Genomic DNA, 115343 nt, shown 5'->3' with positions numbered 1-115343 from the left:
ATTCGGAAACCCCGGAAAGCGTAGCAAAACGCGAGCAAAATCAATTGGCCAGAAAGATGCAGACCTTCCATAGCCCGAAACCGGATCATCGACCCGATAAAAAGCAGCGTCGCGAATTAATTAAGTTTAAGCATCAATAGGGTGCAAACCACCCAGACAGGAATTGAGATGAATCAGTTTGATCAACTACACCGATATTTATTTGATAAAGCCAGTGTGCGGGGCGAATTGGTAAGGTTACAGGATACCTTAAAGCCAATTGTTCACAGCACTGATTACCCCAAATCTATTCAACAACTGTTGGCCGAAATGGCGGCAGCAACCAGTTTGCTAACGGCAACACTGAAGTTTGAAGGCGAAGTGGGTTTGCAAATTCAAAGCCAGGGCAAGGTGCGTTATGCCGTAATTAACGCTACCCACGAGCAAACCTTGCGCGGCGTGGCGCGCTGGGATGAAAACGCGGATTTGTCGGAGGCCACATTCAGTGAGTTGGTGGAAAACGCCGTGTTAGTGATCACCATTACTCCTACTGAGGGCGAGCGTTATCAGGGCGTAGTGGCACTGGATAAAGGCTCATTGGCAGGGTGTCTGGAGGATTACTTTGAGCGTTCGGAGCAGTTGGCTACCCGCGTGTTCATTCACACTGACTTTTCGGTAGATAACCAACCGAAGGCCGCCGGCATGTTGTTACAAGTAGTGCCGCAATCGGCAGAATCTACCCAGGTGACCAGCGAAAGCGATTTTGAACACCTTTGTACATTAACCGAAACCATGACAGCGGAAGAGTTGTTCTCGTTGCCTGCTGAAGATGTGTTGTACCGCTTGTATCACGAGCAGCACGTTCAGTTATACGCTCCTAAAGCGGTTGCATTTGCCTGTACCTGTTCGCGCCAGCGCAGTAGCGAAGCATTGCGCAATCTCGATAAGCAGGAACTGCTGGACATCATTAAAGCCGAAGGCGCTATTGCGATGAACTGTCAGTATTGCCATACCGAATATCGCTTTGATGAAATTGATGTTGAAGCATTACATTCTGGTTACAGCCAAAGTCCTTCTACTCCACAATAGCTATAACCTACCAGCATGGTACATTCCTGTGCCATGCACTTCCCTTCTGTTGACCTGCGTCAATGTTCCTATTTTCCCGCTATGTATAGTAAAAATGTAGCCTGTAGAGGTTGCTTTACACGATGTTATGGCCGCTTTACACCAGATTCAGGCGTTGAATTTCCTGCCTGAACTGCGGATGGCACGACAAAATTGAGGGTGGATTTTGTAGTGACTTTCAGAAAATTAATGGAAATTGCACAAAATTAATACCCATTATTGTTCAGTTTGATGTTGTTCAATGCCTTTATTGCTATACAATGGTTGGGCTTTTGGTGAATTCTGAAAGTCTGGGTGAAAGTTTACAGTTTTGAGGGTGAAGTGATATGACCGCGGCAGCAGCGATTCAATCAGCAGCAAAGGAATGGGCAAATTTATCAGCAGCGGTGCTTGTAGAGCATGCGCTGAATAAGGGCGAGGGGCAGCTAGCCGCAAATGGTGCGTTGGTTGTGGAAACAGGCAAGCGAACAGGCCGTTCGCCGCTGGATAGGTTCATTGTTAAAGAGCCGACAACAGAACAGGATATCGATTGGGGCAAGGTTAACCGTCCGTTTGACGCAGCTAAGTTTGATGCGCTGTGGAAACGGGTAGAAGCCCACCTGATGGGGCTGGAAGAATATTACAGTTCGCAGTTACAGGTTGGTGCCGATCCGGCACATGCGTTACCGATTGTAGTGAGAACGCAAACAGCATGGCAGCATATCTTTGCCAAAAACATGTTTATTACCCCTGATCACTGGAACAGCGAGAACAAGCCGGTTTGGCAAGTGCTGAACGTGCCTGGTTTCGTGTGCGAGCCAGAGCGGGACGGCACCAACAGCGACGGCACCGTGATCATTAATTTTGCTGAACGCAAAGTACTGATTGCCGGTATGCGTTACGCGGGCGAAATGAAAAAGGCTATGTTCTCTGTGCAAAACTTCCTGTTACCTGCACAAGAAGTATTGCCAATGCACTGTTCAGCAAACGTTGGTGCAGAAGGTGATGTTACCTTGTTCTTCGGTTTGTCAGGTACCGGTAAAACCACGTTGTCGGCCGATCCTAAGCGTTTCCTGATTGGCGACGACGAGCACGGCTGGGCACCAGGCTCCGTATTTAATTTAGAAGGCGGCTGCTACGCAAAATGTATCGACCTGTCGCAAAAGAACGAGCCGGTAATTTGGGATGCCATCAAATTTGGCACCATTCTGGAAAACGTTGTATTGGACGACACCCGCACACCTGACTATGCCGATGTGTCGCTAACGCAAAACTCTCGTGCCGCTTACCCATTAGACCACGTAGAAAAACGCGTAGTAGAAAACATGGCTGGCGAGCCGCGTTCAGTGGTGTTTCTAACCTGTGACGTATCAGGCGTATTGCCGCCTGTTTCGGTATTAACTGAAGAAGCCGCAGCATACCACTTCCTGAGCGGGTACACCGCCAAAGTGGGTTCAACTGAAATTGGTTCAACGTCTGACATCGAGTCTACGTTCTCCACCTGTTTCGGCGCTCCGTTCTTCCCACGTCCGGCAGGCGTGTACGCCGAGCTGCTGATTAAACGTGTGAAGGAATTCAACGCGAAAGTGTACCTGGTTAACACTGGCTGGACTGGCGGTCCATACGGCACCGGTAAGCGTTTCGATATCCCTACTACCCGTGCGGTAATCGATGCGATTGTAAATGGCGATCTGGCCAATGTGGAAACCACGCACATCGACGGATTAAACCTGGATGTACCGGTAGCGGTACCTGGTGTAGACAGCAAGCTGTTGGTGCCAAAAGAAACCTGGCAAGACAAAGCGGCTTACGACAAATACGTTGCCAAGCTGGTAGAAGACTTCCAGGATAACTTTGAACGTTACGATGTGTCTGACGCGATTAAGCACGCAGGCCCGGGTAACTAAGCCATAGGCTTTCCGATTTTTATCACGTCCTCAAAGTGATAAATTAGCCCGTTTGCGCGAGTAAGCGGGCTTTTTTATGCGAATAAAATTCAGCTGCTACTGCTGGAAGGCAAAACAAGGCAATGGTTTATTCAGCGATTGTTGTGCTTTATTGCTATTGTCTTTGCGGTCGTCTGGAGTTTGACAATCTTAGACCGCAAGACTGGTTGGCATTAGGGTTGCTAATGAAGCACCGCTGGCTGAAAGTTTTCCATCTTCTTTATATAGCGGAGGATGTTGGCTTCTATTTCACCATTAGGGTCAAGGTCCTGCCAGCTAACCGCGTCGGGGCAGGTGTCTACAGGGTTTAGCTGCATGTCTGCCCGTAATTGACGTATGCGCCTCATGCGGTAGTCATCGTGGGTAAACTTGCGGCATAATCGCTCGTTGGCTGCATCCAGTTTGGCAACCGCTTGCGCTGTGTTACCCTGCTTAAATAACAGTGTTGCTTTGAGATACACAAAATCGCCATAACTCCAGTAGGGTAATGTGCTCTCGTCTATGGCATTTAAAAAACCTTCGGCTTTATCCAACTCGTTTTTCCATAAGTAGAGGTGAGCGCCAACGCGGTAATAGCGGTCACTTTTGTTGACATTTTCTTTGTCAAAGAAAGCTGTAAGCTGTTCAAAAACACCCTCAGCTCTTTCGTCTCGCAGCACAATTAAGCCCTCGGCATACATTATTTTGATTCGATTAATCCAAAAATTAGTTTCGTTGTTGGTTGCCATATATAAGGCTTCCGCTCGTTTGCACGTAGCTTCCCAGCCGCTTTTACTTGTTGGCGGATGGTATTCATTGATATAGGCACAATAAAAATAGCTATAAAATTTTTCACCCCAATAAAGCCCTAACTTCTTAGCGAAATGGATTTGCGCTTGCATAGCATGAAATGCTAGTTCTTCCTTATCGAATTCAGTTAATAGATAAGTTATAAATTGCAATGAGAAACCTGTATCAAATTCTGTAAGCGATTCGAGGTAGTTGTTTAGAGTAGCGTTCTCTCGCACAAGTAGGGCCAAATTTTCGTTTAAGAGATAATCTAACTTGTATAATTGTAACTTTTTTTCAAGATTAACTTCATTGTTTGCATCCGCGGTTTCTAACAGTTCAAGTAGTGCGGTATATCGCTTCTTTGCGTCAAATATTAACCCACTTAGATGCCGAAATTTTAACTCTAAAATAGCAGGGTGGCCTGCGCCTAAGGCCAGTTCCAGTTGGTTTAAATGTGTTGCCAAACTGGTTTTTGCAGCTTCGTTGTCATCGTTGTTTGCCAACGAAGTGAGCGTTTTTAACGCCATTATTTGCAGTTGAAGCGGCCATTTAGGCGAATAAGAATAAAGTATGTCTTGTATGTCGTCTTTAGTAATGCTTGTTTGTTTGCTTAGTGCATATTCACTTTCGATAATTTTTTTCAGGTACGTGAAATCCTGATTGTTATCAGTTACAACGTACACTTCTTCTAAACACTGTAGGATGCGGTATTTCGCTTGAAGAAGTACTGACCATCCTACCGATCTTATCCAAATAAGCAGCTTTTCATACACAGGGGAGGTAAGTGCTTTTTGTGCTTTGAGTAGATCAATGATGACGTTGACTTTATCGATGGCGGCATAATAGTCATTGTTCACCATGTCTTCTTCGGCTAAAAAGCGCAGGGCAACGGTGTAATAGGGTATCAAGCTCGTCTTGCCTTCGGTTATCTGGCGCAAACGTTCAGCGCGTTCAACTGCCGATTTGTAATCCCCGAGGATCTGATAGGCCTCGGCCTGAGCGAGTATGACAGGTGCAGCCTGTTCGGGTGATAGCGCATCAATATTGATTTTTTCCGAGGTGCTTAAAATATCGCGCTGGCGCTCGACCTCGCTGTTGTTAACTCTATCCACGTTGCCAAGCAGGTGTTGTACCACAGCCAGCGCGTTTTCGGACTGTTTGGCGGTATTGCTGGCGTTGTATTGGCTGATTGCGGTAAGGCCCAATAACACTGCCGTAATGGTGGCGGAGGCCACTTTGTATCGCTGCCGGTAGAGCCACAATTTGCTGCGGTAGGACAAATCGGGTAATACCGACACGGGCTGATGGGCAAGAAAGCGTTCAACATCGGTTTGCAGGGCATGCACAGTCAGATAGCGTTTGCCCGGTTCTGGGTGGGTAGCAGTATCAATAATACATTGTAAGGCTCTGGGGATTGCGTTGGTTGGTGTGTTGTGTGTAACCACTGCGCTGATTAGCTTTCCCGCGCTGAAGATGTCTGTTGCTGTGGTCAACCGTTCGCCGGCAAGCTGTTCCGGGCTGGCAAACTTATCGGAATAGGCAGCTGCATACTGGCCAACAACAGGGCCATGATCCTGCCCCAATAAATGAGCTATACCAAAGTCCACCAGATAAGGCACACTCTCTTCATCGACTAAAATATTCTGCGGCTTAATATCCGCATGCAGTATCTGGTGACTGTGAGCATGTTGCAGGGCATCTAATACTGGTAACAATAACTTGAGTTTTTGCTCAACGGTGAGTGCTTGCTGCTGTAACCATTCGTTTAACGGCAGGCCTTCAACCAGTCGCATCACAATATACATCAGGTTGTCGTCGGTGCGTCCGGCATCCAGCACAGGCACAATATTGGGGTGGCTTAAGCTGGCCAGCGCCTGAGCTTCGCTATTGAGAGACCTGCCATTTTGTTGATGGGCAAATAAAGCTGGAAAAATTTTAATCGCCACCTGTTGGTGATATTCGTTATCGGCGCGCTCGGCAAGATACACTGAGCCCATGCCGCCATGGCCAATAGATTTAACAACTTTAAAAGGGCCGAAAAGCTGTCCCGGTGCTATCTCGGGGCGGGCAAGCTGATTAAAGCCCGCTTCAAACAGGGCGGTAAAATTGTCTGGCATAGCGAATAACTACCTTAACTACAATTCGCGATTGAAAACGGACTAACCTTGTTAACAAATTAGCGAAATATTCATGCAACGGTTCGCATAGCCGGTGCCGTATCGCCAAGCGACTGCGAGAGCTTACGTTTTACAAAGCTAAGATCTTTTTCTACCGACGATTTTGACACGGCAAAAATATCTGAAATTTCAGCCACATCGAGCCCGCAGGCGTATTTAAGCTGAAAGATGGATATTTGACGTTCATAGCTGGTCTGAAGTTTGTCCATGTGATTATGCACATCTATTATCCTTTCAAGCTGTGCGGTATCAGGCAGCGTCATATTCGGTTGTAGCGTTTGTGGTGTGCGCTTTTGCGACAAGGTTTTGCGGGTGTGATCTATTAAAATGCTGTACACCACATTGGCAAAGTTTTTGAAGAATGCAGCCTTAGTTGACGTATCTACATGGCCGCTTTGCACCAATCTGATATACGCATCGTGAACCAATGATGTGGTGTTATGCAGGGCTTCATTTATTGTGCGGAATTCATCCTGATTTTCAGATTCCCGGGTTTTGAGAAAGTGCTTCTGGCGCACTTTATGCGCAACCTGCTTAAAATGCGCATAGCAGAAACTATAGAGTTGCTGATTTGCTTGCTGGTCGTTACGTTTCCACTGGGATAGTAATTCAGTTACATCCATTTCCAATGCCCCATTCCTTTTTATCAAAAATACTCTGCTTTACAAGGTGTTGCAACGTTTTTGAATGGTAGTTTGTTCATACTTTAGTGGAGGGAAGTTGCTGCCTGCGCACATTGTTAAACAAAATTTTACGGTAAATTTCTTACATTGCGTATCTGTGACAGTTATTGCGCTGTGCGTAATTTCTTCGTCTGTGGGTAAAAAGACGCTCTGCTTTTGCTTTATCAGAATGAAAAGTGTTGTGGGGAAGTGATCAATTCGTTTAGTGAAGGAAGTTAGATGTTTAAACGTTACTTATTAGCGTTACCAATAGCCGCTCTTACTACTTTGTCTGCTTATGCTGAGCAAGACGCCAGTGTACTGGCAATTAAGTCAGCTCCCTCAGCACTGATTTCCGTAGAGCAATCAAAGTCGACGGTTTTTAATGTCACCATGCCGATCAAAGGGGCAATGGTTGTATCACTCTATGGGGGAGACTTAATCAATCTGGTCGAAGAAGACAGCCCACATGTTAGCAGTAAGGTGGATAAAAACAGTGCAATCATTCTTGCATCGTCTGCCGGTACCTATGCTGTGGGGGTCACAACCAAGTGCGGACTCAGCATGTCTATCGTGATCAACGCAGTTGACGTAGATAGCAGTAAACCTACTAATTTTGAACTCTTCAAACCCAAAGTCGCGATCGACGGCAGTACCTGTGCTGCTGTGACTAAAGGTTAATAACGGATTAGATGGAGAAAATTACATGGAACAAGAAAAAGTCATTACACCTGACAGTGAAAATCCACAAGTAGCATTCAAACTGCTGAATAAATTCACGGTTGCAGCATTTATTTGTTTTGCACTGGGGCATTTCCTTCCCATTTTTGAACTCAGCAGTTTGGGCGTTACAGAAACGGTAAGTGTTGCCGATTCAATGTCGGGCGGACAAACGGTAATGCTGCTGTTTTGTTTAGTCATAGGGATTGGCGCTGCTGCTACAGGCGTCTTGCCGCTGGCAGCCAAAGCTATTGCGGCTTTTTTCCTAATTAGCTATGGCCTGCACATGGCTGATGCATTTGACGAAACATCCGAAATTGCTAGCTCGTTAGAGATGATGGGTATTGACCTTTCCAAAACGAGAGGATGGCACAAACTCATAAAGTTTGTTGGCATTGGGGCTTACTTGTTGGTGGCTGGATACCTGATGTTGCTGGTCAGTTTGTTGTTGAAATCGAAAAATCGTGAAGACGCAACCACTGCGCCACCAGTTGATTCGCAAGTGGCAAAACAACGTGCAGAAGCAATGCTGAGTCACAGTGCCAATGGCGTTGTTAAATACCTCAATACCCTGAATTTGCATATTGCAGAAATCAAAATTGCCCTTACGCAGCATGATGCCAACAACTCGGTGACATCAATGAAGTCCGGTGTTGCGAAGGTAAAGTCAGCCGCAGATACCAAACAGGCCAGTTCCGGCTTTGATGGTGTATATGAGGTAATAAAGAACCTGTTTGTTTATCTGTTTGGGTATACCGCAACGGTGTTTAAAGCCAATCTCACCGGCAAAGTGATTGTCGTGTTTGGCGCACTTTTACTTTATCAGCTGATTTTTTGATGGAACGAAGTCGACACAGACTTCATTGAACTGTGGTTCAAATCGCAAAACGGTAGACCGTAGTTATTGGAATTACACTTGTAGTAGGCATTCTATGAAATATTCGATTATTTGTGTTCTCACTCTTTTACTTTTATCGGGCTGCGGAGGGGGAAGTAAAAGCAACCCCGAAGAATCAGTGGTGAATAATGCCCCAGTCATCGATGCGTTAGATAGCCTGACGATAAACGAACTCAGCACACAAAATTTGCAAACCACGATTTCTGATCCAGATGGCGATAGCCTGACTTTGGCCTGGTCACAGGTTTCTGGCGTCAGTCTTGCACTTGAGAATGTATCGGGCGCTAATCTATCCATTACTGCACCAGAGGTTCAGGCAGATGAAGAAACGGTTATTCGGTTGGTTGCAACCGATGAGCATGGCAGAAGTGCTTCAAAAGATATTGCTGTAACCATCATCAATGTTAATGAACTCCCGGTAGCGATTGGGAGTAACGATGTCACTGCCGTTATCGGAGCCGAGGTAGAGATAAATGGTAGCGCCTCCTATGATGAAGATGGTGAAATTGTGACCTATCAATGGTCGGTAGCATCGCCCGATGGTGATACCCATGTTTATGCCGTTAATAGCTCTACGTTTTCATTTACACCCGATATGACAGGACAGTATGAGGTCACGCTTGTCGTCACCGATAATAACGGTGGAACAAGCTCTGACTTAATTGTCATTATCGTTGAAGATGACAATCGCCCTCCTGTTGCAGAAGCTGGTGATGACCAAAACATCATTTTGGGCTCTGGCGTGAATGTGAATGGTTCTGACTCATACGATCCAGATGGTGATGTCATCAGTTATCAATGGACACTGGAAACGCCAATCAATAGCAAGGCTGAAATTAATGCGCCTAACTCAGCAGCAGTGACATTTGTACCAGACGTTAGTGGAACTTATATCGCATGGCTAACTGTAAAAGATACGGGAGGACTCACGCACACCGATTCAGTGACGATTTTGGTGGATACTGCCAATCTGCCCCCGGTCGCGATAATTTCAGTTGTGCACGACGTCGAAGTAGGTACATTCGTTGAGCTGAATGGAAGCTCAAGTTACGACCCTGAAAATTCCTCAATTTTGTTCAGTTGGGTGCTGTATGCACCAGACGGCAGTTCAGCGGTATTGTCTGACTCCACCTCGGTATCTCCTGGCTTATCTGTCGATATTGAAGGTACATATCGTGTGACACTTGCTGTTTCTGACGGAGTCTTATCTAGCGAGATCGTGGAAGTTCAATTTACAGCGTATGTGGATAATATTGCCCCCGTTGCGCAAGCCGGAAATGATCAAACTGTTCAGCCAGGCGATACTGTTCTTTTAGATGCTGGTGCCAGTTACGATGAGAATGGCGACTCGTTAACGTTTAAATGGGAATTTGTTAGCTTTCCTGAAAATGTTTATCCTGTCCTGATAAATGCTAATACATCTTCCCCAACGTTTATTGCTGATGTCGAGGGTGACTACGTTGTATCTGTTACGGTAAGTGATGGTATTTTATCCGCAACGGACAATATTTTGGTGTCGGCGGTAACGCAATCAATTACAATTTGGTGGATGGAACAGGCGGATAATGGTGAACAAAGAGCTCAATATGCCTGGCCATTTTCGGGCTATAGTTATGGGCTTTCAGGTTATGTCGAGGAAGGTGATGAATTCATTTTAGAAGCACCTTATAACTTAACCGCAACAGGTAGAGATTATGTAATCAGGATCTCCGCGGTAGATAAAAACGGTGTTACTACGGCATTTTTTCATGGCCTTTATGACGGACAAATCATTCATGCCGGTGAAACGGTCGAGTTTACCTATGGATTTAATCGAACATACGGCGAGCGTGCAGATATCGAATTCTCTATAGAAGTTGAAGAATTAGACAATCATACCTGGCATTACCGCTATGAAAACGCGTGGACGAATTAACTTTCAACCTGACTGAATGAATATCAAATTTTTCGATCACTTTTGTGTCCGCTTTTCTCCACCTTCTATGAAGGTGGATTATTGCTTTGAGGGCAGATAACCATATCCCTTGCAGCTTTATCAATCCTATTCAATAACGCTAATGCTTATCCCAATGCAAGCTCCGGCCAATAATTTGCCTAACATAAAATGAACTGGCGTTTATTTGCGTCAAACTGATCCGGCACGCCTGACTTGTGATGTTTGTTCAGTATGAAAGGGATTACTTATGAAAAGCAGAGTGAGCGCAGCGCCCCAGAAAACACTGGCTTACTGTTTTGAATGATTTTGTTTACTTTGGCAAACAAAATAGTTCTGATTCATGTGAAATTGTTTGCCTTAACAAACATTGTTCGTTTGCACAACGTTAGCCACCAAACGCATTTGAAGCCCGGGAGGCAAATTACATTGGAAAGATTGCAGGCTTTAGCAATGGTTAGTAGGGAAACTGAATCCTGCCTACAAACCTTCACTGGGCAGCCAGAATTCGGCTATTAACCCTACGTGTGGATGGTTTCTTAAGCTAACCTGGCCACCGTGCATTTCAATAATGCGCTTGGTGATTGCCAAGCCAAGCCCAGAGCCACCTGAGCCTCGGGCGGTATCGCCCTGAGAAAAGGGTCTGAACATGGCTTCCAGGTTGTCTTCCGGAATACCCTGTCCGAAGTCGCGAACGGCGCAAACCACACGATGATGTTTTTCATCGAAGTAGCTGGTTACTTCAATTTTATTGCTGCCGTAGCGAAAGGCGTTCTCGATAAGGTTTTCGATAACCCGCTTTACGGCCACTTTTCGCAGTGGTATTGGCGGCAAGGGATTGAGTTCGGTATGTATGTGTCTGGCTTCCTGTCCGTCGGCCTGGCTCGATGCATTGGCCTGGCGATTGTGCACCAGTTCGTTAATAAGCGCATTCAGGTTCAGGTTCTCTTGTTTTTCCTGCTGTTCCTGACGGGCATATTCTATAAACTGATCAATAATGGCGTTCATGTCTTCAATGTCGCTGACAATGCCTTCTTTTATCCACTCCTGATCGTCTGGCAGCATTTCTGTTGCCAGCCGAATACGCGTGAGTGGGGTGCGCAAATCATGGGAAATACCGGCCGTCATTACCATGCGATCGTGTTCTAACTGCTTGATACCCTGATTCATACGGTTGAATGCGCGGGTAACCTGAATCATTTCACTACTGCCTTCTTCCGCCAATGGCGGAGGAAACTGCCCACGGCCTACTTTAATTGCAGCGCGCTGCAGGGCGCTAAGCGGGCGGTTCAAGCGCAGCACAAATAGCCAGCCGCCGCCTACGCTCAATATACCAATCAGCAGTAAATACAGGGTAAGCGGAAAGATATTGGCATCGCTAAGCCCGTACACTGGCATGCGGATCCACATGTCAGGCAAGGTTTCAATGTTAAGCCATACGTAATAAGGGGTGTCTTGCTCGGTAAGTAATGGCGCGCTTATGCGAACCTCGGCCTTTTCGCCGAGTTGCTGACTTACCTGATCCGACATGAATTTATAAAAGGTGGCCTGGTTTAACTCGTTTTTCTGGGCGGCTTCCTGGCTGAAAAACGCAATACCGGTGCTGGTGGTTAACGCGTCTGAAAAATTCGGATCGTCTATCCAGTCACGCTGGACTTTGAGTGTAGCAGCCTGAGTGGCGATCAGGCTGTTAATTTGCTCATAACTGGGGCGAATAAAATAAAGCGTTACCGACAGGTATGAGACTACCTGGTTGATAAGCAGTAGCACGCCTATCAACATAACCGTTTGCCCAAAGGCACTTTTAGGGAGTAGTCTCACAGATTGCTGCTTATACCGCTTCGCCGTCGGGCACAAACACGTAGCCCAGACCCCACACAGTTTGAATGTAGCGAGGGCTGGCGGGATCTTTTTCCAGCATGCGGCGCAGGCGTGACACCTGTACATCTATGCTGCGTTCGAGCGCGCTGTAATCGCGGCCACGTGCCAGGTTCATAAGCTTATCGCGCGACAAAGGCTCCCGAGGGTGCGTTACCAGCGATTTCAAAACAGCAAATTCACCGCTGGTTAACGATAATGGTTTGCCGCTGGCGGTCATTTCCCGGGTAGCCAGGTTTAACCGGTAATCGCCAAATACCACAATTTGTTCTTCCATCGACGGTGCGCCGGGCGCTTCTACAGTTTGACGGCGTAACACTGCGCGCGCTCTTGCCAGTAACTCGCGTGGATTAAACGGTTTTGGCAGGTAGTCATCGGCACCCATTTCAAGACCAATTATGCGGTCTACTTCGTCGCCTTTGGCGGTCAGCATGATAATAGGCATTTTGCTTTCGGCCTGACGTAAGCGTCGGCAAATCGACAAGCCATCTTCGCCTGGCAGCATGAGATCCAGTACCATCAGGTGGAAGTTTTCACGCTCTAACAGACGATCCATCTGCTCTGAATTGGCCGCCGTGCGAACCTGAAATCCCTGTTCTACTAAATAGCGTTCCAACAGACTGCGTAAACGCATGTCGTCGTCGACAACCAATATTTTTGACGTTTCCTGACCCATTGCCGGCCCCTGTTGCATAAGTACTCTTTGCAACTATAACCCTAAGCGGGCAAAGACAAAAGTGCTCAGATGTTTCAGCCTTCGGCGGATTGTTACAAAGCGTGTCAGGCTATGGGCATGACATAAGTTGAAACGCCGTAAACCAAGGCATATCCCACGGTATAGGCAATCAACAGTAGCAAAAAGTATTTGCCATAGCGCGCAAAGCTCAGGCCCTGTACTTTACTCATCGCCACAATCCCCGCTGCCGAACCAATGATTAGCAGTGAACCACCAACACCTACGGCATAGGTAAGTAGCATCCATTCGCTTACGGTCATGGTGATATCTGCTTTCAGCAACGCAGCGGTTAGCGGAACGTTGTCGATTAGCGCGGATACGGCGCCCATTATGAAATTGGCAACGGATGGCGGAAACATCTCGTAAAGATAAACCAGCGAGTGCAATGCACCGATATGCTCAAGCATGCCCACCAGTAGCAATACGCCCAGGAAGAACAGCAGAGTGTCGAATTCGATGTAGCGGATATAGTCGAGAATAGGATCCTGATCGTCCTTATCGCCCATGGAATTGGCAACCAAAAACATAATAGCCATGCCCGCAAGGAAACTCAGCATGGGTGGAATAGCAAAGAGTACGTTAAGAATTAAGGTAAACAGGATAGTGGCTAAAAATATCCCACCGATAACATAGTCAATTGGATTGGAATTGTGGTGGGTTTTACGAATTTTCACCACGCCTGACATGCCTGTACTTAACATGGTTGCCAGCAACATAACCGCAGTGAACGACGGTAATAAAAGCCAGAACAACTGAGTAATGGTTACCTTGTGCTGCATAAAAATCATCAGCGTAGTTACGTCACCAGTGATCAACGACACCCCGCCGGAGTTTACGGCAAATACCACTAACACAGCGAAGCGCATCGTTTGATTGAATGGCAATCCCAGCGATAGCACCATGGCTATCGATACCAGTGTTGCCGTAATGTTGTCGGCAAGCGATGAAAAGCAAAAACTGAAAAGGGCGGTAATAAACATCAGCTTTTTCAGCGATATTTTGCTGGGCATCACCAGGTTTAACAGGTTGGCTATCAGGCCTTTACGGTTGAGGTAGGCCACAAAGGTCATGGCAGCAACCAAAAACAGCCACAGGGTAGAGATTTCTGTGATGTTATGCAGCAATCCTTCGTTAATACGCTCGGTTTGTTCAGCGCTGCCGGAGGTCATAAACAACAGCATCCACGCCAGTGTGCCGAAAAACAGCGTAATCTTGGCTTTATTGATGTGTAAAACTTCTTCGAACATCACACCCAAAAGGGCCAGGGCAGCAAGGAGGAGGAGGACAGTGTCGAGCATAACGAATTCACCTCTAGAACAGTGGCTGTATTGTAAGAATTCGCGCGCATGAGTAAAGCGAAAACACGCTCATTTGAGCGTGTTTTTGGGTATAACTGGTATTCTTTGCGCGAATGCCCGACTTTGGTCTTAGTACTTAAGAACTTATTTGTTATTAGTATGTTAAATGTGGAGGGTGGGTTACTGAACCCAGTCCATTTGATAGCCCCGTTTGGTTTTACGCTTCATTAAATCCTCAATCAGCGGGGTTAAAATCAGCTCCATTGCCAGACCCATTTTTCCACCCGGCACTACCAGCGTATTAATACGCGACATAAACGCACCGTCGATCATTTGCAGTAAATACGGGAAGTTTACGTTTTTCATTTCGCGTCGAAAACGCACCACTACAAAGCTCTCATCTTGAGTGGGGATTTCCCGCGCACTGAATGGGTTTGAGGTATCTACAGTAGGCACGCGCTGGAAATTCACGTGAGTACGCGAAAATTGTGGCGTGATATAGTGGAAGTAGTCGTCCAGACCGCGCACGATACTACTCATCACCGCTTCACGGGAATGCCCGCGATCGGTGGTGTCGCGCACAATCTTCTGAATCCACTCCAGGTTTACAATCGGCACCATGCCAACCAGTAAGTCCACATGCTTGGCCACGTTGATATCTTCGGTTTTGACGCCGCCGTGTAACCCTTCATAGAACAACAAATCAGTGCTGGATGGCAATTCCTGCCAGGGCGTAAAGGTACCGGGCATTTGATTGAAAGGCACCGCATCGTCAAAAGTATGCAAGTACTGACGGAATTTACCCGTGCCGTCTTCGCCGTATTGCTGGAATAACGTTTCTAACAAGGCAAAGTCGTTGGCTTTGGGGCCAAAATAGCTAATGTGACGACCTTGCTCTTGGGCTTTGCGAATTTCGACTTCCATTTCCGGGCGGGTAAAGCGATGGAAGCTATCGCCACCCACATAGGCTGCATCAATGCTTAGATTGCGAAAAATGTGTCGAATGGCATTCGTGGTGGTGGTAGTACCCGCACCAGAAGAACCTGTAATCGCTATAATGGGATGTTTAACCGACATGACAATTCTTTATTTAGTGGACGCACGGTAACCGAGAGGAAAACGTCGGGGTGCTGTCTCAGCGCGAGAAAACCAGACCCTAGTTATATGCTGAGCGGACAGAATAATCAAGCGTCATCCACTTTTGATACCGGGTGTGAAACAAGCGAATTGCCACAATGAGGGCAGAAGTTCATACCCTGTGAGCCTGCTAGCTGTCTGGTGTTTTCTACTGCTAGATCGATCAGCAAATTGGCTTGTTCATCGTCTAAATCCAATGCTTCGCGTAATTGGTTTAATCGCCCAAGTTCGTGCGGCGTAAGGCTGCCATCTTCCATCACTTCCAGTACGTGCTTGCGAAAAGTATCGCGACGAACCCGGCTAAGTTCCGACAATCTGGCGGCAAGAATACCCGCAGGAAGAGCGAAAATGCCCACGCCTAAAATAGTGATCACGCCTGAAAATAGTTTACCCAGTGGTGTAACAGGCGTTACATCGCCATAGCCGACAGTGGTGAGCGTGTTAATGGCCCACCACAATGCTGCCGGTATGCTGCCAAAGGCGTCGGGCTGAGCATGTTGTTCAATGTAATACATACCCGTAGCAGACAGCACCATCACAATAATTAAAACTGATACGGCAGCAAACAACACTCTGGCTTCTTTGCGGATAACGGTGAGTAACAAGTTTACTGAGCGGGAGTAGCGTCCCAGCTTGATTAAACGGGTTAAGCGCAGCAAACGCAGAATGCGAAGATCAATCACAAACAACATACTGAGGTAAAACGGCAGGATGGCCAGCAAATCGATTAGTGCCATGGGCGTGAACAGGTAGCGAATACGTTGTTGCCAGGGCTTCACATAGGGCGCTTGCCGGAAAGCACGTGTTTGCGGCGCATGCACGCAACTGATTACTCTGCAAAGGTATTCTACAGTGAATACCACCACTGAAAACACTTCAAACCAATAAAGCGGTACAGCCCATCGTTGATGAAATGGCTCAACCGTAGACATCATGGCCGCAAACGCATTTAGCAAGATAAGGGCAATCAGCAGCAGGTCGAACACGCGACTGGATTTATCACCTTTTTGAGCGGGTTCTAAAATGTGGTACAGGCGTGCCTGAAATGATTGCTGTGACATAGTGCTTCCTCAATGTGCTATTACCTTAGCGCTGGAAGCAACAACATGGCAAGTCATCAGGATGTAAACCTTGATGTGTATTAATTTTTTAGCTGTCTTTGTAATCTTTTCGGATAAGCCGGGACTGTATATCTGAACGCATTTTTTAAAGGACAGATACATGGACGCTTTTGCACAACTATTTACAACGGCCGATCCCTTAACGCTAACCGTGGTGGGAGCATTGGTTGTTTTCACCTGGTTTTTGCCTGCACTGGTGGCACTGCTGTTCAACCGCAAGCAATTTAAATTAATACTCATGGCTTGTGTGCCTGCGGGCTTTTCTCTTATTGCCTGGTCAGGCGTAATGGTTTGGGCGTTAACCGGGAATATGGTGAATCGCTTTCGCAGGAAGCCCGTTGAGGCAGCGTAAACGTTGGCTGATGGGCATTAGATAATATTCTCAGGCCATTGCGAGAAATGGTGCACTTGCTGGAATCATCGATTAAAAACGATGAGTGATTATTAGTGTTAAGGTCGCCAACCCTGAAATGCTTCAAGGTTGGCGTTGCAGAAACACTAGCTGTTTTCGCGAGCAATCGCGCGGTAAGCAATGTCGTTGCGGTAGTATACGTCTTCCCAGTCAATGGCCTTGGTTAACACATAGGCTTGTTGCTGAGCTTCGGTAACTGTGTTCCCTAACGCAGTGGCACACAATACACGTCCGCCGCTGGTAACCACGTCGTCGCCGTTCAGTGCAGTACCCGCGTGGAATACTTTGCCGTCCAGCTTAGCGGCGTCTTCCAGACCACGGATCACTTTGCCTTTGGCATAATCACCCGGGTAACCGCCTGCTGCCAACACCACGCCAACAGATGCACGTGGGTCGAAGTCGATGTGCGTACCGGCCAATTCGCCTTTACAAGCTTTCAGGCACAGCGCAACCAAATCAGATTGCAAACGCAGCATGATGGGCTGAGTTTCTGGATCGCCAAAGCGGCAGTTGTACTCAATCACTTTGGGCGTGCCGTCTTCCATGATCATCAGGCCGGCGTACAAAAAGCCCACGTACGGATAGCCTTCTGCGGCCATGCCAGCAACGGTAGGGTTAATTACTTCGTCCATTACGCGCTGGTGGATTTCAGGCGTCACTACCGGTGCCGGTGAATACGCACCCATGCCGCCGGTATTGGGGCCTGAATCACCATCACCGGCGCGCTTGTGATCCTGACTGGTAGCAAATGCCGCTACGTCTTTACCGTCTACCATCACAATAAACGAGGCTTCTTCGCCGTCCAGGAATTCTTCGATAACGACACGGCTGCCCGCCTCACCAAAGGCGTTGCCAGCCAGCATGTCGCGAATAGCGTCTTCGGCTTCTTGCAGTGTCATTGCTACAATAACGCCTTTGCCAGCAGCCAGGCCGTCGGCTTTTACCACAATCGGTGCGCCTTTTTCACGAACATAAGCTAAAGCCGGCTCGATTTCGGTGAAGTTCTGGTACTCAGCCGTAGGAATATTGTGACGGGCAAGGAAGTCTTTGGTAAACGCTTTTGAGCCTTCCAGCTGAGCGGCGCCTTTGCTTGGACCAAAGATAGTCAGGCCTTCGGCCTGGAACGCATCAACCACACCAATAACCAATGGCGCTTCTGGGCCTACAATGGTTAAATCGATTTGGTTTTCTTTGGCAAACGCGACCAAAGCACTTACGTCAGTGGCAGAGATATCCACGTTAGTGAGGTTGTCTTCAATGGCTGTGCCCGCGTTGCCCGGTGCCACATAGACATCGGTTACACCAGCAGATTGAGACGCTTTCCAGGCTAACGCATGTTCGCGGCCACCGCCGCCAATCACAAGTACCTTCATTGAGTAGATTCCGTTAGTTAATCAGGTTTAACAAATTTCAGGGTCATGCGGTCACTTTCACCAATGGCCATATAATGGGCCTGGTTTTCTTCACCCAAGCGCAACGACGGGGGTAACGTCCATACGCCTTTGGGGTGGTCCGCTGTATCAAGTGGGTTAGCATTTACTTCGCTGCTGGCTACCAGTTTAAAACCGGCTTTTTCGGCCATTTTGATCACGTACGACTGCTTCATGTAGCCCGAAGACTCCATGGTGTCATCGCTGGCAGTCTCTGGTAAGCGGTGATCCACCACGCCTAACATGCCACCAGGTTTCAGTGCATTGTAAAATGCAGTCATGGCATTGAGTACGCCGCTGTCTTTGTCGGCCATATACCAGTTGTGTACGTTTCTGAATGTCAGCACGCGATCGGCTGAGGCGGCTTTCGCTACCGTTAATGCTTTAACCGGGTGAAATGCGGTCAGTTCAATGTTGCTGTAAGGCGGATGATTCGCCATTTTTTCTTTGAACGCCGCCAGTGAGCGCTGGTAGTAATCCGGGCTGCCTTCCTCTACAAAGAAGTGAGCGGCCACCAACTTGCCTTCGTCTTTTAACAGCGGGGCAAGGATATCGGTGTACCAGCCGCCACCCGGGCTGATTTCAACAACCGTCATGGAGGGCTGAATGTCAAAGAAACGCAGAGTTTGCTGAGGGTGACGGTATTCGTCACGCAATTTAGCCTGGGCTGAGCGGTGCTCGCTGGCAGCCGCATCGGCAATGGCATCTGCCTGTGCATTAAATACAGGCACTGACAACAAACTTGCAAGTAACAACAACGCTGATTTACGCATGGGATTTCCTTTCTGTCGTGATTGTGCCGTTAGCCTAACACAGAATATTAACATTCGTGATGTCAGGCTAACGCAAATCATCGCCTAGTGGCGGAAATGACGCATTCCGGTAAATACCATTGCAATGCCGTGCTCGTCGGCTGCGGCAATGACTTCTTCGTCACGCATTGAGCCGCCTGGCTGAATAACGGCCTTAATGCCCGCTGCTGCTGCGGCATCAATACCGTCGCGGAACGGGAAGAAAGCGTCAGACGCCATAACAGAACCGGCTACTTCCAGGCCTTCATCGGCCGCTTTAATACCGGCAATTTTAGCAGAGTAAACACGGCTCATCTGGCCCGCGCCCACGCCAATGGTCATGCTGTCTTTGCAGTAAACGATGGCGTTAGATTTAACGTATTTTGCTACTTTCCAGCAGAACATCAGGTCGCGCAGTTGTGCTTCGGTAGGCTGTACTTTAGTCACAACCTGCAGGTCTTCCATGTCGACCATGCCGAAGTCGCGTTCCTGAATCAGTAAGCCGCCGTTAACGCGTTTAAAGTCGTAGCCGTCGGTAAGCTGACCCTGCCAGTCGCCGCACACAAGCAGACGCACGTTCTTTTTGGTTGCAACAATGTCAACCGCTTGTTCAGTTACGCTTGGCGCAATGATCACTTCAACAAACTGACGGTCGATAATGGCTTGTGCAGTAGTGGCATCCAGTTCGCGGTTAAAGGCGATAATGCCGCCAAACGCAGAAGTTGGGTCGGTTTTGAATGCGCGATCGTAAGCTTCCAGGATGTTTTCACCCAGCGCCACACCACAAGGGTTGGCGTGCTTCACAATAACACAGGCCGGTTCAACGAACTCTTTCACGCACTCAAGTGCAGCGTCAGTGTCGGCGATATTGTTGAACGACAGTTCCTTACCGTTTAATTGAATAGCAGTAGCAACGGAGGCTTCCTGAATGTTGTTTTCAACGTAAAACGCCGCAGACTGGTGGCTGTTTTCGCCATAACGCAGGTCTTGCTTTTTGGTCATTTGTACGTTGTAAGTACGCGGGAATTCGCTGTGATCGTGACCGCAGTCATCCGCGCAATCGGTTGATTCCAGACGTGCGCCAAAGTAGTTGGCGATCATGCCGTCGTACTCAGCGGTGTGTTCAAAGGCTTTAATCGCCAGGTCGAAACGGGTGTTGTAAGTGAGTGAGCCAGCATTGCCTGCCATTTCGGCTAATACGCGGGCGTAGTCGCCAGCGTTAACCACAATGGTGACGTCTTTGTGGTTTTTCGCGGCTGCGCGCACCATAGTTGGACCGCCGATATCGATGTTTTCAATGGCGTCTTCCAGTGTGCAGTCTTCTTTAGCAACGGTGGCAGCAAACGGATACAGGTTAACCGCAACCAAGTCGATAGGACCGATGTTGTTTTCGGCCATTACTGCTTCGTCGGTGCCGCGACGCGCCAGAATACCACCGTGGATTTTCGGGTGAAGGGTTTTCACGCGTCCGTCCATAATTTCCGGGTGACCGGTGTAATTTGATACTTCAATAACAGGCAGGCCCTGCTCGGCCAGCAGTTTGGCAGTGCCGCCAGTAGACAACAGTTCTACGCCTGCATCGTGAAGGGCTTTGGCGAACTCAACAATGCCGGTCTTGTCTGACACACTTAACAGTGCGCGTTTAATCGGTTTTGGTGTATCCATAGTGGTATCTTGCTTCGACGGAGGTTAATCAAAAGGGTTGTTCTGTTGCCTGACATCTATCCTTGTATGTAACGCAGTAAGTGTTGCAAACCGCCAGGACTTTGGCCTACTGCGTGAAAACAAAAAGAGCACCGGAAGGTGCTCTTAAGTGGGCTAAGCCCAGTGCAGTCTTAGTTCATACCGTACTGCTTTAATTTTTTGCGCAGTGTACCACGGTTGATACCCATCATGATGGCAGCGCGAGTTTGGTTGCCGCGGGTGAAAGTCATAACTTCTTCCAGTAATGGAGCTTCGACTTCCGCCAATACCAATTCGTACAGGTTGTCGATATTGGTGTTGTCCAGTTGCTTCAGGTATTTGTTAACCGCTTGCTTTACTGAATCACGCAGTGGTTTTTGTGCCTGAGTTTGCGATGGCGTTGTTACTGTAGTAGTAAAAGGAGAAGTTACATTTTGATCGAACATAATACTTTCTTGCTCTTTTGTTAATCAGTCTTAAGCTGCCGGGGAGATCTGTCGGCTCTCACCAGTTTGCAGCGCGTTAAAATAGTCGTCTACCGCACTAAGCTGTTCACAGGCCAGCTCCAGTGCATTAAACGTTTGACGGAATTGACGTTCCTTATCGTGTTCCGATAAATACCACCCCACGTGTTTGCGGGCGATACGGACACCTTGTTCATCACCATAAAAATCATGAACAGCTGCCACGTGTTCCTTTAATACCGCATGTTGCTCCTGCAACGACGGCGGTGCCAGAAGGTCGCCGGTTTTCAGAAAGTGGTCGATTTCTCTGAAAATCCATGGATTACCTTGTGCACCACGGCCAATCATCAATGCATCGGCTCCGGTATAGTCCAGTACGTCCCTGGCTTTTTGCGGTGAAGTAATGTCGCCATTGGCAACAACCGGAATTGACACAACCTGCTTAATTGCGCGGATCGTGCTGTATTCGGCTTCACCCTTATACATACAAGCTCTGGTGCGTCCATGTACGGCCAGCGACTGTATGCCGTTTTCCTGTGCAATGCGGGCTATATCTACCCCATTGCGATTATCTGTGTCCCAACCGGTCCGTATTTTTAACGTAACCGGTACATCCACGGCGTTAACCACGGCTTTAACAATCGACTCTACTAAATCCGGGTACTGTAACAATGCCGAACCAGCGTGTTTTTTGTTCACCTTTTTTGCCGGGCATCCCATGTTGATGTCGATGATTTGCGCACCGTTATCCACATTGAGCCTGGCGGCGTCGGCCATTAACTCAGGGTCCGCTCCTGCAATTTGCACCGAGCGTACCCCTGTTTCACCACTGTGATCCATGCGAAGCATAGACTTTGCGGTGTGCCAAACTTTTGGATTACTGCTGAGCATTTCTGATACAGCGAGCCCCGCCCCCAGCCTGCGGCACAGCTGCCTGAACGGCCTGTCTGTGACACCAGCCATTGGCGCAAGCATTAAGTTGTTGTCTAGCGTGTACTGACCAATTCGCATGAATAACACTCAAACTTTGCGCAGAAAATAACCAGTTGTCCGAAAGGGGCGCTAAGTGTACGCGTTTTCTTTGAGCTTGAAAAGGCTAAAAATCACACAAAATTTGTGTTCTTAGTCTTGACAAAAAGATTTCAATTTTGTGGCAAAGGGGTTACAGCAGGATTACACCGAACTGCTAGCAATTAATTTACAGAATCTTAAAGATTATGCTTTGCGTTGCCCTGAAACCCGCGCCCATTCTTGATCTGTTACACTTGCGTGCAAATTAAAATCACGCCCGTAGGCGGCTTCAATGCGCGGAATTTGCTCAGCAAGAATGCCCGAAAGCACCAACAGACCGCCGGGTTTACAGTAGCTTGTAATCACGTCCTGAAGTTCAATGAGCGGGCCGGAAAGTATGTTTGCCATGACCACATCGGCTTGCAGTGTGGGTTGGTCTTCAGGCAGATAAACCGCTAAACGGTCTTCTACCTGATTGCGCTGGGCATTGTCCATGGATGCTTGTAATGCTTGCGGGTCGATATCAATACCAATTACGTTTTTGGCACCCAGTTTAAGTGCGGCGATGGCCAGAATGCCTGAACCGCAACCAAAGTCGACAACGGTTTTGTCTGCTACGTCCACACCGTCCAGCCAGCGCAAACACATGGCCGTAGTGGGATGGGTACCAGTGCCAAACGCCAGTCCCGGATCCAGCATTACGTTAACTGCGTTGGGATCGGGAACGTCACGCCAGCTTGGGCATATCCACAGGCGGTTGCCAAACTGCATGGGGTGGAAGTTATCCATCCATTCGCGTTCCCAGTCTTTATCTTCCAGTGGCTCCAGACTGTACTTGAAGCCTTTGCCCAGCACACGTGCTTTTTCCAGGTTTTTAATAATGGTAGGCATGTCGTCGGTGGCTTCAAATAGTCCAACTACCTGAGTATCTGGCCACAACATCACTTCTCCGGGCTTGGGCTCGTACATTGGCGTGTCTTTGGCGTCTACAAAAGTGACTGCCTGAGCGCCGTTAGCGCTCATCATATTTCCTACTTGTTCTGCCAGTTTTGCTGAAGTGTCGATTTTAAGTTGTAGCCAGGGCATGAGGATCTCGTGTGCAAAATTTGCCGACAGTTTACCAGTAAAGCGCATACTCCCCAACACGCAATACACTTGTGCACTTATGGTATATGATGATTTTACGCAGACTGAGGAAGCATCATGAAACACAAAGGTATTATTTTTGCGTTAACGTCCATGCTAACGTTCGCGCTTTTGTCCTGCGCTACGCCGGGTTCTATGCAAGTGGAGTCCAGATGGCTGGACGCAACGGCAACCGAGCAACTGGTGGCAATGGAAAACGGCTTGCTGTCTTCTGAAACATTGGTTGTCGGGTATCTGGCACGCATTGAACGTCTGGATAAAAATGGCCCCATGTTAAACAGTGTATTGTCGCTCAACCCGAATGCCCTGGCAGAAGCTAAGGCACTTGATGGTATGCGCGCAAAGGGAGAGCTGAAAGGGCCGTTACATGGCGTGGTGGTATTGCTCAAAGACAATATCGAGTCGAAAGAACTGCCTACCACAGCGGGCTCATTGGCGCTGCTCAATAACCACACTTATCGCGATTCACCGTTGGTAAGCCAGTTACGCAACGCCGGTGCAGTGATTTTAGGTAAAACGAATTTGTCAGAGTGGGCAAATTTTCGCTCCGAAAAGTCATCAAGTGGCTGGAGTGCCGTGGGTGGCTTAACCCGTAATCCTCATATGCTGAATCGCACTGCCTGTGGATCTTCGTCTGGCTCAGGGGTAGCCATTGCAGCAGGACTCGCGTCCTTGGCAGTGGGCACCGAAACCAACGGTTCGATTATTTGTCCTTCTTCCATGAATGGCATTGTGGGCTTTAAGCCTACCGTTGGTCTGGTGTCGCGCTCTCACATTGTGCCTATTTCTCCTACACAGGATACTGCCGGGCCCATGGTACGTAGTGTGGAAGACGCAGCATTAATGGTGTCGGTTATGGCAGGTGTCGACCCTGCAGATCCGGTAACCACCTATGCCAACCGTCCGGATAGCAACACACTCGCTCAATCTGCTATTAGTCTTGCCGGTCTTCGCGTGGGCGTGGTTCGATGGCGGCAAGGGGATGACGCTGACATTATTCAGTTGTTCGATAAAACGGTTACTGCACTTAGTGCTGCTGGCGCAACCGTAGTTGAGATAAGCGAACACACTCAACCAGACGATTTTTGGAAACAGTCGTATTTTGTGCTGCTGGCAGAGTTTAAAACCGCATTGAATCAGTATTTGTTGCAGAGCCCTGCGTCGTTGCCCGTGTCTAATTTGTCAGAGTTAATTGGCTTTAATAACGCGTCTGTGCGCGAAATGGTATTGTTCGATCAATCTATCTTTGTGCTATCTGACAATACTCAGGGCATGAATGACGACAACTATGCCGAGGCATTGAATACGGTTAGAGCGGCGACACGCGAGAATGGTATTGATGCGTTACTTACCCGGAATAATGTAGACGTATTGATTGCGCCTTCAAATAATCCAGCGTTTTTAATTGATGCAGTGTACGGTGACAACGCACCGAACGGCTATGTTGGCATCGGTTATATGGCGGCCATTGCTGGCTACCCTCATCTCACATTGCCAATGGGCGCTGTTCGGGATTTGCCAGTGGGATTGAGCATTATTGGTGCGCAGTGGGATGATGCCAGGGTGCTGGCAGTTGGGAAATCCGTACAGGCAATCCTGCCTTCTCGTATCATCCCGGTTTTTTACACAACCCGTTTTGATGCGCCGTCACTGAATAAGGCAGCCGAGCCTTACAAATAGGGGCTGTTAAATAACAAAAAAGCGGCAACGTAAAGTGCCGCTTTTTGTTGTGTTGACCAGTGATTAACCAGGCTTTTTCACCCAGGCACTGCACCAGCCATTAGCGTTAACTTGTTTGCCGGGGAATATTGCACATGGACGCCATTCAGCGGCTGCATCACCTTGTACGTACATGCAGTTGCCGCATTGTGCACCATCAACAGCGGATTTACTTACGTACTTTAGCGCCTTGGCAGTGGCGTCATCTTCACTCAAATGTTCCTGAGCGTTTGCACGCAATGCAACGCCACCTAATGTCATTCCAATCAGTGTCGTGCCTGACAGTTTAAGAAAGTCGCGACGGTTGACAGATTTCATAAAAACTTACTCCAGCATGTAAACGAGAATGATTCTTTTTTATCCGGTGCCTAAAACAACAAAACCTGCCATGGGCAGGTCTTTAGAGAGTGTTAAACACCGACAAGTTCATCAATGTATTTTAACTGTTTATACTTATACGCGCCTTTTTTGGATCTACCAATAACAAAACTGCCAACTATTGATCTGAATTAAATAATTTAATCGGGGTGGGCATTTTGTCGGGCTTGGCATAAGCCATTTTGGCGATAGGTATCACCTTGTGATAAGTATCGAGACCACTTACACAGGTTAATGATAGCTGACTAATATCTACCGTGCCATCGTCCTCAACGGCGTTGTTGTCTACCCATACCTGCTCAATTCGGCCGATAACCAGCTCGGTATTGTTGGCATCCAGTCGCTGAATATCTTCAACTCGCAGCGCTACCCGCATCGGACTTTCTGCCACAAACGGCGCTGTAAAATCACCATGCCAACACGGTGTAAAACCACAGTGATCGAATTCACTCTGCTGGGGCGTATATCTGGCTGAGGTTTGATGTGCCTGTTCAAACATCGAAACCGGCACGGCATTAATTGTATAAACGCCCTGCTCCTTAATGTTGGATAGCGTATCGCGGGTGACGGAATGTGGTCGCATTAGCATACCCATGAGGGGCGGATTGGCACCGACATGGAACACCGAGGAGACGATGGCCAGGTTAGTGTTGCGATTTGCATCACACGTGCCGATCAGATTTGCACTTTTATAGCCGGACAAGCTGTTAATAAAATTGGCGCGAAAGCGCTGTGGCATGTTGTCTATTGCGTCAGTGTCGAATAAATGAGTCACAAAAACAGGTTCCTGGGTGAAATGGGTTATTCATTTTCTACGTCAGCGTGCACATAAATCTCGCCGTCGTTTTGGGTAACGGTAACCACTATGGGTTGGCAGCAGATCTGGCAGTCCACTATCTGGGTTTGGTCGATGTCATATACTTCGTCAACTTCCAAATCGTTGATTGTCATGCAATAGGGGCATTCAAAGGTGGTGGCGTTGGTTAAACTCATTGGTGGCCTGTTATCGCGTTGATGTGTGGTTTGTACGTCAGAACAGAGAAGTTGGATTGCTTGAAATTGAAGAATCAGAAAACAGGTCTTTGTGCCTGCTGCGGCAGAATGACCTATCTAACCTTTCATCATCTTATCCCGCGAAAGATGCACCGCCGCGCTCACTTTAAAAAACATTACAGCAAAGAAGCACTGGCAAGTGGCGTAATGATTTGCAGGCAATGCCACAATGGTATTCACCGGTTTTACAGCGAGAGCGAATTGGCAAAGCAGCGCCATACATTGTCGTTATTACTCAGTGATCCAGCGTTATCAGAATATTTTGCCTGGGTAGGCCGTCAAAAAGTGAAGGTTTGTCGCAATGAATAAACTGCTGTATATTTATACATGTTATGTGGTTAGCGGACTCAATCATGCGTAAAACACTGCCAGAGCGATATTACCTGGATCATTTTTATGAATTCCTGAGCTTCTTTGATGGCGCCAATAAGGTGTTGTTAAGCGATGATGCGCAGGCGTTTATAGAGCGGTTTCGCGCACTTGATGACAACGCACAGTGTATTGTTGCCCGGGCAGCCAACCGAAAATACGCTGTAGTGGTGGTAAAAACCTTTGGTTACGACGAAATACACGCCCCTTTTGACGCCCTGTTCAGCCTGAAAAGCACCGGCTGGTTTGGCGATGTGTTAACAGCCAGCGTGCACGACATCACACAGGTCATGACAAAGAGCGATCTACTGTATTTGCTGTTGTTAAATGGGTATAAGGTGCCGGCCTCAGCACCCAAAAATGTGTTGGTGGACACATTTTCAGATGCGTATTTAAATGGCCATATTGTTGAAACCGGAGACCTGGCAACTCAGTATTTGTATTGTGAGTTTGATCAGGTTTTGCGGTATTTATTGTTTTTGTATTTCGGTCACTCCAGAGGGCGCCTTAATCAGTTCTCGATGCGTGACCTGGGGGTAATGCGAACTCGCCAGGACGCGATAGCCGACTCGGCGCGTTTTGAACATCGGGAAGCGGCGTTGAATGCATTTTATTACGCTAATGCGTTAAGGCAATTTTCGTTATTCGATGAAGCGCAAAAACAAGCTTTCAGCCCGCATACAGACAAGCCCGTATTCTGTGCGATTGGCCATGATTATCGCGACAGGTTGCTGTATGCATTAGGGCAGTTCTGGCTCAGTAAAGATGCATCTAAAGCGCTGGCGTATCTGTATCAGGCGGGCAGCGATAATGCCCGGGAAAAATGGATCCGGGAAACCTACAAAACGGGCGACAAAGCAGCCGCGCAAGCTGCCCTTGAGCGCATTATCGATGATCCGTCTTCTGATACGTTACTGGCCTTTGCCGAAGATTTTTATCAACGCAAGTTTGGCAGTAAACGCACGTCGGTACTGACTGATATGCTGCGGGATGCTACCCAGTCTATCTCCTTGGATGAGTCGTACATTCAGGACGTGGAAAATGGTGTAATTGACTCATACCAAAAGAAACAGGCACAGGCTTTTCGCACTGAAAATACGTTGTGGCGAACGCTGTTTGGTCTGGTTTTTTGGGATTGGTTACATGGTGAGTTTGGGGTGATAAGCGAATTTGATCGTCGGCCACAGGTGTTAAGGCACAATGACTTTTATGCCCGCTTTGGCGATCAAATTGACTTACACCTGGAGACGTATTGTAAGGATGTGAAAAAACTGAATCAGTATCTGCTTAAACAAGCCACCACTCATTACGGCAAAGTAAATAGTGTGTTCATGTGGCGGCAGGGTTTACTGGATACTATTCAACGCTTTTTGCAGTTTACCGAGGTGTCTAAACTCGCCAGGTTCTTGCGCCTGATGACACAGGATTATGCCAACTTGCGGGATGGGTTTCCCGATATCATGGTGATCGAAGACGGCGTACTGCGATTTGAAGAAATTAAAGCGCCAGGTGATCAATTGCGGCGTAATCAGCTTGTTACTATTCAACGTTTAAAGCAAGCCGGGTTTAACGTCAATATCACCCAGGTGAACTGGTATCAGGATCCTATGCAGCCCTATGTGGTTGTGGATATCGAAACCACCGGTGGGCAAGCACCACAGCATAGAATTACCGAAGTGGGCATGGTTAAGATAGTTAATGGCCAGGAAGTGGCGCGTTGGCAAAGTTTGATCAATCCGGGTCGGCATATTCCCTACCGGATCACTCAGCTAACCGGGATCAGCGACGATATGGTAGCGGATGCGCCCACCTTTGAAGCTGTGGCAGATGATATTGATGCCTTTACTCATGGTTGTGTGTTTGTGGCGCATAATGTGAATTTTGACTATGGTTTTATCAAGCAGGAATTCGCCAGGCTGGAGCGTTCATTCAGACGCCCCAAATTGTGTACTTGCGCGAGAATGCGTCAGCATAGATCCGGATTGCCTTCTTATTCGTTAAAAGCATTAACGGAACATTTCGGGATTCGGCTCGACAATCACCATAGGGCATTGGACGACGCGCTGGCCGCTGCTGAGCTGCTGAAAATTATTCAGGGCGAAGTCGAGTGAGTTTCGTAACCCCTTCATATCGAATAATTACCGCCCAAATTTCTAAATTATTAATTTTATTAATATAAATAATATTTTTTTAATAATTAAAAAAAATAAAATTATTTTTTGATCTATTTGCACCTTGTGACCATACTAACTATGCACTGTTGAAAGTGTGTACGCGTTCTTGCTGTTTGGCCCACCTAATGTGGGCCTTTTTTTTGCCTTCGAACATGCCCATTTTTTGAAACCCTGTCACATTTCAGTTCTTAGAGTTAGCTTAATACCAATTCGCATAGAAGTTTGCTCACTCAGCAGCACTGGCAGGCTTTTTAGCTAGGCTTGGTTGCACAGGTTTGGTGGTTCCAAATCAAGCAAGCGTAACAACGCTAAAAAGTCTGCCAGTGTTGCCCATAGGGAGTGGCCAAAACGACTTACATCTGTGTTGCGCCCTCTGGACATAGAATGACTATGCCACAGAGAACGCGTCGTGATCTAAGTCGTTTTGACTCACTCTGAGAGGGCAAACTTCTATGCGAATTGGTATAAGATTATTTATGCTAAATATTGGTCAAATTAACCAGTATTTAGTTTTGGTTTGTTTTTGCTCAATGCCAATAATTCCTTGATTTGATGTAACTTGTTGTTAATTAAATAAAATAAAAGTTGGCACTGTGGTTGCTCTAGCTTAGTGGACTCTCCCCGTTAAATGGAACTAAAGGAAAAAACGATGAAAGCTATTGCAAAAGTATTGATGATTGTTGGTGTTAGTGTTGCTGGTATGGGCTTAGCACAAGCGGAAACACAATTGGTTGCTGCTGACAGTGCGGTAACCAGTGATATCTGTGTTGTGGCTGCTGAAGGTAACAAAATGAAGCTGCATAAAGCCATTAAAGATGCCGGTCTGACACGTAACTATGTGGCAAGTAATGTACAGTGCAACGACATGCCAATTGTTGAGTTTGTTGAACAATATGGTGAGAACGTTGCCAGCATTAACCGTTACATTACTGCAGGTGAGTATACTGGCCAGCTGATTTCGCAAATTACTGCGAAGTAAGTCTGCGTGTCTGAAAACAGCGTCCCGTATAAAAGCTGTATACGGGACCGTTGTTACAGATCTCTACTTAATTTTCTGTCGTTGACGTATCAAACACCTGTACGGCAATTTCGGGCTCTTCGACAAAAAACACCCCTTTATTGGGTATGTATTCAAACGCCGGGACAGCGGAATCACTTGCCGCCTCCGTTAAATAAACCGTCCAGTATTCAACGTGTGGCGTACTCTTGTCTTTGTAAAAACCCACGCCGATATACTGCTGCTCGCGATAAAAATCCAGCTCTCCTAACAAATGTTGGCGATGGCTTGTGGAGTGTTTAAACGCATCCCACACAGACTCTGCCGTTGAATAGCCTCCCGCAATCGCCTCAACTTGATTACCCATTACACCGCTATAGTAATGAGGGATAGGAAAACCTATTTCCCTAAGTCTGCCGTTAGGGCTGCCGCCTAAATTATGTCTTACCATACCGTAATCAGCCATGGTACGGGCTTTGTCTTCAGCCGCTTGTGCTAATAACGGGTGACAAGTAATGTGTGAACGTTGTTGATGCGTGTCCTGCATAATTAATGCAGCCAGCCTGCGCGCAGTTTCATTAAATCCACAGGCGTTGTCATTGTTGTCAGCTGCCTGTAACGGACTACTCAAACCAATCGCTAAAGTTAACGTTAGTAAATTTCCTGCTTTACACAGCGTCATGTCAGAACTTCCTTTTTATCCCTAATAACAATCGCTTAGTGTTACCTACCACATCAACACGGGAGAACCAGTCTAATCCTCCAATATTGAGATTGCCACTAATCACTACAGAACCACCGTGCCCAGTGCCAAGGTAATCTTCAGTAAGCTCAGCCCTGAAGCCAAACCCCTCACTAACGTACGCATAGAATGCATGAAGATCAAGGCTATAACCCTGAACAGAGAACGCTGTTTCGGTGCCAATAACCAGTTTGTTTTGCGCTTCATCAACGCGCCTTACGTACTCTATAGACCAAGTCTGCTCTCCACTTTGTGCGTAGCGCCATTCGCCTCGAATATAATTTCCGGCGGTGATGCGTTCGACACCCAGTTCAAAAGCATGTTTTTCGTTAAGGCTAGCCGAGTATTCTAACTCAAAATAATTCAGGTCATTTTGAACAGACAAAGCCTTATTGGGGTCGGTGTTGCTTAAATTACCCGTAACAAACTCAATTTTATGGTTGGGTTGCAAACTGGTGACGTACCTAACACCCTGAATCCAACCATCTTTAGACAAACCGGTTGAAGATACCCTCCCCTTGTAGGTTGGAATAACGCCAAACTCTACTTTTCCACCTTCAAAACTGTGTGTTACATAAAAGCGCCGTACTGCCAATTCCTGGGAGTCAGACTCACCAAACGTATTGTGACTGGAAGCGAAATCATCTCCTGTTACCACAAAACTATTCAGATTCCAGTTTTCACTGAGGGTAATTTGAGGGTAGTAACGCAGCCGATACTGAACCCGGTCGTCGCGATTTGATCGATTGTCGTAACGGATCTGTGCGTCTATGCGGTGGTCGTAAGTCACTTGAGAGTGGGCCTGCCAGCTGACCGTAATTGCAGTGATGAAAAAGGCGCTTGTCAGGCTAATCTGAAAGATGGATTTACTCAATTTGTGAATTCACACTAAGGCTGTTGGCATCAAGTGTATGTAATTGCTTCGGTCTGCGTCAAAGATGTTAAGAAGAATAAAGAAAAAAGCCGGCAAAATGCCGGCCAAACAAGTGGAGAAGTACCTTTAGATAAAGGTATTCAGATGTAGTTAAGCATGGGTCACATTATGCTCTAAACGTCTGAACAGGAAGTTAGACTTAAGTTTAACCTCTTGGTTCCACTATAAAAGCTAAAAAACACAAATGATAATTAATATTATTAATTGAACTGATTGAAAAAACAGAACAAGCCGTTTTATGTGGCATTTCAGACACAAAAAAGGGCTTCATTGCGAAGCCCTTAATATCAAATACCAACTGGATGGGATTAGTACAATCCCAGCTTTTTCTCCAGATAGTGGATATTGGTTCCACCGGCATAGAAGTTTTCGTCGGCCATAATGCGCTTTTGCAGAGGGATGTTAGTTTTAATACCATCCACTACCAGCTCATCCAACGCATGACGCATACGGGCAATCGCTTCATCACGGCTCTCGCCGTAGGTGATCAGTTTGCCAATCATGGAGTCGTAATACGGTGGTACTGAGTAGCCCGCATAAATGTGTGAATCCCAACGCACGCCTAAGCCACCAGGCGAATGGAACATGTTGATTTTACCTGGGCTGGGAATGAAGTTGTCTGGATCTTCTGCGTTGATACGGCATTCAATTGCGTGACCACGGATCTGGATTTGAGACTGATCGATTGACAATGGCTGACCAGCGGCAATACGCAACTGCTCTTTAACCAGGTCAACGCCAGTGATCATTTCAGACACCGGGTGTTCAACCTGAATACGGGTGTTCATCTCAATGAAATAGAACTCGCCGTTTTCATACAGGAACTCGAACGTACCGGCACCGCGATAACCAATTTCAATACAGGCTTTACGACAGCGATCGCCAATTTTGTTACGCATTTGCTCAGAAATACCCGGTGCAGGTGCTTCTTCAACCACTTTCTGGTGACGACGCTGCATAGAACAGTCTCGCTCACCTAGGTGAATTGCATTGCCCTGACCATCGGCTAAAACCTGAATCTCAACGTGACGTGGGTTTTCAAGGAATTTCTCCATGTACACTACGTCGTTACCAAATGCTGCACCTGCTTCCGCTTTGGTGGTTACGATAGATTTGATCAGTTCAGCTTCGCTGCGCACAACGCGCATGCCCCGGCCACCGCCGCCGCCAGCCGCTTTTACGATGATTGGGTAACCAATGCGCTTAGCAATGGCTTTGTTGCGATCTTCGTCGGCAGACAGCGGGCCATCAGATCCCGGCACACAAGGTACACCGGCTTTCTTCATGGCGTTAATGGCTGACACTTTGTCACCCATCAGATTGATGGTGTCAGCGCGTGGGCCGATAAAGATAAAGCCGCTTTTCTCAACTGCGTCAGCAAATTCCGCGTTTTCCGCCAGAAACCCGTAACCCGGGTGTATTGCAATCGAGTTGGTTACTTCAGCCGCTGCAATAATACGAGGAATGTTCAGGTAGCTCTCAGTCGCCTTTGCACTACCGATACAAATTGATTCGTCTGCCAGCAGTACGTGTTTCAGATTGCGATCGGCTGTTGAGTGCACAGCAACCGTCTTGATACCGAGCTCTTTACAGGCTCGTAATATCCGCAGCGCGATTTCGCCGCGGTTAGCTATGAGTACTTTATCCATGTGTGATTACCGCTTATTCAATAATGAAAAGAGGCTGGTCATACTCTACCGCGTCCTGGTTTTCTACCAGAATGGCTTTAACGACACCGGCTTTATCAGACTCGATTTGGTTCATCATTTTCATGGCTTCAACGATACACAGGGTATCGCCAACATTAACGCTTTGACCTACCTGTACAAATTCTTTTGCAGTAGGCGACGATGCACGGTAGAAAGTACCTACCATCGGCGATTTAACCGTATGGCCTGTAGGCGCAGCTGGCTCTGCTTCTGCAACAGGGGCTGGTGCAGGTGCTACAGGTGCAGCGTGCATTGGTGCATGCATAGGCGCGCTGTAGTGAATAGGCGCAGGCATATGTGAGCTGCCGCGGTGAATGCGCACAGACTCTTCGCCTTCCGTGATTTCCAGTTCGGCAATACCTGACTCTTCGACCAGTTCGATCAGTTTTTTAATCTTTCTAATATCCATAATCTGTCTCTGTTAGTGTTGTTTGTTCAGCATATCGACTGCCGCGTCCACAGCGAAATAGTAGCCTTTGGCACCAAAGCCCACTATTACGCCCGCAGCGATATCGGAGAAATAAGAATGATGTCGGAAAGCCTCTCTGGCATGCACGTTCGACAGGTGCACTTCAATAAAAGGAATGTTCACACCCAGTAATGCGTCGCGTAATGCTACGCTGGTGTGAGTGTAGGCCGCAGGATTAATGATGATAGCGTCTACTTCGCCCATTGCACTGTGAATACGATCGATCAACTCGCTTTCCGAATTTGACTGAAAGTGTGACAGTTCAGCCTGTTTTGATTTGGCATACCCGCTTAATGACGACACAATCTCAGACAGCGTCGTGTATCCGTAAGTTTCGGGTTCCCGTTTGCCCAACAGGTTAAGGTTAGGGCCGTTAATAAGTAGTATTTTCATTAAACTTGCAGTAATCATGCGTCTATTTTCGGTGTATTTGCCATTTATACAGAAAAAGCAAAAAATTAACACCCAAAAACGCGTTCAAATCCGACTTAGTGTAAATTAATCCATGATTATAGTGAATAATCTCAAGTTAGCAGCAAAATACTGGTCTAATCAGGGGAGATTGACACAAAGTTTACGTAAGGATCCTCACTCAATGACCCTGAAACCCTGAAAGTTCTCCACCGATTTTGCTGTATTTGTGTTGCAATAAAATGTTAGACGTTAGTTAGTCAATAAACGTCACAAAAAAGTTCGATGAAAAACAATCAGAGTAAAGTTTGTATCAAATGGCAGGGTATCGATACTTTTCAGGCAAATAAAGGGCTAATACCAATTCGCATAGAAGTTCACCCTCAGGGGGTTGCTGAGAGGGCAAACTTCTATGCGAATTGGTATAAAAGAAACCCGTTATGCAACACCGCAATTTCACCGCATTCTTAAACCTTGTGTTAGTGGTGTTGTAACGATGTTTATCCCAGCTTAACGGTAACCTACAAACGGTTGCCTTTTGCGTTCTTGCGGATGGCTTCGGTAAGTGAAATGGCGATGTCGGGTATTGATAATGTTTGATCTACCGCGCCGCGCTTCACGGCTTCTTTTGGCATGCCATATACCACGCAACTTGCTTCGTCCTGAGCAAACGTCACGGAGCCTTTGTTGTGCATTGCCAGCATGCCATCAGCTCCGTCTTTGCCCATACCCGTAAGAATGACGCCGAACGCATTGTTGCCTACGTTGTCGGCAAGACTCTGAAATAGAACGTCTACTGACGGCTTGTGCCCGCTTACACGTTCGCCATCAGTAAGTTGGGTACGGAAATCAGCGCCGTATTTAATCACACTTAGATGGCGGTCACCTGGCGCCAAATAAGCGTGACCAGGCAGTAAGCGCTCGTTGTGTTGCGCTTCTTTTACCGTTAGCGCACACATGCTGTTAAGTCGCTTGGCAAAGCTACTGGTAAAACCGGGGGGCATATGTTGTGTCATTACTATGGCCGGGAATGAGGCGGGCAATCGAATCAGTAAGTCTTTTATTGCTTCGGTACCGCCGGTGCTTGCCCCAACGCCAACGATCAGTTCGGTACCGGTATAGCTCAGTTGCGTCTGGGTTACGCTTTGATTAAGGACGCGTTTTGCCACTTTGGCGCTGGCTGCGGCAATAATTTTACTGGTTACCGTTTCCTGAAAGGCCATAAACTTTGCCTGAACATCAATTTTAGGCTTCGGAATAAAATCAATAGCACCCAGCTCCAGAGCCAGCATAGTGGCATCCGCCCCTTTTTCCGTTAGCGTAGAAATCATAACCACTGGTGTGGGTTTAGCTTTCATCAAGCGATCCAGAAAGGTCAGTCCGTCGACTTTGGGCATTTCGATGTCCAGCGTAATCACATCCGGGTTAAACTTTTTTACCATTTCCTTGGCAACATAGGCATCAGGGGCAGTGCCAACCAGCCTGAGCTGAGGGTGCGAAGAGATGATCTGTGTCATCAGTGAACGGATCAGGGCGGAGTCATCTACAACTAAAACGGATATACTCATAAGGATCACTCAAAAAAATCAACATCACCGGCAATCGGACTGTCTTTAATACGCATGCGGTATTCACTTTCACGGTCAAGAATGGTGTTGTTGTGCATAATTTTAATTTTTCGCACTCTAACCTCGCCCGTATCTGGAAAAAAATAGACTTTCCGGGGATACGGACCAAGCAGATCCCTGGCCAAAATAGGGATTTTTTCTACCTGCAGGTAGTCGAGTACAAATTCGCTGTTGCGCTCGCCAACATTGTTAATGGTAATGCCTTGCAGCACATTCCCCCCGCCAAATACCTTTGCCTCAAGCCTTGACTTGGCTGCCCCCAGTTTTAAAAGATCGTTGATTAGCAGCTCCATAGCAAAAGAACCATAGCGCGCAGATGCATTTAAGCCGTCGGCGGGTGCCAAATCGTCGCTGGGTAACAGAAAGTGGTTCATGCCGCCAATATTGGTGATCGGGTCACGCAGGCATACTGACACACAGGAACCCAGCACTGTTACAATCATGGTAGGTTCACGGGTAGCAAAATACTCGCCTGGTAAAATCTTAACCGCTTCCCGGTCAAAATGCCGGTCGAAGTAGCGATTTGGGATAGGGGCCAGCGGAAGCGTGGTCATTTCGTATCCCTTCACACAACCTGATAGATGGTTTTACCCATCGGGCGCATCAAATTGGCCAGGTGTGAAAAGTTCTCTGAATGGCCGGCAATGTACCAGCCTTTTGGATTTAGCAAGGCGAGCATGCGTTTTACTATCGCTTCCTGGGTGGGTTTGTCGAAGTAAATCATTACATTCCGGCAAAAAATGATATCGACGCCGGGTTTCACTTTGTAGTGACTGTTCAACAAATTCTCCTGGAAAAAACGGATGTGGGTGCGCAATTCGGGAATGACGCGGGCAAAACCACTGTTGGCCCCTTTGCCTTTATGGAAAAACTGTTTTCTTCGGTTTAGGTTGAGTTTTTCAACATGACCGATAGGAAATACACCGGCCTGAGCCTTTTCAAGCATTTTGCTGTCGATGTCGGAAGCTAAAATCGTCACGTTATGCTTGAGGCTTCCGCGTGCTTCTGCGCAGGTCATGGCGATGGAATAAGCTTCCTCTCCGCTGCTGCATGCTGCACACCATATTGTAATTGCTCCCGGATGCGACTCCAGATACGTCGCTAACGCCTCAAAGTGATGTGCTTCGCGAAAAAACGACGTTAAGTTAGTTGTTAGCGCATTAATAAAATGTTCGGTTTCTTCCTTATTGGTATCCAGAAAGGCAAGATACTGTTGAAACGACGTGTGTCCGAGCGCGCGCAGCCGCCGGGAGAGGCGGCTGTACACCATGCTGTCTTTGCTATCGGCCAGATTAATACCCGTTAACTGGCGTATTTTCTGACGGACAGCCTCGAATTCCTTGTTGCTGTATGCGAAAGGCCTGTCCATTTGTTACTCCCGCGCTCAGCTGTTAAAAACTCTCCCATTCGTCATCTTCAGGTTTAGAAGCCTGCAGTGATTTCCTGGAAGCACTGGCCAACGATTTCGCAGAGACTTTGGGCTTTGCGAGCGATGCAATGCGAGCTGGCGGAGGCATAGATGCACTCTCCTGTGTATGCCCAAGTTCGAAGAAGTTTACTCTTGAGATAAGCTGCGCTGCTTGCGAGGTCATACTCTCGGCTGCCGCTGCTGCTTCTTCTACCAACGCTGCGTTTTGCTGGGTCATTTCGTCCATTTGCGTAACTGCTTTGTTGATTTCATCTATACCACTGGCTTGCTCGGCCGATGCTGACGCAATCTCAGACATAATGTCATTTACACGTTGAATGGCCGTAACAATTTCCTGCATGGTTTTGCCTGATTGATTCACCAGTGCATTACCGCTTTCAACCTTGGTTACGGAGTCTGAAATCAGATCCTTGATGTCCTTTGCTGCATTGGCTGAGCGTTGTGCCAGGGTGCGCACCTCCGATGCAACGACTGCAAAGCCTCTGCCTTGTTCACCTGCCCTTGCTGCCTCTACTGCGGCATTCAGTGCCAGAATATTGGTTTGGAAAGCAATACCGTCGATAACACCAATAATATCTTCGATTTTCTTGGCCGACTGATTGATGTCTGCCATGGTACCCACCACCTGCTCAATGAGTTTGCCGCCATCAATGGCAACTCGTGAAGCCTCAGAAGCCAGTCCGTTAGCTTGCTTCGCATTGTCGGCGTTGAGCTGAACCGTGCTGGTGAGCTCTTCCATACTCGACGCCGTTTCTTCGAGGCTGGACGCTTGTTGTTCGGTGCGCGTTGACAGGTCGGTGTTACCTTTGGCAATTTCAGCCGAGGCGTTGTTAATTGTTTCGGAACCCGCGCGTATTTCGTGAATGATGTTCGTGAGGTTAGATACAAACTCGTTCACCGATGTGGCAAGTTGTTTGAACTCGCCTTCGTATTCGCGTTCCAGTCTTGTGGTGAGGTTACCCTTCGATAGCATCAGCATGATGTCGCATATGTCGTTAACGGCCATCTTGCGTCCGGTAATGTCGGTAGCATACTTCACCACTTTAAATACCCGGCCATTGTGATCGATAATCGGACTATAAGTAGCCTGAATCCACACTTCCTTACCACCATTACCGATGCGATGAAACTCGCCAGACTGGAACTGTCCGTCGTTGAGTTGTTCCCAGAATAAGCGATACTCGCTGCTGGCGCGTTGCGCAGGGTCGATAAACATACTGTGATGTTTTCCCTGGATGTCTTTCAAGCTGTAACCCATGGTATTCAGGAAGTTATCGTTTGCGGTGACGATTTTGCCAGAGGGTTCAAATTCGATCACAGCCTGCGACTGATTAATAGCATTAATTTGGCCTGAAAAATACGCGTTGCGAAGCTTGTCTTCGGTGATATCAACGGCGTACTTAACCACGCGGGTTACTTTGCCATTGCCAGCCGTAACGGGGTTGTACGACGCCTGGACCCATACCTCATTACCGCCTTTATCAAACCGTAAATATTCACCGCTAAAGAATTCGCCTTTAGCCAGCTTTGCCCAAAACTCCTTGTACTCGGCGGACTGCGCATAGTCATTGGCGACAAATATTTTGTGGTGCTTGCCAATAATGTCGCTTTCGTCGTACCCCATGAGGGTAAGAAAGTTTTCGTTGGCTGCGACTATTTCGCCATTAGGCCGGAACTCAATGACACCCTGGCTGCGGTCAAGGGCGGCCAGTTTGTTAGAAGACAAATTGAATTGTGTTTTGTCTACCCACTCTACAATGGCGCCATCGGGGGTGCCTTGGGCATCCAGCAACGGGGTGAGCTTCAGGTCGAAGTTAACATCCCCAACGACAATAGAAGATTCCATTGGCGCCGTAAGCTCGGCTAAGATCCGTCGCTGATGGGCAGGATTTCTATGGAACTGGTCGATATTCTGACCCACCAGATTATCGGCCGAAAAGTGTGGCAACACCGTCCGGATTTCATCTTCGTAATTCTTCAGCAAATGATAAACGGCGGGGTTTGCATAGATGATATTTCGGTTTTTATCCGCCACCATTACACCAGAAGAAATGGCTCCCAACGCAATTTCATAAAAAGCCGGTGTTTTGGGTGCTGGGGCGCTGCCGCCGCCAAATAGATCGCGTAAGTTCATACTGAGCCCTCGTTCTGCTGATTCATGCTGTCGAATATGCCGATTTCCTCACTGGTAATCAGCCGCTCGATATTGACCAGAATAACTAATCCATCATCCACGCTGGCCAAGCCGTCTAAGTAACGGCTGTCAAAAGCAACCCCAAACTCAGGTGGCGGATGTACTTCATCTTCTGTGACATTGATAACGTCGGAGACGCTATCGACTACTATGCCAACAATGCGATCCTTTACATTGAGCATGATGACAATAGTAAATTCATTATAGGTCGCTTCACTGACCTTAAATTTCACGCGCAAATCGACAATTGGCACAATGTCGCCGCGCAGGTTAATAACCCCTTTGATAAAACTGGGCGCGTTGGCAATTTTCGTTACAGGTTCATAGCCGCGAATTTCCTTTACCTGGATAATTGCCAGGCCGTACTGTTCTTCACCCAGCATGAAAGTCAGATATTCTTTGCTGTCGCCCATAGACGTTGCATGCAATTTTTCCTTCGATGACAATGATTCCATCCGGATTACCCCACTTGACTCAATTGTTCAGTTTTCGCGAGATTATCAACATCGATAATCATTGCGACTTTGCCATCACCCAAAATTGTTGCGCCCGAAATACCTTCGACCTTGCGGTAGTGGCGCTCCAGACTCTTTATTACTACCTGCTGTTTACCCAACAACTGATCTACAATGATGCCGTAGCGCTTTTTACCAATTTCAACCAGCACAATGATCGACTCAGCAAGGGGTTTTGCCTGCCCTGGAATGCGCATTTGATGATGCAACGAAACCAGCGGCCAGTAGGTGTCTCTGCTCCACAGTACATTGTCGTTGGCCAGGGTTTTAATCTGTTGCGCAGTGGGTTGTAGGGACTCAATAATGTTGAGTAACGGAATGATGTAAGTTTCACCACCGACTGAAACACATAGTCCGTCAATGATTGCCAGTGTGAGCGGCAATTTAATTGTGAATGTTGAGCCCTGACCCGCCGTAGACTGAATGTCGATAGTACCTTTTATGGCTTCAATGTTTCGGCGCACTACATCCATGCCGACGCCGCGCCCGGATACGTCCGTTACTGCTTCAGCAGTAGAAAATCCTGGTGCAAAAATAAGCTGCCACACGGCTTCGTCTGGCATGGACTCGTCCACGGCCATTCCATTGCTCAGGGCTTTCTTCAGTATTTTTTCCCGACTCAGGCCACCGCCGTCATCCTGAATACTGATCATAATATTACCGCCGCGCTGTTCCGCTTTAAGCATCACAGTTCCCACTTCCGGTTTACCCGCTGCCAGGCGTTTCTCAAGTGGCTCTATGCCATGGTCCAGGCTGTTTCTTACCAGGTGGGTCAGTGGATCCGCGAGCTTTTCAATCATGCTTTTATCGACTTCGGTTTCGCCGCCTTCGATAACAAGCTCAATTTTTTTGTTGAGGGTTTTTGCAAGGTCGCGGACCAACCGGGGAAAACGGTTAAACACAAACGAAACGTGAATCATACGCATCGACATGGTCGCTTCCTGAATCTCGCGGATGTTTCTGGCCAGTTCTTCCAGTGTGGCGTTGAGTTTTTCGCCGGTGCTACCTTCTACTTCCTGGCCTATCATCGACAAAATCGACTGCGTGATTACCATCTCGCCAACCAGATTAACGACATTATCGATCTTGACTGTGTCTACGCGAATTGAGCCGGTTTCCGCCCCTGCATTTTGTTTTACCGGAGCAGACTTGGAAGGCATGGCTACGGATGAAGGCTTCTTGGCGACTTTCGACGTTGTTTTTTCATCGGTAAAAAAGCCAAATGCTTCTTCATCTGGCACAGGTTTAACTGGTTTGGGATCAGTGAAAAATCCAAAACCCTGGTCTGCTTCGCTTTCTGCCGTCGGCTGTGATTGAGTCGCGACTGATATGGACTCGGTGCCTGGTGCGTCGTCGAAAAAGCCGAAGCCGTCATCGACACCGTCGGTTTCTGCACTCGCGCCTGATACTGGCTCGTCATCGAAGAACCCGAAGCCGTCTTCTTCTTCCGTGTTTGCTTTTGAAGAAGGCTCAACATGATCATCGATATTTAATATTGCCTGTAGATCTGCTTTGCCTTTTTCAATTTGTTGCCAGTCAATGTCACTTTCATTCTGGTAACATTTGATGATTACACCCAGGGTGTCTGTGGTTGCCAGCAAAACATCCACGATATCAGTGGTGAGATCCAGTTCGTTGTTTCGAGCCTTGTCCAGAATGGTTTCCATTACATGGGTTAGCCCGGTGAGAGCATCAAATCCAAATATTCCACTGCCACCTTTTATGGAGTGCGCGGCGCGAAATATACTGTTTAAATCTTCCGGATCAGGGGAATCTGTAGATATATTCAGCAATAGTTCTTCCATGGTTTGAAGGTGTTCATTACTTTCTTCAAAAAACACGGTGTGAAACTGATTCATATCTACAGACATGATGGTTACCCCAGCAATTTAGACGCTATAGCCAGTAATTTGGATGGGTCAAAAGGCTTCACCATCCATCCGGTTGCCCCTGCTGCTTTACCCTGCGCTTTTAACGTTTCGCCAGCCTCGGTGGTAAGCACAATTATGGGCACCGCACGAAAGCTGGCCATTCCGCGTAAAGACTTGATTAACGTAATACCGTCCATATTTGGCATATTCTGGTCGGTTAGCACAAAGTCGTATCGGGTGGACTGACACTTATCCAGTGCAATCTTGCCGTCGGCTGCGGTTTCAACATCGTAACCAGCGCCCCGCAATGTCACTTCCACCATTTGCCGAATAGACATCGAATCATCAACAACTAGTATCTTTTTACCCATATTCTGTTAATTCCTTGCTATAGAGATAGTCGTAAGATTACCTTTGGCATTTCTTTCTACTGATTCGCACAGTGCATCCATCAGCGCGAGTCCTCTGCCACTCAAGGTTTGCTGTTGCCCGCCAACATCTGTTTTGCAAAAGCCCGGGCCCGAATCCTCCACTGTCACTCTTATAAACGTAGTAGAGTTTGTGTAAATGTGAATATTTATTTGATCATTTTCCTGCAGCCCGGCTATCCGTTCATCTCTTAGACTTAAATAGGCAGAAAAGCCGTCGATGTCGTTCTTTAAAGCAGAGTCGATTTGGAGGATGCCGTGATCTACTGCGTTATTAACCAATTCAGCTAATACCGTAAACGTCTTTTGGCAGAGGGCTTTGGGTAGGTCGGCATTTTGCAGGATAAACATTACCTGGCTCAGAATATCCATGCGGACAATGGCCTTGCCTTTCACTTTGAAGTGATAATCAAGTTCGCCGAACTCTTCTGATACCGGCTCGACTTCCGTTTTAACGCCTTCGCGCAGTGTCTTGCCGCTTAACACACATAATGTAATGTCGTCTTCAATGGGCCGGCCCTGTGCGTGCGTCATACAGATGTCCATTAAGTCGATAAGGCTTTTGCCACTACTTGCCAATGCGGCTGCGTGCTCAATGAGGCGATTGAGTGTAAGGGATTTTCCCGCAGCATTTGTTTGTTCGATCAGTCCGTCAGAAAACATGGCGACCTGATTCAAGCCTTCCGTGCTTATTTGTTCCGTTGTTACGCTAAAATCTTCCGGATCAAGAATTCCCAACGGCATAGAGCGGGATTTGTAACGAAGCAGATCGCCATTCTCCATACTGCACAGTACGTCAGGTAACCCCGCATTGATAACAAATACCGTTTTGGTGTAGGGGCAAATTTCCAAGCCGAGTACGGCAATAAAGCGGTCATCGGGTAATTCGAAGAACAGTTTTCGGTTTATTTCGTGAAAAATTTCGTCGAGGGGTTTGCCTTTCGATGCCATGGCTCTGGCAATAGATATCAGCGGCAATATACAGATAGCTGCCGCAAGACCGTGGCCCATGGCGTCAGCCAGAAAAATCTGCACTTTGCCTGTTGGCGTAGGTGGGCAAAAAATAATATCGCCGCTAAAAGTAGTCATTGGTTCGCTTTGCACCTGCACATAGTCAGGCAGGTTGTACTGACCTTTGGCCATGTTGTCGTAAACGTGTTGAGCGAGCGCTTCTTCCTGGGCTTTTTCGTCGATGAACTGGGTCAGCAGGCGATTTTTGTTGGCTAGTTCAATGTTGGCTTTCTTGAACGACATTAAGTTGCGGATTTTTTCCCACAACAAATTAATACTAACGGGCTTTACCAGGTAATCGTGCACACCCGAAGCAAAGCTTTTGGCTATGCTGCCAACGTCTTCGTCGGCAGACACCATCAAAATATAGGGCTTGAGACCGGAGCGTTGCAAAAAGGGAATTAACGATGCGCCATCACCATCGGGTAAGTGGTTGTCGATGATAGTGATATCAAAGCGATGACGTGTGACGGCCTCTTTGGCATCAGCCAGGCTATGACACGCCACCACCGTCAGGTGCTTGCTTAATAGGTCTGCAAGTACCAGTTCACAAAAAATAGTGTCATCGTCAACAACCAGAATTGAGAAGGCACCCGGAGGGAAGTGCATGCGTTTCATTTAACATTAACCGTTAACGTATCGTAACCATTTTGTCGAAATTGGCGATTTGAAGTATTTCTAACGCCGTTCCTTTCGCACTTACAATTTCCACGTTGCAGTTGATGCTTTTGGCTCGCTTTTGAAGCAGCACAATCATCCCCAGTGCGGCACTGTCGAGGTACATTACCCTCGAAAAATCCAGGCTAATGGTCTTACCGGCATTTTTTTCTAGCAGTTTGTTGTACTGCTCGGTAAAAGATTTATGAAAGCTAAAATCAAAACGTTCAGGTATTGCAATCGTTGTACTCATTCGTGTTCCTTAAAATAACTCTATTTCGCCGGCATCAACTGAAGAGGATGAAACAGGGTTGTGGAGTCCTGCCCACTCGTTTTTGATTTTCTGTATGAAGGCGTCTGGTTGTTGTATGGCTTGCGTCCGCTTCTGATCATCGAGTAAGTCATCCAGGTGCATAGTAAGAACCGACATTACGTTAACGGTGTACTCAATATACTGCCGGTTGATATCGCCAAACTGCAGGCTTCGGGTTGCATCACTCAAAGCACAATCCAGTTTCATAGCCAGTTCGTGCAAACCTGACGTTACTTTCTGATCGTGTTCAGCCTTGCCGATGATGCGTTCCAGCTCGGTATTGATGTCTTTTTTGGCTTCGATTACGTAGCTCACGTCGTAGGCAGCGAGCACGCCGATTCGATCGCTTAATGACGATATTTTACTGTTGATCCCATTAATCTGAGTTTGAATGGATTCACTAAACTGCGCAGAGCGATTGGACAAAGTGCGAACCTCATCGGCGACTACCGCAAAACCTCTGCCATGTTCACCGGCACGTGCCGCTTCAATGGCGGCATTTAACGCCAGTAAATTGGTTTGTCCGGCAATGCTATCGATGTCTTTTAATGCCTTAATAACAGAGGGCACCGTTTCATTAATAGCAGTTATCTGCTCGAGAATCTCCATGATGCCCGCTGACATATCTACGGTACTTTGAATGAAGCGGTCCAAGGTAACCGCAGTGCGCTCTGCGAAATTGCGCATTTGGTCACTGTGCAATTCTTCACTGCTGTCATCAACCGTGATCAGGCTGTGAATGGTATCGCTTTGCTGGTCAACTAAACCCCTGAGTTCTAAAAAACTGCCACTGAGTGTATCCACTGCGTCGTTGTGCGTTGACAGTATATTGTTCAGGCTGCTGGTACAGTCGGTTAATACTTCAGTACATGTGGCTGTAATTTGCCCGAATGCGCCGGTGTTATCCGGCATCACTGGTGTAATTTTTTGTGTCTTCTGTGCAAGGGCTTCGTTGGCTGCTGGGGAATCGTTATCCTTGTTAAGTACAAAGTCGGCAGCGAAGGCAGCGGCTGCAAGTATTACAACGGCAATAACACCATAGCCCGACCAAGCTATGAGCACAGCTATGAGTGAGGCGATCCCCAACACTGTTAGTTTATTTGTGTTCATCCGTTTCACCGGCCCTTATTTGCGTTCTTTAGGTTTGCTGTAGAGACGAATTGTTGAAATGCAATTGATTGAAAAGTAATAATTTATTAGCTTTCAGTGCATGTAGTGTGAAAAATCAGGATATTCATCTCACACTAAATGTAGGCAAGGATCTGAGGTCTTGCAAATTGTCAGACTAAAAAGAATATTTATTTGTATCAAATGGTTAATTGAAGCTGTAAAGCCTGGCTTTACGTCAATTTTACGGCGTGTGTGCCAGTTTAATGACGGAATTTCGGTGCCTTTAATCAATCAAAAGGCACCGGTCCAAAGGTGGGCGATAATCGTTAGTTAAGCGCTGCGTTTACGTGTTGGGCAAAGGGTTCCGCGCGCATAAATCCGGTGATCCTCGCTTTGCTCAGTTCATTGCCCTGATCGTCGAAAAATAAAATGGTGGGAAGCCCGAGAATCGAAAAATGTTCCTGAAACGCCAGATTGGTGGGTGTGTTATCGGTGAGATCAATCTGCATCCACACGGTATTACTGAGCGCTTCCACCACAGCCGGATCCGGAAACGTGTACTTCTCAAATTCTTTACACGCCACACACCAGTCGGCGTAAAGATCTACCATTACCGACTTACCCTGGGCATTGGCGTCGGCCAGCTTTTGCGTAAAGTCTGACAGGTCTTTCACCACTGAAAACTCAGAATGCGTTTTCGATGCAGACGTCCCTTGCGACGTTGTGCTGGTGGGTAAGTGCACCGAGCCAAACAGCGTTTGATAGCCCAGCATGGCACTGCCAAACAGGCCTACAAATATGACTACCGCTCGCACGCCTTTCCAGAAGCTGCTGGCAGAGGACTGGTTAATAATTTGGAAATAACCGAAAGTGGCCAAACCTAAGCCTGCCCACAGCAACAGGGTGAGATCTGAATTCCACAAGCGCTCCACAAACAAGATTGCAACGGATAACAGCATAAAGCCAAAGGTGGTTTTTACCACGTTCATCCAGTTGCCCGCTTTGGGCAGCAGCTTTCCGCCAGTCATGGCAAAAATAATTAACGGAATACCCATGCCCAGGCTCAGCGCGTATAACGCAAGGAATCCCAGCAGTAAATCACCACTTTGCGCGATAAACAGCAGAATACCGGTTAACGGTGCCGTGGTGCACGGTGAAGCAATCAGGCCCGACAATACTCCCATCACAAACACGCCTGTCAGGCTTCCGCGCTGCTGAGCATTACTTACTCCGGTGAGTTTTTCCTGCCATTTGCTGGGCAACTGTATTTCGTAGGCACCAAACATGGCAACGGCAAGGGCAACAAACAATACAATAAAGGTGATCAGGATAGCCGGATGCTGCAAAGCTGCCTGAAATTGTACACCCGCCGATGCAACCACCAGTCCGAGTACTGAATAAGTGATTGCCATACCCTGAACGTACACAAACGACAACGTAAATGCCCGGGAAGCTTTTACCTCTTTCCCTTGCCCTATCACAATACCGCTAACGATGGGGTACATGGGGAATACACATGGCGTGAATGCCAGACCTACGCCTAACAGTAAAAATAACGCGAGTGTAATAGGCAGGCTATCCTGCTGTAATTTTGATGCCAGATCGAATTGCTGACTAACCGCAGGTTGCTCTGATGTGGATATAGCGGATTGCTCTGTTTGATCAGGCGCGCTGAGCGGTGCCGTTACCTGGCTCTCTGTACCAACGGCATTTAAATAAATAACCTTGGTCGTGGGCGGGTAACACAGACCCGCTGTGGCGCAGCCCTGATAACGCAGCTTAACTACACCATCTTTTACGCTATTCTCAATCGGATAAGTAAACGCCAGACGATTAAAGAACACCTCAGAAATACCAAAAAATTCATCTTCTATCTGATCGGCGGGGGGAAAAACCGGCTCACCCACGGTGGCGTTTTTGGTAACGGTTTTAAATTGCTTCTTGTACAGGTAGTAGCCTTCAGCAATATCAAACGTGACAACCAGTTTGTCGCCTTGCTGCGAAAAATCGAATACAAACGCTTCATCAACGGGCAGAAATTGTGGCTCGTCGCTGAATAAATCCTGCATGTTGTCATTACTTAACTGGGCTGAGGCGACCTGACTCAGTAAGCTGCTCAATAATAGCAGCAGTAGTAGCATTGGCTTGCGTATCACAAATAGTTGTCCTTCTTACTTCCTGATAATTACTTGTTGTACCCAGTGCAAGTAGTCCTCGCTGGCCTGCACAGAGTTTAACACTACCCATTGTGGGATTTCATAAGGGTGTATGGCACTTACAACGTTATAAGCCTCATCGATCACCTGAGGCGTAGATTTAATGATCAACTGCACTTCTTCGTCGCTAACCACTTTACCTTCCCACCGATACAGTGAACGGATCCCAGGTACAATTTGCACACAGGCAGCCAGATGGCGTTCGAGCAATGCTTCGGCAATTTCATTAGCCGACGTTGTGGAATGGGTGGTGGTTAACACTATACACAGTGGATTCATCCTTGCCTCACTAGACCGATAAAACAACAAAAACTATTCATTTATTAACTGGCTGCACTGGTTACGGTGATACCTAACTGAATCATTACGACACAGTATATAAAATCGATGACTTGGAATTATCCAAACTTACCCCATTTTAATTAAAATAACCTTAAGAGAACGCCATCGTTTTTCTTTTACTCGAAACGGGATAGTACTTTGCAAATTTTACTACTGCTTTTTATTTTAATGCCCATTGCTGAAATAGCACTACTGCTTCAGGTAGGCGATATGATTGGCGGGTGGAATACCGTTGGGCTCATTCTGGTTACCGCATTTGTGGGTGCCTATCTGGTGCGTCAGGAAGGCTTGTCTACGCTACAAAAAGCCCAGCAAAAACTGGCAAAAAACGAAGTGCCCGGCAAAGAGATGATGGAAGGGATGATGCTGGTGATTGCCGGGGTGCTGCTTGTAACACCGGGGTTTATAACCGACATTATTGGATTTTTGTTTGTGTTGCCATTCAGCCGTCAGTTTATGGCAGGCAGGTTGGCAAAACACCTCACTGTGCGCGCGGTGCAGGGCGGTAATCAACAGTTCTACTATTCGAATACACAACAGCGCCAGGGTAATGACGGCGACCCTATTGAAGGAGAATATACCGACACTACCCGCACCGACGAATCCAAACGTCTGGACCGTTAATTTAGTTAGTTATTTATACCGGCATCAAGGCGTTTTAGTTTGTCTTCCATAAACGCCTCAAATTCCTGTTGAGTCTGAGGTTGCTCAGGGTGACCCTGCCAGGTAGCAAAGAAGCCGTACTGGTAAGTTGCTTGTGGTACAAATTTGAATAAATAATCGTGTGGGCCTTCAAACTGCTCCGCTATCTGATCATTTTTAACAAACAACGCCAAACCTAAATCCCACTCATCGCCCAACAGATTTTGCTTGCCGTAAGTTGCAATCATCGTCCAGTGTTCACCGTGCTTCTCAATGTAGTTTACATTGTCGTGACGCACTAAACCCGTAACCAGATTATCCAGGGGAACGGATGATGTTACTGTCACTAATGTTGAAGGATCGCCTGCGTTAATCTGATAGTGAGTAGTTACATCAGCACTAACACCTGCTACGTCCCAACCCTCATAACGCACTTCAAATTCGCTGGTGTCGCCGCCATCTTTCAGCAGTGACCAGTGTGTGTTGTTTACCTGCTTAAAGTGCTCAACATTATCACCCATCCAACGACCCAGTGCGCCAAGACCCACGGATTTACCCACCTTTAATGCATCGCCGCCCCAATCTGACAGTTCGTGGTAGCTGTCGTAGCCATCCTGACCTACCTTGCTCAGCACCATATCGCTGGTGGTTTTTACAAACACATCAATGCCATTGCGCCAATCAAGGTATAAGCGATAACCCACAAGATCGTTTTCCCAGCCTGGCCCTTCATAACGCAAATAGTAAGAGTGATCGGTAAGCTGTGCAGGTGAAGTGAAGGCAGTCACTGGTTCAAATGTAAAATTATCAGCAACATACTTCTGACCATCCCAGGCACCGCCCTGACGAACAGACAGTTCGGCGTGTGTTCGTTGTACAGGCTCTGCAGAAGTAACTGAATCTTTTACGGTTTCTGGAGATTTATTACAGGCTGTTAAGCTAATGCTGGCAGCAATAATAGCGGCTAAAGTCGTGCGATTCATGACGGTCTCCGAGGGTTAAAATCAACATATTTTTTACCTATCATATTGACAAATGCCACCGGTGGCAATTATTTTAAATATTATTAACAATTGACCAGGTGTGGTATACCAACCTTCTTCTTTTAAACAGGTTGGGTTATGCGCACCGTTATTGTCGCCACTCTTGTTCAATATATATACAGAGTGAGTGGCGCTAAAACACAGTAAAAGGGTTGTGATGCCGAATTTTAGTTTAGCGGGAAAGCGCGCATTGGTAACCGGTGCAAGCCGGGGAATTGGGCAGGCAATGGCCATTGCACTGGCGGAAGCGGGCGCAGATGTCATTTGTGCCAGTTCGGGAGCCGGTGGTTGCGACCACACAGTTGAGCAAATCAATAGTCTGGGGACAGTGAGAGCGGAACAGGTTTATGCTGATTTGTCAGACATGCAGGCGGTAGAGGCGATGGCCGAACAAGCCCTGGCGCTGTGGGGCGGGATCGATATTCTGGTAAATAATGGCGGCACAATATATCGCGAGCCTGCGGTAACCTTTCCGCTGGACGCCTGGCAACGGGTGTTAACAGTGAATCTGGATGCGGCGTTTCTGCTAAGCCAAAAAATCGGTAAAGCCATGATTGCTCAAGGCGGCGGTAAAATCATCAATACCGCGTCTATGCTCAGCTACAGCGGCGGCATTACCGTTCCTGCGTACACCGCAAGTAAACACGCTATTGCCGGGTTAACCAAAGCCCTGGCAAATGAGTGGGGCGCGTCAAATGTGCAGGTAAATGCCATTGCGCCCGGATACATTCGCACCGACAACACCCAAGCCCTTCAGGACGATGCAAAACGCAGTACTGAAATTTGTGCCCGCATTCCCGCCGGTCGTTGGGGTGAAACAGAAGACCTTAAAGGGGCTGTGGTGTTTTTAGCCAGCCCAGCCAGTCAGTATGTCAATGGCCATGTGTTGGCAGTTGACGGTGGATTTTTAGCCCGATAGCCAGGTGGTATAACTCATGACTACAGAATACGAAACGCGATACGCCATCGGTCAGCGCGAAGCAAAACAATACGATACCCAGGAACTGCGCAATGCCTTCCTGGCTGACAAACTTATGCAACCAGGCAAAGTGTATTGGATTTATAGCCACTACGAACGCTTTATGGTTGGCGGTGCTGTTCCATTGGAAAATGGGCTGGTACTGGAAACACTGGATGCGCTTAAATCAGCAAGCTTCACGGCCCGTCGGGAAGTGGGTGTGATAAACGTAGGCGGCCCCGGCAAGATTACTGTAAACGATGCCGAATATGCGCTGGAAAAAGGCGAGGCACTTTACATTGGAGCAGGCGAGTACGATGTTACGTTCTATTCCGACAGTGCTGAAAACCCCGCGCACTTTTACCTGAATTCTGCACCAGCACATGCAAGCTACCCGTGTAAGAAAGTGGGTAAAGACGATGCCAATGTGCTGCATATGGGGTCTGCTGAAACGGCCAACGAACGCGATATTCATCAGTTGATCATCAACAGCGTAGTGCAAACCTGTCAGTTACAAATGGGCCTTACCCGGCTGTATCCGGGCAGCGTATGGAACACCATGCCAGCGCACCAGCACGACCGCCGAAACGAAGTGTATTTCTATTTCGATATCGCAGAACAACAAGCGGTATGCCATTTTATGGGTGAGCCAAAGGAAACCCGCCACCTGTTCGTGCAAAACGAACAGGCTGTATTGTCACCCCCCTGGTCGATTCACTGCGGCTGCGGCACGGCAAGTTATGCGTTTATATGGGGTATGGCCGGGGAGAATCTCGACTATGACGATATGGACAAGTTTCCCGCCAGTGAGCTGCGCTAGGAGTTGGCAATGAGCTTGTTTAAAACCTTACCGTTTGCGTTGCTGACCTCGTTATTCCTGATTGCAGGATGCAGCGACAACGCAGTAACTGATAACAAAGTCGTGCTAAGACTGGGTCATACCCTGGACACTCAGCACTCGGTTCACAAAGCCATGGTGTTTTTTGGTGAGCGCCTTGCTGTACTGTCGAACGGCCAGATGGATGTAAAAATTTATCCCGGTAGCCAGTTGGGTACTGAGCGGGAAATGATTGAGCTGCTGCAAATTGGATCACTATCCATGACAAAGGTATCAGCAAGCCCGCTTGAAGGCTTTGCTCCGGCCATGAAAATTTTCAGCATCCCCTATATTTTCCGCGATAACGATCACTACTGGACTGTGCTAAACAGTGATATCGGTAAAAATTTGTTGAAGGGGATAGAGGATTTTAAACTGAAAGGTTTGGCGTACTACGATGCCGGTAGCCGCAGTTTTTACACCAATGACAAACCTATCCATTCACCGGCCGATTTAGCCGGCTTGAAAATTCGTGTACTGAACAGCCCTACTGCAGTGCAAACTGTACGCGAACTCGGTGCTGCCGCCACGCCGGTGGCATGGGGGGAACTGTATACGGCATTGCAGCAAGGCGTAGTAGATGGCGCTGAAAACAATCCGCCCAGCTATTACCTTTCACGTCACTACGAAATCGCGCGCTATTACTCCCTTGATGAACATACGTCAGTACCAGATGTGATGCTGATGTCGTTGCGCACCTGGGAAAATCTCAACCCGGAGCAACAACAATGGGTAGCTCAGGCCATGGCAGAGTCTGTGGTATTTCAACGCGAAGCCTGGCAGGCATCAACCAAGGAATCGCTTGAAATGGTGATTGCTGACGGTGTAGAGGTGATCTACCCCGACAAAGGCCCTTTTGTTGACGCGGTTAAACCGTTTCACGACAGTCTGCGCGACACCGAAATTGGTGCGTTAATCGAACAAATTAAGGCTATGTAATATGCGCTCAATTATTGCATTTATCGACCGTACAGTAGCAGGTGCACTTATCCTGGCAATGTTAGGAATTCTGTTGGCGGTCGTGTGGCAGGTTATATCTCGCTACATTTTAAAGGATCCAGCGTCAGTGACCGAAGAACTGTCGCGCTTTTTTCTGATTTGGATTGGCTTGCTGGGAGCGGCATACGCCTATCGCCAGAAGGTGCATTTGGGCTTTAATCTGATTGTTGAAAAGCAACCAGCACAACGCCGTAAAGTCATCCTCACATTGGTTGAGCTATTAGTGTTTGGCTTTTGCGCAACTGCACTGCTGTATGGCGGTAATCAACTGGTTAGCCTAACTCTGCAACTTGAGCAGATTTCTGCAGCGCTGGAAGTAAAAATTGGGTATGTGTACACAGTACTACCCATTACCGGTGCGTTGATCATGCTGTATTGCCTGATAAATATCCGCAACCTGTGGGTTTCCGACGATGTGGAGGCACTATAAATGGAAATGACCGCGATTGTACTGGTTGTTGCGTTTTTTGCCTTATTAGTATTAAACGTGCCAATTTCTTTTAGCATTGGTATTGCAACGCTCATCGCCATGCTCATGAGTATCGACTTTACCCCCGCTGTTACCACCATCGCTCAGCGAATGGCGGGGGGCCTAGACAGTTTTGCCTTACTTGCCATTCCGTTTTTCGTGCTCTCGGGCATGATCATGGGGCGTGGTGGTATCGCTAAACGCCTGATCAACTGCGCGCTTGCGCTGATTGGCTCGCTACCGGGTGGGTTAGCACTGGTTAACGTGGTGTCGTGTATGTTGTTCGGCGCCATTTCTGGTTCTGCGGTTGCTACAACCTCGGCGATTGGCAGTTTTATGTTACCCGAGATGAAAAAGCAGGGTTACGACGAAAACTTCAGTGCCGCAGTGACCGCAGCGGCGTCAACCACCGGCATGCTGATCCCTCCCAGTAATATTCTGATTGTTTATGCTATTGCCAGTGGCGGCGTGTCGATTGCCGCGCTGTTTATGGCGGGTTATTTACCAGGCATTATGGTTGGCCTGAGTTTGATGATTGTGTGTTATTTCCACGCGAAGCGAAAAGGTTATGCAACCACAGAGCGTTTACCGTTAAACGTTGTGGCAAAACAGGTTGCGGCAGCCTTGCCAAGTTTATTCCTGATTGTGCTGGTTATTGGCGGTATTGTGGGCGGTATTTTTACTGCCACTGAAGCTGGCGCCATCGCGGTAGTGTATTCCCTCGTTCTTGCCGTTGGTGTGTATCGTGAAGTGCAGGTTAAACAATTGCCCGATATTCTGCTTAAGTCTGCAGAAACCACGGCGATCGTTATGTTGCTGATAGGTGCCTCTACCGCCATGTCGTGGATGCTCTCGTTTGAAAATATTCCACAGAATATCAGCGCGTTTTTGCTGGATATCAGCGACAACCCTATTGTGATTTTATTACTGATCAATCTGCTATTGATTGTTGTAGGGGCGTTTTTGGACATGACACCAGCAGTACTTATCTTTACCCCGATTTTCCTGCCGGTAGCCATGCAACTGGGTATGTCACCGCTGCAATTCGGGATCATGATTGTACTTAACCTGTCGATCGGCTTGTGTTCGCCGCCTGTGGGTGCGGTATTGTTTATTACCTGTGCCATTGCGAAAACGCGTCTCGACAAAATTATTAAACCGTTATTGCCATTGTATGGCGCCATGTTTGTAGTGCTGATGCTGGTAACCTATGTAGCCTGGTTTAGCGAAGCGTTGCCTGCTGTATTTGGCTTATAGACAGGGCGTGTCAATAACGGTATAAACGCTTGTGGTCTGGCCTTGTGGCACTTTGGTGACACTCCGGGTAGACTCGCAGGCGCACAATAACAAGAAAACGAGAATTGCCAGATGGAAAAGAAACCTACCATTAATGACGTTGCCAGACTGTCCGGTGTGTCCAAGCGAACGGTATCGCGAGTAATAAACGGTGCCACTAACGTTGGTGCGGCCACCCGTGAACGGATTCAGCAGGTTATTGATGAGCTGGGTTTCTCCCCCGACAAGCAAGCTCGTGGCTTGGCGGCAAGTCGCTCCTATTTAATCGGGTTGATTTACGATAACCCGGATGCCTTGTATATCGACCAGGTTCAGCGTGGTGTGTTGAGCGTGTGCTCCGAGAAGGGCTATGAACTGGTTGTGCACCCTTGCCACTATCGCAGCGACGACTTTATCAGCAACTGCGTTAATTTTGTGAGACGCTCCAATATCGATGGTGTCATTGTGCTGCCGCCGGCGTCAGAAGCGAATGAGCTTGCCAAGGCCTTGCAAAATCACGGCATAAATTATGTACGTATGACGTCGGTGAAAATTGACGAGCAAGAGAACATCGTGGTGTCGGATGACCGCGCTGCGCTTAGCGACATGGCGCGTTACCTGGTATCGCTGGGGCACAAAGACATTGCCATTATCAGTGGTCCAAAGCATTACTATTCAACCGTAGAACGTTTGGAAGGGCTTACTCATACTCTGGCTGAACTGGGCATGCCTGTGCCTCCTGAACGTATTATTGAAGGTAAAAACAGTTACGAAAGCGGCATAGAGTGCGCCAGAACGCTGTTAATTCAAACTCCTCGCCCGCAGGTAATTGTTGCCAACAACGATGAAATGGCTGCAGGGGTACTAAAAGTTGCCCATGAAATGGGCATTGATGTGCCTGGTGAATTATCGGTAGCCGGATTCGACGACAACTTATTTGCTTCCAGGGTGATTCCGTCACTCACTACGGTACAACGTCCGGTTGTGGCGATGGCGGGTCTTGCAGCGAAAAAAATTGTTGCATTAATTGAAAATAAACCTACTGAAGACGTTGACGACTACATTGTAAAGCCGCATCTGATCATTCGGGAATCTACCCGCAAAGTCACAAAATAAAAAGATTTTGCTTGAAAGAGCATTTGATTGTGTCTTAAAATGCCACCGGTGGCACACATGTTAAAAATGTGCTATCTTAAAATCAGTAACCAAGCCTTGCACTAACGTGAGATATGATTCGCTATGACAACTCAGACTCAGTTGATAAAAGTTCATCCAAACGACAACGTCGCAGTTGCCACCATGCCGCTTTCGGCAGGCGAACACATTGATTCACTGGCGCTGGTGTTGCTGGAAGATATTCCTGCTGGCCATAAAGTGGCGTTGCGGGCCATATCAGCAGGTCAGGCAGTGGTAAAATACGGCTTTACCATTGGTATTGCCCAAACCGACATTGCCCAGGGCCAGCATGTGCATAGTCACAATTTAAAAACTGCTTTAAGTGGCCAGGAATCGTATACCTATTCACCTAAGTCGGTACCTGCACCCATTACCCGTCCAAGTGTGGCGTCGTTTATGGGCTACCGCCGTGAGAACGGCAAAGTGGGTATTCGCAACGAAATTTGGATCATCAATACCGTAGGTTGTGTTAACCGCACCGCAGAGCGCATTGCTGCTGAATGCGAGCGCCGCTTTTTTGGTGAATGTGATGGCTTCCGTGCATTTACTCACCCATTTGGATGCTCGCAGTTAGGCGACGATCTGAACGACACTCAAACTATTCTGGCGTCACTGGCGTCACACCCTAATGCCGGTGCAGTGTTGATTGTGGGCCTCGGCTGTGAGAACAACCAACTGTCGTCTTTACTTGAAAAAGTAGACAGACCCGCCAACCGCATTCGTTACTTCAACTCACAGCAGGTAGGTAATGAAGTGGAGGAAGGTATTCGCCTGATCCACGAAATGCTGGGTGAAGTGGGTAAAGATAAACGCGAACCTATCCCTGCTACCGAACTGGTACTGGGGATGAAGTGCGGTGGTAGTGATGCGTTTAGTGGCATTACCGCTAATCCATTGGTTGGACGTATGACCGATCTGATGTGCACACAGGGTGGCTCGGTACTGTTAACCGAAACACCTGAAATGTTTGGTGCGGAACAGTTGCTAATGAATCGCGCTACCAGCGAACCGGTATTCAATGAAATAGTGCACCTGGTAAACGAATTCAAACAGTATTTTCTGGACAACAATCAACCGGTTTATGAGAACCCTTCTCCGGGTAATAAAGCCGGTGGATTAACCACACTGGAAGAAAAATCCCTGGGCGCCGTGCAAAAAGGCGGTCAGGCGGCGGTTAATGGCGTGCTTAAGTATGGTGAACCCATGAAGCAAAAAGGCCTTAGCCTGTTGCAAGCCCCTGGCAACGACGCAGTGAGTTCAACTGCGCTGGCCGCCAGTGGCGCGCACATAGTGCTTTTTACAACCGGGCGCGGTACACCGCTTGGTTTCCCTGTACCCACAATAAAAATCTCATCAAACAGTGAAATTGCTCAGAAGAAGCCACACTGGATTGATTTTAACGCAGGTCAGGTGTTGCAGGGCGTCAGTATTGACGACTGCGCAGCACAGTTGTACCAGCAGTGCCTGAATATTGCGTCGGGCCAGCAAACCTGTAACGAAAAGAATGGCAGTCACGAGATAGCAATCTGGAAACGTGGCGTAACCTTGTAAAAAAGAGATTGATATGAAACCAATATTATTACACGAAGACAGATTGTTTCCGGCGGACGAAAAGACACGCAACATTGCACGTTCGCTGTATCAGACTGTGAAAGATCTGCCTATTATCAGTCCGCATGGTCACACTGATCCACGTTGGTTTGCCTATGACGAGAACTTTGGTAATGCTACCGAATTGTTCATTCTGCCGGACCACTATGTGTTCAGAATGCTCTATAGCCAGGGCATTTCCTTACAACAATTGGGCATTCGTCGCTGGGATGGCGGTGAGACCGAAAGCGATCCAAAGAAAATCTGGCAGATTTTTGCAGATCATTATCACCTGTTTGCAGGTACGCCATCCCGCATGTGGCTGGACACTGTATTTAAAAATGTATTTGGTTTGTCTGACATGTTGTGCAGCGCAAATGCCATGGACTACTACGAGTTCATCACGGCCGAACTGGCCAAGGCCGCATACAAACCTCGCGCGCTGATGGACCGTTTCAATATTGAACTGATTGCCACTACAGAAGGGGCGTTGGATTCACTGAAACATCACAATGTTCTGAAAGGCACAGGTTGGGATAAACGCGTGATCACAACCTTCCGCCCTGACGATATAGTTGACGCATCGCGTGAAGATTTTGTAGATAACATCAATAAACTGGGTGAAATCACCGGGTTGAATACCACAACCTGGACAGGTTATCTGGAAGCAATTCGCCAGCGCCGTGCCTTTTTCCGCGATCACGGCGCAACCGCAACGGATCACGGACATCCAACAGCACTGACAGCAGATTTGTCGTTGTCTGAGTGCGAGGCGTTATTCGACAAGTGCCTTACTGGTAAGTCTACTGCCGCTGAACAGGAACTGTTCCGTGGCCAGATGCTCACCGAACTTGCGGGTATGAGCATTGAAGATGGCATGGTAATGCAGATTCATCCGGGTGCATTCCGCAATCACAATGAAGACGTATTTAAGAAATTCGGCCGTGATAAAGGCGCCGATATTCCAATGCAAACGGAATACGTAAATTCGCTTAAACCATTGCTCGACAAATACGGCAATGATCCGCGCCTGAAAATTATTCTGTTTACGCTGGATGAAACCGTGTATTCACGTGAGCTCGCGCCTCTGGCTGGTCATTACCCTTGTTTGAAGCTGGGTCCGGCATGGTGGTTCCACGACAGCCCAGAAGGGATGTTGCGCTACCGTCATCAGGTTACTGAAACCGCTGGATTGTTTAATACCGTAGGTTTTAACGACGATACCCGCGCGTTTCTGTCGATCCCGGCTCGTCATGACGTAGCCCGCCGTATTGACTGCCGTTTCCTGGCGTCGATGGTGGCAGAACACAGAATTAGCGAAGAAGAAGCTGGCGATCTGATCAAGAAATTGTCGTACGAATTCGCCAAAAACGCATACAACTTAGGAAACGCATAATGGCTATCCCGTTAACTGAGCAGTCGCTGGCCGGTTTACCGGCTGACATCAAGCAGTCTGGCTATGTTCGTGGCGAACGCAGCCGCGGCATCGTACACATCGGCCCTGGTGCATTTCACCGTGCCCATCAGGCTGTGTATACCGATATGGCCATGGCTTATGGCGGTAACTGGCGGATAACGGGAGTGTCAATGCGCAGCGCCACGCTTAAACAAAAGCTGGCCGAACAAGACAATTTATACTCACTGGTTGTACTCGATAACGAGCCCTATGTGCAGGTTATTGGTGCCTTCGATGAAATACTGGTGCTGGAAGAAGACCGCGATGCCATTCTGGCCGCGCTCACTGATGCCAATACGCATATCATTTCGTTAACCATTACCGAGAAAGGCTATTGCCTGACCAGTAGTGGCGAACTGGATACCTCGCACCCCGATATCATCAATGATCTGGTTAACCCCGACCAGCCGGTTTCGGCTGTCGGCCTGATTGTTTGTGCACTAAAAGAGCGCTTTGAACAAGGTGTGGCTGACATGACGGTAATTAGCTGCGACAACCTGGCCGACAACGGTAAAAAACTCGGTAAAGCGGTATATCAGTTTGCTCAGAAACTGGATCCGGCAATGGCGGATTGGATCAAGGCAAACATCTGTTTCCCGTGCACAATGGTAGACAGCATAACACCAGCTACTGATGAAGCGCTGATAGCGCTTGCGCAGGAAAAACTGGGGGTCAGTGATGCCTGGCCAATTCAGCGTGAAGCCTTTACACAATGGGTAGTAGAAGATAAGTTCAGTGGCCCGCGCCCTGCCTGGGACAAAGTCGGCGTGACCTTTACCGACGATGTTGCGGCGTTTGAAAATGCTAAGTTGCGCATTCTTAACGGTACACACTCAACTCTGGCCTACGTGGGTACACTGGCCGGCAAGGAAACCGTTTTTGAAGCTATCAGCGATGATACGCTGCACGGCTTTATTCGCAAATTGCTGGTGAGCGAAATCATGCCGTCGATCAATGCCGAAGGCGTGATGGACCTTGCCAGTTATGCAGATGATATCGTTCGCCGTTATCAGAATCGTCATATTCGTCATTTGCTATCGCAAATAGCCTGGGACGGCTCACAAAAGCTGCCTTTCCGCATTTTGAATACCGTGCGCGATAATTATAAGAAAGGCAACCCAGTGTCGCTGCTGTGTGTGCCTATTGCCGCTTGGATCCTGTTTATTGCCAAACGCCATAAAGACCAGGAAAAACTGGTGGATCCACTGGCAGATACACTGCTGGAACTGGCTCGGCATCATCAGGGCAGCGTAAAAGATCTGGCAAATGCCATTCTTAATCTTACCCAGGTGTTCGACGAATTAACGGTTAATAATAATTTTAAGCAAACCGTACTCAAACACGTAGAACAGCTGGCCGCGTTAAATAAAAACACTATTTCCGAGACTCTGGAGACCCTACTATGAGCGGATTTCGCGCGCTGATCCAAGGCACGCCATTATTACCTATTTTGCAGCCAGACAGCGTAGAGCAGGCTCTTAACATTGCCCGTGCTGTGCACAACAGTGGATTGCGCAGTATTGAGGTGGTAAGACGCACCCCGGCAGCGGCTGCCGCAGTGACTGCTATACGTGAACAATTCCCCGATATGCTGGTAGGCATGGGTACGGTTCTGAATGCCGAACAGGTGCAGGAAGCCAAAGACGCAGGAAGCCAGTTCATTATTACGCCAACGCTCAGCGAAAAACTGCTGGGCTATTTAGCGGATGCCAAATTACCTTTTCTGCCAGGTACTGCAACACCTTCAGATATTTTGCTGGCAGTAGAAGCGGGCTTAACGGAAGCAAAGTTCTTTCCGGCTACCCTATGCGGTGGCGTGGGTATGCTTAAAAACTTCGGCGCTATTTTTCCGCAAGTGAGTTTTTGCCCGACAGGCGGTATTGCCGACCATAACCTGCATGAATTTAGTGTTCTGCCAAATGTATTTGCAGTAGGCGGTTCGTGGATGATCCCTAAAGAGTGCGTTAAAGCAAGTAACTGGCAGGCTATTACCGATGCCTGTGTGGTAGCGCAAGGTCAGTTTATTGAGGATGCCGCGTGAAAAAAATCGTCATATTCGGTGAATGCATGGTGGAGTTGGTGTCGAAAGGCGGCAACGACATGGTTAAAAGTTTTGCGGGTGATACCTATAACACCGCAGTCTATTTAAAACGCTCTGCACCGAATGTGTCGGTGAGTTACCTGACGGCGATTGGTGAGGACTTCCTCAGCAACGAATTGTTGTTTGCCATGGGTGACGAACAAATTAATACTGATCAGGTGTATCGTTGCAGCAAACGCAACCTTGGCCTGTATATGGTGCGTACCGACAAGCAAGGTGAGAGAACCTTTGCCTACTGGCGTGATAATTCTGCCGCGACACAAACCCTGAATGTGATGTCGCAACCGCCATCGCACATCGATATGTTCTATTTTTCGGGGATTTCAGTTGCCATTCTGGATGACGTTCAGCGCGAAAAATTGTTTGATCTAATTGCAGCACTGAAAGAGCAGGGCTGCGAAATTGTGTTTGACCCCAATTACCGTCCGCGCTTGTGGCCAGACCGTGAAATCGCCCAGGCCTGGATGGACAGGTGTTACTCTGTTGCCAATACGGCGTTTCCGGGCGGCGACGATCACCTGGCGTTGTATGGCCATACCAATCCCGATGATGTATTTGCGCACTTAGCACCCATGAACATCGACGAAACCGTAATGAAAAACGGCGCGATAGGTGTGCGTATTAAGAATGCCCAGGGCCAGTTTATTGTGCCGGTAGAAAAAGTCACCCAGGTGGTTGATACCACCGCGGCTGGTGATGCGTTCAACGGGGGTTATCTGGCTGCGCGTATCAGTGGCAAGGGCGTAACGGAGTCGGCCAGTTATGGCGCTAAAGTGGCCAGTACCGTGATCCAGCACCCCGGTGCCATTATTCCGGCCAGTACGTTACGCGAAGCGGTAAGTCGTCTTTAGTTACCCTTGATACGTATCAATTCTGCAAGTTTATTGTGCACGGAAATCGTGCACTGACTCCGTATTCCCTATACACTAATGCGTGGTGATACCGGTATTTCAAAGATGCTGGTTGCCGCTTTGTAGCGTTACGGGAGTATTGAGTGTGTGCAGCAGTTTAAGACCACACTACCAGCACAAAACCCTGTGTGGCTTTTGTGATTTGCATTTTTCCTCAGATGTTATTCTTAACAGAGTAATACATTTGTTTAGTGTGGCCGGTAAGTTATGTTACTAGCTGATTCCGTTCCCGCACGCGTACTACGGCACACTGCGCTTTTGCTTATTTGGCTGCTGCTTTGGCGGTTGTCGGTGGTAATGGAATACGCACCTCATGCCAGTATATGGTTCCCCCCTGTCGCCCTCACCTTTACCGCCATTGTGTTTTTGGGTTGGCGTGCCTGTATTACGATTAGTTTAGCCTGTGTGTTGTCTACCTTTTGGGAAGATTACATTTTCGAAACGCATCGCAATGTGCAGACACTGCTTACATCGGGTGTGTTATTTGCGGCATTGCATGTAGGCATTTACGGCGCTGGGGCAGCCTTGTTACGCACAACGCTGTCGAACATTACGTCGTACAATCTTTACAGTGTGGTGATGCGTTTTTTAATTATTTGCGCTGCCACCACACTGCTGGTGTCTTTATTGGGTACGCTGGTGCTATACCAAGGGTTACAGTCGCCTACCCTTAAAGAAACGCTAATCGCCTGGTGGATAGGCGATATGTCGGGTATGTTAGTACTTACCCCTATATTTATCGCGCTGTTGCAGCGCTGGTATCCTGCTCGCAATTTTCTGGCAGGTATTGCCTTCACGCCCATTGTGCATGCCAATGACTTTCCCTATAGCATTAAGCTGCTCCTGAGTATGCTGGGGCTCGTAGTGACCTCGTGCGCCGCCTACTACTTTAATTCCCCGGAGATCGCCTGCTTTGTGTTTTTTCTAGCGATGCCGCAAATGTGGATTGTATATACAGAGTCGCCCTTACATGCAGCCATCAGCCTTGCCTTACTTGGCTTTGCCATGGCGGGCCTGGTTTCCCTACTGGGCATTGCAACCCAAGCGTACATTTTCCAGTTTGCTCTGTGTGTTATGGCCTGCAGTACCTATTTTTCCATGGCCGTACCAGCATTGATTTCAGATAACCGGGAATTGCATCAGCAAGCCCATTTCGACAGTCTTACTAAAGCGCTTACCCGCCATTCGTTTTTTAATACTGCTGAGCAATTGGCCAAACAAGCTGTGCGTTATCACGAGTCTTTGTCGCTCATTGTGTTTGATATCGATAAGTTTAAGCAGATAAATGATACTCATGGACATACGGTGGGCGATGCGGTGCTGAAATCGGTTGCCAGCGTTGCTCGTTCGGTATGTCGCGAGAGTGATTTATTCGGTCGATTTGGTGGCGATGAGTTTTTGATCCTGTTGCCCAATACCCCGTTAGAGGCGGGCGTAAAAGTAGCAGAACAAATACGCAATGCGGTTAGCCATGTATCAGCTCAATTTGAGGATATCGACGTATCCTGCTCCTTCGGTGTCGCGCCTGTGAAGGCGGTAGAAGGGCTTGATGAAGCGTTTGAACTGGCAGATCGGCAACTGTTGGCTGCCAAACGTGCCGGGCGCAACCAGGTGAAGTGTTCACCTTTTTAGCGCGGCGGGACAAGGCCAAACCGCGCTGAATGTTATTACGTTACAAGGAATCGCGGTAAACGTATTTTGCCAATGGATGCTGTTTGGCGCGTAAATCGCGCACAAAGAACTGCGCCACTTTAGACGCGCCCACCACGTTTAAATGCGTATTATCGATTTTCCCTTCTGGATAGCGGGTGTACAGATCGGACGGTACCTGAATAAAGTACTGCTGACTGGCCGGTTCGCCAATCTCCTGTAAGAAGCTACAGGTTTGGTCGTTCAGGTCAAAAAAAGTTACGTTTTCTTCCTGTGCTACCTGTTTAGCCGCATTGGCATAATCAATGAGCTTGCGCTGTAATTTCCCTTCACTGTCGAAGTGTCTGCGACAAATAGAGCTGGCAATCATGGGAATGGCATCCTTGGCGCGCACATCAGCAATGTATTGCTTCAGAAACGCGGGGTAATCTTTCTCTACCGATGCATAGCGGGCGGGATCATCGGCTTTCTGGTCGTTGTGACCAAATTGAATTAACACGTAGTCACCCGCTTTCAGTTCCGACAACACCAGTGCCCAGCGTCCCTCGTTAATAAACCGTCGGGTACTGCGGCCGTTGGCTGCGTGATTCACAATTTCCAGTTCTTCGTTCATGTATTCCGGGAGTAACTGCCCCCAGCCGCGCTCGGGGTAAGCAAGGTTAGGCTTGTCGGCCATGGTAGAGTCGCCCACCAGGTGAAGTGCAACACGGGTCGGATCCCAGGCGCTGGCGGGGACACACACGGCAATAAGTGCAATAAGAGCAAAGAGTTTATTCATGCGATTTCCTTAAAACGAAAAAAGGCCATTAAGAATAATGGCCTTTGCTTAGGACACTAAAAAATTACATTCTGTAGCTGGCGCCCAGGAAGAACTGGCGACCTGTTTGAGCAACGCTCCATACGCGACCACCAACGTTTGGTGATGTGTAGTCTACGATTGGCTCATCGGTAAGGTTAATGCCTTCCAGAGTGATCTTTAAGTTCTCAGATACGTTGTAGCTGGCCGAGAAATCAACGTGAGTCGTTGCACCTACATAACGTTGTTTATTCAGGTCATTGTTAAATGACGTGGTAAATTCGTCGCGGTTGGCAATCGAAATACGCGCACTGAATACATCATCTTCCCAATAAACGGTGAAGTTAGAAGACTTTTCAGACAATCCGGTTAACTTAACATCTGAGTTTACAAACGTCATGTTGGCCAGGATACCAAATTTCTGCATCCACTCAGGTCCTGGCAGGAAGTTCAACACTTGCTGATACTGGAACTCAGTACCATCAAGCTTGCCACCTTCACCGTTTACAGTGCGACGAACCTGGAAGTCAAGATTGTTAGCAATATCAGCCTGTCCACCCAGTACGCTGTCTGGTAAGCCTACTTGCTGCCAGTTAAGCGTTGTAGTTTCGCTGGTTGGGAATGATTCGATATCTTTCACGAAATACGCAACTGAGAACAGTGCACCTTCATCGAAGTAGTATTCGGCAGACAAATCAAAGTTTGTTGCGCGGAATGGGTCGATGAACGGGTTACCATAGCTAACTGTCAGGTTAAATGCATCAACACTTCCACCTGGAGACAGTGTGCTAAGGCTTGGACGTGACATAACATCTGCATATGCAGCGCGAAGCACCAGATCTTCAGTTACATCCAGCGCTAAGTTAACTGATGGCAGGGTGTCTGAATAATCGTTTTTAACCGAAGTTTCAGCGCCATTTACCAGACCTTTAGATTCGACGTCAGTTGTAGCGTAACGAACACCTGCGTTACCGCGTAGGTCCATGTCGCCCAGCTCTACGAAGAAGTCAGCCTGAATGAAATAGCTTAAGTTTTCTTCGTTTACTTCATAGGTATCACCGCTGTTAGGCGCATAAGACCAGCCGCCACTTGCCAGAAACTGTGGGATCTGAGCATTGGATGCCATAAAGAAGGATTGTCCACCAGCGTTGATTGTTCTGCCGTCAGAAGCAGTCAGTACGTTGCTGATACCATATGCTACGCCATCTGCTGCGCCGTCTGCTGCATCGGCAGATTCAAATGTTTTGTCTGCACGCCAGCCGTCGATTTCATAGGAGTAATCTTTGTACGTTACACCACCTTTCAGGGTTACGATGTCATTTACGATGTACTCAAAGTCTGCGCGGGCGTTGTCATAACTGGAGCTCGCTTTGTACAAACGATCACGGTACTCTGACAGTTCCCAGTTTGCAGGGTTTGTTGTATCAAAGCTGTAATCAATTTGCGGGCTCATTTGATTAGTAAAGTCATAGGTTACCGCAGATGAGCTGTTTGCATAATCGAGCATACGGCGCGAATCATTCACACCAAAGTGTTCATAGATCACGGTAACTTCACGGTTATCCAAATCAGAAGACGACGTACCGATTAAAGCATTAACGGTTAAGTTGTCACCAATGTGCTGCTTCAGATCAACGCTGAATTGTGTAAATTCAGATTCCCAGTTCGATACAAAGTGTTCAGAGCGAACGTCCACTTCATGAACAGTTGCAGCAATGAGACTATCGTTTGCGTCTACTGTGTAATCGGTTAAATATGACTGACCAACACCCAATGAGTTTGTACGGGCAAGTGAGATCGCCTGCATGAAAGGCTCATTGCGCACTGATTCGATAGTAGCGTATAAAGCGTCAACGGTAATGGTTGTATCGTCGCTTGGCGCAAATTGGAGAGAGGCTGTTAAACCAGTGCGATCCTGATCGTGCGTTTTGTCAGCAAAACGCGGGAAACGAGGGTGCCAGTAGCTGCTTAAATCTTCAGTTTGTGTGCCCAGGCAGCTTGAATCAGTACAGAAACCGTCATCTTCCCAACGGCCCGTATCAGAACCAACGTTATTCACCATACGTGATGAAAATGAAGCCGATACCAGGAAACCCAGTGTGCGGTCATCGTTAGTGTAACTTGCCAATGCAGACAAGCGCGGTGTCGCTTCTTGAGACTGGTCGTTGTAAGACGCCTGACCATTTAGCACTACAACATTTTCTTTAAAATCGAAAGGGCGACCGGTAGTCAGATCAACCGTTGCACCTAATGTGCCTTCTTCCAGTTCTGAAGAGGCTGTTTTGTATACTTTGATTTGGTTAAACAGTTCAGAGGCAAATACGTTAAAGTCGAACGCACGGTCTTTACGTACACCACCGGTGCCCGCAGACAGCGATTGCGCTTGCATGCCGTTAAGCTGAACACGGGTGAAATCTGAGCTCAAGCCACGAACGGTAATTTCACGTCCTTCACCTGCCTCACGGCTAATTGCAATACCTGGAATACGTTGCAGTGATTCTGCGATGTTTTGATCCGGGAAGTCGGCAATGTCTTCCGCCAGAATGGTATCAACGGAGCTGGTAGACGCGCGCTTGGTTATCAGCGCTTTTTGCAAGCTGTCGGCAAAGCTCGACGCGCGAACTTCAATTACCTCAACCATATCTTCATTGGTTTCGGCACTCTGCGCAAATACAGCAGTAGGAGAAAGCATAGCGCACGCTACAGCAATACTAATAGGTGCTTTTTTAAAGGACTTGGCAAATTTCATTCGTGGTTCCTCACGTTTTATCGCGCCTGCTTCAGACATTGTTTAATAGCAGACACATTGTGTGCATGGGTACTGATGCTTGCATCACCTGTTATTTTTATTCTTGAAGTTTACAAGCGATTAACAATATATGCCTTTATGCTACCGGTGGCAATAGGGTATTTTTAATTTTTTACATTTTTTGCACACAATTTCACAATTGGTAATGCTGTTTCAGAATAAAAAACACTCAGATGAATGGTATGCATTTAGCGGTGAATGCATTTTTAAGCTATATTAAACAATAATTTAATTGATTTTTGACGATTGGCTGGCATTTGTGAAGAATTCCATTTACAACTTGACAACATGGTTCAAGTTAACCAAAATGCTACCGGTAGCAATAAGCGTTTCAATTTTGTTAACACAGGGGTAGATAATGGCTAACAAGCTAATCAAGGTTGTCCTTATGTCACTGGGAATGGCAGTAGGCAGCAGCATGGTTCAGGCAGAGCCACTGGACAATACTAAGGCCTGGTCGCAACGTATGGTGGAATCTGAAATGGTTCGCTTTCCACAAGCCTGGATGATGGACTGGGATGAAAAGCCAACCTGGGATTATGTTCATGGTTTAAACCTGCTTGCCTTTTCCCGTGTGTATGAGCAAACCGGCGATCAGCGTTACTTTGATTACCTGAAAGGGTACTACGACACACTGATTGACGATAAGGGCAATATCGCCACTTATAAGAAAGAGAAGTTTAATATCGATATGATCAACGCAGGCAAGGTACTGTTCTTCCTGTACGATCAAACCGGTGATAAGAAATACATGCTGGCGGCTGACAAGCTGCGTGAACAGTTTGACGAGCATCCACGCACCAGCGAAGGCGGATTCTGGCATAAGCAACGCTATCCCTACCAGATGTGGTTGGATGGCCTGTACATGGGCGCGCCTTTCTATGCCGAATACATTATGCGCAGTGGAAAAACGGAGCAACTGGACGACGTCTTTCTGCAATTCGAACTGATTGAAAAACACCTTTATGATGCTAAAACTGGCCTGCCGCGTCATGGCTGGGATGAATCACGCGAGCAAAAATGGGCTGACAACGCTTCCGGTTTGTCGCCTCACCACTGGTCTCGCGCACTGGGCTGGTATGCCATGGCAATGGCTGATGTGCTGGATATCGTGCCGCCCCATCTGTCTAAACGTGCCTGGTTGGCCTCGCGGTTTGAAAATCTGATGACGCAGGTTGTGAAATACCAGCATTCAACCGGTACCTGGTATCAGGTAACAGATCTGGGCGACCGTAAAGGTAACTATCTGGAAGCATCTGGTTCGGCTATGTTGACCTATGCCATGGCGAAAGGCGTTAATTTGGGCGTGTTACCTGCTGACTTTAAAAAGCATGCTGAGAAAGGCTTTGCTGGCTTGGTAGATCAGATGATTTCAGTTGATCCGCAAACCAATGTTATTACGCTTGAAAAAGTATGTGAGGTAGCTGGGCTTGGCGGTAACCCTTACCGCGATGGAAGTTTTGAGTACTACATGAGTGAGCCAATTCGCCCGAATGATCCAAAAGGGGTAGGTCCGTTCATTCTGGCAGCCGTTGAACTGGGTAAATAGTTCATGTCAGCGGTTAAGTTTTGGGGCTTGGGTATTTTGTTAACCGGCCTTTGTGGCTGCGGTGGCGCTCATCCACCGCAGTCACCTCCCATTACCGGTACGCCTTTACTGTATCAGTCGGATAATGGTGACGGGACTTACCGCAACCCTATTTTGCATATCGACTATTCCGATCCGGATGTGGTAGCCGTAAATAACAACTACTACATGACTGCATCCAGCTTTAATGCAGTGCCCGGCCTGCCAATTCTGCATTCCACGGATTTAGTAAACTGGACGTTGATTAACTACGCGTTGCCCATTCAGGTGCCGGCAGAACATTATGCCCGTCCACAACATGGCAATGGCGTGTGGGCACCCAATATTCGGTTTCACGACAATCAATTCTGGATCTTCTACCCTGACCCGGATTTCGGCATTTACGTGGTTACCGCTGAAGATCCCGCAGGCAAATGGAGTGAACCTCGTCTCATTTTACCGGGTAAAGGATTGATTGATCCTACTCCGCTGTGGGACGACGATGGTCAGGCCTGGCTATTACATGGTTGGGCCAAAAGCCGCGCCGGTTTTAATAATGTACTGAGTTTACGCAGCATGGCGAATGACACCAGTTGGGTGTCAGACGACTACACTCATGTTGTGGACGGACATGCATTACCCGGTTACCGCACGCTGGAGGGCCCCAAATTTTACAAGCGTAATGGGTATTACTATATCTTTGCGCCCGCAGGTGGGGTTGAAACGGGCTGGCAGTCGGTATTTCGGTCAAAAAATATTGCCGGGCCCTATGAAAGCAAAATCGTAATGAACCAGGGCAACACCCTAATCAATGGTCCTCACCAGGGCGCCTGGGTGCATACTGCTCATAATGAAGACTGGTTTATTCATTTCCAGTCGCGCAAAGCTTACGGCAGAATTGTACACTTACAGCCTGTTGTGTGGCAGAACGACTGGCCTATTATTGGTCAGGATAGCGATAACGACAGCATTGGTGAACCGGTGTATCGCTATAAAAAGCCTAAGAGTATAAATGGTGGAAAAATAACTGCCCAGCCCACCAGTGAGGAATTTAACGACAAGCAATTTGGCTTACAATGGCAGTGGAACGCGAATCCGGGAGAAAACTGGTACAGCTGGGAAACTGAATCACAGATTCGCCTGCAAGCCATGCCTAAAGTGCCTGAAACCGGCAACAATTTGTGGATGACACCTAACTTATTACTGCAAAAGTTGCCCGCTCAACAATATCAGGTACGAATGAAAATGACCGTGCCAGCACAAACCACTTCTCTGGAAGCCGGGCTGTTATTGTTTGGCGAGGACTACGCCTGGGTTGGGGTAAAAGCCATCCATGGTCAGCCTCATTTGGTGTATGTGCAATGTCGCAATGCCCGTACCGGTTGTGACGAAAACGTGCACGACTATGGTCCGTTAACGCATACCACCGTTGAATTGCGCTATATTTTGGCATCAGATGCCACCGCGGTGTTTGGTTATCGCTATAACGACGCTGAACCGTTTACGGCAGTAGGTGAACAATTTACTGCTCGGCGTGGTCGTTGGGTTGGCGCTAAAACCGGGATCTTTGCGGTAACCAATCCGCTGGATACAGAGCCGGAACTGCCTAATGCGCACCCTGCCGGTTTCGTGGATGTGGATTACGTAAATTTCATTCCGATGAACAGAGAGTAACCGGGGTATTACGTTGAAACGACAGCTAATCTCACTTGCATTAACCCTGATAGCGACACTGTGGCTGCCAGCACTGGCACAGGACAGTGCCTATCAGGTTGATGATGGCTACACGCCCGGAGAGCGTTTCGCGCGTTACAAAGCCGAACATCCTGAATTACAGTGGCCAGCACTGCAATTTCGTGAGGGGCAGACAGTTGAGTTTGAACGGCCCTACAAGTCACTTGGTAGTCGTGATTTACATATAGATACCTTCTTTCCGTCGGCTGAAAATCACAACGGCCAGGCCATAATACTTATCCATGGCGGCGGTTGGCGTGCAGGTAACAAATCCAATTTTTATCCGTTGGCCAATAAGCTGGCTCAACTTGGGTATACCGTATTTACCCCCGAATATCGATTGTCGATAGAAGCGCAATATCCAGCCGGTATGCAGGATATTGCAGATGCAATTTTGTGGGTGAAGTCGAACAGCGAAACGCTGATGATACACCCTCAGCAAGTCGCTATCGGCGGCGGCTCTTCCGGTGGCCAAATGGCAGCGTTAGCCGGGTATACCGCGCATACCTCTTTATACAAATCGGACAGCCACAAATCGGACAGTCATAGTGACACCAGCGTTAACGCTGTTATTGATCTTGATGGCGTGCTGGATTTTACCACACCACTTGCCCTGAAATTTGAGAACAAACGCAAAGCAACCTCAGCGGCGGCGTTGTGGCTGGGCGCTGATTACGAGGCAAATCCGGCACGCTGGAAAGAAGCGTCTGCTGCTACGCACGTAAACAAGGCTGCACCGCCAACGCTGGTGATCAGCAGCGGTCAAATCCGATTCACTGCCGGACATGAGGCAGTGGGGCAAGCACTCAATCAATACGGCATCCATTACGAATTTGTTGCGCTGCCGCCTACTATTCACACATTTTGGTTGTTTGAACCTTATTTGAGTCAGACAACTGACACTATTCATACCTTTTTACAGCGTGTTGCAACGCAAGGAGTACCCCAGTGACAATGTCGATGAACCGTCGGTCTTTATTAAAATTAATGGGTACAGGCTCAGCCGCCATGAGTGCGCTAACAATGTCAGGTTGTACTGGCAGTGCTGCTGCAAACAGTGATTTTGCGTGGAATGAGCAGGCCAACGCAATCCGGGCGCGCATAGTGCCACCGAGTTTCCCATCACGCAGTGCCGTTATTACCGAGTTCGGTGCCAAAGCGGGTAGCGGTGAGAACGCAAGTGCCGCCATTCATGCCGCTATCGATGCGATTGCTCAGCAAGGTGGTGGGCGCGTGGTAGTACCTAAAGGTGAATTCCATACCGGCCCTGTGCATTTAAAGTCCAATATCAATTTGCACATAGAAGAAGGGGCAACACTGCACTTTTTAACCGACCCCGAACTCTATAAACCCTATGTATTCACGCGTTGGGAAGGCATTGAATTAATGGGCTATTCCCCACTGATTTATGCCTATGAGCAAACCAATGTAGCGATCACCGGAAAAGGCACCCTGGAAGGCGGCGGTAGCCCTAACCACTGGTGGCCCTGGAAAGGCAGTTGGAAAGAAGCTGATTGGGGCGACCATCCGGTAGAAAACCAAAAATTTACCCGCGATGTGTTGCGTCAAATGGCGGAAGATCAGGTGCCGGTAGCCGAGCGCGTATTCGAGGAGAACTACCTGCGCCCGCCCTTTATACAGCCCTATAAATGCAAAAACGTACTCATTGAAGGCGTTACGGTTAAAAATTCGCCATTCTGGCTGGTTAATCCGGTGTTGTGTGAAAACGTAACGGTTACTGGCGTGCATTGCGAGAGCCATGGACCTAACTCTGACGGCTGTGATCCGGAAAGCTGTAAAGACGTGCTGATTGAAAACTGTGTGTTTGATACCGGTGATGACTGTATTGCCATTAAATCGGGCCGCAATGCGGATGGTCGCAGAGTGGCAGCGCCGTGCGAAAACATCCTTATTAATGCTTGTAAAATGAAAGCGGGGCATGGCGGTGTGGTGATCGGCAGTGAAATTTCTGGCGGAGTGAAAAATCTGTATGCTCAGCATTGTGAAATGAGTAGCCCGGACCTGGACCGTGGGATTCGCATTAAAACCAATTCCATTCGCGGCGGGCATTTACAAAATCTGAATTACCGTCACTTGCGCATTGGTAAAGTCAAAGACGCCATTGTGATCAACTTCTATTACGAAGAGGGTGACGTGGGGCAGTTTATGCCTACGCTTGAAGCGATCTCAATTGAAAGCTTGCATGTGGTAGAAGCTAAGCGCGCTTTTGTGATGCGCGGCTATCCTCATACGCCCATCACGGGCGTGTCGCTGAAAAATATTACCATCGAAAAAGCCGATAAAGACTCTGTAATAGAGAATGTGACCGGGATCACCCAGGAAAATATCGTGATTAACGGCAAGGCCACGGTGATCTAATATGCTTATTCAGGGACGAATCGCCGGGCTGCTAGCGCTACTGTTGCTGCTTGCAGGTGGCTGTGGCTCGCAGCCTCGAACGCAGCATGAGCGTATTGATGCCAGAGTATTCGCTACGCCGGGTGACGGTACTTATACCTCAGTACAAGCTGCCGTAGATGCTGCACCAAACGCACAGAACTGGACCATTTTTATTGGCCCGGGTGTCTTTGAGGAACGGGTGATCATAAATAAACCCGGTATTAGGCTGGTGGGTAGCGGAAAACGTGAAACCAAGATTGCTTATACCCGTTATGCTGGCGAGCCGGTGACGCCAGGCAGTACCTCTGGATCGGAGGAAACATGGGGTACGTTTCGCACCGCCGTGGTAGAAGTATTGGCGCCCGACGTCAGCCTGTTCGATTTAACCATCGAGAACACCTACGATTACCCTGCTGATGACAAGTTACCGAAAGGGCATCCAAACAAAATCCGTGGCACTCAGGCCGTGGCATTAAAGATTGCAGAACAAGCCGACCGCACCGTATTGCAACGCGTTGCGCTAATGGGTTATCAGGATACGCTGTACGCCGAGTCAGGCCGAACTTACATTGCCGATAGCGAAATATTCGGGCATGTAGATTTTATTTTTGGTGCGGGAAATGTGTTGTTTGACTATACGGATGTGATCTCTCGCCCCAGAGCGCATCCGATGACATTCACCGGTTATGTGACTGCGCCCAGCACGTTAATTGAGCAAGACTACGGCTTTACCTTTTTAAATTGCAGGTTACTGCGCGAGATTGGTGTGCCCAATAACAGCGTACCGCTTGGCAGACCCTGGCACCCCACCACCACATTTGCAGATGGCAGATATGCCAATCCAAACGCCATTGGTAAAAGCACCTTTATTAATACCTTTATGGACAGCCACATTGCTCAGGTAGGGTGGAGCAGTATGGGAGGAACCGCTAAAGACGGTACGCGAAAGCAGTTCATGCCACTTAGCGATGCCCGTTTCAGTGAATACGGGAGTTATGGGCCGGGTGCGTATAACAACGCCGACAGACCCCAGCTATCCGATGCTGAACTCCTGCATTACACCCCGGGTGCGGTGTTGAATCACTGGACACCCACTACATTGTCCAGGGCGGCGCATCGCCAGCTCATTCAATAAATCGTGCTGCCGGAGCTAAGGTATTCAGGCTCTGGTGGCAGGTACTCCATATATTGCTCACATTCACCAAAAAAAATTCAAATTTTTTTTAATAAACCCCTTGAACTTGTCTGGGTACTCCCCCATTTAACCACGCAGAAACAAATTACGACCCAATTGGGTCACACTAGGTAAACGGTGTATCACTCAAGTGTGCGCCGGCTAATCATAAAAATTGAATAGTTAGATTATTCAGGAGATTTGAAAATGGCAATTCGTCCTTTACACGATCGCGTTATCGTCAAGCGCGCAGAGCAAGAAAGCAAATCTGCTGGCGGTATCGTATTGACCGGTTCTGCGGCAGAAAAATCGACTCGCGGTAAAATCATCGCCGTGGGTAACGGTCGCATTCTGGAGAATGGCGAAGTGAAAGCATTAGACGTAAAAGTCGGTGACACCGTTATTTTCAACGACGGTTACGGCGTAAAAACCGAGAAGCTGGATGGCGAAGAAGTGCTCATCATGAGCGAGAACGACATTCTGGCGATCGTAGAGTAATAAACCGTTTAACCGAATTGAGAGGAATTTGAAATGGCAGCTAAAGAAGTACGTTTTGGTGATGACGCCCGCACAAAAATGCTAAGAGGCGTAAACATCCTGGCAAACGCAGTTAAGGTTACCTTAGGTCCAAAAGGCCGTAACGTAATACTGGATAAGTCATTTGGCGCACCTACCATCACTAAAGATGGTGTATCTGTAGCGAAAGAAATCGAGCTGGACGACAAGTTCGAGAACATGGGCGCACAGATGGTTAAAGAAGTCGCGTCTAAAGCAAACGATGAAGCGGGTGACGGTACTACTACTGCAACTGTACTTGCACAAGCCATCGTTACTGAAGGCCTGAAATCAGTTGCTGCGGGTATGAACCCAATGGACCTGAAGCGCGGTATCGACAAAGCGGTATTAGCAGCGGTTGAAGAACTGAAAGCCCTGTCTACTGAATGTGCCGACAGCAAGTCAATTGCACAGGTAGGTACTATTTCTGCAAACTCTGACTCAGAAGTGGGCGGCATCATTGCAGAAGCAATGGAAAAAGTAGGTAAAGAAGGCGTTATTACTGTTGAAGAAGGCCAAGCGCTGCAAAACGAACTGGAAGTTGTTGAAGGTATGCAGTTTGACCGCGGTTACCTGTCTCCTTACTTCATCAACAACCAGGAAAGCGGTGCGGTTGAATTAGACAACCCATTCATCCTGTTGGCAGACAAGAAAATCTCTAACATCCGTGAATTACTGCCTACTCTGGAAGCAGTAGCAAAAGGCGGCAAGCCATTGCTGATCATTGCTGAAGACGTAGAAGGCGAAGCGCTGGCTACGCTGGTAGTAAACAACATGCGCGGTATCGTTAAAGTGGCTGCGGTTAAAGCACCAGGTTTTGGTGACCGTCGTAAAGCCATGCTGCAGGACATCGCTGTTCTGACTGGCGGTACAGTAATTTCTGAAGAAATTGGTCTGGAACTGGATAAAGTTCAGTTAGAAGACTTAGGTACTGCGAAGCGCGTAGTGATCAGCAAAGACAACACAACTGTAGTTGACGGAGCGGGTGAAGAAGCGTCTATCGTGGCACGTTGTGAGCAAATTCGCGCACAAATCGCTGATTCAACATCAGACTACGACAAAGAAAAACTGCAAGAGCGTCTGGCTAAACTGTCTGGCGGTGTAGCAGTAATCAAAGTTGGCGCAGCAACTGAAGTTGAAATGAAAGAGAAGAAAGACCGCGTAGAAGATGCACTGCATGCAACTCGCGCTGCGGTTGAAGAAGGTGTGGTACCTGGTGGTGGTGTAGCACTGGTACGTGCGGCTGCTAAACTGGTTGACCTGACCGGTGACAACGAAGATCAGACTCACGGTATCAAGCTGGCACTGCGTGCTATGGAAGCGCCACTGCGTCAAATCTCTATCAACTCAGGTGCAGAAGCGTCTGTAGTTGTAAATGCAGTGAAAAACGGTTCTGGTAACTTCGGTTACAACGCGGGCAACGACACCTACGGCGACATGCTGGAAATGGGTATCCTTGACCCAACTAAAGTAACGCGTTCTGCTCTGCAATTTGCTTCTTCTATCGCATCTCTGATGATCACGACAGAAGCAATGGTTGCTGAACTGCCAAAAGATGACGCGCCAGATATGGGCGGCATGGGCGGTATGGGCGGAATGGGCGGTATGGGCGGCATGATGTAAGCCACCCATAAGCTAAACGCTTTTCAGAAAGGCACTCTTCGGAGTGCCTTTTTCTTTGCAATAGAAAATAACGGAACCATCGCCGCCAACCCGTCAATTCACTTTCATGTCGCGCTTTATCTGTGTCTCGCCTTGGCAGGCTAGGCTTACTGATCACTCATTGCTATAGTGAGTGTCCATTACTCAACACACACTTATCCTACATCATTATGAACGTGCCAAAGCGAATCACACCGTTACTTGTTGCCCTAAGCGCAACAGTGCTTACTGCCTGCTCTCAACAGCCCGCTGATGACGCGGAGGCGTTACCGGAGCCAGCGGCTTTTGAAGTGAAGTACGAAAAATTCGTGCTCGATAATGGTCTGGAAGTGGTTTTTCATCAGGACGATTCTGATCCTGTTATTGCTGTGGCGCTTACCTTTCATGTGGGATCGGCCAGAGAGTTGGAAGGGCGTACCGGTTTTGCACACTTATTTGAGCATTTGCTCTTTTTGGAATCTGAGAATTTAGGTAAAGGTGGGCTGGATGAAATGAGCTCTCGCATTGGGGGCTCAGGCGCAAATGGCTCAACCAGTCGCGACCGCACAAACTACTTTCAAACCGTGCCTAATGACGCATTGGAAAAAATGATTTGGGCGGAAGCCGATAAACTGGGCTTTTTCATTAATACCGTCACTGAAGACGTGCTGGCCAAAGAAAAGCAGGTTGTGAAGAATGAGAAACGCCAGGGCACAGACAACCGCCCCTATGGCCATGCAAATTACGTGGTAGGTAAAAACCTCTACCCCGCTGATCACCCTTACAACTGGCAGGTAATTGGCTCGCTGGAAGATCTGCAAAATGCCACGTTGCAGGACGTAAAGGATTTCTATAACAAGTGGTACGTGCCAAACAATGCCACACTGGTGATCGCCGGCGATTTTGATGCGGAGCAAGCTAAAGACTGGGTGCATAAGTACTTTGATGAAATCCCCCGCGGCGAAGACATCACGCCATTAGCAGACAGACCTGCCGCATTATCGGCAACGGTGAAGCGTTATTACGAAGACAATTTTGCGCAACTGCCCGAGCTACGTATGGTGTGGCCGGGGGTGGATTTGTATCACAACGATGCCTATGCACTGGATATTCTGATGGCTTTGCTATCTGAAGGTAAAACGGCGCCGCTGAACCGGGTTATCGTAGAAGACAAGCAACTGGCGTCTGACGTTACTTTATACAACAATAATTCCGAGTTGGCAGGCGAGATCATGCTTATTACCCGTGCCTATCCCGGAACGGATCTCAATAATGTGTACGATGGAGTGCAGGAAGCCTTTGCGCGCTTTGAACGCGAAGGGATCCAAGAAGAAGACCTTCAGCGTATAAAGGCAGGCATAGAAACAGAGTTTTACGCCAATTTATCCAGTGTGCTGGGTAAGGCCTTTCAACTGGCGCAGTACAATATTTTTGCTAACGACCCTGGCTACATCAATAAGGAACTTCAGCAATATTTACAGGTAAGGCCACATGATATCGAGCGCGTGTACAATCAGTACATCAAAAGCAAACCTTTTATTGCCACTAGTTTTGTTCCCAAAGGCCAGACTGATCTTATCATTGCCGGCTCTACGCTGGCTGAGGTAGCAGAAGAAAAAATTGTGGCAGAAGGACGCGGCGAGTCTTTTGATGTGGCCGAAGATTCCGGATATACAAAAACGCCAACAAAGTTTGATAGAAGTGCAGAGCCGCCTTATGGCGCATTGCCGGTGCCTGCGGTGCCTGATGTGTGGCAATCAGAATTAACTAATGGCTTAGGCTTATTTGGTATTCAAAGTAATGAACTGCCTATTGTGGACTTTGAGCTTACATTTAAGGGTGGCTTGTTGTCAGAGCAGGCTAACAAGGTGGGTGTGTCGAACTTACTGGCTATGTTATTGCAAAAAGGTACGGCAACTCGCACACCTGAAGAGCTGGAAAAAGCCATTGAGTTACTTGGCGCTGAAATATCAGTGGCAAGCGGGCGTCAGTCAATAACGTTTGCTGGCACTACGCTAGCCCGGCATTACGAAGAAACTATCGCCTTGCTAAAGGAAATGCTGTTGTCGCCGCGCTGGGACGAAAAAGAGTTTCAGCTTGCAAAGCAGGATGTGCTCAGCACCATTGCACAGCAAAGTGCCGACCCCGGCAGCATTGCCGATAATGCCTATTTTAAACTGCTGTATGGCTCTAATCATATTCTGTCGAACAATCCGCTGGGGAGCGAAGCGTCTGTCAGTGCCATTACGCTGGAAGACGTAAAGCAATACTATGCGCAAACTCTCTCGCCATCGGTTGCCAATTTCCTGGTGGTTGGTGCGGTGGATGCCGATACGGTTAAAGCCTCGCTTGCGTCGTTAAATCAATCATGGCCAGCGAAACCGGTAGTGCAGCCATCCATTGACACACCGGAACGTCCGAGAGCAGCGAAAGTGTATTTTTACGATGTGCCTGGAGCCAAGCAATCTGAGCTGCGCATCGGTTACGTTGCACTGGCCGAAACCGACAGCGATTTTTATCCTGCAACCCTAATGAACTATAAGTTGGGCGGTGGCGGTTTTGCGTCGCGATTGATGCAAACGCTGCGTGAAGGCAAAGGCTACACCTACGGTGTGCGGTCTGGCTTCAGCGGCACCGATATCCCTGGGCCATTTACTATTTCTTCGGGGGTGCGTACCAATGTAACGTACGAATCCTTGGCGCTGGTAAAAGCCATACTGGGCGAATACGCTGCCACGTTCACGGAGCAGGACCTGGAGAATACCAAGAGCTATTTTACGAAGAGCGCGGCGCGCCAGTTTGAAACGGCAGGCGCCAAGCTATCCATGCTGGATAATATTAGTCGGTACGGATGGCAACCCGACTATGCGCGACAGCGTCAAAACGTAGTTCAGGCAATCACCCAGCCTGAAATAGAAAAGCTGGCTAAACAGTATGCCAATCCAAATGGCATGATTTGGCTGGTGGCCGGTGATGCAGACACGCAAATGCCACGACTGGCTGAACTGGGATTTGGTGAACCTGTGTTGCTGAATCCGCAGGAATAGTAAGTACTCATTGCCTGAACACTGGGTTGAGACATGCTAAATGAAGCGCCGCACAATGCGGTGCTTTTTTTTCATGACACTTTACACCTACGACAAAGATAGCAATAAAGTAGTACTAAGTTGTTATTAACGTTCCATATTTGAATTGCTATGTTAGTAACTGAAGCGGCCCTTCAAATTCTGCTTTCAACTTTCCTTGTTTAACCTATACTGCGCTGCTCGTCAGCCTCATAGCTATGTTTGCGGTTTTAACGCAACAATCATCTTCCTACATCATATAAATATTAATTATAAGTAAAATGCATTCCATAAATGAAATATAAGGCCCGACCTTCTATTTTTTGCTTTCATTTTGGCTTTGATTTATGCATTATTGGCGTCAGCCGTAGTCCTTTCCAATAAAAACCACAAGAACGGGAAGATTACATAATTGTTATTCATAAGTGAGCTTTATAGTAAGGTCGCTTTACAATTTTGTAGTTAATGGATTAAGCATCTTGTGGCAGCAAATACATACTGACTTGGTCGACGTACCTTTACGCCTGGCCAGGGACCTTTTTGCCCGGAGGAGAGGAGAACACCCTTGCAACTCTTAGTACTAAACGAAGCAAAGCACGCTGTAGATACAGATGTAGCAGAGCGCCGGTGTGCGGTAACGCCAAACACCGTAATGCGTCTTAGCCGTATGGGGCTAAACGTGGTGATTGAATCTGACGCCGGTGCGCGTTCAGGCTACACCAACGAAGCCTATACAGAACAAGGCGCAACCATAATTGAAGATGGCACCGAAGCATTAGCCAGCGCAGATATTGTGCTGTATGTGAATCGTCCATCAGATGCCCATTTGGCCAAACTCAGCGAAAACACACTGGTGATTGGTCATATTGATCCTTTCTTCCAACAGTCGCTGGTTGAACAACTTGCCGCGAAGCAGGTTTCAACCCTGTCTGTTGAAATGATCCCTCGTTCATCGCGCGCGCAGAAGATGGATGCCCTGAGTTCACAGGCCAGCTTGGCGGGCTATGTGATGATGCTTCAGGCTGCCAACAGTCTTCCCAGCATTTTGCCTATGATGATGACCCCGTCAGGCACCATTAAGCCTGCCAAAGTATTCATTATTGGTGCAGGTGTAGCGGGCCTTCAGGCTATTGCTACCGCGAAACGTATGGGCGCGAACGTACTGGCATACGATACCCGTCCGGTAGTGGCCGAGCAGGTGGAATCGTTGGGCGGTAAGTTCCTTAAAATCGACATTGGTGAAACCGGTCAAACCAAAGACGGCTACGCCAAAGAACTCACTGACGAGCAAAAAGCCAAGCAGCAGGACGCACAACGCGACGCTATTGCCGATTCCGATATCGTGATCACAACGGCACAGTTGTTTGGTCGCAAACCTCCGGTACTCATCCGCAAAGATACGCTGGCGCTTATGAAGCCCGGCAGTGTGGTAGTGGATATGGCTGCGCAGTCTGGCGGTAACGTTGAGGGCTCAGTAGCGGGTAAAACCGTGCAGGTAGAAGGGGTAACGGTAATTGGTACCGGTAACTGGAGCCAGCAGGTTGCCAAAGACGCTACCGACATGTACGCCAATAACCTGTTTAACCTGATTGATGAATTCTTTAATGCTGAAACCAAGCAATTTGAACTCAATCTGGAAGATGAAATTCTGGCGCAAAGTGTGATCACGCACGGTGGCGCCGTAATCAATAACATGCTGAAAAATGCTTACGGGGGGCAGTAAGTCATGGAAACCATTTACCTGATTTTTATTGTACTGCTGGCCGCCTTTTTAGGCTTTGAACTGATTCGCAAAGTGCCAGCTACGCTGCACACGCCATTGATGTCGGGTTCAAACGCCATTTCCGGGATCACCCTGGTAGGTGCGTTAGTGGCTTCGGGTGCTGAAAACGACACACTCACCACTATTCTGGGTACTGCTGCGGTAGCACTGGCAGGCATCAACGTGGTAGGCGGTTACATGGTAACCGACCGCATGTTGGGCATGTTCAAGAAAAAGCAAGGCAAGTAAGGAGATTATGCTGTGAGTAATAATGCAATGATCATCAATCTTGCCTACATAGTGGCAACTACCCTGTTCATTCTGGGGTTGAAACTGTTAAGTCATCCGGGTACCGCCCGCCGCGGTAACTTTGTCTCTGCCATTGGTATGTTTATCGCTGTGGTAGTTACTCTGATAGATCAACAGATCATCAGCTATCACTGGATCCTGCTGGGCTTTGTGCTGGGTGGTGCATACGGTGCGTGGAAAGCCAAGAAAGTTGAAATGACGCAAATGCCAGAAATGGTATCGCTGTTCAACGGTTTTGGTGGTTTGGCATCATTGCTGCTGGGCTGGGCAACCGTAACCGGTATGAACCAACTCTCTATGGCTACAACCGATGAGCTGGTATTCGTAACGATTTTCCTGACTATCCTGATTGGTGGTGTTACGTTCTCGGGCTCAGTGATTGCCTGGGGCAAACTGTCGGGCAAAATGTCGTCCAAGGCGTTCATTTTTACCGGCCTGCGTGAGCTAAGTATCCTGCACATCATTGGCTTTGTTGCCGTGGGTTACTTGTTTGCAACCGACCCGTCGAATGCACTATGGCTGTATCTGGCAATTGGTCTGGCGCTTAGCTTTGGTGTGTGGGCTACCATATCAATTGGTGGCGCAGACATGCCGGTTGTTATTGCACTACTGAACTCCTATTCAGGTGTTGCAGCCTGTGCGGCGGGTCTGGCTGTTGCTAACACCATTCTGATTGTAACCGGCTTGCTGGTGGGGGCGTCTGGCCTGATCCTGACTAACATCATGTGTAAAGCCATGAACCGTTCTTTAATGAATGTATTGCTGTCGGGCTTCTCCAAGCCGGTTGAGATGGGTGCAGTTATTGAAGGCGAAGTGAAAATCATGGCCGCTCAGGATGCGTTCTACGTACTGGAAGCCGCGCAATCCGTGTTGGTTGTGCCGGGTTACGGTATGGCTGTTGCCCAGGCGCAGCACGCAGTTCGTGAACTGCAGTCGTTGCTTGAAGAGAATAATTGCACCGTTGAGTACGCCATTCACCCGGTTGCGGGTCGTATGCCTGGCCATATGAACGTGTTACTGGCCGAGGCCGACGTGCCGTACGATCAACTGTGTGAAATGGATGATGTTAACCCGCGCATGGAAAACTACGATGTGGTTATCGTTATCGGTGCGAACGACGTAGTTAACCCGGCAGCAAAAGAGATGAAAGGCAGCCCAATATACGGTATGCCGGTTATCGAGGTGTATCGCGCGAAAACCGTATTTGTGTTGAAACGCTCCGCCAACGCTGGATTTGCGGGTGTAGATAACCCACTGTTCTTTAAAGACAACACCCGCATGGTATTGGGTGATGCGAAAGACACCATTAACAGCATTATTCGCGAGTTCGGCGACGAATAATCTGCAGGCCAACCGGCCCGGATTGATGCAGTAAATGTAAAAGGCAAAGTGTTGAATACACTTTGCTTTTTTTGTTTTTACTGGTGATGGGTTGCCAGCCTACAGGGTAAATACATAGTTGAAATCGTAGTAATGCGCGCCGTTTTCTATGGTGATTTGCATATTGCCGCTCAAGCCGGTTAAGTCACCACTGGCACTATCGGGGATCACCGATACCGTGAGTGAAGCTTCGCCGCGATTCATGGTACCGCTATGTTGCAGTGCAAATGAACCGGCCTTGCCATCGAGTGTGCCGCTAAACTGTTCAATGGCTACATACCCCGCCGAGCCGGGCGTGTCGGTTCGGACACTAAGCATCTGACCTTCACTTGTTCCGCAAAGCGCGCCTTTGTAGGTTTTATTCAATAGCATACGGCCAGTGTTTATTTCGTCAGCTTGCGGAGAGAGTTCAACGGAGAATTCGCCCTGTATGTGATGCATAGTTATTACCTCATTCCAAATTGAACAAACTAAAAATTAGTCTGTCCAGTATAAAGGACTTTGCGCAAAATTCATGCTACGGTTTGTGATCTGATTAGCCGCGCATCGCTATTAATTTTGCGAACCCCACTGAATAATTGTTTATGCAATAAAGTTGGTTAAATAGTCATAGCGCTGACATCAAAGGTCGTTATAATACGCGGCTTATTTTAAGTAACATTCTGCGCGCATTTCCTGGATGTGGGCAGCGGATATATCAAAAGGTACATCATGGTTGGACTCTCGTCAGAATGGTCGATCGAAGAAGCTGAGCGCATCTACGGCGTATCCCGCTGGGGCGGCGGTTATTTTAAGATTGGTGAAAATGGTAATGTGCATGTGGTGCCGAATCCTTCGGACCCGTCTGTACTCATCGATTTCAAAGCCGTTATTGATGAAATTCTGGAAGAAGGCGTGCAGCTGCCTGTTGTTATTCGCTTCCACGATGTATTGCGTTCTCAGGTTGCCAATCTGAATACGACTTTCCGAAATACTATTGCCGAAGCCGAATATAACGGCGAGTACAATGGTGTATATCCGGTAAAAGTAAACCAGATGCGTGAAGTGGTTGAAGAAATCGTTGATGCCGGCGAACCTTTCAACTACGGCCTTGAAGCAGGATCAAAAGCCGAGCTAATTACCGCGCTGGCGATGAACAGCAATGAAAATTCACTCACCGTACTGAATGGCTACAAAGACGAAGAATTCATGCGTCTGGCGCTGTTAGGCCGAAAGCTCGGTCGTCGTATGGTCGTGGTGGTAGAGAAATATTCAGAATTACTGCTTTTAGTACGCATTGCCAAAGAACTGGAAATCGAACCTATCATTGGTGTGCGGGCTAAAATGACCGTGAAAGGCCGCGGTAAATGGGAAAGTTCGGGTGGTGAACGGGCCAAGTTTGGTTTAACTATTTCCGAAATTATCAATACAGCGCGCTACCTGAAAGAAGAAGGCATGGCGCACTGTCTGAAACTGTTGCATTTCCACATTGGCAGTCAGCTTACTGATATTCGTTCGGTTAAAGATGCCATTTCCGAAGGCGCGCGTATTTATGCAGAATTGCATAAAATGGGCTTTCCGCTGGATTATGTTGATGTAGGTGGTGGTTTGGGTATCGATTACGATGGCACCGCGTCCACCAGCGAATCGTCGCGTAATTACACCATGCAGGAATACGTGTCTGACGTAGTGTATGGCATGAAGGAGGTGTGTGATCTTGAAGGTGTGCCGCATCCTAACCTGGTGAGCGAAAGTGGGCGGGCAATCACCGCACATCACAGCTGTGTGATCTCTCAAATTGTGGGCGAAATTCGCTCCAACAGTTCTGAAGTAGACACCAGTGAAAGCGAAGGCGAGCATATTTTCGTTACAAATATGCGTGAATTGGCCGAGTCGTTCGAAGAACTCACCAGTATGCAGGAAGTGTATAACGACATATCACAATACAAAGAGCAGGCATTGGACGCGTTTAAATTGCGTGTGTTGTCGCTGGAAGAGCTGGCAAAAATCGAAACGCTGTACTGGCAAATCATTACGCGTTTGCAGGCGTATTACGCCGACGCTGATTATGTGCCAGAAGAGCTTCAGGAGCTTGATTACAGCTTGTCTGCGCAGTATCTGTGTAACTTCTCGATATTTCAATCAGCGGCTGACACCTGGGCAATCGACCAATTGCTTCCTGTTGTGCCCATTACCCGCATGAACGAGCGACCTGAGGTGAACTGTTCACTGGTAGATATTACCTGCGACAGTGACGGCAAAATTGATCAATTTACCATTGGTCGTGAAATCACTGATATTTTACCTCTGCACAAGCTGAAAAAAGACGAGCCTTATTACATTGGGTTGTTTTTAACCGGGGCCTATCAGGACGTAATGGGCGACATGCATAATCTGTTTGGTCGACTGCACGAAGTGCATATTTTCAGCTACGATGACGATCCGGAAGATTTTTACATTGAAGAAATTGTTAAAGGCTCGTCTGTTGAAGATGTGCTGTCGATCATGCAGTACAACCCGCGCGCGATGGCTTCCGATGTCAAACGTCTCATCGATAAGCAGGTTTCCATGGGGAACATCAAACCACGTGAAGGTGTACGCTGGACTGATTTCTACGAGGATTGTTTAAGCGGATATACTTATTTAAAAACGAAGTAAGTATTTACTGGGGGAGCAAACTACGCTGATGCTCCCTCATTCATTTGCAGTGCTGGCCGGAGCTTGTTGCTTGCGTTTGGCTTCCTGAAAGTAGGTTCGCCAGAAATCTGCGGTAGTGGTGTTAATGAGGTTAGATTCCGCGTTCATTAACATCACATAGCCAGCGCGGTACTTGGGAGAAAACGATACATCAGCTCGGTATCCCTTTACCCACCCGCCGTGATAATTCAATGTTTCTCCTGCGTAATCATAAATCCGCCAGCCAAAGCCATAGTGTGCATCGGTTAAGTTATCGCGCCAACCCCGGCGATAGACTTCCCGTGAGGTCTTTACTCTGGGTGTGGTGACATCGGCAATGACATCCTCAGGTACCACGGTTGGGAATTCTACCAGCATGGCTTGTAGCCAGCGTGTCATGTCCTTAATGCTGGCATTTACCCCTGCCGCTGGACTAAATCGGTAATAATTACTTTCTACCTGCCCTTCGCGCCAACGGTTTCTGGCAATCGCAATATGAGGCCTGGCCCACTCTTCAGAGGCTAATAAACCGCCTTTACCTGCACTGGCGGTTTCCATCCCCAATGGATACAGCAACTGCTCGCGAAGCTGGCGATGATAAGACGTATTGTTGCCCGTAAAGTATTCTTCAATTACCCCAAACAACGCATTTTGATACGTGTAGCATTCGCCTGGTTCACACAATGGTTTCAAACCTGCCAGTTGACCTAATACGCGCTTTAACGGGTAATTGGCTTCAATCAGGTTGTCGTAAGCGTTGGGCATATAACCACTCGACTGCCCGACAATGTGGCCCAGAGTCAAATTGGGGTTCATGGTACCTTGGGATTGCAAGGTCGTGCTGAGCGATACCACCGGCGTGTTCCATTCCAACTGGTGTTGCCTCACCATTTTTGCCATAAGCACAGCGGTAAAGGTTTTGGATACCGAGGCTAAACGAAATACAGTGTCAGGGGTGACCGCATCGCCATTGGCATGGGTTTTACCGTAAACCACAATGACCGGTGCTTTGCCCTGTTGATAGAACACCATGGCGTAGCCGGGTACGTTGTATTTATTGGCTTCTTGCTCTACATGTTTCGCATAATCGGCAAACCACTGGTCATCGGCCAGAATGCGCTGCGAGTGAAGTAAACTGATAGCCGACAACAGTGCAAATAACCAGTTCACGTAACGTGATAAACGAAAAGGCAAACAACACTCCGGAGTTAGTAGCGCACGTACATGCTTGTTATTCTGACAAAAACGTCCATATTATGCGGCGGCGACATAAACTGATCAACTCGTGTGGCGAATATCGTTTACAGTGTGTACTAAGTGACTACCGATTTCATCGCGTCTCAACGAAAAAAAGCCGCTAATATACCCTCAGTTAAATACAACACGGCAACACAATGATCTCTGAAATCCAGCAACAACAATATGCCAGTGCCCGATTGTCGAGGGATCGTCGGTTCGATGGGCAATTTTATGTTGCCGTGTTATCAACCGGGATATTTTGTCGACCAGTTTGTCCTGCACGCCTGCCGGCTGAGCATAATGTACGGTATTTTCACTTTGCGCAACAGGCGCTGGAACAGGGGTTTCGCCCGTGCCTGCGTTGTCGGCCTGACAGCGCTCCTGGTTCGTGTGCCTGGCAGGGCGTAGAGACCACAGCAAAGCGCGCCCTGCAATTGCTTTCCAGTGAGTTAGCTGCGCCTGTTACGCAAATTGCAGAGAGACTGGGTGTGTCTGAACGGTATTTGAATCAGCTTACCCATAAAGCGGTGGGCATGCCGCCTAAACGATATCAGTTGCATAGCCGGTTGTTGCAGGCAAAACGATTGCTTCAGCAAACATCACTACCGGTAACTGATGTTGCCATTGCTTGTGGTTTTCAGTCGGCAAGGCGGTTACAGGACACCTTGCAACGATGGTGTAAATTAAGTCCCAGTCAGCTTCGCGGCGCACAGCACTCGCAACCAACAAACGAAGTATCGTTGTTTTTACCAGTACATATGCCATACAACTGGCCGCAAGTTTGTTCATTTCTGGCGTTGCGCGCGGTTCAGGGAGTTGAGTTCGTTGATTCAAATGGCTATCAACGGCATTTTAAGGATAACTACGGTGTATTGAGTGTGAGTGCTTACTTTAATGAAAATAAAGGTGGCTTCGACATTCAATTGACTATCTCAAACCCTGCACAGATACAGCCTGCAATCACTACACTGCGAAGAGTGCTGGATATGGATACAAATCCAGCCGTTATATCGCAATCACTTATTGCAACAGGTTTGCCGGCAGATCAGCTGACACCCGGATTGCGCTTGCCTGGTGCCTGGAGTGTGTATGAAGCCGGTTGCCGGGCTATTATTGGGCAGCAGGTGAGCATTAAAGCGGCAATTACGCAATTGAATACGCTGGTGGCCGCGTTGGGTGATAATCAGGAAGGGCAGGTGTATTTTCCTTCGCCTGAAGCATTAGCCGCGAGCGACCTGGCCATGCTCAGGATGCCAGGGGCCCGAAAACAGGCGCTTCGGGACTTTGCCAGTCTTATAAATTCATGCGGGGATGCTGTTCCTTGTGACGAGCAAATTCTGGCCATTCGCGGGGTAGGGCCGTGGACATTGCAATATATAAAATTACGAGGCGACAGTGAGCCTGATCAGTTTCTGTCTGGTGATCTCATTGCCAGGCGGCAGGCAGAAGGGATGGGCTTAAGCACAGAGTTGGCTGCGCCCTGGCGCAGTTACCTCACTATTCAACTCTGGTTACTGGCATCGGCACAACAGGCTAAGAGCGAACAATAAATGCAATATACTCAATATATATCCAGCCCGCTGGGGCCCATTCTGATCCAGGCAAGTGAACAAGGTGTGTCAGCCGTTAAATTTGTTGAGCGCCAGACCGAAGATGATAAACCATCGCCGATCACTCATCGGTGCTATCATGAGCTCAATGCGTATTTTGCCGGGTCGTTAACCACTTTTACGGTACCGGTAGATGCTCAGGGAACATCGTTTCAGCAACGCGTATGGCAGCAACTGTGCAAAATACCTTTTGGACACTCACAACATTACGGTCAAATTGCCAGTGCGCTTGGCAAGCCTACCGCATCCCGGGCAGTCGGTATGGCCAATGGCAGGAATCCCGTGAGTATTATTGTGCCCTGCCATCGTGTTATTGGTAAAAATGGCACCTTAACTGGATACGCAGGTGGGTTGTCGCGCAAGCAGGCATTGCTGGAACTGGAAGGGATTGCATACCGATGAGCAACCGGGCGTTAGCAGCACTATTACTTCTTGGTGCTATTTGGGGTGCATCTTTTATGTTTATGCGAGTGGCTGCGCCGGAATTCGGCATCTTTACGCTAGTGGAGCTGCGTACGTTGCTCGCCACACTGGTTTTTATGCCTTTTCTGTTAGGTCAGACCGCTAGAGTCATGTTAGTAACCTACTGGCGGCCGATGGCGGTGTTAGGACTCATCAACACGGGTATACCCTTTGTTTTGTTTAACTACGCGAGTTTGCACTTGCAGTCGGGCGTGCTGGCTATACTCAATGCAACTGCGCCTATGTTCGGTGCATTAATCGCCATGTTGTGGCTCAATGACCGAATGACCCGCGCCGGTGTTGTTGGCCTGGCTTTGGGCTTTGTAGGTGTAGTGCTGATCAGCTTTGAAAAGGCCGTGGGGGCCAATTTGAGCGTTGTGCCTATTCTGGCCGTGCTGGGGGCGACTTGCTGTTATGGGATAGGAGCATGTTTGCTTAAAAAAGCACTGTCAGGTGTAAAACCCGTAGTGATTGCCGGCGGCAGTCAGGCCTGGGCATCGCTATTGCTCTTTCCATTGTTATTACTGGACTTTCCTTCTGTTATGCCTTCTGGGATAGCCTGGGCGAATGCCCTGGCGTTGGCTTTAGGGGGGACTGGTATAGCCTACCTTCTGTATTTTTATATCATCGCTACGGCAGGCCCAGCCAGAGCTATTATGGTAGGTTATCTTGTGCCACTGTTCGGTATTGTTTGGGGGCTTTTATTCCTGGGCGAGCGACTCAGCGTACTTGATTTTTCTGGTGGGGGGTTGATATTGCTGGGAATAAGCCTGACATCAGGTGTTGCCCAACGGGGCTACCGCTGGGCAATGGCAAAGTCAAAGCGCTGATTATGGATTATGCGTCGATAAGCTGAACGCGTACTAAATTATGGCCATCGCGTCGCGCTTGATAAAGTGCATCTTCGGCGTGTGCAGTCACTTCATGCATGGAACGCTTGGTAGCGGTAAATGACACCCCAAAACTCGCAGTTAATTGCATGTCGGCAAATTCCGCAGGCGGTGGCAAAATAGCAATGCCATGGCGTAAAGTTTGCGCGAGATCATGCGCTTCATGCGGGCCCATATCAGGTAGCAGTATAATGAATTCCTCGCTGCTCCAGCGCCCCAGAATATCTTTGTCCCGCAGATGGCTGGCAATAAAGCCAGAGACTTTATCGAGCACATCATCGCCAGCATTGCGGCCATACTGATCATTAATTTTCATAAAATCATCAATGTCTACCAAGATAATACTCAAAGATGAGTGTTTGTTGGTTAGCTCACTGTACGACTCTTCAATTTGCGTTCTGTCTGGCAACCTGTGTGTATTGCGAATGATTAGCTCTGGCTGCATGTCCCTACGGAAATAATACAGCAGGTTATAAATGAGTAAGAATAGTGCAAAAATGATAACAAGCAGCGTAACTACACTGAAGATGAATCCCTGGGATATTTCAGCCTGACGTGCATCCAGGGGGCTGAGTAAATACACCGTCCAACCGAACTGTGGTAGGGCAACTTCGGCAATCAGGTGGTCGTTACCGTTAATGGTAATTAGTTGGTTGTTCAGGGCGTTTTCGGCGATAACTTTATCGGGCAGGCTTGCGTACCAGGGTAATTCAGTCAGGTTGGTAAAATCGGCGTTTGCTGCAATTAACGAGGCATCCGAAGACAGCATGATGTCGCCTTGCCCGTCTACAAACAGGAAGTCATAACCGTACTGGCGTTTGTAGGTGTCAAACACGGATACGAAACTTTTCAGGCTTTTGCCAACACCAAAAAAGCCTAAAAATTTGCCTGAATCATCGTAAATTTTAATATCGATGTAGAAATGCGTATCTTCCCATTTGCCTATGTCTGCTATGGCATCGGCTTCGTAGTCCCGGTATTTAAAGTACCAGGATACTTCACCTTCAATCAGGTCTAGCTTGGTTCCATCAGAGTTGTACTGGACTCTTGCTTCTTCTGAGGCAATAAAAAAGGTCAGACCAAATTCTTGTTCCATTCTGTCCAGCGCTGAGAAAATCTCAGCTTCGTCCAACTGGCTTTTTTCCATTAAGGTAACCAGCTCGCGGGATTTTCCGAGCGCTTCCGATACGTGCAACGGCTTGAGGATTTGTGTAACGATGAGCGAGATCGCGGGTGATAATGATTGTTGCTGCGCCCGACTTTGCTCGGCAACGATTTTTGAGATGCTGAAATGCACCAGCGTGACAATCGCGATGACAACCACGGCGAACAACAGCAAAATGCTTCGATGTAATGTCCTGAATGCGTTCACTGGCTTTTAATCTCTCCTTGAAGCTGTGAGGTTATTGCATTGGGGGGATGCTTCCTTGGGCATATCATGTCTATGCCATGCATATAATAACCGCTGAGAACACGTTGTGCCACTGTCGCATATTAATGACGCCCAGACCTCAATCTCTGGACACCCACTTTTTTGGGGACACCCACCTTTACCGCCTTTTTAGTTCAAACATGTGAACCGTGGATGTCCAGTTTTTGAGTGAGTGTCCATAAATAAAGTGGGTGTCCATAAACAAGGTGGGTGTCCAGAAATGTTACAGAACCACTGACTTGTAGTGATGAGTTGGTTACACTATGGCGCATCAATTTTGAAAAGGACTCGATATGGCGTTTTCAGTAGTGGTATTGGCGGCGGGTAAAGGCACAAGAATGAAATCTTCGCTGCCAAAGGTGTTACACCCAATAGGTGGCGTGCCTATGGTTCAACGCATCATCAACACAGTTGAGTCATTGGACGCAACTGCCGTTCATCTGGTTTATGGGCATGGTGCTGACCAATTGAAAGCCAGGGTTGAAGGCAAGCAGATAAACTGGTGTTTGCAGCAGGAGCAACTGGGAACCGGCCACGCCGTTATGCAGGCTGTTGATTATATTACTGATGACGAAGATGTGATGATTTTGGTTGGGGATGCGCCCTTGATTAAGGCTGAAACCCTTGAGCGATTAATAGCCGCAAAGTCTCAATGTGATTTGGCGCTGCTCACTGTGCATTTGGATGATCCAACAGGCATGGGCCGTATTATCAGAAAAGACGATAATATTGTTGCAATAGTTGAGCATAAAGATGCTACTGAAGCGCAACGTGCGATTACAGAAATAAATACCGGCATGATGGTCATGGGTGGTAAAGACCTGAAGCGTTGGTTGGCAGCATTAACTAACAACAATGCCCAGGGCGAGTATTATCTTACCGATGTTATCGCCATGGCTGCCGCCGAAGGCAAACGTATCCAGTCTGCACATCCTGACTCACCTGTGGAAGTAGAGGGAGTGAATAACCGGGTGCAATTAGCCCGATTGGAGCGCACCCTGCAAAGATGGCAGGCTGAAGCATTGATGACGGCGGGCGTCACGCTGGCAGATCCTGCCCGAATTGACGTGCGTGGACAATTAACCACCGGTCAGGATGTCTATGTCGATGTAAATTGCGTATTTACAGGTAATGTTAAGTTGGGTGACAACGTGGTAATTGGTCCTAACTGTGTGCTTATCAACTCCGAAGTAGCCTCTGGTGCAGTAATCGAAGCTAATAGCATCATTGAGGACGCCAGCGTTGGCGAAGACTGTACTGTTGGTCCTTATGCCAGATTACGTCCAGGAGCAGTAATGGAGCGTAAATCAAAGGTGGGTAACTTTGTTGAAATGAAAAAAGCCACCCTCGGAGAAGGAGCAAAGGCCAATCATTTGACCTACCTGGGAGATGCGATTATTGGCGCCAACAGCAATATTGGCGCTGGTACCATTACCTGCAACTATGACGGTGTAAATAAGTCTAAGACACTAATTGGAGAAAATGCATTTATTGGTTCTAATTCAGCGCTAGTGGCGCCCGTAGAAATAGGCGCGGGCGCAACGGTGGCGGCTGGCTCTATTGTCACATCCAATGTGCCGGAGCATAATCTTGCCGTAGCAAGAAGCAAACAACGCAATATCAGCGGCTGGAAACGTCCTACCAAAAAGGCCTGATTATCCATTTAATCTCTGGACACCCACCTCAGCAACGCGGAAGCAGATAGCTTATGACAATATCAACGCTTGTGGTGGGTTTTGGCTATGCAGCCAAAACCTTTCACGTACCTTTTCTTACTGAACTTGCTGATTTTGAGATTAATGGGGTGGTGTCATCCGATCCCGCCAAAGTGAACAGTGAGTTACCCGGTTGTGTAGTTTACTCGTCACTTGAGCAAGCATTTAGCTCAGCCAGTTTCGATTTAGTTGTTATTACTACACCAAACCATCTTCACGCACCACAAGTAACCGCAGCGTTGCAAGCAGGTTGCCATGTATTAGTGGAAAAGCCCTTCACACTAGACAGCAAAGAGGGTGAAGAATTAGTTGCGCTGGCGAAACAGGCAGGCAAGCATCTTTGTGTGTTTCACAATCGGCGTTTTGATGGCGATTTTCTTACCATTAAACAGTTAATCGCCGATGATAGCGTTGGGGATATCAAGCGATTTGAAAGCCGGTTTGACCGTTTCCGACCCAACCCAAGGCAGCGCTGGCGAGAACAAGCGGGCCCTGGCGCAGGTATTTTCTGGGATTTGGGCCCGCATCTGATTGATCAGTGTATTCAATTATGGGGAATGCCCCGGGCTGTAAACGCACACATACTTACTCAGCGTCATGGCGGTGAAGCAAACGATGCGTTTGAGATAACCTTGTTTTATGACACTCACATTGCGTTACTTGGTTCTACGCCATTTGAGGCTGGCCCTACACTGCGTTTTGCGCTGCATGGCAACAAAGGAAGTTACCGAAAGTTTGCGTTGGATCCTCAGGAAGATCAGCTTAAAGCCGGGCTGAGTTTTAACCATCCGCGTTGGGCGAATACGCCAGAAGAGGAGCAAGGCAAGTTACACACGGATACCTCCAGCAAGATAATCCCTACACTGCCGGGGCGGTACATTCAGTTTTATCAACAATTAGCTGATGCTATTCAAGGCGAGTCTCCGTTGCCCGCCGATGCAATATCGGTTGTACCGGTAATACAACTGATCGAGCTAGCCATTGAGTCTTCGCAAAATCAGCGCACAGTGCTGGTGTCGTGAGCATGACCAACCAATGTCGATGATAGACCTGAGTTCTTCGAAAATAAAAGGCCTGGGCGATTGCAATGCAAGCATGCGTGTATTCATTGCAAATCGCCCCGCTTTCAGTTTACAGCGCCTCGGAAGCGGCATTGTACCGCTTGCCGCAGGTGACATAGACGCAATTGGTAAAGCTTGTGGCAATGGCTGGCGTAAAGTATTTAATGTGTATGCAAAATTTCTCTTTGCCTTGCCAGACAATCTGCAATTCAAGCAGGGGAACTGTTGGCAACAATTTCGGGACACCCACCTTTTGCAGGGTGGGTCGAATACCGCGCTGATGTTCGGTGAGCCAAACAGTTTTGAGGCGGATACACTGAATATCATTACCGGACGAACGTTTGCACAGAGTACAAATGTCGCGCAAAGCCTCTATTGGGTTACGCCAGAGTTTGCTATTAACACATCTTTAAATTTGGTTGTGTGTCCATACTTCGATTATCGACAGCTATCAAATAGCAAGATCTTGTATCTGGTCGATTTGATTCACGCAGAACTGAATGTGCATGCCATTAATAAATAAATCTTGCGAATCGAAATAAATAGCGTAGATTAATCTTTCATTTCGTAAATTGTAAGTTTCTTTTTTGGCAAAGCGAAACACCGACGCAAGAAGACAAAGTATTGTCGAGCATGTTAATCAATACGGACTTACGTCTGTGGAGGCGCTTGCGCAGCTGTTTGAAACCTCATCCGTGACTATTCGCAAAGACTTATCTGTGTTGGATTCAGAAGGCACGATAGTACGTCAGCACGGCGGAGCTGCGCCGTTGCCTGCGTTAGTTAGCAGTAGTCAGCGCACTTTTCTCTCACCAGTAAAAGCCGCTATAGGCCGATTGGCCGCAAGTCTTATTCAAAATAATCAACGGATTATCATAGATAGTGGTAGTACAACGGCAACCATGGTAGAGCACTTGCAAACGCAGCAGAATATAGTGGTTATGACCAATGCACTTTCTGTGGCGAATCAATTAGTCGCTTTTAAGAACGAGCCAACCGTTATTATGACGGGTGGGACCTGGGATCCCCGGTCCCAGTCATTTCAGGGCAAGATGGCGGGTAATATGGTGCAGGCCTATAACTTTGATTTGGCATTTGTAGGCGCCGCAGGTCTTGATATAGAGCGCGGTACCACAACTTACAACGAAATGACCCAACTTAGCCAGGCGATGGCAAATGCAGCAACAAAGGTGATTGTTGTGGCAGAATCAGCTAAGTTAAGAAACAAAATGCCAAATGTAGAATTAACCTGGCAGCAAGTGGCTGTTTTGGTAACCGATACCGGTCTTGCTGACGATGCAGCAAGACAATTAGCAGATTATGGTGTGACAGTGTTAACCGCGTCACCTGATGGAGAATAGATATGTGCGGGATTGTGGGGGCAGTAGCCGAACGTAATGTGGTTGAGATCTTGCTCGAAGGGCTCAAGCGTCTTGAGTACCGTGGATATGATTCAGCCGGTGTCGCTTTATTGCAGTCAGACGGTGCTCTAACCCGGATCCGCCGCACGGGCAAGGTGCAAGAGTTGGTTGATGCAATTGGAGGCCAGGAAGCGTTAGGTTCTACAGGTATTGCACATACTCGCTGGGCTACCCACGGCGGAGTGACAGAGGCCAACGCCCACCCTCATGTATCTGAAGAGCGCATTGCTGTGGTGCATAATGGCATCATAGAAAACTACCAGTCGTTAAGGGAAAGTCTGTCTGCAAAAGGCTATCGGTTCAGCAGTGATACCGATACTGAGACCATTGCCCATACTGTTCATGACGCGTTAAAAACGGCAAATTCGCTGTTAGCGGCTGTTCAGCAATCAGTACCTCAATTTCACGGAGCCTATGGCACCGTAATCATGGATAAGCAAGACCCATCGCGCGTAGTGGTGGCGCGTTCCGGTAGTCCTTTGGTGATTGGATTGGGTCTGGGCGAAAACTTCATCGCGTCTGACCAAATGGCATTGTTGCCGGTTACCCGTCGTTTCATTTTTCTTGAAGAAGGCGATGTTGCAGAAATAACCCGCCGCAGCGTGTCAATATTCGACAAGCAGGGAAATCCGGTTGAACGTGAAGTAATTGAGTCGAATATCGAGCACGACGCAGGTGACAAAGGCGGATATCGTCACTACATGTTAAAAGAGATCCACGAGCAACCTACCGTTGTGCGTAATGCTTTGCAGCATCGCCTCGATGAAAAAGGACTGGTTGCCGACGTGTTTGGTAACGGTGCAGAAGCACTGTTTGAAAAAGTAAAACACGTACAGATTGTAGCCTGTGGTACTAGTTATCACTCGGGTATGACCGCCAGATACTGGCTTGAGCAATATGCCAATGTGTCGTGTAATGTTGAGATAGCATCCGAGTTTCGCTACCGAAAGTCAGTGGTGCATGAAAATAGTCTGTTAGTGACGATTTCTCAGTCGGGAGAAACGGCAGATACATTAGCGGCATTGCGTTTGGCAAAAGAGTTGGGCTATATGGCCAGTCTGACTATTTGTAACGTGCCAGGTTCATCATTGGTGCGTGAGTCTGACCTGTCTTTTATGACCCGCGCTGGCGCTGAGATTGGTGTGGCATCTACCAAAGCGTTTACAACACAGTTAACTGCATTTCTTATGCTTACACTGGCATTGGGTAAATACAATGGCATGTCGGCAAGAGACGAAAATGCTATTGTTAAAGCCTTGCATAGTTTACCGGCAAAACTGGAAGAGACACTCACTATTACCCAAGGGATTGAGGATTTGGCTGAGGAGTTTGCTGATAAACACCACTCTCTGTTCCTAGGCCGGGGGGATCAGTACCCGATAGCTATGGAAGGGGCCTTAAAGCTCAAAGAGATATCTTATATTCACGCAGAGGCGTATGCGTCGGGTGAACTCAAGCACGGCCCGTTGGCATTAATTGACGAAGAAATGCCGGTTATCGTGGTTGCGCCTAACAATGAATTACTGGAAAAATTAAAGTCAAACGTGGAAGAAGTGCGCGCCAGAGGCGGTATCATGTATGTATTTGCAGATAAAGATACCGCTTTTGCCAGTGACGATACTATGCGTGTGATTAATGTGCCGCATTGCGATGCGCCAATTGCTCCCATTATCTATACAATTCCGCTGCAATTGTTGTCTTACTACGTAGCGTTAATTAAAGGCACCGACGTAGATCAGCCGCGAAACCTTGCTAAATCAGTCACCGTAGAATAAAAACACGTCCTTAAGCATGCCAGTCTTGCGACTGGCATGCTTATTCAGGACACTCACTTTCTTTCCAGACACACACTCACGTCCTTCGGTACAGCAGAAATCTCCTACATTCTTGGACACAATAGCCCCTGGATAAACGGAGATTGTCATGCCTCAGCCAAGAAAAAACCTTATTTGCGTTACTGATACCCCCTTCTATCACTGTGTTTCCCGTTGTGTACGCCGAGCATACCTGTGCGGTAGCGATGCGTTAACCGGGCGCTCTTACGAGCACAGGCGGAAGTGGGTTGAGAATCGACTGCTGCTATTAGGGCAAATATTTGCGATAGACATTTGCGCTTATGCTGTGATGCACAATCATACGCATGTTGTGCTGCACATAAATCTGGATGAAGCCAAATCATTGTCAGATGAAGAAGTGTTATTGCGTTGGCATAAATTACACAAAGGAATGGTGTGTTGTAGACAGTTTCTTGATGAGAAAGAAAGGGTTAAGCTTAGCCAGGCTGAACTGGATACGGTGATGCGCGTGGTGGAAATTTATCGTAATCGCCTTTGCGATGTAAGTTGGTTTATGCGGTTACTCAATGAATATATTGCGAGAAAAGCTAACAAAGAAGATGAATGCACAGGCCGATTTTGGGAAGGACGATTCAAATCTCAAGCGCTGCTTGATGACGCCGCTTTATACGCTTGTATGGCGTATGTTGATCTGAATCCAGTGAGAGCCGGTATTTCCAATCAACCCGAAAAATCGGCATTTACCAGCATCCGAAGTCGTGTTCTCGCGTCCCGTCAGAAAAAGAAATTGCCAGCGTTACTGCCATTTAAAGACAAGAAAACTGAGTATGGATCAAGTGTATTAAATTGTACTTTGTCTGACTACCTGGCTTTATTGCATTCAACAGTAAAATCAAAGAATGCAGCTACTTGCCGCGGTATTGAGGAGCTTTATGCAAAAATTGAAGTGTTTAATACTAACGTTGGTAGCTGGCATTGCATGAGTTTTGACATAGACGGGCGATTTGGAACAAAAGTGAGCGCAGATATTGCCCAGAGAAAGCTTGCCGTTTTGTGAAGTGCACTGGAAGCGCTGATATATCAACCCGGTTCGATAATAGATTATTTATCTGTTCGGCAATTATCAGCATTTTCATTTTGCTTCATTTTATGGCAAATATCCTGCCACTCCCTATATTTTTCGTAATAAACGTCCCATACGCATGGGCAACATGAACCCCCACCGCAGCAGTCGCTTTTAAGTGGCTTTTCTGGTTTGAGCGGTAATTCCATCATGGTCTCCTTTTTACCAACCAGTATGTTGTTGCTTTCCATTTATTTCAAATTGATGGAATGAATACTCCCTAGTTGCAGCTCAAAGAGAGCTCAACGATAAAATAAGACACCCACTTAATTGTGTGGGTGTCTTGCAAAGGAAATTAGTGGATGTCCAATAAAAAAGGCGCTGGATAGCGCCTTTAGCAGTTATTTACCCAGGATAATCCGCAGCATTCTGCGCAGCGGCTCTGCGGCACCCCACAGAAGCTGATCGCCTACAGTGAAGGCAGAAATATACTCAGGCCCCATAGACAGTTTGCGAATACGGCCAACCGGAATTGATAATGTCCCGGTAACCTTGGCAGGCGTTAATTCGGCCATAGTTACTTCGCGGTCGTTTGGTATTACCTTTACCCAATCGTTATGCGCTGCCAGTAACGATTCGATTTCTGAAACAGATAAATCCTGTTTTAACTTAAGCGTTATCGCCTGACTATGGCAACGCATTGCGCCCACGCGAACGCACAGACCATCTACTGGCACAGGTGCCGCTGTGGTCCCTAGAATTTTATTGGCTTCCGCTTCTGCTTTCCATTCTTCACGACTTTGACCCGAAGGTAACTGCGTGTCGATATAGGGGATCAGACTACCAGCTAACGGTACGCCAAATTGTGCCGTAGGGTACTCATCAGAACGAATAAATTCCGCTACCTGACGGTCTATATCCAGAATGGCGGTAGTTGGGTCATCAACAAGTTGCTTAACGTTGCCATAAACGGCGCCCATTTGGCTCAGCAGTTCTCGCATGTGCTTTGCACCAGCGCCTGATGCAGCCTGATAGGTCATTGGCGAGGCCCACTCAACCAGACCTTTTTCAAATAAACCACCCAGCGCCATTAGCATTAGTGAAACGGTACAATTTCCACCGACATACGTTTTAATACCGGCTTCTATTCCTTTATCAATTTCTGTGCGGTTTACCGGATCTAAAATGATAACGGCGTCATCTTTCATACGCAGTGCAGAGGCAGCATCTATCCAATAGCCATTCCAGCCAGCTTCGCGAAGTTTCGGATACACTTCTTTTGTGTAATCGCCACCCTGACAGGTAATGATGATATCCTGCGTACTCAGTGCATCAATATCAAAAGCATCTTGTAATAAACCACAGTCTTTACCTGCGAAGTCAGGTGCGGAGCTACCAGCCTGAGAGGTGGTAAAGAAAGTTGGCTCAATCAGAGAAAAGTCGCTCTCTTCCTGCATACGCTGCATCAGGACGGAGCCTACCATTCCGCGCCAACCCACTAAACCAACTTTATTTTGAGACATGTTAAGAACCCTTAATTTTCCTCTTCAAGTGTTCTGTCGAGCAGCTAACCTCTTACGGGTTCATTTTTAGTTTACTGCAATTCACTTGATACATTTGTAATAGCCCCGCAGTCTATAAATTATGCTGCGAATTGGCTAGTTTCTTTTGTAATTTAATATACTCAGAAGCCACAAATATCATGCGCTTTCGGTATACAACTAAAACAACAGTGCTTTTAATTCCTGCGCGCCAAACATAACAATCTCAAAGGCAATCAAAATGATGATTATCCATTCCAGAAAAGACGAATGTTTGTGCTTTAACTCGTCGGCCAGCATTTCAAAAAGTTCGTGGATAACGTTGAGCTTGTTTGATAACAATTCAACCCGAGGGCGGATATCCAGATATTTTGCTGTTGCGTTGTAAGAAGATTCATACTCTGGATATTCCCAGAAAAATTCCGGCGTATCTAATAATCCGTAGTGCAAGAAAATATCACTTTTAGTGCTGAATAGGTGCCCGCGAATACTGGCAATTTCATTGCGACTAAGGTTGATTTTACCGGTAGTTGCTAATGCTTTAGGTAAGTGTGCATATTGAATAATGGTTTCCTGAGCACGTTGCTCATAGTCATTTAGCTTAAGAGATTGAGCGAGAGCATGACTCACTGCCAGACGCTGCAGTGAGGCATCCATACCTAAAGTAATCAAGTCTTGTTGAAGTTTTATTTCGCTGCCTTCAACGGTAAAGCGAAAGTGCTCCTGATGTTCACCGGAGATGATGTCGCTTTGAATTTTCAAGCGATGCAGTAAAGACAGTCGTTCGTCCTCATCAACACCCCAAAATACAATTACACCATAGTCAAACACCCAGGCTTCACCACCGGGAATATTAAGTAACACTGCATCTCTGTAACGGGTGCCAGACTCAACTGACAAAATGTTGTCTGTGTCTGAAACGGGTAGAGCAAAAACCGACACGCGGTCATTAGAAAATAACATGATCAAACCAATCGTTTAAAAAACCGACTGATTATGCACATATTTATGCATTCAGACCACGAAAATCAGAGTGAGAAATAATGCTCTTAAAGATAAAGGATTTTGATGGCTTTAAAAGCTTTAGTGCGCTGCCAGACTCCTGGCGAACATCACGTTGGTTGGACGTTGGAGCACAAAAAAGTGGGTGTCCGGGAATCTCGGTGTCCGGGAATCTCTCTGGATCACTCGCAGAAAGGTGGGTGTCCACTAAAACGGTGGGTGTCCAACAATTAGGTGGGTGTCTGTAACATGGGGCATTATTATACTTTTGTTTAATTGTGATGAGAGCTCAAGCCGCTAGGCTTATAGGGTAAAGAAAAATTGACAAAGTAACACCAACTGGGCGATCAAACATAAAAACAGCATATACGCGTGCATACAAGTGTAACTGATCGCCGCTGCTGGCGTTTTTGCGCCAGCGGTACTCTTTTCCTATCCCATCTCACAAATTCAACGTTTTATTTCGGTCATCCTATCGATAATAGAGAAAAATGCTTTTTATTGTTCGCTACCATGGATTTTGATACATCAAAAATGAAATTCAGATTAAGTAGTGCACCTATTTTCACGGAATAATAACGATGAATACCGTCCTCAACACACCAGAAGTAATGCACAGTAAGCGCATTGCCTCTATTGATATATTGCGTGGTCTCGTAATGCTGTTTATGTTGGTAGACCATGTCAGGGAGCGATTTTTTTACCACCTGAACGTGAGCGATCCAATGGATTTGGATGCAACCAGTCCCCAGTTGTTTTTCACGCGAATAACAGCACATTTGTGCGCGCCGGTATTCGTATTTTTAACAGGGATGTCCGCCTGGTTGTACGCTAATCCGGCAAATAGAGCCCCGCGCTCCGCAACCCCGTTTTTGTTCAAACGCGGTTTGTTCATTATCTTCGTGGAAATCGCAATTATTAACTGGTTATGGCTTGGCACCTACGACACGCTGTATTTACAGGTAATGTGGGCAATTGGTATCAGCATGGTGTCATTGTCGGTGTTGAGCAAGCTGCCCGCAAAAGCGATCCTTGCCCTGGGTTTATTAATAGTGTGCTGCCACAATTTGCTGAGTCCAATTGCCTTTAATCCCGGTGAAGCTGGTTACAATATTTGGGCAGTACTTCACGACCGCGGTATTATTTTTGAGTCAGACACTTTCCGAATTAAAGCTTCCTATCCGGTGCTGCCTTGGATTGGCGTTATTTTGTTGGGTTACAGCATGGGGCCAATTTATGCGCGTGACTACGATGGCGCACAGCGAAGAAAAATACTAACAACACTTGCGCTGGGTATGTGGGCGTTATTAATTGTGCTGCGCAGTACTAACCTGTATGGCGAAATCTTGCCTTTTGAGGTTCAGGACACCGCAGTACAAACCGTCATGTCGTTTATCAATTACACTAAATATCCGCCGTCATTGGATTATGTGTTGTTTACGCTGGGCGGTGCATTCCTGATACTGGTTGGGCTCGATAAAGTAAATAATCAATACAGCAAAGTCATCGAAAACTTCGGATCAGCGCCAATGTTCTTTTACATTTTGCACCTAGCGGTACTGTTGGTTCTGTACCGCATCGCAATGAATGTGTGGGGCCCGAATCATGGTGATATGTTTGCGTTTAGTGACGTCTGGCAAATTTGGGCAGGCGCATTGCTTTTGGGTATCGTGTTGTATTTCCCCACCAAAGCGTTTTCTGCCTTTAAAAAGCAGAGCAGCAATTCGCTTATTAAGTACTTCTAGTCGACAGTTTGCTTTGCTACATACCGGGCCTCAATTGCAGGCCCGTTTTTATTACTGTGGCCTGATAATGTGAAAATCAGGTAGCGATCTCGTTTTCGACTAATTAATAATAATGCTTGGCCTTTTTTCAACTAGACTTACAAAACGTGTAGCCCGTTACCAAATTGAAAGCCATGATTATGGTTTGTAAGGGGAAAACGAGTTATCTGAAAAAGGACAGAAATGGGGCAACAAGAAAAAACGCGTATTGAACAGCTGGAAAGACGGTTAACTCGTGAAAAGGCAGCACGCCTGGCATCGGAGAAGTTGCTGGACGAATACTCGGGTAAGTTTTTTGCTGCCAACGAAAAGCTAAAGCAATCACTGTTAGTTGCCCAGCGCAAGCAAGAGGAAATTGAATATCTGGCCCGTACCGGCTTTTCAATTTCGGATAAACAAGACCCGGACGCCCTCATTGCATCCACGCTGGGGCTCACAGCCGATTTCTGTAAGGCAGAACTGGCAGCGTGTTTTTTTACCCGGCAAGGTAATCTGCTTGACCGTTGTATTACCAGTGCTTCGGTGACGTTAACCCCAGAGAACAAAACTCAGTTACAACATTTTGTGCCAGATGAGTGCACAGACCTGCTGGATTGCTGGCTTATCGAAAATATTTCAGCCCAAATGGCGCGCTCTTGTTGGGCAGTGTGCGCCAACTTTACTTATAGTGACGATACGTTAGGCTGGTTAGTGCTCACTATTCCGGCAAACTATATTGACGAAGGTTTGTTGTACATTCTCGATGCCTATCTGAAGTACTTGCGTACGGGTATAGATAAAAATCGCACGACGCAAGCGGTTGATCGCACCGCCAATAATATGCAGAAAATACAAACGGAGTTGTCGGCTACCAAGCAGCAGTTAGTGGTAGCCGATCGCATGGCGGCGCTGGGTTTTCTGGCCAGTGGTGTGGCACATGAAATCAATAATCCGGCGGCCTTTATCATCTCGAATAACAGCAGTTTGCGAAAGATGATGAAGCCTTTGTTTGAACTCATCGAAAACTATGCGCAGGCCAGTCGCCGCGGTGATGAAGAAGGCATCGTCATTTATCAGCATGAGCTGGCAGCAATGAAAGAAGAAATTCTTCTGATGCTGGAAGACAACGAATATGGCTTAAATCGCATCGTCGCCATTTCTGAAAGTCTCAGAACCTATTCGCATTTTGGCGAGCAACTCACCGATCAGGTGGATATAAACGACTGCGTAACCAAAATGGCGAAGGTGGCCAGAGCCTCATTGCCTGATTGTGTGGAGCTGCATTGCCATGTTGCAGAAGGTTTGCCCGCCATTGCTGGGAATGCATCTCAATTGGAACAGGTTATTCTTAACCTGTTGGTAAATGCCATTGATGCCCTTAATGGTAAGGGTAAAGTGGAAATACGAACCGAACAGAATGAAACCGATGTTATTCTTACCGTGAAAGACACCGGACAAGGGATGGATGATGTGGTTAAAACCAAGTTGTTTACACCTTTTTTCACTACAAAAGATGTGGGTAAAGGCACGGGCCTTGGGTTATCTATTTCGCAAAATATCATCGATGCACATCACGGACGCATAGAAGTGGAATCTGAAGTAGGCGTAGGTACCTGTTTTAGTATCCATTTTCCATGCTCTGGTAATTGAACAAGGAGCGAGCTATGCACAAAGATTTTCAGGTGATCATTGTTGACGACGAACCCAGAATTTTAAGGGCTCTGAATCGCGCCCTTTCCGATCTGCCTGGGATTAGTGTGGTAGCTGCGGGTAGCGGTAAAGAAGCATTGGCTAAGTTCAGGGAATCCCCGGCGGATATTGTGATTAGCGACCTGAGCATGCCAGAAATGACTGGGAATGATTTGCTGGCCGAGATTGCACAAATTGCGCCGGAAACGATCCGTATTATGCTCACCGCTCACAAAGAACCCGAGCATATTATGGAGGCAGTAAATCGCGGTAAGGTATCGGGGTACATTAATAAGCCTTGGTCAGACGATGAGTTGCGCTCCATGATTGAGGATCTGGTTGCTTCCAGAGAGCAATATGTGCGCCGCAGTATTGTGGGCAAAGTGCTGAGTAATTCCGCAACGCCATTTAAAAAGTCATTCGAAGATTTTGTAGGTAATTCGCCGTCTATGCAGCGGGTGTACAACAAACTGGAGAAAGCAGCACCTAGCAAAGCATCTGTGTTTATTACCGGTGAAAGCGGCACGGGTAAAGAAGTCGCAGCCTTTGCTATTCACAATTTGAGTCAGCGAAAAAACGACGCTTTCATCGCGCTTAACTGCGCAGCTATTCCCTCGGAGTTAATGGAATCCGAAATATTTGGACATGTGAAAGGTGCATTTAGTGGTGCGGTGAGTAATCGCGATGGTGCGGCCACCCTGGCCGACAACGGTACCTTGTTCCTCGATGAATTGGGCGAAATGGATATGTCGCTGCAGGCTAAAATACTCCGCTTTATACAAACCGGCACATTTCAGCGTGTTGGCGGCACGAAAATGGAAAAAGTGAATGTGCGGTTTGTGGCCGCCACGAATCGCGAGCCTCACGAAGCCATTAAGGAAGGGCGGTTGAGGGAAGATTTGTTTTATCGGCTAAATGTTATTGCTGTTGAAATGCCTTCACTCAGAGACCGGGACGACGACGTTGTATTGTTGGCCCGACACTTTCTGAATTGTTTTAGTGAGGACGAAGAAAAGCAATTCTCTGGTTTCACTCAGGATGCCGAGAATATGCTAAAGCGCTATAGCTGGCCGGGCAATGTGCGTCAATTGCAAAACCTCATTCATAGCTGTGTTGTAATGAATGATGGACCAATGATCACGTCAGACATGCTCAATGATTTACTGACATCCAGGGAGCAAATCTCTACTCCGGCGGTGTCTGTTCCACACATTTCAACTGATCCAAGTGTACCGTCAATAAGTTCATTTGATTCGAATTTGCCACACACGAAGCAGGAAATTGAGCCCTTGGCACTCATGGAACGCAAAGCTATACAGCAAGCCATTGCGCTGTATGATGATAATGTGGTTAAAGCCGCAAGCGCGCTGGAAGTTAGCCCTTCTACGCTGTATCGCAAAATGCAACAATGGGAAGAATAGGGCTTCGCATATTGCAAAAATCGAACTAAAAGCAGGCTTGCAGCCTGCTTTCCAAATTGCATTAATCAAATAAATTCAATACTTTACCTGTATCAACTCGGTTGGTCTGTTTCTTGTAATAACTGATTATCTTCAGGTAGTCGGTAAGTATGAATGAGCCAGATCGCATTGTTGTTCAAGCAAGGTTTGCAAACCGCTTTGCAACATAAACTGGCGCGCAATGTGGCGTGGTCGTTAGGTACCGAGCTATTTGGCAAAGTCTCCCGGTTGGTTACATTAATTGCATTGGCAGCGTATATTCCGGCTGTCTCTTACGGGCAGGCAATGCTGGCCCTGGCCTGTCACGAAGTGATCCGCACTATAATGCGTTTTGGTGCGGGTTCGCAAATTGTGCAGTGTGCACACCACGAGTTAACTACCTTCGCCGAAAACGCGATCACGCTCCAGTGGTTGTTAAGCGGCGCATTATGCGCGTTGCAATTCACGTTGGGCTATGTGTTGGGTCTGTTTTACAACGATCCGACGCTTTCTCTGCTTATACAAGCTATGGCATTCACTTATCTGCTGTTTCCTGTTGTGGGTGTCACTACCCTGTTAATTCAACGGAATAGCAACTTTCGGTTTTTCAGCCTTCGCAATGGTTTGTGTATTACGGGCGAAAACCTGTCTGTGGCTGCCTTTGCGTTTGTTGGTGCAGACGTGTGGTCTGTGGTGGCAGGTAAATATGTATTTGCCGTTATGTGGGTCATCGGTTTTTCACGGGCGCCAGTGCCGGCGTTTCGCGCCAAATTCGATCCAGCCGTCATGTGGTATTTGTTCACCACTTCAGCGCAGTTATTTACCACTGAAGCGGTGCGCTCTATTCGCCAACAGGCCGATTTGTTTATCGCTGGCCGGGTACTCAGTGCTGAATGGATGGGGGTATATGCGTTTGCCCGCAGCGCTGGGATTGGCCTCAGCCAAACCCTGAGTCAGGCGTTCACCAGTGCGTTGTACCCGCAATTATGCCAACAACACCGCAATGGTCAGCCGGTAAGGCTGAACATGCGGTTATTGGCAATGGCGGGGCTGGTAGGCGGTGCATTTTTAGCCCAGGCGATTATTGCGCCTGTATACATACCTATTTTGTTCGCCGACCGATGGAACGATGCCATTCCGGTTGTATCCGTGCTGTGTGTCACAGCGATACCCGCATTGATAATAGAAACACATGCAACGGCAATCCGCGCAACCGGTGCGTATTACAAAGAGCTGGTTACCCGCCTGATATTTGCCGTGTCTACGGTGTGTTCGTTGTTGCTGATGTCACCAGCATCGCCTATCGGGTTTGCAGTTGATCTGCTTATTTCGAGTGTGATTGGCCTGCTTTGTGTGCTAGTGCATTCCATTGTGTCCGAAGGGATACCCGTCATTTTTCAAACCAAATCAACTAAAGAGCAACCGCTATGAAAACGCCTATTGTTTCAGTTGTTATGCCTGTTTTTAATGCTCAGTATTACCTTAGTGCCGCCATTGAGTCGGTATTACAGCAAACGTGTGAGTACTTTGAGTTGATTTGTGTCGATGATGGCAGCACCGACGATTCACTGGAGATCATCAGGTCATTTCATGATCCACGTATACGCCTGGTAAGCGAAAATCAGCTTGGTTTGGCCGCTGCGCGTAATGTGGGTATTCATTGTGCACGAGGACAGTTTATAGCGTTAATAGACCCAGACGATTGCTATGAGCCCGAGAAACTGCTGCTGCACCTAAAGCATTTGTTGAGCGATCCACGTATTGGCGTAAGTTATTGCCCGTCTTTATTTATCGACCAAAACGGCAAGAAAACCGGACTGGGGCAATATCCCCGCTTGCACAATGTGGATATTAAACAGGTTATGTGCCGGAATCCGGTTGGGAACTGTTCAGCAGCTGTGATCCGCATGGCGGCGCTGGAATCGATTCAGCCTTTTGTGGCAAAGCATGAATCAGGTCGCTTCTGTTATTTTGATGAGACCTTGAAACAGTCTGAGCACAATGACTTCTGGATGCGGATTTCACTGAACACCGATTGGCGGTTCGAAGGGATCAGTATGCCGCTTACGTTGTACCGGGTGAACCAGGACGGACTGTCCGGTGATCTGGAACAAAACTACTCAAACTGGCAATCGAGCATGCAGCGTCATCTCAACAGTCATCCTGCGCAGGTGAAGCCATGGCTCTCGTTGGCCCAGGCATATCAACTCAGATACCTGGCGCGTCGCGCGGTAAAAAGTGGTGATCCGTTTAAAGCCATTGGCTATGTAATGCGGGCGGTTGCAACCAATGTGCGTATAGTTTGGGAGGAGCCAGTTAAAACCCTGGTTACGCTTGCCACTGCAATTTTAGGGCTGTTACCTGCTCCGCTTTACAAGCAGTTGGAAAAGGCAGCTATCCGCCTGATTAGCAAACGCAGTTTGTCGGTGTAGCCCCGTTATGAGTAAAAAAAAGCAACAATACAATCTGCATCCGAGTCAGGACCCGGCGTTAAAAAGCCTGTTAACCCGATTAGGACCAGACATTGCAAATAGCTTTAATACCGAGCAGCTTATGGCGCTTAGCCGGGTAGTGGGTTTACGTGGCGGTCGCATTCACTCAATCGACATCAGAACCACAATGCAGGTGCCGTTTTTGCCGTGGAGCTTTTATTGGGTATTTTTGGTTGGTAAAAACCGCCGGCAGTTAACGCCAAAAGAAAAAGCCATTGCGGTGGGTATGCTGGTACTCTGTGTTACCTGTTTCTTAATGGTGTGTGTGGGGCTGGCGCTGGTGGTGCTCTATATTCTCAAATCCTGGTTCGGGATCAATCTAATCGAAAATTACTCTCTTGGGCTGTGGGACTGGCTGCAAGCCAGTTTGCATTCGCTGCTCCCGGTACGGGAATTTTTTGTGAGTTGGAATCACTGAATAAGGGCCTGCATGGCCCTTAGTTGTTTTAGTGTGGGCGACGCAATGTACAATAGCAATCCTGCAAATGGGCATTACCTCTCCGCCCTCTTTTTCAATCACCCTTGCGCATTCGTTAACAGTGGGACGTTTTCAAAAGGCAAAAATTTCTTTTTTTGCAAATAATTCTGAAAATGAAAACGGGAGGGTTGAAAGTGTTGCACTTCCATTAAAGTTATCTAATTGTATGAATTTTAATAGTTATTTTTTGTTTTATGTTGTTGGCACAGGAATAGCATTATTGGCAATACAGTTAGCGGGATGCATGGAATAGCAAATCAACGTGCCTTTAGCAACGTGAGTTAAATGGCAATCAGGGAAGGGTCTCGTAATCAGACACCGCATGAATGGATTGTGCTTACTGTAAGCAGTGCCAGTGTACATCGGCGATGGCCGACCCGGCGGCTAAACAGAAAAATTCACTCGTGCTTGAATAACGAATTTTAATGAAAGTAGGGTTACATTATGAAAAGCCTGACCACTAATACTATCAATCGTCGCGGTTTGCCTATTATTCTGCAGCAGTTGATTGCTTCATGCGCATTGTTAATCTTGTCACCGCTGTTGTTACTGGTTGCATTGTTGATCAAACTGGAAAGCAACGGCCCGGTGATCTTTAGTCAAATCCGTGTTGGCGAAAATGGTCGTCAGTTTCGCTGCTTTAAATTCCGCTCAATGTATCTGCCCGGCTCCCCGCAACTGGCTAACGTTTCCATGGGGAAGAGTGACAGAAGCGGGATTTGTCAGAAGTTTTTTAATGATCCGCGTGTTACTAAAATCGGTCGAATCATTCGTAAATTGTCTATCGATGAAATCCCGCAGTTGGTGAATGTGTTAAAAGGGGATATGGCAATCATTGGGCCTCGCCCACACCTGGTAACCGAGTACATGCAATACGATCCGTCAGTACTGGAGCGTCTTAACTGCAAACCTGGTTTAACCGGCCTGTGGCAGGTGTCTGGCCGCGCAGACACCACTTTTGAACAACAGCTTATGCTAGACAAACAGTACATCGCCAATCAGTCATTTTGGCTGGATGTACGCATCTTCTTCGCAACTATCCCCGCTGTGTTGTTAGCGAGAGGCGCCTACTAACCCCGCCAGCTTCACGAAGCTTCGACGCGCTCTATTCCCGGGCAGGTAACTGACCGGGTTTTTTATTTTCTGCGCCCAATTACCTCACCAAGTTAAGTAAGTCTGATTCATTTAGCGTGCATCATAGGCTGATGGATTCGTGACTTCTGATCGTAAGCTCTTACGCTTTGCGATCGGCTGAACCGAGCGCAATTGCAAATTCAAAAATTCAATTTGCAAATTGAAAAATAGCCAAATTATTTATTCTTAAGTTATTGATATATATGTATTTCAAAGTTGGAACGGGTCTTGCTGTTTTAGGAGGTACACACATTGAGGAAGCATAAAATAGCTTCTGGTAATTGGAGAAAAGTGTAATGAATTCTGCTTCAATCTCGGTAGTCATACCGTTACATAATAATGAAAATTGCATCGTTGATGCCATCAACAGTATTCAGCGACAATCGGTAAAAGTGAATGAGATCGTGGTGGTTGATGATGGCTCTTCCGATGGGAGTGTGGAACGGATAGCGGCGTTGCAGATACCGAATCTGAAACTGATTAAGCAAGCCAGTTTAGGGCTCGCCGCAGCCAGAAATCGCGGCATCACTGAGTCTTCCTCTCGTTATGTAGCGTTTTTGGATGCTACCGATCAGTGGATGCCGTTCTTTACGTTGGAAATGCACACACTGTTCACCCGTTTTCCCGATCTGGACCTGTTTGCATCGCGTTATCAGTTAATTGAAAAAAACGGTATGCCCGTTGATGCAAGCGTTCGCTTTGGTATGTGCCCCAAAGAAGCCTGGCTGATGCACGATTTTTTGGCTATTGCAGCGCGTGGCGATGCGCCTTTCGTAACGTCCTCCTGTGTAGTGAAGCGCGAATTGTTTAACGCCTTGGGGATGTTTCCCGCAGGCGAGGCAATAGGTGCTGAATGTACCTTTTTTGCCAAAGCATCGCTGGCGGGAGCCATTGCTTATAGCCCGAATATCCTGGTTCACCATCGGCGCGGCACGCTCAGCCGGGTGTCAGATGTTGAGCCATACCAGAATGTGCTGAGCTCCTGCGAGCGATTACTTGGCAGCTTAAATAGCAGCCCCATCGCACGGATCGTTGCAAACGACATACAACAGTATTGCGCCAGTTTGCTGTTTGGTTTCATTAAATCCAATCTGGCGGCAAAACGCTATCAGCATGCGCTGGCGCTGCTGGGGCACCCACTGTGCAAACAAAAGCCCGCACTCTCCGGGATGTTAAAAGCCGCTGCGTATACAGGCAGGCTATCTCAATTTTTCACTGGCAGCGGCTTACCCAATCCAAAGGAAAAATTATTATGAAACTCAATGCCATTCTAATCGTAAAAAACGAGGCTGATATTGTTGAGGAGAGCCTGCTGTTTGCCATGAAGTTTTGTCACAAAATTTATGTTTACGACAATTCATCTACAGATGGCACATGGCAAATTGTGCAGTCGATGGCCGACCGGTTTAAAGAAATCGTCATTTATGGTCAGGCTGGGCAGGCCAGCAATGGTCACATTGCCAATCGCATCTACAACCAATACAGCCGCCACTACGGTGAACTGGACTGGTGGTACATCCCGGGTGCCGATGAACTGCTCTGTGAGACGCCAGTGCCCTTGTTGGAAGAAGCTGCAGAGCAAGGCAAAACCTGCGTATCCGCCTGGCAGGCCCGGTTTTATTTTACCGACCGGGATTATCAGTATTTCGACAGTGAAGATGTGTCTAAGCCTGTTTCGCAAAGAAGGAAGTTCTATGCAATTAATTGGAAAGAAGAACGGTTTTTTATTAACAAGCCAGGCGAGCTATGGTCGGAAGATGCTGGTGAGCGTATGCCCCCTTGGGCAAACAAGCCGTTCAAAAAAGCCCCTGTGTGCCGTCATTACCCCGAAAGAACGCCGTTGCAAATCAACGCTCGCAGGGCACTGAAGGCAATTGGTAAGAGTTGTTTTGTGCAGGATATGACCAGTGTGAAAAAAAACCTGCGTGAGGCCAGCAAACTGGACACTTACCAAAACGACAACCACTTCGTGTTTCGCCAGAGTCTTATGCTGCGTTATCACGTTAAAAAAGCCCGGCAATGGATTGCAAACAGGATCAGACGCGTTAACCAGCAATTGTCGCTGATCACCAAAAAACACGTGCTGGGTATGTAACGGTTGCAGGTGAAAGAAATGAATACAAAAACTAACCAAGCTAAATACAAAGTACTTATTGTTGACGACGATAAGCTATACAGAGAGACGCTGGTTGCCATGCTGTCAGATACCTATCTGTGCGCAGTGGCTGCCGATGCCACTACTGCGCTTAAAGCCTGTCAGTCGCAAATTGCGCCAGATTTGATTTTGCTTGATTTTCGACTGCAAAAAGAAAGCGGCATTGAAGTATGTCAACAGCTACAAAAATGCCGGTTCGCAAAAGATATTCCGGTGGTGTTTGTTACTGCAGAAGAAAGCAGCGATGTACAGGTGGATTGCTGGAAAGCCGGTGCGTCAGATTTTGTAACCAAGCCCGTGGTGTGCAATACCCTGATACAACGGATTAAACACCAACTGGAGATCCGTGACCGGGAACAAGCACTTGAACAACAAATCATGCGTGATGGACTCACTGGACTGAAGAATCGTCAGTATCTGAAAAATGAAGTGCCAGCGTTGATTAAGCAACTTCGTCGGGACGGCGATAATTTAAGTGTGCTGATGATCGATATCGACGACTTCAAAAAATACAACGACACAGAAGGGCATATAAAAGGTGACGAATGCATTCGCAAAGTAGCGGCAGCGTTAGAAGACCGCGCAAACCGCCCACTGGATAGCGTGGTGCGCTACGGCGGAGAAGAGTTTTTAGTAATATTGCCAAGAACAGATCTGCGCGGTGCGCGACGGGTGGCGCAGGATATGTGCCGTCAGGTGGAAAAAATGCTGATCACCCATGACACCAGCGCTTATGGTGTAGTTACGATTAGTGTTGGTGTGGCCAGTTCTACCAATACCCGCGCAACCAAGTTTGGTGACCTGGTTCGACAGGCCGACGAAGCCCTGTACAAAGGCAAAAGCTGCGGTAAAAACTGTGTGGTGTACAACAGTAGCCCAAAACCACCACGCCGGATTGTTCCCGACGTAGCGAATATGCGCTGGGCTATTTGTCAGGACTAAGCAATACCTGAATTATTTGATAAAACCGGTTGCTAAACACGGTTGCTAAACAACCGGTTTTTCATTGATGATCAGGGTAAATTACCTTCGCAGATATAGATGATTTGCAGGAAGTCGTCCAGCCCGTAATGGGAGCCCTCGCGGCCGTAGCCTGACGCTTTTACCCCACCAAATGGTGCCACTTCGCTGGCAACGGCGCCTTCATTTACCCCAATTACGCCTGCCTGCAATGCTCGGCGCAGCCGGTGAATACGGTTGTGATTCTGGGTATAGAAATAAGCTGCCAATCCATAGTCTGTATTGTTCGCTTCTGCTATTACTTCGTCTTCAGTACTGAATTTAAATAACGGCAGTACAGGGCCAAACGTCTCTTCGCTGAACAACGCCATGGCGTTGTTGGCATCAGCAATGACCACAGGTTCGAAGAACAAATCCTGTTTGGGACTTGCACTGCCACACAGTAAAACGCCGCCTTGTTCTTCGGCATCCTTTACATGAGCACTGATCTTGTCGATGGCTTTTTGATTGATCATCGGGCCAATTTTAGTGTCTTCATTGAAGGGATCACCGAGCTTTAATGCAGACACCTGATCAACCAGTCGGCTGGCAAACTCATCGTAAATACCTTCCTGAACGTAAATGCGGTTCGGACACACACAGGTTTGCCCGCCATTACGCATTTTGGCCGCTATTAAGCCTTTTATGGCGGCGTCGATGTCGCAGTCATCAAACACAATAAAGGGCGCATTACCCCCCAACTCCAGCGACAACTTTTTCAGTGTGCTAGCAGAGCGTTCCGCTAAATAGCGTCCAACCTGGGTAGAGCCGGTAAAGCTCAATTTCTTGACACAAGGATCTTTAAGCCAGGCATCAACAGCAATGGCGGTTTGCTCTCGTGAAGCGGCAAGCACGTTAATGGTACCCTCAGGAAAACCCGCTAACTCAGCCAGCTTCGCCATCGCCAGTGCAGTCATTGGCGTGTCTTCAGCGGGCTTTACCACCACCGTGCAGCCAGCCGCAATAGCAGGCGCAATCTTTCTGGCGAGCATGGCAAACGGGAAGTTCCAGGGCGTGATAACAGCGACTACGCCAACCGGACGCTTTTCTACCGTTTGTTGCTGGTAGGGCTTTGAACTGGGCAGAATGTCACCGCGAAGCTGCATGGCTTGCTGGGCAAACCACTTTACATAAGATGCGCCGTAATCTACTTCGCCTTTGGCTTCAGCCAATGGCTTCCCTTGTTCGCTGGACATGATGGTCGCAAGATCATCACGGTGCTGAAGAATCAGTGCGTGCCAGCGTTCCAGTAATTCAGCACGGGCTTTGTTCGTGGTGAATTGCCAGGTGGAAAAGGCTTTTTGCGCACTTCGCGCGGCGTGAACAGCGTCGATGGCATCACTATTGGCCACCTGGGCAATAATTTCACCGGTAGCAGGATTCACTACCGGGTAAGTTTGCCCTGAAATGGCTTTTTGCCAGCGTCCGTTGATGTAGTTTAACGTGTTAAACAGTGACGACTCAGCCAGCCGTGACGTGAGATCCATGGTTTCTCCCGATGTTATTGTAAGTTTGCCAGTATGGCATCACCCATTGCCTGCGTTGACGCGTCTCCCCCTAGATCTGGGGTTACAACGTTGCCTTTCAAGGTGTTTTCGATAGCGGTAACAATGGCATCGTGTGCGTCTTTACCTGCGCCTGTGTCGTGGGTCAGGAAACTCAACATTAGTGCCCCCGACCAAATCATACCGATCGGGTTAGCAATATTTTTACCGTAGATATCGGGTGCTGAACCGTGCACTGGTTCAAATAATGACGGGAATTTACGTTCCGGGTTGAGGTTAGCAGACGGCGCCAAACCAATCGTACCTGTGCAGGCTGGTCCCAGATCAGACAAAATATCACCGAACAAATTCGATGCTACTACTACGTCGAAACGCTCAGGCTGCATAACAAATCGTGCCGACAGAATATCAATGTGCTGTTTGTCCCAGCAGATCTCCGGATAGTCTTTGGATACGGCTTCTGCGCGGGAGTCCCACCAGGGCATACTGATTGCCATACCGTTACTCTTGGTAGCAACAGTAAGGGATTTGGCATCCCGACGTTTGGCGGTTTCGAAAGCATAGCGTAACACGCGGTCGGTGCCATAACGGGTAAATACCGACTGTTGCATTACCACTTCGCGATCTGTGCCTTCATACATGATACCGCCAATGGCTGAGTATTCGCCTTCGGTATTCTCCCGCACTACGATGAAATCAATATCGTCGGCCCGAGGTGTAGAAAGCGCGCATTTAACACCCTCAAAAGTGCGTACCGGGCGCATATTGATATACTGATCAAATTCGCGGCGGAAAGTTAAAATAGACCCCCACAGTGAAATATGGTCGGGCACAGACGCAGGCCAGCCAACCGCGCCAAAGTAGATGGCATCCATGTTACCCACCTGGGTTTTCCAGTCGTCGGGCATCATTTTTCCATGCTCTGCATAGTAATCGCATCCACCCCATTCAAAGGTGTGAAACACAATGTTGAGCCCATATTTTTCTGCGGCAGCCTTTACTATTTTAAGGCCTTCGGGCATCACTTCTTTGCCAATGCCGTCGCCGGCGATTACCGCTACGTTATAGGTTTGACTCATACTGTTATGACTCCTGTTGCATCTCGTTCTTAACAACGTCCAGTGCCAGAACATCGTTTAGTGTAAGCTGCAAACGTTCAAATAAGGTATCAAAATCACTTTCGGTGAAACACAATGCCGGGGCGAAGCCCAGGATGTTGTCGCCAAAGGCGCGGAATATCAGTTTGTGTTGCCAGGCAATATCGGCAATAGTTTCATGCAGTTTTAATGCTGCCGGGAACGGGCGTTTAGTGGCTTTGTCAGCAACCAGTTCAATGGCGCCCAGCAAGCCTAAGCTTCGCACATCACCCACCAATGGGTGAGACAAACAGGCTTGTAATTTTGCTTCGAAGTAAGGGGCAACGGACTGCGCATGAGCGAGCATGCCTTCTTCGTATATCTTAATGACTTCCAGTGCAACCGCTGCGCTAACGGG

The 115343-nt window shown here is 47.8% G+C and carries 101 protein-coding genes (2 of these 101 cut by a window edge); 56 read left to right on the top strand and 45 right to left on the bottom strand.

Translation table 11 applies throughout. The features are described 5' to 3' along the window. From hslR to FJ444_RS08565, 3 genes are all read left to right on the top strand, one after another. A protein-coding gene (gene hslR / locus FJ444_RS08575; RefSeq protein ID WP_140957814.1) for a ribosome-associated heat shock protein Hsp15 crosses the window boundary here: on the top strand, positions 1-140 show its final stretch. 259 nt of this gene lie to the left of the window's left edge; the window shows 140 of its 399 coding nt (coding positions 260-399); its start codon lies beyond the left edge, outside the window; its stop codon occupies positions 138-140. Between the two features lie 28 nt (positions 141-168). Beyond that, entirely contained in the window at positions 169-1068 is a 900-nt protein-coding gene (gene hslO, locus FJ444_RS08570; RefSeq protein WP_140957813.1) for an Hsp33 family molecular chaperone HslO, read from the top strand. A gap of 365 nt (positions 1069-1433) precedes the next feature. After that, complete coding sequence (locus tag FJ444_RS08565) at positions 1434-2993, top strand: phosphoenolpyruvate carboxykinase (protein WP_181405108.1); 1560 nt, start codon at positions 1434-1436, stop codon at positions 2991-2993. Positions 2994-3214: 221 nt separating this feature from the next. On the opposite strand, the gene FJ444_RS08560 is transcribed toward FJ444_RS08565, so the two are convergent. Together FJ444_RS08560 and FJ444_RS08555 are read right to left on the bottom strand one after the other, a co-directional pair. Continuing rightward, positions 3215-5920, bottom strand: coding sequence for a serine/threonine-protein kinase (locus FJ444_RS08560; RefSeq protein WP_140957812.1), 2706 nt, complete (start codon positions 5918-5920; stop codon positions 3215-3217). Positions 5921-5991: 71 nt separating this feature from the next. After that, entirely contained in the window at positions 5992-6603 is a 612-nt protein-coding gene (locus FJ444_RS08555) for an ECF-type sigma factor (protein ID WP_140957811.1), read from the bottom strand. A gap of 279 nt (positions 6604-6882) precedes the next feature. On the opposite strand from FJ444_RS08555, the gene FJ444_RS08550 reads away from it, so the two are divergent. From FJ444_RS08550 to FJ444_RS08540, 3 genes are all read left to right on the top strand, one after another. Then, positions 6883-7323 (top strand): hypothetical protein, encoded by a 441-nt coding sequence (locus tag FJ444_RS08550; RefSeq protein WP_140957810.1) that lies wholly within the window; start codon positions 6883-6885, stop codon positions 7321-7323. Between the two features lie 25 nt (positions 7324-7348). Then, the gene (locus FJ444_RS08545; protein WP_140957809.1) at positions 7349-8200 is read left to right on the top strand and encodes a hypothetical protein; all 852 of its coding nucleotides are present in this window, start codon (positions 7349-7351) and stop codon (positions 8198-8200) included. 94 nt (positions 8201-8294) lie between these two features. After that, complete coding sequence (locus FJ444_RS08540; protein ID WP_140957808.1) at positions 8295-10175, top strand: PKD domain-containing protein; 1881 nt, start codon at positions 8295-8297, stop codon at positions 10173-10175. Positions 10176-10673: 498 nt separating this feature from the next. Here FJ444_RS08540 and envZ read toward each other — a convergent pair whose 3' ends face one another. The 5 genes from envZ to FJ444_RS08515 all read right to left on the bottom strand — a co-directional run bounded on the left by envZ (position 10674) and on the right by FJ444_RS08515 (position 16303). After that, positions 10674-12014, bottom strand: coding sequence for a two-component system sensor histidine kinase EnvZ (gene envZ / locus FJ444_RS08535; protein ID WP_140957807.1), 1341 nt, complete (start codon positions 12012-12014; stop codon positions 10674-10676). A gap of 10 nt (positions 12015-12024) precedes the next feature. Continuing rightward, positions 12025-12765 (bottom strand): two-component system response regulator OmpR, encoded by a 741-nt coding sequence (gene ompR, locus FJ444_RS08530; protein WP_304538986.1) that lies wholly within the window; start codon positions 12763-12765, stop codon positions 12025-12027. Between the two features lie 86 nt (positions 12766-12851). Then, positions 12852-14105, bottom strand: coding sequence for a sodium:proton antiporter NhaD (gene nhaD / locus FJ444_RS08525; protein WP_140957806.1), 1254 nt, complete (start codon positions 14103-14105; stop codon positions 12852-12854). A gap of 180 nt (positions 14106-14285) precedes the next feature. Then, entirely contained in the window at positions 14286-15182 is an 897-nt protein-coding gene (locus FJ444_RS08520; RefSeq protein WP_140957805.1) for a phosphoribulokinase, read from the bottom strand. A 107-nt stretch (positions 15183-15289) separates the two neighbouring features. Next, positions 15290-16303 carry a potassium channel family protein gene (locus FJ444_RS08515; RefSeq protein ID WP_140957804.1) on the bottom strand — a complete coding sequence of 338 codons (1014 nt, stop codon included), beginning with the start codon at positions 16301-16303 and terminating at the stop codon, positions 15290-15292. 160 nt (positions 16304-16463) lie between these two features. Here FJ444_RS08515 and FJ444_RS08510 point away from each other — a divergent pair, with 160 nt between their 5' ends. Continuing rightward, on the top strand, positions 16464-16715 hold the full coding sequence (locus FJ444_RS08510; protein ID WP_140957803.1) for a superinfection immunity protein: 252 nt from the start codon (positions 16464-16466) through the stop codon (positions 16713-16715). A 146-nt stretch (positions 16716-16861) separates the two neighbouring features. On the opposite strand, the gene purD is transcribed toward FJ444_RS08510, so the two are convergent. The 6 genes from purD to prmA form a co-directional block, all read right to left on the bottom strand. Continuing rightward, entirely contained in the window at positions 16862-18148 is a 1287-nt protein-coding gene (gene purD / locus FJ444_RS08505; protein ID WP_140957802.1) for a phosphoribosylamine--glycine ligase, read from the bottom strand. A 17-nt stretch (positions 18149-18165) separates the two neighbouring features. After that, a complete protein-coding gene (locus tag FJ444_RS08500; protein ID WP_140957801.1) occupies positions 18166-18978 on the bottom strand; it encodes a class I SAM-dependent methyltransferase in 813 nt (270 codons plus the stop codon). 84 nt (positions 18979-19062) lie between these two features. After that, positions 19063-20661 (bottom strand): bifunctional phosphoribosylaminoimidazolecarboxamide formyltransferase/IMP cyclohydrolase, encoded by a 1599-nt coding sequence (gene purH / locus FJ444_RS08495; protein ID WP_140957800.1) that lies wholly within the window; start codon positions 20659-20661, stop codon positions 19063-19065. A 170-nt stretch (positions 20662-20831) separates the two neighbouring features. After that, a complete protein-coding gene (gene fis, locus FJ444_RS08490) occupies positions 20832-21125 on the bottom strand; it encodes a DNA-binding transcriptional regulator Fis (RefSeq protein WP_073317897.1) in 294 nt (97 codons plus the stop codon). Positions 21126-21155: 30 nt separating this feature from the next. Then, positions 21156-22154, bottom strand: coding sequence for a tRNA dihydrouridine synthase DusB (gene dusB, locus FJ444_RS08485; RefSeq protein WP_140957799.1), 999 nt, complete (start codon positions 22152-22154; stop codon positions 21156-21158). A gap of 204 nt (positions 22155-22358) precedes the next feature. Beyond that, positions 22359-23240, bottom strand: a complete 882-nt coding sequence (gene prmA, locus FJ444_RS08480; RefSeq protein WP_140957798.1) for a 50S ribosomal protein L11 methyltransferase — start codon at positions 23238-23240, stop codon at positions 22359-22361. A 117-nt stretch (positions 23241-23357) separates the two neighbouring features. Here prmA and FJ444_RS08475 point away from each other — a divergent pair, with 117 nt between their 5' ends. Next, positions 23358-24980: an amidase gene (locus tag FJ444_RS08475; RefSeq protein WP_255439085.1), complete on the top strand. Its 1623-nt coding sequence runs from the start codon at positions 23358-23360 to the stop codon at positions 24978-24980. A 63-nt stretch (positions 24981-25043) separates the two neighbouring features. On the opposite strand, the gene FJ444_RS08470 is transcribed toward FJ444_RS08475, so the two are convergent. The 3 genes from FJ444_RS08470 to FJ444_RS08460 all read right to left on the bottom strand — a co-directional run bounded on the left by FJ444_RS08470 (position 25044) and on the right by FJ444_RS08460 (position 26390). Continuing rightward, positions 25044-25337, bottom strand: a complete 294-nt coding sequence (locus tag FJ444_RS08470; protein WP_140957797.1) for a high-potential iron-sulfur protein — start codon at positions 25335-25337, stop codon at positions 25044-25046. A 178-nt stretch (positions 25338-25515) separates the two neighbouring features. Beyond that, entirely contained in the window at positions 25516-26172 is a 657-nt protein-coding gene (locus FJ444_RS08465) for a flavin reductase family protein (protein WP_370298025.1), read from the bottom strand. A 26-nt stretch (positions 26173-26198) separates the two neighbouring features. Then, positions 26199-26390, bottom strand: coding sequence for a CPXCG motif-containing cysteine-rich protein (locus FJ444_RS08460; protein ID WP_140957796.1), 192 nt, complete (start codon positions 26388-26390; stop codon positions 26199-26201). Positions 26391-26498: 108 nt separating this feature from the next. Here FJ444_RS08460 and FJ444_RS08455 point away from each other — a divergent pair, with 108 nt between their 5' ends. The 3 genes from FJ444_RS08455 (at position 26499) to FJ444_RS08445 (ending at position 29972) form a co-directional block, all read left to right on the top strand. Continuing rightward, entirely contained in the window at positions 26499-26759 is a 261-nt protein-coding gene (locus tag FJ444_RS08455; protein ID WP_181405106.1) for a hypothetical protein, read from the top strand. A gap of 44 nt (positions 26760-26803) precedes the next feature. After that, the gene (locus FJ444_RS08450; RefSeq protein ID WP_140957794.1) at positions 26804-28930 is read left to right on the top strand and encodes an exonuclease domain-containing protein; all 2127 of its coding nucleotides are present in this window, start codon (positions 26804-26806) and stop codon (positions 28928-28930) included. Between the two features lie 712 nt (positions 28931-29642). Then, positions 29643-29972: a DUF3718 domain-containing protein gene (locus tag FJ444_RS08445; protein WP_181405105.1), complete on the top strand. Its 330-nt coding sequence runs from the start codon at positions 29643-29645 to the stop codon at positions 29970-29972. A gap of 67 nt (positions 29973-30039) precedes the next feature. Here FJ444_RS08445 and FJ444_RS08440 read toward each other — a convergent pair whose 3' ends face one another. The 17 genes from FJ444_RS08440 to cutA all read right to left on the bottom strand — a co-directional run bounded on the left by FJ444_RS08440 (position 30040) and on the right by cutA (position 47906). Beyond that, positions 30040-30672 carry a CAP domain-containing protein gene (locus FJ444_RS08440; protein WP_181405104.1) on the bottom strand — a complete coding sequence of 211 codons (633 nt, stop codon included), beginning with the start codon at positions 30670-30672 and terminating at the stop codon, positions 30040-30042. A gap of 1 nt (position 30673) precedes the next feature. After that, positions 30674-31606: a hypothetical protein gene (locus FJ444_RS08435; protein WP_255439084.1), complete on the bottom strand. Its 933-nt coding sequence runs from the start codon at positions 31604-31606 to the stop codon at positions 30674-30676. A gap of 368 nt (positions 31607-31974) precedes the next feature. Continuing rightward, positions 31975-33315 carry an acetyl-CoA carboxylase biotin carboxylase subunit gene (gene accC, locus FJ444_RS08430; protein ID WP_140957792.1) on the bottom strand — a complete coding sequence of 447 codons (1341 nt, stop codon included), beginning with the start codon at positions 33313-33315 and terminating at the stop codon, positions 31975-31977. 13 nt (positions 33316-33328) lie between these two features. Further along, positions 33329-33784, bottom strand: a complete 456-nt coding sequence (gene accB / locus FJ444_RS08425) for an acetyl-CoA carboxylase biotin carboxyl carrier protein (RefSeq protein ID WP_140957791.1) — start codon at positions 33782-33784, stop codon at positions 33329-33331. A gap of 12 nt (positions 33785-33796) precedes the next feature. Beyond that, positions 33797-34237, bottom strand: a complete 441-nt coding sequence (aroQ, locus tag FJ444_RS08420; RefSeq protein WP_140957790.1) for a type II 3-dehydroquinate dehydratase — start codon at positions 34235-34237, stop codon at positions 33797-33799. A 539-nt stretch (positions 34238-34776) separates the two neighbouring features. After that, positions 34777-35823 (bottom strand): chemotaxis response regulator protein-glutamate methylesterase, encoded by a 1047-nt coding sequence (locus tag FJ444_RS08415; protein WP_140957789.1) that lies wholly within the window; start codon positions 35821-35823, stop codon positions 34777-34779. A 5-nt stretch (positions 35824-35828) separates the two neighbouring features. Then, on the bottom strand, positions 35829-36437 hold the full coding sequence (gene cheD / locus FJ444_RS08410) for a chemoreceptor glutamine deamidase CheD (RefSeq protein ID WP_140957788.1): 609 nt from the start codon (positions 36435-36437) through the stop codon (positions 35829-35831). A gap of 11 nt (positions 36438-36448) precedes the next feature. Beyond that, on the bottom strand, positions 36449-37252 hold the full coding sequence (locus FJ444_RS08405; RefSeq protein ID WP_140957787.1) for a protein-glutamate O-methyltransferase CheR: 804 nt from the start codon (positions 37250-37252) through the stop codon (positions 36449-36451). Between the two features lie 22 nt (positions 37253-37274). Then, positions 37275-39446, bottom strand: a complete 2172-nt coding sequence (locus FJ444_RS08400; protein WP_140957786.1) for a methyl-accepting chemotaxis protein — start codon at positions 39444-39446, stop codon at positions 37275-37277. Then, positions 39443-39961, bottom strand: a complete 519-nt coding sequence (locus FJ444_RS08395; RefSeq protein ID WP_140957785.1) for a chemotaxis protein CheW — start codon at positions 39959-39961, stop codon at positions 39443-39445. Before FJ444_RS08395 ends, FJ444_RS08400 begins: the two co-directional genes overlap by 4 nt. Before the next feature lie 5 nt (positions 39962-39966). After that, complete coding sequence (locus tag FJ444_RS08390) at positions 39967-41892, bottom strand: chemotaxis protein CheA (protein WP_140957784.1); 1926 nt, start codon at positions 41890-41892, stop codon at positions 39967-39969. Positions 41893-41897: 5 nt separating this feature from the next. Further along, positions 41898-42263: a response regulator gene (locus FJ444_RS08385; protein ID WP_140957783.1), complete on the bottom strand. Its 366-nt coding sequence runs from the start codon at positions 42261-42263 to the stop codon at positions 41898-41900. A 6-nt stretch (positions 42264-42269) separates the two neighbouring features. Beyond that, positions 42270-43949 (bottom strand): fused response regulator/phosphatase, encoded by a 1680-nt coding sequence (locus tag FJ444_RS08380; protein ID WP_140957782.1) that lies wholly within the window; start codon positions 43947-43949, stop codon positions 42270-42272. Positions 43950-43962: 13 nt separating this feature from the next. After that, a complete protein-coding gene (locus FJ444_RS08375) occupies positions 43963-44241 on the bottom strand; it encodes an STAS domain-containing protein (protein ID WP_140957781.1) in 279 nt (92 codons plus the stop codon). Between the two features lie 9 nt (positions 44242-44250). Beyond that, a complete protein-coding gene (locus FJ444_RS21795) occupies positions 44251-44910 on the bottom strand; it encodes a methyl-accepting chemotaxis protein (protein WP_370298032.1) in 660 nt (219 codons plus the stop codon). A gap of 827 nt (positions 44911-45737) precedes the next feature. Continuing rightward, a complete protein-coding gene (locus FJ444_RS08365; RefSeq protein WP_140958035.1) occupies positions 45738-47552 on the bottom strand; it encodes a protein-disulfide reductase DsbD in 1815 nt (604 codons plus the stop codon). 30 nt (positions 47553-47582) lie between these two features. After that, on the bottom strand, positions 47583-47906 hold the full coding sequence (cutA, locus tag FJ444_RS08360) for a divalent-cation tolerance protein CutA (RefSeq protein ID WP_140957779.1): 324 nt from the start codon (positions 47904-47906) through the stop codon (positions 47583-47585). A 201-nt stretch (positions 47907-48107) separates the two neighbouring features. On the opposite strand from cutA, the gene FJ444_RS08355 reads away from it, so the two are divergent. Next, entirely contained in the window at positions 48108-48593 is a 486-nt protein-coding gene (locus FJ444_RS08355) for an FxsA family protein (protein ID WP_140957778.1), read from the top strand. A 5-nt stretch (positions 48594-48598) separates the two neighbouring features. Here FJ444_RS08355 and FJ444_RS08350 read toward each other — a convergent pair whose 3' ends face one another. After that, positions 48599-49594: a DUF4861 family protein gene (locus tag FJ444_RS08350; RefSeq protein ID WP_140957777.1), complete on the bottom strand. Its 996-nt coding sequence runs from the start codon at positions 49592-49594 to the stop codon at positions 48599-48601. Positions 49595-49811: 217 nt separating this feature from the next. On the opposite strand from FJ444_RS08350, the gene FJ444_RS08345 reads away from it, so the two are divergent. From FJ444_RS08345 to FJ444_RS08290, 12 genes are all read left to right on the top strand, one after another. Beyond that, complete coding sequence (locus tag FJ444_RS08345) at positions 49812-50573, top strand: glucose 1-dehydrogenase (protein ID WP_140957776.1); 762 nt, start codon at positions 49812-49814, stop codon at positions 50571-50573. Positions 50574-50589: 16 nt separating this feature from the next. After that, positions 50590-51432: a 5-dehydro-4-deoxy-D-glucuronate isomerase gene (gene kduI, locus FJ444_RS08340; protein WP_140957775.1), complete on the top strand. Its 843-nt coding sequence runs from the start codon at positions 50590-50592 to the stop codon at positions 51430-51432. Positions 51433-51441: 9 nt separating this feature from the next. Further along, positions 51442-52428: a TRAP transporter substrate-binding protein gene (locus tag FJ444_RS08335; RefSeq protein ID WP_140957774.1), complete on the top strand. Its 987-nt coding sequence runs from the start codon at positions 51442-51444 to the stop codon at positions 52426-52428. 1 nt (position 52429) lies between these two features. After that, a complete protein-coding gene (locus FJ444_RS08330) occupies positions 52430-52918 on the top strand; it encodes a TRAP transporter small permease (RefSeq protein ID WP_140957773.1) in 489 nt (162 codons plus the stop codon). Beyond that, positions 52919-54214 (top strand): TRAP transporter large permease, encoded by a 1296-nt coding sequence (locus tag FJ444_RS08325; RefSeq protein ID WP_140957772.1) that lies wholly within the window; start codon positions 52919-52921, stop codon positions 54212-54214. It abuts the gene before it with no gap. Between the two features lie 111 nt (positions 54215-54325). Next, positions 54326-55348 carry a LacI family DNA-binding transcriptional regulator gene (locus FJ444_RS08320; protein WP_140957771.1) on the top strand — a complete coding sequence of 341 codons (1023 nt, stop codon included), beginning with the start codon at positions 54326-54328 and terminating at the stop codon, positions 55346-55348. Between the two features lie 123 nt (positions 55349-55471). Continuing rightward, a complete protein-coding gene (locus tag FJ444_RS08315; RefSeq protein ID WP_140957770.1) occupies positions 55472-56959 on the top strand; it encodes a UxaA family hydrolase in 1488 nt (495 codons plus the stop codon). 13 nt (positions 56960-56972) lie between these two features. Further along, entirely contained in the window at positions 56973-58394 is a 1422-nt protein-coding gene (gene uxaC, locus FJ444_RS08310; RefSeq protein WP_140957769.1) for a glucuronate isomerase, read from the top strand. Then, the gene (locus FJ444_RS08305) at positions 58394-59860 is read left to right on the top strand and encodes a mannitol dehydrogenase family protein (protein WP_140957768.1); all 1467 of its coding nucleotides are present in this window, start codon (positions 58394-58396) and stop codon (positions 59858-59860) included. Before uxaC ends, FJ444_RS08305 begins: the two co-directional genes overlap by 1 nt. Beyond that, positions 59857-60495, top strand: coding sequence for a bifunctional 4-hydroxy-2-oxoglutarate aldolase/2-dehydro-3-deoxy-phosphogluconate aldolase (gene eda, locus FJ444_RS08300; RefSeq protein ID WP_140957767.1), 639 nt, complete (start codon positions 59857-59859; stop codon positions 60493-60495). The genes FJ444_RS08305 and eda overlap by 4 nt, the downstream gene beginning before the upstream one ends. Then, positions 60492-61406 (top strand): sugar kinase, encoded by a 915-nt coding sequence (locus tag FJ444_RS08295; RefSeq protein ID WP_140957766.1) that lies wholly within the window; start codon positions 60492-60494, stop codon positions 61404-61406. Before eda ends, FJ444_RS08295 begins: the two co-directional genes overlap by 4 nt. Positions 61407-61724: 318 nt before the next feature. Further along, on the top strand, positions 61725-63098 hold the full coding sequence (locus FJ444_RS08290; RefSeq protein ID WP_181405102.1) for a diguanylate cyclase: 1374 nt from the start codon (positions 61725-61727) through the stop codon (positions 63096-63098). 40 nt (positions 63099-63138) lie between these two features. Here the strand turns inward: FJ444_RS08290 and FJ444_RS08285 are convergent, their stop codons facing one another. Both FJ444_RS08285 and FJ444_RS08280 read right to left on the bottom strand, forming a co-directional pair. Next, positions 63139-63894 carry a rhamnogalacturonan acetylesterase gene (locus FJ444_RS08285; RefSeq protein WP_140957763.1) on the bottom strand — a complete coding sequence of 252 codons (756 nt, stop codon included), beginning with the start codon at positions 63892-63894 and terminating at the stop codon, positions 63139-63141. Positions 63895-63958: 64 nt separating this feature from the next. Then, entirely contained in the window at positions 63959-66661 is a 2703-nt protein-coding gene (locus FJ444_RS08280; RefSeq protein WP_181405101.1) for a TonB-dependent receptor, read from the bottom strand. A 418-nt stretch (positions 66662-67079) separates the two neighbouring features. Between FJ444_RS08280 and FJ444_RS08275 the strand changes: the two genes are divergently transcribed. The 11 genes from FJ444_RS08275 to FJ444_RS08225 all read left to right on the top strand — a co-directional run bounded on the left by FJ444_RS08275 (position 67080) and on the right by FJ444_RS08225 (position 82269). After that, complete coding sequence (locus tag FJ444_RS08275; protein WP_140957759.1) at positions 67080-68270, top strand: glycoside hydrolase family 105 protein; 1191 nt, start codon at positions 67080-67082, stop codon at positions 68268-68270. A gap of 3 nt (positions 68271-68273) precedes the next feature. Then, positions 68274-69962, top strand: coding sequence for a glycoside hydrolase 43 family protein (locus FJ444_RS08270; RefSeq protein ID WP_140957757.1), 1689 nt, complete (start codon positions 68274-68276; stop codon positions 69960-69962). Positions 69963-69975: 13 nt separating this feature from the next. Next, positions 69976-70974: an alpha/beta hydrolase gene (locus FJ444_RS08265; RefSeq protein ID WP_140957755.1), complete on the top strand. Its 999-nt coding sequence runs from the start codon at positions 69976-69978 to the stop codon at positions 70972-70974. 2 nt (positions 70975-70976) lie between these two features. After that, a complete protein-coding gene (locus tag FJ444_RS08260) occupies positions 70977-72401 on the top strand; it encodes a glycoside hydrolase family 28 protein (RefSeq protein WP_140958034.1) in 1425 nt (474 codons plus the stop codon). A 1-nt stretch (position 72402) separates the two neighbouring features. Beyond that, on the top strand, positions 72403-73557 hold the full coding sequence (locus tag FJ444_RS08255; protein ID WP_140957753.1) for a pectinesterase family protein: 1155 nt from the start codon (positions 72403-72405) through the stop codon (positions 73555-73557). 246 nt (positions 73558-73803) lie between these two features. Then, positions 73804-74094, top strand: a complete 291-nt coding sequence (locus FJ444_RS08250; protein ID WP_140957752.1) for a co-chaperone GroES — start codon at positions 73804-73806, stop codon at positions 74092-74094. A gap of 33 nt (positions 74095-74127) precedes the next feature. Beyond that, positions 74128-75774 carry a chaperonin GroEL gene (gene groL / locus FJ444_RS08245; RefSeq protein ID WP_140957750.1) on the top strand — a complete coding sequence of 549 codons (1647 nt, stop codon included), beginning with the start codon at positions 74128-74130 and terminating at the stop codon, positions 75772-75774. Between the two features lie 215 nt (positions 75775-75989). Further along, positions 75990-78839: a M16 family metallopeptidase gene (locus FJ444_RS08240; protein ID WP_370298022.1), complete on the top strand. Its 2850-nt coding sequence runs from the start codon at positions 75990-75992 to the stop codon at positions 78837-78839. Between the two features lie 583 nt (positions 78840-79422). Continuing rightward, on the top strand, positions 79423-80580 hold the full coding sequence (locus tag FJ444_RS08235; protein ID WP_140957746.1) for an NAD(P) transhydrogenase subunit alpha: 1158 nt from the start codon (positions 79423-79425) through the stop codon (positions 80578-80580). A 3-nt stretch (positions 80581-80583) separates the two neighbouring features. After that, positions 80584-80868, top strand: a complete 285-nt coding sequence (locus FJ444_RS08230) for an NAD(P) transhydrogenase subunit alpha (RefSeq protein ID WP_140957744.1) — start codon at positions 80584-80586, stop codon at positions 80866-80868. 27 nt (positions 80869-80895) lie between these two features. After that, positions 80896-82269 carry an NAD(P)(+) transhydrogenase (Re/Si-specific) subunit beta gene (locus FJ444_RS08225; RefSeq protein WP_370298031.1) on the top strand — a complete coding sequence of 458 codons (1374 nt, stop codon included), beginning with the start codon at positions 80896-80898 and terminating at the stop codon, positions 82267-82269. A 99-nt stretch (positions 82270-82368) separates the two neighbouring features. Here the strand turns inward: FJ444_RS08225 and FJ444_RS08220 are convergent, their stop codons facing one another. After that, complete coding sequence (locus FJ444_RS08220; protein ID WP_140957741.1) at positions 82369-82755, bottom strand: DUF3224 domain-containing protein; 387 nt, start codon at positions 82753-82755, stop codon at positions 82369-82371. Between the two features lie 264 nt (positions 82756-83019). Between FJ444_RS08220 and speA the strand changes: the two genes are divergently transcribed. Beyond that, complete coding sequence (speA, locus tag FJ444_RS08215; protein WP_140957739.1) at positions 83020-84945, top strand: biosynthetic arginine decarboxylase; 1926 nt, start codon at positions 83020-83022, stop codon at positions 84943-84945. 36 nt (positions 84946-84981) lie between these two features. On the opposite strand, the gene FJ444_RS08210 is transcribed toward speA, so the two are convergent. Continuing rightward, the gene (locus FJ444_RS08210) at positions 84982-86157 is read right to left on the bottom strand and encodes a serine hydrolase domain-containing protein (RefSeq protein ID WP_370298021.1); all 1176 of its coding nucleotides are present in this window, start codon (positions 86155-86157) and stop codon (positions 84982-84984) included. Positions 86158-86357: 200 nt separating this feature from the next. Between FJ444_RS08210 and FJ444_RS08205 the strand changes: the two genes are divergently transcribed. The 3 genes from FJ444_RS08205 to FJ444_RS08195 are packed head-to-tail and all read left to right on the top strand — an operon-like array spanning position 86358 to position 89104. After that, entirely contained in the window at positions 86358-87752 is a 1395-nt protein-coding gene (locus tag FJ444_RS08205; protein WP_140957737.1) for a DNA-3-methyladenine glycosylase 2 family protein, read from the top strand. After that, the gene (locus FJ444_RS08200) at positions 87753-88214 is read left to right on the top strand and encodes a methylated-DNA--[protein]-cysteine S-methyltransferase (RefSeq protein WP_140957735.1); all 462 of its coding nucleotides are present in this window, start codon (positions 87753-87755) and stop codon (positions 88212-88214) included. Further along, positions 88211-89104: a DMT family transporter gene (locus tag FJ444_RS08195; protein ID WP_140957733.1), complete on the top strand. Its 894-nt coding sequence runs from the start codon at positions 88211-88213 to the stop codon at positions 89102-89104. Before FJ444_RS08200 ends, FJ444_RS08195 begins: the two co-directional genes overlap by 4 nt. 7 nt (positions 89105-89111) lie before the next feature. Here FJ444_RS08195 and FJ444_RS08190 read toward each other — a convergent pair whose 3' ends face one another. Then, a complete protein-coding gene (locus tag FJ444_RS08190) occupies positions 89112-90536 on the bottom strand; it encodes a sensor domain-containing diguanylate cyclase (protein WP_140957731.1) in 1425 nt (474 codons plus the stop codon). Between the two features lie 353 nt (positions 90537-90889). Between FJ444_RS08190 and glmU the strand changes: the two genes are divergently transcribed. From glmU to FJ444_RS08160, 6 genes are all read left to right on the top strand, one after another. Then, a complete protein-coding gene (gene glmU / locus FJ444_RS08185) occupies positions 90890-92251 on the top strand; it encodes a bifunctional UDP-N-acetylglucosamine diphosphorylase/glucosamine-1-phosphate N-acetyltransferase GlmU (RefSeq protein WP_140957729.1) in 1362 nt (453 codons plus the stop codon). 53 nt (positions 92252-92304) lie between these two features. After that, positions 92305-93333, top strand: coding sequence for an oxidoreductase (locus FJ444_RS08180; RefSeq protein WP_140957727.1), 1029 nt, complete (start codon positions 92305-92307; stop codon positions 93331-93333). Positions 93334-93346: 13 nt separating this feature from the next. Then, positions 93347-93895 carry a hypothetical protein gene (locus FJ444_RS08175; RefSeq protein ID WP_255439080.1) on the top strand — a complete coding sequence of 183 codons (549 nt, stop codon included), beginning with the start codon at positions 93347-93349 and terminating at the stop codon, positions 93893-93895. 64 nt (positions 93896-93959) lie between these two features. Further along, positions 93960-94733 carry a DeoR/GlpR family DNA-binding transcription regulator gene (locus tag FJ444_RS08170; protein ID WP_140957725.1) on the top strand — a complete coding sequence of 258 codons (774 nt, stop codon included), beginning with the start codon at positions 93960-93962 and terminating at the stop codon, positions 94731-94733. 2 nt (positions 94734-94735) lie between these two features. Next, positions 94736-96568 (top strand): glutamine--fructose-6-phosphate transaminase (isomerizing), encoded by a 1833-nt coding sequence (glmS, locus tag FJ444_RS08165; protein WP_140957723.1) that lies wholly within the window; start codon positions 94736-94738, stop codon positions 96566-96568. A gap of 349 nt (positions 96569-96917) precedes the next feature. Further along, the gene (locus tag FJ444_RS08160) at positions 96918-97646 is read left to right on the top strand and encodes a transposase (RefSeq protein WP_370298030.1); all 729 of its coding nucleotides are present in this window, start codon (positions 96918-96920) and stop codon (positions 97644-97646) included. A 44-nt stretch (positions 97647-97690) separates the two neighbouring features. Here the strand turns inward: FJ444_RS08160 and FJ444_RS08155 are convergent, their stop codons facing one another. The 3 genes from FJ444_RS08155 to FJ444_RS08145 form a co-directional block, all read right to left on the bottom strand. After that, positions 97691-97864, bottom strand: coding sequence for an oxidoreductase-like domain-containing protein (locus FJ444_RS08155; RefSeq protein ID WP_140958029.1), 174 nt, complete (start codon positions 97862-97864; stop codon positions 97691-97693). A gap of 189 nt (positions 97865-98053) precedes the next feature. After that, positions 98054-99175, bottom strand: coding sequence for an aspartate-semialdehyde dehydrogenase (asd, locus tag FJ444_RS08150; protein ID WP_140957719.1), 1122 nt, complete (start codon positions 99173-99175; stop codon positions 98054-98056). A gap of 198 nt (positions 99176-99373) precedes the next feature. Continuing rightward, positions 99374-100156 (bottom strand): RMD1 family protein, encoded by a 783-nt coding sequence (locus FJ444_RS08145; RefSeq protein ID WP_140957717.1) that lies wholly within the window; start codon positions 100154-100156, stop codon positions 99374-99376. 620 nt (positions 100157-100776) lie between these two features. Between FJ444_RS08145 and FJ444_RS08140 the strand changes: the two genes are divergently transcribed. The 11 genes from FJ444_RS08140 to FJ444_RS08090 all read left to right on the top strand — a co-directional run bounded on the left by FJ444_RS08140 (position 100777) and on the right by FJ444_RS08090 (position 112287). Beyond that, positions 100777-101940, top strand: coding sequence for a DUF1624 domain-containing protein (locus FJ444_RS08140; protein ID WP_140957715.1), 1164 nt, complete (start codon positions 100777-100779; stop codon positions 101938-101940). Between the two features lie 222 nt (positions 101941-102162). After that, on the top strand, positions 102163-103608 hold the full coding sequence (locus FJ444_RS08135) for a sensor histidine kinase (protein WP_140957713.1): 1446 nt from the start codon (positions 102163-102165) through the stop codon (positions 103606-103608). 14 nt (positions 103609-103622) lie between these two features. Beyond that, on the top strand, positions 103623-105068 hold the full coding sequence (locus FJ444_RS08130; protein ID WP_140957711.1) for a sigma-54 dependent transcriptional regulator: 1446 nt from the start codon (positions 103623-103625) through the stop codon (positions 105066-105068). Positions 105069-105221: 153 nt separating this feature from the next. Then, positions 105222-106517, top strand: coding sequence for an oligosaccharide flippase family protein (locus FJ444_RS08125; RefSeq protein WP_140957709.1), 1296 nt, complete (start codon positions 105222-105224; stop codon positions 106515-106517). Then, positions 106514-107518: a glycosyltransferase gene (locus FJ444_RS08120; RefSeq protein ID WP_140957707.1), complete on the top strand. Its 1005-nt coding sequence runs from the start codon at positions 106514-106516 to the stop codon at positions 107516-107518. The genes FJ444_RS08125 and FJ444_RS08120 overlap by 4 nt, the downstream gene beginning before the upstream one ends. 7 nt (positions 107519-107525) lie before the next feature. Then, entirely contained in the window at positions 107526-107996 is a 471-nt protein-coding gene (locus tag FJ444_RS08115; RefSeq protein WP_140957705.1) for a hypothetical protein, read from the top strand. A gap of 67 nt (positions 107997-108063) precedes the next feature. Beyond that, positions 108064-108309: a hypothetical protein gene (locus FJ444_RS08110; RefSeq protein WP_140957703.1), complete on the top strand. Its 246-nt coding sequence runs from the start codon at positions 108064-108066 to the stop codon at positions 108307-108309. Positions 108310-108500: 191 nt separating this feature from the next. Then, positions 108501-109130 carry a sugar transferase gene (locus FJ444_RS08105; RefSeq protein WP_140957701.1) on the top strand — a complete coding sequence of 210 codons (630 nt, stop codon included), beginning with the start codon at positions 108501-108503 and terminating at the stop codon, positions 109128-109130. A gap of 356 nt (positions 109131-109486) precedes the next feature. Next, a complete protein-coding gene (locus tag FJ444_RS08100; protein WP_140957699.1) occupies positions 109487-110446 on the top strand; it encodes a glycosyltransferase family A protein in 960 nt (319 codons plus the stop codon). Next, complete coding sequence (locus FJ444_RS08095) at positions 110443-111285, top strand: glycosyltransferase family 2 protein (protein ID WP_140957697.1); 843 nt, start codon at positions 110443-110445, stop codon at positions 111283-111285. Before FJ444_RS08100 ends, FJ444_RS08095 begins: the two co-directional genes overlap by 4 nt. 18 nt (positions 111286-111303) lie before the next feature. Then, on the top strand, positions 111304-112287 hold the full coding sequence (locus tag FJ444_RS08090; protein WP_140957695.1) for a diguanylate cyclase: 984 nt from the start codon (positions 111304-111306) through the stop codon (positions 112285-112287). A 71-nt stretch (positions 112288-112358) separates the two neighbouring features. Here the strand turns inward: FJ444_RS08090 and FJ444_RS08085 are convergent, their stop codons facing one another. The 3 genes in view from FJ444_RS08085 to FJ444_RS08075 are tightly spaced (at most 14 nt apart) and all read right to left on the bottom strand, a layout consistent with a single transcriptional unit that may run on beyond the window. Then, the gene (locus tag FJ444_RS08085; protein ID WP_140957693.1) at positions 112359-113831 is read right to left on the bottom strand and encodes an NAD-dependent succinate-semialdehyde dehydrogenase; all 1473 of its coding nucleotides are present in this window, start codon (positions 113829-113831) and stop codon (positions 112359-112361) included. A gap of 14 nt (positions 113832-113845) precedes the next feature. Next, complete coding sequence (locus FJ444_RS08080) at positions 113846-114928, bottom strand: tartrate dehydrogenase (RefSeq protein ID WP_140957691.1); 1083 nt, start codon at positions 114926-114928, stop codon at positions 113846-113848. 4 nt (positions 114929-114932) lie between these two features. Then, positions 114933-115343 carry the 3' portion of an aminotransferase class III-fold pyridoxal phosphate-dependent enzyme gene (locus FJ444_RS08075; RefSeq protein ID WP_140957689.1) on the bottom strand. It continues 972 nt past the right edge of the window, so the window shows 411 of its 1383 coding nt (coding positions 973-1383); the start codon falls outside the window, past its right edge; the stop codon is at positions 114933-114935.

Source organism: Aestuariibacter sp. GS-14 (assembly GCF_006494365.1).
GTDB lineage: Bacteria > Pseudomonadota > Gammaproteobacteria > Enterobacterales > Alteromonadaceae > Alteromonas > Alteromonas mangrovi.
Note: the sequence above shows the minus strand (reverse complement) of the source record. Positions and strands in the feature narration are given on the sequence as shown.

What these genes read in the sequence shown, in the direction of transcription:
- FJ444_RS08365 (WP_140958035.1), bottom strand. Translation starts at nt 47,552, where the DNA reads ATGCTACTACTGCTGCTATTATTGAGCAGCTTACTGAGTCAGGTCGCC.
- FJ444_RS08155 (WP_140958029.1), bottom strand. Translation starts at nt 97,864, where the DNA reads ATGATGGAATTACCGCTCAAACCAGAAAAGCCACTTAAAAGCGACTGC.
- FJ444_RS08345 (WP_140957776.1), top strand. Translation starts at nt 49,812, where the DNA reads ATGCCGAATTTTAGTTTAGCGGGAAAGCGCGCATTGGTAACCGGTGCA.
- FJ444_RS08415 (WP_140957789.1), bottom strand. Translation starts at nt 35,823, where the DNA reads ATGAGTATATCCGTTTTAGTTGTAGATGACTCCGCCCTGATCCGTTCA.
- FJ444_RS08085 (WP_140957693.1), bottom strand. Translation starts at nt 113,831, where the DNA reads ATGGATCTCACGTCACGGCTGGCTGAGTCGTCACTGTTTAACACGTTA.
- FJ444_RS08280 (WP_181405101.1), bottom strand. Translation starts at nt 66,661, where the DNA reads ATGAAATTTGCCAAGTCCTTTAAAAAAGCACCTATTAGTATTGCTGTA.
- purH (WP_140957800.1), bottom strand. Translation starts at nt 20,661, where the DNA reads ATGGATACACCAAAACCGATTAAACGCGCACTGTTAAGTGTGTCAGAC.
- FJ444_RS08305 (WP_140957768.1), top strand. Translation starts at nt 58,394, where the DNA reads ATGGCTATCCCGTTAACTGAGCAGTCGCTGGCCGGTTTACCGGCTGAC.
- FJ444_RS08100 (WP_140957699.1), top strand. Translation starts at nt 109,487, where the DNA reads ATGAATTCTGCTTCAATCTCGGTAGTCATACCGTTACATAATAATGAA.
- FJ444_RS08145 (WP_140957717.1), bottom strand. Translation starts at nt 100,156, where the DNA reads ATGTTATTTTCTAATGACCGCGTGTCGGTTTTTGCTCTACCCGTTTCA.
- FJ444_RS08330 (WP_140957773.1), top strand. Translation starts at nt 52,430, where the DNA reads ATGCGCTCAATTATTGCATTTATCGACCGTACAGTAGCAGGTGCACTT.
- glmU (WP_140957729.1), top strand. Translation starts at nt 90,890, where the DNA reads ATGGCGTTTTCAGTAGTGGTATTGGCGGCGGGTAAAGGCACAAGAATG.
- FJ444_RS08470 (WP_140957797.1), bottom strand. Translation starts at nt 25,337, where the DNA reads ATGAAATCTGTCAACCGTCGCGACTTTCTTAAACTGTCAGGCACGACA.
- FJ444_RS08555 (WP_140957811.1), bottom strand. Translation starts at nt 6,603, where the DNA reads ATGGATGTAACTGAATTACTATCCCAGTGGAAACGTAACGACCAGCAA.
- nhaD (WP_140957806.1), bottom strand. Translation starts at nt 14,105, where the DNA reads ATGCTCGACACTGTCCTCCTCCTCCTTGCTGCCCTGGCCCTTTTGGGT.
- glmS (WP_140957723.1), top strand. Translation starts at nt 94,736, where the DNA reads ATGTGCGGGATTGTGGGGGCAGTAGCCGAACGTAATGTGGTTGAGATC.
- FJ444_RS08335 (WP_140957774.1), top strand. Translation starts at nt 51,442, where the DNA reads ATGAGCTTGTTTAAAACCTTACCGTTTGCGTTGCTGACCTCGTTATTC.
- FJ444_RS08270 (WP_140957757.1), top strand. Translation starts at nt 68,274, where the DNA reads ATGTCAGCGGTTAAGTTTTGGGGCTTGGGTATTTTGTTAACCGGCCTT.
- FJ444_RS08160 (WP_370298030.1), top strand. Translation starts at nt 96,918, where the DNA reads ATGCACAATCATACGCATGTTGTGCTGCACATAAATCTGGATGAAGCC.
- FJ444_RS08500 (WP_140957801.1), bottom strand. Translation starts at nt 18,978, where the DNA reads ATGCGTAAATCAGCGTTGTTGTTACTTGCAAGTTTGTTGTCAGTGCCT.
- FJ444_RS08450 (WP_140957794.1), top strand. Translation starts at nt 26,804, where the DNA reads ATGCGTAAAACACTGCCAGAGCGATATTACCTGGATCATTTTTATGAA.
- FJ444_RS08230 (WP_140957744.1), top strand. Translation starts at nt 80,584, where the DNA reads ATGGAAACCATTTACCTGATTTTTATTGTACTGCTGGCCGCCTTTTTA.
- FJ444_RS08320 (WP_140957771.1), top strand. Translation starts at nt 54,326, where the DNA reads ATGGAAAAGAAACCTACCATTAATGACGTTGCCAGACTGTCCGGTGTG.
- FJ444_RS08250 (WP_140957752.1), top strand. Translation starts at nt 73,804, where the DNA reads ATGGCAATTCGTCCTTTACACGATCGCGTTATCGTCAAGCGCGCAGAG.
- FJ444_RS21795 (WP_370298032.1), bottom strand. Translation starts at nt 44,910, where the DNA reads ATGGAGATTCTCGAGCAGATAACTGCTATTAATGAAACGGTGCCCTCT.
- FJ444_RS08180 (WP_140957727.1), top strand. Translation starts at nt 92,305, where the DNA reads ATGACAATATCAACGCTTGTGGTGGGTTTTGGCTATGCAGCCAAAACC.
- groL (WP_140957750.1), top strand. Translation starts at nt 74,128, where the DNA reads ATGGCAGCTAAAGAAGTACGTTTTGGTGATGACGCCCGCACAAAAATG.
- FJ444_RS08115 (WP_140957705.1), top strand. Translation starts at nt 107,526, where the DNA reads ATGAGTAAAAAAAAGCAACAATACAATCTGCATCCGAGTCAGGACCCG.
- FJ444_RS08200 (WP_140957735.1), top strand. Translation starts at nt 87,753, where the DNA reads ATGCAATATACTCAATATATATCCAGCCCGCTGGGGCCCATTCTGATC.
- FJ444_RS08380 (WP_140957782.1), bottom strand. Translation starts at nt 43,949, where the DNA reads ATGAAACGCATGCACTTCCCTCCGGGTGCCTTCTCAATTCTGGTTGTT.
- FJ444_RS08095 (WP_140957697.1), top strand. Translation starts at nt 110,443, where the DNA reads ATGAAACTCAATGCCATTCTAATCGTAAAAAACGAGGCTGATATTGTT.
- FJ444_RS08275 (WP_140957759.1), top strand. Translation starts at nt 67,080, where the DNA reads ATGGCTAACAAGCTAATCAAGGTTGTCCTTATGTCACTGGGAATGGCA.
- FJ444_RS08520 (WP_140957805.1), bottom strand. Translation starts at nt 15,182, where the DNA reads ATGTCGGTTAAACATCCCATTATAGCGATTACAGGTTCTTCTGGTGCG.
- FJ444_RS08105 (WP_140957701.1), top strand. Translation starts at nt 108,501, where the DNA reads ATGAAAAGCCTGACCACTAATACTATCAATCGTCGCGGTTTGCCTATT.
- FJ444_RS08135 (WP_140957713.1), top strand. Translation starts at nt 102,163, where the DNA reads ATGGGGCAACAAGAAAAAACGCGTATTGAACAGCTGGAAAGACGGTTA.
- FJ444_RS08140 (WP_140957715.1), top strand. Translation starts at nt 100,777, where the DNA reads ATGAATACCGTCCTCAACACACCAGAAGTAATGCACAGTAAGCGCATT.
- FJ444_RS08515 (WP_140957804.1), bottom strand. Translation starts at nt 16,303, where the DNA reads ATGTCACAGCAATCATTTCAGGCACGCCTGTACCACATTTTAGAACCC.
- hslO (WP_140957813.1), top strand. Translation starts at nt 169, where the DNA reads ATGAATCAGTTTGATCAACTACACCGATATTTATTTGATAAAGCCAGT.
- cheD (WP_140957788.1), bottom strand. Translation starts at nt 36,437, where the DNA reads ATGACCACGCTTCCGCTGGCCCCTATCCCAAATCGCTACTTCGACCGG.
- FJ444_RS08350 (WP_140957777.1), bottom strand. Translation starts at nt 49,594, where the DNA reads ATGAATCGCACGACTTTAGCCGCTATTATTGCTGCCAGCATTAGCTTA.
- FJ444_RS08385 (WP_140957783.1), bottom strand. Translation starts at nt 42,263, where the DNA reads ATGGGTAAAAAGATACTAGTTGTTGATGATTCGATGTCTATTCGGCAA.
- purD (WP_140957802.1), bottom strand. Translation starts at nt 18,148, where the DNA reads ATGAAGGTACTTGTGATTGGCGGCGGTGGCCGCGAACATGCGTTAGCC.
- prmA (WP_140957798.1), bottom strand. Translation starts at nt 23,240, where the DNA reads ATGCCCTGGCTACAACTTAAAATCGACACTTCAGCAAAACTGGCAGAA.
- FJ444_RS08205 (WP_140957737.1), top strand. Translation starts at nt 86,358, where the DNA reads ATGATCTCTGAAATCCAGCAACAACAATATGCCAGTGCCCGATTGTCG.
- FJ444_RS08175 (WP_255439080.1), top strand. Translation starts at nt 93,347, where the DNA reads ATGTCGATGATAGACCTGAGTTCTTCGAAAATAAAAGGCCTGGGCGAT.
- FJ444_RS08130 (WP_140957711.1), top strand. Translation starts at nt 103,623, where the DNA reads ATGCACAAAGATTTTCAGGTGATCATTGTTGACGACGAACCCAGAATT.
- dusB (WP_140957799.1), bottom strand. Translation starts at nt 22,154, where the DNA reads ATGCGAATTGGTCAGTACACGCTAGACAACAACTTAATGCTTGCGCCA.
- kduI (WP_140957775.1), top strand. Translation starts at nt 50,590, where the DNA reads ATGACTACAGAATACGAAACGCGATACGCCATCGGTCAGCGCGAAGCA.
- FJ444_RS08460 (WP_140957796.1), bottom strand. Translation starts at nt 26,390, where the DNA reads ATGAGTTTAACCAACGCCACCACCTTTGAATGCCCCTATTGCATGACA.
- FJ444_RS08475 (WP_255439085.1), top strand. Translation starts at nt 23,358, where the DNA reads ATGAAACACAAAGGTATTATTTTTGCGTTAACGTCCATGCTAACGTTC.
- FJ444_RS08440 (WP_181405104.1), bottom strand. Translation starts at nt 30,672, where the DNA reads ATGACGCTGTGTAAAGCAGGAAATTTACTAACGTTAACTTTAGCGATT.
- FJ444_RS08540 (WP_140957808.1), top strand. Translation starts at nt 8,295, where the DNA reads ATGAAATATTCGATTATTTGTGTTCTCACTCTTTTACTTTTATCGGGC.
- fis (WP_073317897.1), bottom strand. Translation starts at nt 21,125, where the DNA reads ATGTTCGATCAAAATGTAACTTCTCCTTTTACTACTACAGTAACAACG.
- uxaC (WP_140957769.1), top strand. Translation starts at nt 56,973, where the DNA reads ATGAAACCAATATTATTACACGAAGACAGATTGTTTCCGGCGGACGAA.
- FJ444_RS08545 (WP_140957809.1), top strand. Translation starts at nt 7,349, where the DNA reads ATGGAACAAGAAAAAGTCATTACACCTGACAGTGAAAATCCACAAGTA.
- FJ444_RS08510 (WP_140957803.1), top strand. Translation starts at nt 16,464, where the DNA reads ATGGACGCTTTTGCACAACTATTTACAACGGCCGATCCCTTAACGCTA.
- FJ444_RS08400 (WP_140957786.1), bottom strand. Translation starts at nt 39,446, where the DNA reads ATGAACTTACGCGATCTATTTGGCGGCGGCAGCGCCCCAGCACCCAAA.
- ompR (WP_304538986.1), bottom strand. Translation starts at nt 12,765, where the DNA reads ATGCAACAGGGGCCGGCAATGGGTCAGGAAACGTCAAAAATATTGGTT.
- FJ444_RS08550 (WP_140957810.1), top strand. Translation starts at nt 6,883, where the DNA reads ATGTTTAAACGTTACTTATTAGCGTTACCAATAGCCGCTCTTACTACT.
- FJ444_RS08125 (WP_140957709.1), top strand. Translation starts at nt 105,222, where the DNA reads ATGAGCCAGATCGCATTGTTGTTCAAGCAAGGTTTGCAAACCGCTTTG.
- eda (WP_140957767.1), top strand. Translation starts at nt 59,857, where the DNA reads ATGAGCGGATTTCGCGCGCTGATCCAAGGCACGCCATTATTACCTATT.
- FJ444_RS08390 (WP_140957784.1), bottom strand. Translation starts at nt 41,892, where the DNA reads ATGTCTGTAGATATGAATCAGTTTCACACCGTGTTTTTTGAAGAAAGT.
- FJ444_RS08255 (WP_140957753.1), top strand. Translation starts at nt 72,403, where the DNA reads ATGCTTATTCAGGGACGAATCGCCGGGCTGCTAGCGCTACTGTTGCTG.
- FJ444_RS08315 (WP_140957770.1), top strand. Translation starts at nt 55,472, where the DNA reads ATGACAACTCAGACTCAGTTGATAAAAGTTCATCCAAACGACAACGTC.
- aroQ (WP_140957790.1), bottom strand. Translation starts at nt 34,237, where the DNA reads ATGAAAATACTACTTATTAACGGCCCTAACCTTAACCTGTTGGGCAAA.
- FJ444_RS08080 (WP_140957691.1), bottom strand. Translation starts at nt 114,928, where the DNA reads ATGAGTCAAACCTATAACGTAGCGGTAATCGCCGGCGACGGCATTGGC.
- cutA (WP_140957779.1), bottom strand. Translation starts at nt 47,906, where the DNA reads ATGAATCCACTGTGTATAGTGTTAACCACCACCCATTCCACAACGTCG.
- FJ444_RS08405 (WP_140957787.1), bottom strand. Translation starts at nt 37,252, where the DNA reads ATGGACAGGCCTTTCGCATACAGCAACAAGGAATTCGAGGCTGTCCGT.
- FJ444_RS08285 (WP_140957763.1), bottom strand. Translation starts at nt 63,894, where the DNA reads ATGAATAAACTCTTTGCTCTTATTGCACTTATTGCCGTGTGTGTCCCC.
- FJ444_RS08110 (WP_140957703.1), top strand. Translation starts at nt 108,064, where the DNA reads ATGGGCATTACCTCTCCGCCCTCTTTTTCAATCACCCTTGCGCATTCG.
- speA (WP_140957739.1), top strand. Translation starts at nt 83,020, where the DNA reads ATGGTTGGACTCTCGTCAGAATGGTCGATCGAAGAAGCTGAGCGCATC.
- FJ444_RS08455 (WP_181405106.1), top strand. Translation starts at nt 26,499, where the DNA reads ATGACCTATCTAACCTTTCATCATCTTATCCCGCGAAAGATGCACCGC.
- FJ444_RS08260 (WP_140958034.1), top strand. Translation starts at nt 70,977, where the DNA reads ATGTCGATGAACCGTCGGTCTTTATTAAAATTAATGGGTACAGGCTCA.
- FJ444_RS08445 (WP_181405105.1), top strand. Translation starts at nt 29,643, where the DNA reads ATGAAAGCTATTGCAAAAGTATTGATGATTGTTGGTGTTAGTGTTGCT.
- FJ444_RS08225 (WP_370298031.1), top strand. Translation starts at nt 80,896, where the DNA reads ATGATCATCAATCTTGCCTACATAGTGGCAACTACCCTGTTCATTCTG.
- FJ444_RS08325 (WP_140957772.1), top strand. Translation starts at nt 52,919, where the DNA reads ATGGAAATGACCGCGATTGTACTGGTTGTTGCGTTTTTTGCCTTATTA.
- FJ444_RS08090 (WP_140957695.1), top strand. Translation starts at nt 111,304, where the DNA reads ATGAATACAAAAACTAACCAAGCTAAATACAAAGTACTTATTGTTGAC.
- FJ444_RS08375 (WP_140957781.1), bottom strand. Translation starts at nt 44,241, where the DNA reads ATGAGTACAACGATTGCAATACCTGAACGTTTTGATTTTAGCTTTCAT.
- FJ444_RS08560 (WP_140957812.1), bottom strand. Translation starts at nt 5,920, where the DNA reads ATGCCAGACAATTTTACCGCCCTGTTTGAAGCGGGCTTTAATCAGCTT.
- asd (WP_140957719.1), bottom strand. Translation starts at nt 99,175, where the DNA reads ATGTCTCAAAATAAAGTTGGTTTAGTGGGTTGGCGCGGAATGGTAGGC.
- FJ444_RS08565 (WP_181405108.1), top strand. Translation starts at nt 1,434, where the DNA reads ATGACCGCGGCAGCAGCGATTCAATCAGCAGCAAAGGAATGGGCAAAT.
- FJ444_RS08395 (WP_140957785.1), bottom strand. Translation starts at nt 39,961, where the DNA reads ATGGAATCATTGTCATCGAAGGAAAAATTGCATGCAACGTCTATGGGC.
- accC (WP_140957792.1), bottom strand. Translation starts at nt 33,315, where the DNA reads ATGGATAAAGTACTCATAGCTAACCGCGGCGAAATCGCGCTGCGGATA.
- accB (WP_140957791.1), bottom strand. Translation starts at nt 33,784, where the DNA reads ATGGATATTAGAAAGATTAAAAAACTGATCGAACTGGTCGAAGAGTCA.
- FJ444_RS08120 (WP_140957707.1), top strand. Translation starts at nt 106,514, where the DNA reads ATGAAAACGCCTATTGTTTCAGTTGTTATGCCTGTTTTTAATGCTCAG.
- FJ444_RS08195 (WP_140957733.1), top strand. Translation starts at nt 88,211, where the DNA reads ATGAGCAACCGGGCGTTAGCAGCACTATTACTTCTTGGTGCTATTTGG.